80 protein-coding genes and 1 pseudogene (1 of these 81 running past the window's edge) are annotated in these 107,644 nt (G+C 44.0%); 21 read left to right on the forward strand and 60 right to left on the reverse strand.

Annotated elements, in window-relative coordinates; genetic code table 11:
* Window positions 1-2,143, forward strand: the 3' portion of a protein-coding gene (locus tag ALKIM_RS19105; protein ID WP_026473463.1) for a pectate lyase family protein. Its footprint begins 266 nt before the window's first position; 2,143 of the gene's 2,409 nt are visible here — the last part of the coding sequence; its start codon lies off the left edge, out of view; the stop codon is at window positions 2,141-2,143.
* A gap of 532 nt (window positions 2,144-2,675) precedes the next feature.
* Here ALKIM_RS19105 and ALKIM_RS0103670 read toward each other — a convergent pair.
* The 17 genes from ALKIM_RS0103670 to ALKIM_RS0103750 all read right to left on the reverse strand — a co-directional run bounded on the left by ALKIM_RS0103670 (window position 2,676) and on the right by ALKIM_RS0103750 (window position 29,354).
* Window positions 2,676-3,473, reverse strand: coding sequence for a carboxylesterase family protein (locus ALKIM_RS0103670; RefSeq protein WP_218916659.1), 798 nt, complete (start codon window positions 3,471-3,473; stop codon window positions 2,676-2,678).
* 1 nt (window position 3,474) lies between these two features.
* On the reverse strand, window positions 3,475-5,166 hold the full coding sequence (locus ALKIM_RS0103675) for a family 43 glycosylhydrolase (RefSeq protein ID WP_044118125.1): 1,692 nt from the start codon (window positions 5,164-5,166) through the stop codon (window positions 3,475-3,477).
* Window positions 5,167-5,310: 144 nt separating this feature from the next.
* Window positions 5,311-6,153, reverse strand: coding sequence for an endonuclease/exonuclease/phosphatase family protein (locus ALKIM_RS0103680; RefSeq protein WP_026473466.1), 843 nt, complete (start codon window positions 6,151-6,153; stop codon window positions 5,311-5,313).
* Window positions 6,154-6,529: 376 nt separating this feature from the next.
* The gene (locus tag ALKIM_RS0103685) at window positions 6,530-7,906 is read right to left on the reverse strand and encodes a glucoamylase family protein (protein WP_026473467.1); all 1,377 of its coding nucleotides are present in this window, start codon (window positions 7,904-7,906) and stop codon (window positions 6,530-6,532) included.
* A gap of 151 nt (window positions 7,907-8,057) precedes the next feature.
* Window positions 8,058-10,334 carry a beta-glucosidase BglX gene (gene bglX, locus ALKIM_RS0103690; RefSeq protein WP_044118126.1) on the reverse strand — a complete coding sequence of 759 codons (2,277 nt, stop codon included), beginning with the start codon at window positions 10,332-10,334 and terminating at the stop codon, window positions 8,058-8,060.
* Window positions 10,335-10,388: 54 nt separating this feature from the next.
* Window positions 10,389-12,794 (reverse strand): glucoamylase family protein, encoded by a 2,406-nt coding sequence (locus tag ALKIM_RS19110; protein WP_052345329.1) that lies wholly within the window; start codon window positions 12,792-12,794, stop codon window positions 10,389-10,391.
* A 127-nt stretch (window positions 12,795-12,921) separates the two neighbouring features.
* Window positions 12,922-14,655: a LamG-like jellyroll fold domain-containing protein gene (locus ALKIM_RS0103700; protein ID WP_026473469.1), complete on the reverse strand. Its 1,734-nt coding sequence runs from the start codon at window positions 14,653-14,655 to the stop codon at window positions 12,922-12,924.
* 85 nt (window positions 14,656-14,740) lie between these two features.
* Window positions 14,741-16,270: a RagB/SusD family nutrient uptake outer membrane protein gene (locus ALKIM_RS0103705; protein WP_026473470.1), complete on the reverse strand. Its 1,530-nt coding sequence runs from the start codon at window positions 16,268-16,270 to the stop codon at window positions 14,741-14,743.
* A gap of 20 nt (window positions 16,271-16,290) precedes the next feature.
* A complete protein-coding gene (locus tag ALKIM_RS0103710; protein ID WP_026473471.1) occupies window positions 16,291-19,320 on the reverse strand; it encodes a SusC/RagA family TonB-linked outer membrane protein in 3,030 nt (1,009 codons plus the stop codon).
* A 154-nt stretch (window positions 19,321-19,474) separates the two neighbouring features.
* Window positions 19,475-22,291, reverse strand: coding sequence for a two-component regulator propeller domain-containing protein (locus ALKIM_RS0103715; protein ID WP_162148791.1), 2,817 nt, complete (start codon window positions 22,289-22,291; stop codon window positions 19,475-19,477).
* A 296-nt stretch (window positions 22,292-22,587) separates the two neighbouring features.
* Window positions 22,588-23,487 (reverse strand): nucleotidyltransferase family protein, encoded by a 900-nt coding sequence (locus ALKIM_RS0103720; RefSeq protein ID WP_026473473.1) that lies wholly within the window; start codon window positions 23,485-23,487, stop codon window positions 22,588-22,590.
* 87 nt (window positions 23,488-23,574) lie between these two features.
* The gene (locus tag ALKIM_RS17525; RefSeq protein WP_052345332.1) at window positions 23,575-24,558 is read right to left on the reverse strand and encodes an N-acetylmuramoyl-L-alanine amidase family protein; all 984 of its coding nucleotides are present in this window, start codon (window positions 24,556-24,558) and stop codon (window positions 23,575-23,577) included.
* A gap of 63 nt (window positions 24,559-24,621) precedes the next feature.
* A complete protein-coding gene (locus ALKIM_RS17530) occupies window positions 24,622-25,401 on the reverse strand; it encodes a lipopolysaccharide kinase InaA family protein (RefSeq protein ID WP_044117727.1) in 780 nt (259 codons plus the stop codon).
* Between the two features lie 233 nt (window positions 25,402-25,634).
* Entirely contained in the window at window positions 25,635-26,048 is a 414-nt protein-coding gene (locus ALKIM_RS0103735; protein ID WP_026473474.1) for a threonyl-tRNA synthetase editing domain-containing protein, read from the reverse strand.
* A gap of 123 nt (window positions 26,049-26,171) precedes the next feature.
* Window positions 26,172-26,666, reverse strand: coding sequence for a VOC family protein (locus ALKIM_RS0103740; RefSeq protein WP_026473475.1), 495 nt, complete (start codon window positions 26,664-26,666; stop codon window positions 26,172-26,174).
* Between the two features lie 33 nt (window positions 26,667-26,699).
* Complete coding sequence (locus tag ALKIM_RS0103745; RefSeq protein WP_026473476.1) at window positions 26,700-27,179, reverse strand: DUF302 domain-containing protein; 480 nt, start codon at window positions 27,177-27,179, stop codon at window positions 26,700-26,702.
* A gap of 90 nt (window positions 27,180-27,269) precedes the next feature.
* Window positions 27,270-29,354: a S9 family peptidase gene (locus tag ALKIM_RS0103750; RefSeq protein WP_026473477.1), complete on the reverse strand. Its 2,085-nt coding sequence runs from the start codon at window positions 29,352-29,354 to the stop codon at window positions 27,270-27,272.
* A 716-nt stretch (window positions 29,355-30,070) separates the two neighbouring features.
* Here ALKIM_RS0103750 and ALKIM_RS0103755 point away from each other — a divergent pair.
* Window positions 30,071-30,664, forward strand: coding sequence for a YqgE/AlgH family protein (locus tag ALKIM_RS0103755; protein ID WP_026473478.1), 594 nt, complete (start codon window positions 30,071-30,073; stop codon window positions 30,662-30,664).
* On the opposite strand, the gene ALKIM_RS0103760 is transcribed toward ALKIM_RS0103755, so the two are convergent.
* The 4 genes from ALKIM_RS0103760 to ALKIM_RS0103775 are packed head-to-tail and all read right to left on the reverse strand — an operon-like array spanning window position 30,651 to window position 33,940.
* Window positions 30,651-31,514 (reverse strand): aminotransferase class IV, encoded by an 864-nt coding sequence (locus ALKIM_RS0103760; protein WP_026473479.1) that lies wholly within the window; start codon window positions 31,512-31,514, stop codon window positions 30,651-30,653. The genes ALKIM_RS0103755 and ALKIM_RS0103760 overlap by 14 nt on opposite strands.
* A gap of 13 nt (window positions 31,515-31,527) precedes the next feature.
* Entirely contained in the window at window positions 31,528-32,139 is a 612-nt protein-coding gene (locus ALKIM_RS0103765; protein WP_026473480.1) for a rhomboid family intramembrane serine protease, read from the reverse strand.
* A gap of 2 nt (window positions 32,140-32,141) precedes the next feature.
* Entirely contained in the window at window positions 32,142-33,149 is a 1,008-nt protein-coding gene (gene holA / locus ALKIM_RS0103770; RefSeq protein ID WP_026473481.1) for a DNA polymerase III subunit delta, read from the reverse strand.
* A gap of 14 nt (window positions 33,150-33,163) precedes the next feature.
* The gene (locus tag ALKIM_RS0103775; protein WP_026473482.1) at window positions 33,164-33,940 is read right to left on the reverse strand and encodes an AMP nucleosidase; all 777 of its coding nucleotides are present in this window, start codon (window positions 33,938-33,940) and stop codon (window positions 33,164-33,166) included.
* Between the two features lie 141 nt (window positions 33,941-34,081).
* On the opposite strand from ALKIM_RS0103775, the gene ALKIM_RS0103780 reads away from it, so the two are divergent.
* Window positions 34,082-34,543, forward strand: a complete 462-nt coding sequence (locus ALKIM_RS0103780) for a type I restriction enzyme HsdR N-terminal domain-containing protein (RefSeq protein WP_026473483.1) — start codon at window positions 34,082-34,084, stop codon at window positions 34,541-34,543.
* On the opposite strand, the gene ALKIM_RS0103785 is transcribed toward ALKIM_RS0103780, so the two are convergent.
* Window positions 34,524-35,057, reverse strand: coding sequence for a GNAT family N-acetyltransferase (locus ALKIM_RS0103785; protein WP_026473484.1), 534 nt, complete (start codon window positions 35,055-35,057; stop codon window positions 34,524-34,526). The two genes, ALKIM_RS0103780 and ALKIM_RS0103785, sit on opposite strands and share 20 nt — an antisense overlap.
* A 9-nt stretch (window positions 35,058-35,066) precedes the next feature.
* On the reverse strand, window positions 35,067-36,644 hold the full coding sequence (locus ALKIM_RS0103790) for a tetratricopeptide repeat protein (protein WP_026473485.1): 1,578 nt from the start codon (window positions 36,642-36,644) through the stop codon (window positions 35,067-35,069).
* A 576-nt stretch (window positions 36,645-37,220) separates the two neighbouring features.
* On the opposite strand from ALKIM_RS0103790, the gene ALKIM_RS0103795 reads away from it, so the two are divergent.
* Window positions 37,221-39,260, forward strand: a complete 2,040-nt coding sequence (locus tag ALKIM_RS0103795; RefSeq protein WP_026473486.1) for a sialate O-acetylesterase — start codon at window positions 37,221-37,223, stop codon at window positions 39,258-39,260.
* 87 nt (window positions 39,261-39,347) lie between these two features.
* Here the strand turns inward: ALKIM_RS0103795 and ALKIM_RS0103800 are convergent, their stop codons facing one another.
* A complete protein-coding gene (locus ALKIM_RS0103800) occupies window positions 39,348-39,896 on the reverse strand; it encodes a GNAT family N-acetyltransferase (protein ID WP_026473487.1) in 549 nt (182 codons plus the stop codon).
* 384 nt (window positions 39,897-40,280) lie between these two features.
* Between ALKIM_RS0103800 and ALKIM_RS0103805 the strand changes: the two genes are divergently transcribed.
* Window positions 40,281-40,859, forward strand: coding sequence for a hypothetical protein (locus ALKIM_RS0103805; RefSeq protein WP_026473488.1), 579 nt, complete (start codon window positions 40,281-40,283; stop codon window positions 40,857-40,859).
* A 172-nt stretch (window positions 40,860-41,031) separates the two neighbouring features.
* Here ALKIM_RS0103805 and ALKIM_RS0103810 read toward each other — a convergent pair whose 3' ends face one another.
* From ALKIM_RS0103810 to ALKIM_RS0103820, 3 genes are all read right to left on the reverse strand, one after another.
* Complete coding sequence (locus tag ALKIM_RS0103810; protein ID WP_026473489.1) at window positions 41,032-42,579, reverse strand: hypothetical protein; 1,548 nt, start codon at window positions 42,577-42,579, stop codon at window positions 41,032-41,034.
* Between the two features lie 578 nt (window positions 42,580-43,157).
* The gene (locus tag ALKIM_RS19515) at window positions 43,158-44,435 is read right to left on the reverse strand and encodes a flavin reductase (RefSeq protein ID WP_084555793.1); all 1,278 of its coding nucleotides are present in this window, start codon (window positions 44,433-44,435) and stop codon (window positions 43,158-43,160) included.
* A 30-nt stretch (window positions 44,436-44,465) separates the two neighbouring features.
* The gene (locus ALKIM_RS0103820; protein WP_026473491.1) at window positions 44,466-45,614 is read right to left on the reverse strand and encodes an FMN-binding protein; all 1,149 of its coding nucleotides are present in this window, start codon (window positions 45,612-45,614) and stop codon (window positions 44,466-44,468) included.
* 386 nt (window positions 45,615-46,000) lie between these two features.
* On the opposite strand from ALKIM_RS0103820, the gene ALKIM_RS0103825 reads away from it, so the two are divergent.
* Complete coding sequence (locus ALKIM_RS0103825; protein WP_026473492.1) at window positions 46,001-46,432, forward strand: Hsp20/alpha crystallin family protein; 432 nt, start codon at window positions 46,001-46,003, stop codon at window positions 46,430-46,432.
* Window positions 46,433-46,494: 62 nt separating this feature from the next.
* Here the strand turns inward: ALKIM_RS0103825 and ALKIM_RS0103830 are convergent, their stop codons facing one another.
* Entirely contained in the window at window positions 46,495-46,749 is a 255-nt protein-coding gene (locus ALKIM_RS0103830) for a putative signal transducing protein (protein ID WP_026473493.1), read from the reverse strand.
* A 351-nt stretch (window positions 46,750-47,100) separates the two neighbouring features.
* Here ALKIM_RS0103830 and ALKIM_RS0103835 point away from each other — a divergent pair, with 351 nt between their 5' ends.
* The 8 genes from ALKIM_RS0103835 to ALKIM_RS0103880 all read left to right on the forward strand — a co-directional run bounded on the left by ALKIM_RS0103835 (window position 47,101) and on the right by ALKIM_RS0103880 (window position 54,497).
* A complete protein-coding gene (locus ALKIM_RS0103835; protein WP_026473494.1) occupies window positions 47,101-47,484 on the forward strand; it encodes a hypothetical protein in 384 nt (127 codons plus the stop codon).
* 30 nt (window positions 47,485-47,514) lie between these two features.
* Window positions 47,515-48,366 carry a hypothetical protein gene (locus tag ALKIM_RS0103840; RefSeq protein ID WP_026473495.1) on the forward strand — a complete coding sequence of 284 codons (852 nt, stop codon included), beginning with the start codon at window positions 47,515-47,517 and terminating at the stop codon, window positions 48,364-48,366.
* Window positions 48,367-48,387: 21 nt separating this feature from the next.
* A complete protein-coding gene (locus tag ALKIM_RS0103845; protein WP_026473496.1) occupies window positions 48,388-49,062 on the forward strand; it encodes a response regulator transcription factor in 675 nt (224 codons plus the stop codon).
* Window positions 49,063-49,076: 14 nt separating this feature from the next.
* Window positions 49,077-50,396: a sensor histidine kinase gene (locus ALKIM_RS0103850; RefSeq protein ID WP_026473497.1), complete on the forward strand. Its 1,320-nt coding sequence runs from the start codon at window positions 49,077-49,079 to the stop codon at window positions 50,394-50,396.
* A 217-nt stretch (window positions 50,397-50,613) separates the two neighbouring features.
* Window positions 50,614-51,333 carry an energy transducer TonB gene (locus ALKIM_RS19115; RefSeq protein WP_052345334.1) on the forward strand — a complete coding sequence of 240 codons (720 nt, stop codon included), beginning with the start codon at window positions 50,614-50,616 and terminating at the stop codon, window positions 51,331-51,333.
* 264 nt (window positions 51,334-51,597) lie between these two features.
* On the forward strand, window positions 51,598-52,020 hold the full coding sequence (locus ALKIM_RS0103865; protein ID WP_026473498.1) for a hypothetical protein: 423 nt from the start codon (window positions 51,598-51,600) through the stop codon (window positions 52,018-52,020).
* Between the two features lie 28 nt (window positions 52,021-52,048).
* Window positions 52,049-52,945 carry a DUF4382 domain-containing protein gene (locus ALKIM_RS0103870; protein WP_026473499.1) on the forward strand — a complete coding sequence of 299 codons (897 nt, stop codon included), beginning with the start codon at window positions 52,049-52,051 and terminating at the stop codon, window positions 52,943-52,945.
* A gap of 229 nt (window positions 52,946-53,174) precedes the next feature.
* On the forward strand, window positions 53,175-54,497 hold the full coding sequence (locus ALKIM_RS0103880; RefSeq protein ID WP_235714368.1) for a cysteate synthase: 1,323 nt from the start codon (window positions 53,175-53,177) through the stop codon (window positions 54,495-54,497).
* A gap of 115 nt (window positions 54,498-54,612) precedes the next feature.
* Here ALKIM_RS0103880 and ALKIM_RS0103885 read toward each other — a convergent pair whose 3' ends face one another.
* From ALKIM_RS0103885 to ALKIM_RS0103920, 8 genes are all read right to left on the reverse strand, one after another.
* On the reverse strand, window positions 54,613-57,069 hold the full coding sequence (locus ALKIM_RS0103885; RefSeq protein ID WP_026473501.1) for an alpha-ketoacid dehydrogenase subunit alpha/beta: 2,457 nt from the start codon (window positions 57,067-57,069) through the stop codon (window positions 54,613-54,615).
* Between the two features lie 363 nt (window positions 57,070-57,432).
* Entirely contained in the window at window positions 57,433-59,277 is a 1,845-nt protein-coding gene (cobA, locus tag ALKIM_RS19120) for a uroporphyrinogen-III C-methyltransferase (RefSeq protein WP_052345337.1), read from the reverse strand.
* Between the two features lie 33 nt (window positions 59,278-59,310).
* Window positions 59,311-59,763, reverse strand: coding sequence for a precorrin-2 dehydrogenase/sirohydrochlorin ferrochelatase family protein (locus tag ALKIM_RS0103895; RefSeq protein ID WP_026473502.1), 453 nt, complete (start codon window positions 59,761-59,763; stop codon window positions 59,311-59,313).
* A 194-nt stretch (window positions 59,764-59,957) separates the two neighbouring features.
* Window positions 59,958-60,239 (reverse strand): DUF2061 domain-containing protein, encoded by a 282-nt coding sequence (locus ALKIM_RS0103900; protein ID WP_218916660.1) that lies wholly within the window; start codon window positions 60,237-60,239, stop codon window positions 59,958-59,960.
* A gap of 15 nt (window positions 60,240-60,254) precedes the next feature.
* On the reverse strand, window positions 60,255-61,958 hold the full coding sequence (gene cysI, locus ALKIM_RS17545; RefSeq protein WP_044117728.1) for an assimilatory sulfite reductase (NADPH) hemoprotein subunit: 1,704 nt from the start codon (window positions 61,956-61,958) through the stop codon (window positions 60,255-60,257).
* A gap of 56 nt (window positions 61,959-62,014) precedes the next feature.
* Window positions 62,015-63,832 (reverse strand): assimilatory sulfite reductase (NADPH) flavoprotein subunit, encoded by a 1,818-nt coding sequence (locus tag ALKIM_RS0103910; protein WP_044117729.1) that lies wholly within the window; start codon window positions 63,830-63,832, stop codon window positions 62,015-62,017.
* 81 nt (window positions 63,833-63,913) lie between these two features.
* Window positions 63,914-64,837, reverse strand: a complete 924-nt coding sequence (gene cysK, locus ALKIM_RS0103915) for a cysteine synthase A (protein ID WP_026473505.1) — start codon at window positions 64,835-64,837, stop codon at window positions 63,914-63,916.
* 11 nt (window positions 64,838-64,848) lie between these two features.
* Window positions 64,849-65,271 carry an RrF2 family transcriptional regulator gene (locus ALKIM_RS0103920; protein WP_052345341.1) on the reverse strand — a complete coding sequence of 141 codons (423 nt, stop codon included), beginning with the start codon at window positions 65,269-65,271 and terminating at the stop codon, window positions 64,849-64,851.
* A gap of 365 nt (window positions 65,272-65,636) precedes the next feature.
* Here ALKIM_RS0103920 and ALKIM_RS0103930 point away from each other — a divergent pair, with 365 nt between their 5' ends.
* Window positions 65,637-66,773 (forward strand): alkaline phosphatase, encoded by a 1,137-nt coding sequence (locus tag ALKIM_RS0103930; RefSeq protein ID WP_026473507.1) that lies wholly within the window; start codon window positions 65,637-65,639, stop codon window positions 66,771-66,773.
* 76 nt (window positions 66,774-66,849) lie between these two features.
* On the opposite strand, the gene ALKIM_RS0103935 is transcribed toward ALKIM_RS0103930, so the two are convergent.
* From ALKIM_RS0103935 to ALKIM_RS0104025, 19 genes are all read right to left on the reverse strand, one after another.
* On the reverse strand, window positions 66,850-68,838 hold the full coding sequence (locus tag ALKIM_RS0103935; RefSeq protein ID WP_026473508.1) for a methyl-accepting chemotaxis protein: 1,989 nt from the start codon (window positions 68,836-68,838) through the stop codon (window positions 66,850-66,852).
* Between the two features lie 21 nt (window positions 68,839-68,859).
* Window positions 68,860-69,561 (reverse strand): hypothetical protein, encoded by a 702-nt coding sequence (locus ALKIM_RS0103940; protein WP_026473509.1) that lies wholly within the window; start codon window positions 69,559-69,561, stop codon window positions 68,860-68,862.
* Between the two features lie 211 nt (window positions 69,562-69,772).
* Window positions 69,773-73,033 carry a TonB-dependent receptor gene (locus tag ALKIM_RS0103945; protein ID WP_026473510.1) on the reverse strand — a complete coding sequence of 1,087 codons (3,261 nt, stop codon included), beginning with the start codon at window positions 73,031-73,033 and terminating at the stop codon, window positions 69,773-69,775.
* A gap of 353 nt (window positions 73,034-73,386) precedes the next feature.
* Window positions 73,387-74,286 carry a DMT family transporter gene (locus tag ALKIM_RS0103950; protein ID WP_026473511.1) on the reverse strand — a complete coding sequence of 300 codons (900 nt, stop codon included), beginning with the start codon at window positions 74,284-74,286 and terminating at the stop codon, window positions 73,387-73,389.
* A 271-nt stretch (window positions 74,287-74,557) separates the two neighbouring features.
* Window positions 74,558-75,013, reverse strand: a complete 456-nt coding sequence (locus tag ALKIM_RS0103955; RefSeq protein WP_026473512.1) for an ATP synthase subunit K — start codon at window positions 75,011-75,013, stop codon at window positions 74,558-74,560.
* A gap of 30 nt (window positions 75,014-75,043) precedes the next feature.
* The gene (locus tag ALKIM_RS0103960) at window positions 75,044-76,864 is read right to left on the reverse strand and encodes a V-type ATP synthase subunit I (protein ID WP_235714369.1); all 1,821 of its coding nucleotides are present in this window, start codon (window positions 76,862-76,864) and stop codon (window positions 75,044-75,046) included.
* Window positions 76,865-76,875: 11 nt separating this feature from the next.
* On the reverse strand, window positions 76,876-77,475 hold the full coding sequence (locus ALKIM_RS0103965) for a V-type ATP synthase subunit D (protein WP_026473514.1): 600 nt from the start codon (window positions 77,473-77,475) through the stop codon (window positions 76,876-76,878).
* A gap of 99 nt (window positions 77,476-77,574) precedes the next feature.
* Window positions 77,575-78,894 carry a V-type ATP synthase subunit B gene (locus ALKIM_RS0103970; RefSeq protein WP_026473515.1) on the reverse strand — a complete coding sequence of 440 codons (1,320 nt, stop codon included), beginning with the start codon at window positions 78,892-78,894 and terminating at the stop codon, window positions 77,575-77,577.
* Window positions 78,895-78,920: 26 nt separating this feature from the next.
* Window positions 78,921-80,687, reverse strand: a complete 1,767-nt coding sequence (locus ALKIM_RS0103975; RefSeq protein ID WP_026473516.1) for a V-type ATP synthase subunit A — start codon at window positions 80,685-80,687, stop codon at window positions 78,921-78,923.
* The gene (locus ALKIM_RS0103980) at window positions 80,671-81,537 is read right to left on the reverse strand and encodes a DUF2764 family protein (RefSeq protein ID WP_235714370.1); all 867 of its coding nucleotides are present in this window, start codon (window positions 81,535-81,537) and stop codon (window positions 80,671-80,673) included. Before ALKIM_RS0103980 ends, ALKIM_RS0103975 begins: the two co-directional genes overlap by 17 nt.
* On the reverse strand, window positions 81,534-82,148 hold the full coding sequence (locus ALKIM_RS0103985) for an ATP synthase subunit E (RefSeq protein WP_026473518.1): 615 nt from the start codon (window positions 82,146-82,148) through the stop codon (window positions 81,534-81,536). The genes ALKIM_RS0103980 and ALKIM_RS0103985 overlap by 4 nt, the downstream gene beginning before the upstream one ends.
* 260 nt (window positions 82,149-82,408) lie before the next feature.
* Window positions 82,409-82,975 (reverse strand): DUF3267 domain-containing protein, encoded by a 567-nt coding sequence (locus ALKIM_RS0103990; RefSeq protein WP_162148792.1) that lies wholly within the window; start codon window positions 82,973-82,975, stop codon window positions 82,409-82,411.
* A 132-nt stretch (window positions 82,976-83,107) separates the two neighbouring features.
* Window positions 83,108-84,670, reverse strand: a complete 1,563-nt coding sequence (locus ALKIM_RS0103995; RefSeq protein ID WP_026473520.1) for an AbgT family transporter — start codon at window positions 84,668-84,670, stop codon at window positions 83,108-83,110.
* 36 nt (window positions 84,671-84,706) lie between these two features.
* A complete protein-coding gene (locus ALKIM_RS0104000; RefSeq protein ID WP_044117730.1) occupies window positions 84,707-86,236 on the reverse strand; it encodes a peptide MFS transporter in 1,530 nt (509 codons plus the stop codon).
* A gap of 466 nt (window positions 86,237-86,702) precedes the next feature.
* Entirely contained in the window at window positions 86,703-87,521 is an 819-nt protein-coding gene (locus ALKIM_RS0104005; protein ID WP_026473522.1) for a universal stress protein, read from the reverse strand.
* Window positions 87,522-87,658: 137 nt separating this feature from the next.
* Window positions 87,659-88,006 (reverse strand): hypothetical protein, encoded by a 348-nt coding sequence (locus tag ALKIM_RS0104010; RefSeq protein ID WP_044117731.1) that lies wholly within the window; start codon window positions 88,004-88,006, stop codon window positions 87,659-87,661.
* A gap of 38 nt (window positions 88,007-88,044) precedes the next feature.
* Window positions 88,045-88,572: an NUDIX hydrolase gene (locus ALKIM_RS0104015; protein ID WP_026473524.1), complete on the reverse strand. Its 528-nt coding sequence runs from the start codon at window positions 88,570-88,572 to the stop codon at window positions 88,045-88,047.
* Between the two features lie 21 nt (window positions 88,573-88,593).
* Window positions 88,594-91,719 carry a glycoside hydrolase family 2 TIM barrel-domain containing protein gene (locus ALKIM_RS17550; RefSeq protein WP_044117732.1) on the reverse strand — a complete coding sequence of 1,042 codons (3,126 nt, stop codon included), beginning with the start codon at window positions 91,717-91,719 and terminating at the stop codon, window positions 88,594-88,596.
* An 11-nt stretch (window positions 91,720-91,730) separates the two neighbouring features.
* Entirely contained in the window at window positions 91,731-93,314 is a 1,584-nt protein-coding gene (locus ALKIM_RS0104025) for a YfcC family protein (RefSeq protein WP_026473525.1), read from the reverse strand.
* A 418-nt stretch (window positions 93,315-93,732) separates the two neighbouring features.
* Between ALKIM_RS0104025 and ALKIM_RS0104035 the strand changes: the two genes are divergently transcribed.
* Together ALKIM_RS0104035 and ALKIM_RS0104040 are read left to right on the forward strand one after the other, a co-directional pair.
* Complete coding sequence (locus ALKIM_RS0104035; RefSeq protein WP_026473526.1) at window positions 93,733-95,127, forward strand: hypothetical protein; 1,395 nt, start codon at window positions 93,733-93,735, stop codon at window positions 95,125-95,127.
* Between the two features lie 838 nt (window positions 95,128-95,965).
* Window positions 95,966-96,667, forward strand: coding sequence for a cytidylate kinase-like family protein (locus tag ALKIM_RS0104040; RefSeq protein WP_026473527.1), 702 nt, complete (start codon window positions 95,966-95,968; stop codon window positions 96,665-96,667).
* Between the two features lie 98 nt (window positions 96,668-96,765).
* On the opposite strand, the gene ALKIM_RS0104045 is transcribed toward ALKIM_RS0104040, so the two are convergent.
* Window positions 96,766-97,617, reverse strand: a complete 852-nt coding sequence (locus tag ALKIM_RS0104045; RefSeq protein WP_026473528.1) for a fructosamine kinase family protein — start codon at window positions 97,615-97,617, stop codon at window positions 96,766-96,768.
* Window positions 97,618-97,880: 263 nt separating this feature from the next.
* Between ALKIM_RS0104045 and ALKIM_RS0104050 the strand changes: the two genes are divergently transcribed.
* Entirely contained in the window at window positions 97,881-98,867 is a 987-nt protein-coding gene (locus ALKIM_RS0104050; protein ID WP_026473529.1) for an alpha/beta hydrolase, read from the forward strand.
* Window positions 98,868-98,992: 125 nt separating this feature from the next.
* Here ALKIM_RS0104050 and ALKIM_RS17555 read toward each other — a convergent pair whose 3' ends face one another.
* From ALKIM_RS17555 to ALKIM_RS17560, 3 genes are all read right to left on the reverse strand, one after another.
* Window positions 98,993-100,045 (reverse strand): L-threonylcarbamoyladenylate synthase, encoded by a 1,053-nt coding sequence (locus ALKIM_RS17555; RefSeq protein WP_235714371.1) that lies wholly within the window; start codon window positions 100,043-100,045, stop codon window positions 98,993-98,995.
* Between the two features lie 28 nt (window positions 100,046-100,073).
* Window positions 100,074-101,990, reverse strand: coding sequence for a DUF4914 family protein (locus tag ALKIM_RS0104060; RefSeq protein WP_044117733.1), 1,917 nt, complete (start codon window positions 101,988-101,990; stop codon window positions 100,074-100,076).
* A 142-nt stretch (window positions 101,991-102,132) separates the two neighbouring features.
* Window positions 102,133-102,684, reverse strand: coding sequence for a helix-turn-helix domain-containing protein (locus ALKIM_RS17560; protein ID WP_044117734.1), 552 nt, complete (start codon window positions 102,682-102,684; stop codon window positions 102,133-102,135).
* 700 nt (window positions 102,685-103,384) lie between these two features.
* Between ALKIM_RS17560 and ALKIM_RS0104075 the strand changes: the two genes are divergently transcribed.
* From ALKIM_RS0104075 to ALKIM_RS0104085, 3 genes are all read left to right on the forward strand, one after another.
* Entirely contained in the window at window positions 103,385-104,989 is a 1,605-nt protein-coding gene (locus ALKIM_RS0104075; protein ID WP_026473531.1) for a fumarate hydratase, read from the forward strand.
* 131 nt (window positions 104,990-105,120) lie between these two features.
* Window positions 105,121-106,248: a site-specific tyrosine recombinase/integron integrase gene (xerA, locus tag ALKIM_RS0104080; protein ID WP_235714372.1), complete on the forward strand. Its 1,128-nt coding sequence runs from the start codon at window positions 105,121-105,123 to the stop codon at window positions 106,246-106,248.
* A 110-nt stretch (window positions 106,249-106,358) separates the two neighbouring features.
* Window positions 106,359-107,153, forward strand: a complete 795-nt coding sequence (locus ALKIM_RS0104085; RefSeq protein ID WP_026473533.1) for a hypothetical protein — start codon at window positions 106,359-106,361, stop codon at window positions 107,151-107,153.
* Window positions 107,154-107,451: 298 nt separating this feature from the next.
* Here ALKIM_RS0104085 and ALKIM_RS19795 read toward each other — a convergent pair.
* Window positions 107,452-107,644 (reverse strand): annotated as a pseudogene (locus ALKIM_RS19795) (IS91 family transposase); the annotation flags it as partial.

The following is a 107,644-nucleotide window of genomic DNA, read 5'->3' on the forward strand; positions in this document are numbered from 1 at the left end:
AGAAGATGCCTGGGTAGAATTTTTTCAATATACTGTGACTCAAAACTCGGAAACCGTAAATGTGCCCATAACCGAACTGGCCACCATCGAAGGCCCATTCAGGCTTAGAATTGTGAACACCGGCAGCAATCCATACCGCATCAATCGGTTTATTGTGGGCGACCCCGCCACGCCCTCCTCCGAAGCCGACATCATTTCGTTTAATCTGCCCGGACAAATGGGCGATGCTGAAATAGATGCAGACGCCGCAACCATTAGGGTTACTGTCCCCACTGGAACCAACGTGGGTGCTGTGACACCAGAGTTTAGCCTGTCGGCCGGTGCATCGGCATCACCGGGATTTGGCGATGTGATAAACCTGACCACACCTGTGCAATATGAAGTAACCGCTCAGGATGGCACCGGTAAAACATGGAATGTGGAGGTAACTTTTAAAGATTCTGATGAAAAAGAGATTACCTCATTCACCCTTTCAACCTCACAAATTGGCAACTCCATCATCCACCGTGGCAATGGGCTCATAAAAGTGAATATGCCGCATGGCAGTGACCTGAGCGCCATCACGCCATCACAAATAACCATATCACCATCTGCCGCCATTTCGCCAGAAGTGAACACGGCTCGTGATTTTTCGGCCGATGTAACATACGAAGTGACTGCTCAGGATGGCACTAAGAAAATCTGGACCATACAGGTGACACTTGTGGACCCGGCACTGGCGGCCGTGGACTTCTCTACGCCTATAGGCTTTGCAGCCATTAATGGCGATGGATTCACCGGTCCCACCACAGGTGGCGGCAACATCAAAACCTCCACCAACATCCTCATCATTAACGGAAATGATGACTTTGAAGAGCTGGTTAGACACCTTTACGACCGCATCCGGGCCTATCGTAACAAAGCCGATTTTGGACGCGCCAAATATGCACCACTTGTAGTGATTATGGAAGAGGGCGTTTACACCGGCACCGGCTCACTCTCGGGTACCGGAAGCGTGTGGAGCCCATCAACAGGAATGTTTAGCATTGAGGAGCAGGCCGACCTTACCATCATCGGACGTGGCGATGCCGTGTTAAAATTCGGATTCAACGTGAAGCGCTCATGGAATATCATCTTCCGCAATCTCACGTTTTTTGATTATTACGATGATGGCATCAACATTGGAGGCACCGAAACCCATCACGTGTGGGTGGACCATTGCACCTTTGGCCATCCAACCACCATGCCGGCAAATAAGGACCATCCCGATGGCGGTGTGGATATTAAAGATGGCGCCAGCTATGTGACCGTATCGTGGTGTTTGTTCCGCAACAGTTGGAAAACAGGATTGGTAGGCCACTCCGACAGCAATGAAAGTACAGATACCGGGCGTTTGAAGACCACCTTCTACATGAACCACTACGTGAACACCAATTCACGTCATCCACGCGTACGTTTTGGCGAGGTACATGTGTTGAATAACTTTTACGAAGGCGTGCTGAATTATGGCATCGCAGCTGCCTTCAAAGCCAACGTGGTAGCGGAGGGGAACTTCTTCCTCAACACGGTTTGGCCCATGTATGCCGACCGCACTTCAGCTGATTTTAAAGCAGTGTATGGCAACTGGGTGTCGCAAACAGGCTATAAGGCAGCCACGGCTTTGCTGCAGTTCAACAACCTTTACGACGACAGTGGTCTCACACGGGTGTACACCTCATCAAACATCAATACCAATATGCTGAACCCCGGTCATAAATCCATTAAGTTTGATGAACTAAACCCGCATTTGGCCTTTGAGCCGCTGGTTTACTACACCTATACTCCTGTGGATGCAGCATTGGTGCCTGATCTGGTAAGAACCTATGCCGGAGCCACCAAAGTGGATTTCTTTGCGGATGATATCCCATCGTCGGTAAAACCAGTGACCAATGGCCCGGAACTTTCGCTGCTGCCCAATCCGGTGCGTGAGCGGTTAACCATACGTTCATCGGCCAGTGGCATATTGACCATAAGCGATTTGTCGGGCAGACACGTGTTCAGCAGAACCATTTCGAGTGGAGCCACAACGTTTTCAACCACCGAAATGAATCTGAAATCAGGAGTTTACCTTGTAACAGTGGGCACAACCACCGGGCAAACCACCACCAAACTGATTGTTCAGTAAACTACTTTTCCACTCATAATGAAGAAATCCCGCTACTGTCCTATTGGCATAGCGGGATTTTTGATTGCAGTTAACAGCTATATATATTGAGGAACTGCTTAAACTTATTTTACAAAGCATGTTATAGATGTAAAGACTGGTAGATTATAGACAGATAGAATAGTTAAGAAAGATGATTAGATTAATCCTGTTTACTGTTTAATTTACGTGTTCCGTGGGTTTCTTAACGGATCCGGATTCCAAAAGCACTTACGGCTTCACTTGAAGTGAAACCCTTTATGCAATGTCTAACATCTAAAAATCTTTGTAGCAGATTAATTCTCAATTGAAACAGTCATTGAATTTAAAAGTCGCAAAAACATGCTGCATGTTTCACCTAAAACATGCGCATGTTTTGGTCAAAACCACACGTGGTTTTAGTCAAAACATGCTGTGGTTTTAAGCAAAAGCACAGCATGTTTTGATTGAGATCAGCGCAGGTTTTTTTTAAAGCCAGTGCAGAACCACACAAAAACATACAACGAATTGATTATTATCGCCTTTTAGAAAACAACCAGGGAAAGAGATCCGGCATGGCAAAGGTCGGATCCCAGGCATTGTGGTTGGCATCCGGAAACTCGGTATAACGCACATCGGCACCTGCCGATTTAAGCGCTTCATACATTCTTCGCGAAAACTCCACCTTAACCACATCGTCGAGCGTGCCATGTGTGATCCACAAAGCTGTGCGCCGGGCATATCTGGAAGTGCTCTCCACATTGCCGCCACCGCAAATTGGCACCGCTGCCGCAAAACGTTTCGGATGACGCGCGAGCATCTCAAATGTACCCATCGCCCCCATTGATAGTCCCATAATATAGAGGCGTCGCTTATCCACCGACTCTGTTTTAATCAGATGGCGGTGCAACGCATCGAGCAGCTCCTGCTCTCGCACCGGAGGGGCAAACACACCATTAAAAGCAATATCCTCGCCGGTTCTGAGCTGCTTCCGGATGCTGATATCAATCCAGTAGCGGTCGGCAGCACATTGTGGAAACACCACAATGGCAGGAAATTGCTTCCGCATCTCATCCTCTAAAAACATGGATGCACCATGAGTCAGTTGTTTCAGGTTGTCGTTGCCACGCTCACCCGCACCATGAAGAAAAAGCACCAATGGATACTTTTTGCTTCTATCATAATTTTCAGGATACAGTATGCGATACAGAAGTGTATCGCCTTGTTTGCTGACAAAAGAACGTGCCAGATAGGCATCCTGAACTGCCACATCCTGAGCCTGAATAGCAACAGACATCAGGCATGACATCAATAAAATAAATAACAGACGCATTTTATTCAATTTTAATGGTTTTAGACCTCACAGAAACGCCATTCTCGTTAAAAGCCTCCACACTTACATAGTATTCCTGGTCGATGGTGAGGCTCTTCAGCTCCAGTTCATTCACATCGTAAACCAACCAGGAGCTGTATAACTTATCCGGTGCAATGCCCCATCTCACGTTGTAACCCTGTACATTATCTCTCGCTTCCCAGCGGATAAGCGCATCGCGGCGGTCGGCCATACGCCTGGCCTCCAGACGACGCACGGCAGCAGGAACTTTTCCGCTCCCTACCCCGAAGATACGTAACCCGGAAATGGCCAGATTATTCATTGGCGCATGAATGCTCTTAAATCGGATAAACCGCACCTCCGCGGGCATGGCAAGTTCCACATAATCGTTGGGCACATCGGTGTAGTTCTCCGATTTGTCAGCCAGCATCAACCAATTTATGCCATCTACAGAACCCTCAATGGTGTAACGATGAAACAGGCCAGGCACCTTGCCATAAATATCTGACTGATAGTCGTGGTAATTTAGCTGAATGGCATGTACCCTGCCCATTGTCTCCAAATCAATTTCCAGCCATTGATTGTCATCATTAACTTGAGCTACCCAAAATGTTTTGGCATTCTCATCCACAATGCGTGAAGCATCAAATCCATCTTTTACTGAAGATGCCTTTACAGGTTTTTTATATGAAAGCAACATCCACCCGGTAAACTCTCCCTTTCGGGGATGGTTGGGTGCGTAGTGCGGATAGTCGCCAAAGGCAGTATTAGAATACATCAATCCATCCTTATCAAAATAAGTTGGAAACATGGCAATGCGACGTTCCCAATTCATGTTTGACGATATGGCCATTGTGGCAAAATGCCAGTAGCTACCATCCACGGCACGAACGATGCTGCCATGCCCTGCGCCATTCATAAAGCCACCAGGCTTATACGAGACCGGATTGTTGGGAGCGTAAACATAAGGCCCAAGCGGATGTTCGGCCACATACACCCCATCGGCATATACGTTAAATTCAGTACCAGGTGCCCCATAAGTTAAATAATAGCGGCTGTTGTGTTTTGTCATCCAGGGACCTTCGATGTAGCCTGAAAGCACAGTGTCGGCATGATTCTCACCAAACCGCTCCCATCCATGCCTATCCATATCAATGCCAAACAGCTCCACTACATCGCCGGCGGGTAGAAATCTTCTGTTGCGATCCAATTTACGCCCTCTGATGGGATAAACGTTTGAAGAACCCCAGAACATATAAGCCTCACCGTCATCATCAATAAACAAACCAGGATCCTGAAGGTTGTGTAATATGGCAGGAGTGGCCTTCCAGTCGCCCTTTATGGGATTGTCGGTATATAACACACTCATTGCGCCCGATGGGTCGCCAGTCACATACAGAACTGAATCCTTGTAGTTGTGAGCAGCCGGTGCGTTAGAACCCTGAAAATACCATTTTTCAGGATGGATGAAACGCCAGTTTCGCAAATCAGCAGAATACCAGTATCCCATTGAACGCGTCACAAACATGTAGTAACCACCCCGAAACTCAACTACAGCCGGGTCGGCTCCCGAGCGGTAGGAGATGTTCTTATCAGAATCGAAAATGGCGTAGGTGTAATCCAGATTCACGGGATTACACCAGGTATGTGCATTGTATTGCGCCTTTGTTCCGATGTTTGCCAATAACGTCATAAAAAAAACGATTAGCACATAACGGAGATGGTTCATCTTATTAGGCCAAGCAACAACACACTTTAAAAAGTCAAAACAAGTTTGTTTCATATCTAAAAAAATAAAACCGGCCATCACATTTTGGCCGGTTGTAAATTATACTTGTTATTTAAAAACCACCCGTGCCACTATCGGCAGGTGATCAGAAGGGAAGCGACCATCCAGAAAATCGGTGAGTGCGCCATACTTCTCAACACGGAAATGGTCTGAAAGAAAGATGTAATCGATGCGGTCTTTCAAAGGGGCATCGATGCGAAAAGCATTGAATGTGCCAATTGGGCCATACGGTGGCAGTTCGGTAATGTCAAAGGCATCGTTCAAAATGGTTCCTATTTCGCGAACCTGCTCCGTTTCGGGCACCGAGTTGAGGTCGCCAAGAAACATAACGGGATGTGAACCTGCAATATCTTTGATTTTCTGTTTCATCAACCGCCCCGACTCACGGCGCGCCACTACCCCTTCATGATCAAAATGTGCATTGAAAACAAAGAAAACCTCACGGGTTAATCTGTCGCGAAGTTTAGCCCATGAGCAGATGCGGTGACAACACGTGGCATCCCACCCCAATGATGGCACCTCAGGAGTTTCGCTCAACCAGAAATCACCTGACTGAAGCAACTCAAAACGCTCCTTTTTATAGAAGATTGCGGCGTGCTCACCGCCGGTTAAACCATCGTCGCGACCAGCACCCACATACGCAAATTCGTCCATCTTTAGCAAATCCTGTATCTGACTGTATAGAACCTCCTGCGTGCCGATGATGTCAAACTCATGGTACCTAATCAGGTGCTTCACAAAATCGCTGCGGTTGGGCCAGGCATTCAAGCCATCGTGAGGCGTATCAAACCGCAGGTTAAACGATGAAACCACAATTGGATGACTGGGTTGCTCACACGCATGAAACAGCGCACCCACACATACAATCAGAAACAATAAACGTCGAAACATAATTATTCGTTTTAAAAGGTTTACTTAATCATAAAAACAACATTTGAATGCGCTTCACAAACACTCTATACTTTGACAGACTATTCGTAATAAGGCAAAGAGAATAAAGATAACGAATCGCAATAATGTGTGCCAATGCTTAAAATCATCCTTTTCTGTATAGGATTCTACTATTGTTAGGTAAAGCGAATTTAATACCATTTGGTTTAATGAAAGCCGACCCCGCTAGGGGTTGAATACCGGTAAAAAAGATTTACTACTTATACATCTCGCCCCAATAGGAGCGAAAGATATGGCGATCATTTTTTACCTGACTTTTCCACCTACGTCACTCCTCTTTCCTGCAAACTCTCTGCATTAAAAATTAAGCATCCCGCTAAAAATGTGGCGACGTGAATCCCAGCCTCATTAAACCATTTTGCACATCGGGATGGCGCATAAACAGATCCCAAAGTAATCCTGTGCGGTGGTTTTCAATCATTGGTGCAATGGTGTTCTGGTCAATGGCCAGATAGCGCTCAATATACCAATCGTGTTCCACGCTAAAGGCATCATAAAAGCCATATTCTCCCCAAATTTTATCACCCAGGGTGAAATAGAAAAACTTCAAGGCTTTCATGCTTTCGTGTGGTGAATAGGGGAAGCTAGACAATGCCGCCGTGGGTGTAATCACGCCCAAATCGTTGTTGGGCGCATGGGCCGAATAGCCATTCACGCTGTAGCTGGCCGTAAGTCCCCAACAGCTGTCGCCATACGCAGCAAACGACTTTGGATTCACCACGCAGTAGCGGTGGTTTATTTTTGCATGGCTGATGTTAAGCTGCCAGTAATCGGCATAATCATCGCGTAAGCCGCGCGGGTCGAGCCCCAGATAGGAATAGTGCGACCAAAATAGTGGCCCGCCCATGGCTTCGGCACCATTATGCTTCACCTCCAACGGAAAACCAAACGCTTCCATATTGCTGCGTATATTGCCACCTCGAGCCCATCCCTGATGATATACCTCTTCGCGAATGGGAAAGGTTGGCGACGATGCTGCCAACACGTAGGCAATCAGACACTCGTCATATCCACGGATGGGATGCGCCATCTCCCAACCATACTCGGGCGACCAGTGCCAGAAAAGCACGTTCTCGCCATTGGTGTAAAAATCCCAGTTCATTTCGCGCCACATCTTGTCAATACGCGCCCTAAGCTGGCTTTCGACAGTGCTGTTTGGATTTAAATATTCATGCGCCGTGAGCAGTCCCTGAATGAGAAACGCACTCTCCACGATGTCGCCTCCATTGTCCTTTCTACTAAAAGGACGCACCCTGCCTGTTGGACCGCTGAGCCAGTGCGGCCAGATGCCCCGAAAACGGTCTGCCGTCTCCAGAAATGCCACAATGCGATGAAGCCGGTCAACACCTTCATCGCGCGTAATGAAACCACGTTCCATTCCCAGAATCAAATTCATGATGCCAAAACCTGAGCCGCCAGTGGTAACCACATCTTCATCATCCTGAGGATAATGGCCATCCATGTGAATGCGTTCAGGCGCCATGCCCGAGTTGGGCTCTGCACCATCCCACATATACCTGAAATGCTGACGCTGTATATAGGTTAGGAATTCATCATCCGATGCAAATGACATCGGACGGTTGCCGGCTGATGTATCATCAGCACTCTTTTTTCCTGTAGATGAACAGGAAACAGACACAATGCTAATCAGAAAGATGAGCATCATTGCCATTATTACGCTCCTATTTTCCATAATATGATTTTCTGAACACGAAACACGATTGCCAAACAAGTAATTACGCCAGTGGAAACGGCAACTGTTTCGTGTGGTTTAAAATGCGTAAAGTAAAACAGAGTAAAGGCTGGTCTGCACATTCACAGACCAGCCTACTATGCCATATATGCTACTCCACTAAAGTAAACGAAGCCGAAACCACTTCGTCGGAGCTGGTGCCCACATACACAATAAATTCGCCAGGCTCCGCACTAAAACTTAAGTCGGGATGATAAAAAGCCAAATCATCAACAGAGAGCGAAAACGAAACGCGCTTTGTTTCACCGGCCTTAACAAACACCTTCTCAAAAGCTTTGAGTTTCTTAACCGGCTGCGTAATGGTGCGAACCACATCGTAGATATACAACTGCACCACCTCTTCTCCATCTACCGAGCCAGTGTTTGTGACATCCACCGATACGTTGATATTATCGTTCCAACCCATTGTGGTTCTGTCGAGCATCACATCGCTGTAATCGAAACTGGTATAACTCAAACCATAGCCAAAGGCATACAATGGTGAATTGGGCACATCCAGATAGTTGGAGCGGAACTTCTGAAATTCATCGCCCGGATTTGGACGGCCGGTGGTACGATGGTTGTAATAGATTGGCACCTGACCCACATTGCGCGGAAAGGTCATAGTAAGTTTTCCGGATGGGTTGTAACCCCCAAACAGTACATCGGCGATGGCGTTACCGGCCTCAATGCCCGGGTGCCAGGTGTAGAGGATGGCATCGGCCAATTGATGCTCTTCCTCCATAGTCAGCGGACGACCGCTCATCATCACCAGTACCAGTGGTTTGCCGGTCTGTTTGAGTGCCCGCACCAGTTTTTTCTGACTCTCGGGTAAACTGATATCCGAACGACTCGAAGACTCACCACTCATCTCCGATGCTTCACCGATAACGGCTACCACCACATCGGAACGGGAAGCCAGCGCCTCCGCTTCGCGAAGCATCACTTCCGGAGAGCGCTCATCAATATCGATGCGCGGGCCAAACACATTTATTTTGGCGGCATAAGCGGGATCGTCGGAAATATTTGCCCCCTTGGCGTAGCGTATGGTCACACTGTTTCCGGCCACATTGTTCATGCCCTCCAGCACTGGAATCGACAACTGGGGGTCGCCTGATACGGCCCATGTGCCAAGCATGTTGTTTTTATTGTTGGCCAAAGGCCCCACCAGCGCAATTGAGCCCCCTTTCTTTAATGGCAGCGTGTTCTTCTCATTCTTCAGCAACACAAAAGATCTGGCAGCGGCATCGCGCGCAGCGGCACGGTTTTCGGCAGAAAGAATCTCAATCTCAGCTCTTTTCTCATCAATATAACGATACGGATCATCGAACAAGCCAAGCTTGTATTTTGCTTCCAGAATACGACGACACGCTTTGTCGATATCGGCCATCGAGACCTTACCCTCCTGAAGTGATTTTCCAAGAGTAGAGAGAAAGCCCTCTCCCACCATGTCCATGTCGAGCCCGGCTTTGAGCGCCAAAGCTGAAACAGCCTGCAAATCGCCCAAACCGTGATCCACCATCTCGTTGACAGAAGTATAGTCTGACACTACAAATCCATCGAAACCCCATGTGTCGCGCAATATCTCGGTCAGCAGCCAGTGGTTGCCCGAAGCCGGAACGCCTTCCACGTCGTTAAAGGCAGACATGACACAGCCGGCACCTTCATCGATGGCGGCCAGAAATGGCGGCATATAGACATTAAACATACGGATACGACTCATGTCAACCGTATTGTAATCGCGACCACCTTCGGGTGCGCCATAAAGAGCGAGGTGCTTCACGGTTGCCATCATGGTATTGGCGGCCGTAAGGTCACTACCCTGATATCCCCTCACCATTGCCCGTGCAATTTCGGAGCCCAGATAAGGGTCTTCACCGCCACCCTCGGCCACACGCCCCCAGCGTGGATCACGCGAAATGTCGACCATGGGCGAAAAGTTCCAGTTGAGACCATCAGCAGTGGCCTCCTGCGCTGCTATGCGCGCTGTTTTCTCCATCAGCGCCATATCCCAGCTACACGAGAGACCAATGGGAATGGGAAACACGGTTTTATAGCCGTGTATCACGTCGGAACCAAAAAGCAAAGGAATGCCCAGTCGGCTCTGCTCCACAGCAATCTGCTGCGTCATCCGCACTTTGTCGGGACCGGTCACACCAAAAATGCCACCTACCTGTCCGTCGCGGATTTTACCCTCCACATCGCTGCTCACAGCCGAACCTGTTGGGATACCGCCACCCGGAGTTACCAGGTTTAGCTGCCCTATCTTCTCCTCTGTGGTCATTCTGCCCATCAACTCATCGATGAACCGGTCCATTTCGGAACCCTTAGGTTTGCTACACCCAACCAATACGACCACACTTAATATTAACGCAAATAACTTTCTCATCATCATTATATTTTAATTCAGTTTCTTTCGTCACAAAATATCAACTTCTCATATCTACTTTCTGATAATCAGTTTGGCCCGATAAACCCTGCTGCCCGAAACCATTTTCAACAGATAAAATCCGTTTTGAACGGCACTGCAATTGATGGTATAAATCGTTTCAGACGATTCAAACACGGATGAATAGACCTGACTGCCATCAGTGGCATATATGGCTACGGCTATTTGCCGGCCCACCAAATGGTGCGGTAATTCTATTGAAACATTATCGACAGCAGGATTTGGGAACAGATTAATCAGCTCTGAGTGTTCCAAACCCGGTGCGGCAGAGGTCGCCTGGTAAGAAAACCCCAGTTTGTCGAGGCCGGCCTGCACTTCGGCATCGGCCATAAAGTGTTTCCAAAGTAAACCTGTACGATGATTCTCAATCATCACCACAATTGGTCCCTGGTCAATACCTATGTAGGATTTTTGCACCCAACCCATATTGTCGTTAAAAGCATCATAAGGGCCATAAAGACCAAACAGATCAGCGCCACGCTCGCGATAGAAATACTTGAGTGCCTTCATTGACTCCATTGGTGTAAATGGCATGCTGGCTAACGCTGCCGTGGGACTGATGGTGCCATTGTCGTTGTTCATAGGTTCATGAGCCGTGTACCCAAAAGGGTCGTCACTGGCGGTAAGTCCCCAGTTATTTTCGCTGTAGTTTTGATGCCCCAGCGGATTGTTAACCGCGTAGGCATGGTGAATTTTGGCGGTATTGACATGCTCCTGCCAATAATCCGCATATTGGTCTGACAACCCCTTGGGATTAAGTCCCAGATGGCTGTAATGGATCCAAAACAGCGGCCCTCCCCAGTTGGGCGACAATGAAATCGGGTGCTCGTAATAGGTTCTGGGATTCACCATCGAGCCATTGCGAGCCCATCCCTGCGTGTAGGTCTCTTTGTTGATGCCAAAAGTGGGCGATGCAGCTGCCATCACATAGGTAATCAAAGATTCGTTCCATCCCTGTATTTTCATGTTCATGGCAAACCCATGATTGGGCGACCAGTGCCAGTAAAGCACATTCTGATTGCCATTGCGATACCAGTTCCAGTCGATGGCTTCCCATAAAAGAGTAGCTTTCTGACGAATTTGTACCGACTGGGCATCCTCATCGCGGAAATAGTTCCTCAGCGTAATAAGTGCCTGGGCCACAAACGAGGTCTCCACCAGGTCGCCACCATCATCCAGTGATGAAAACGGTTGCGTTTGATAGGTATCTCCATTGTACCAATGCGCCCATGCCCCTTTGTGGCGCTCACAATTTTCGAGAAACTCTAATATTTTAAGGATGCGTGTCTTGATTTCAGCCCGCTCCTCGTAAGCGCGCTCATAAGCCACCACCATAGCCATCAATCCCATGCCTGTGGCACCCGACGCTACGGTGCGGCCATCGCCATTGGTGCGCTCCAGCGCCATCCCCGATGGCTGATGTGCGCCTTCCCAGAAATAGCGAAAAGTGTATCGCTGAAACATATCCAAAAGCTCTTCGTCGGTAAAATCCCTAACTGTAGCCTGTATTGTAACCGCATCGGATTCTTTATCCTGCGAAAAAGCTTCCACCTTATAGCTTATCTCTGTGTTTCGTGCACTTTGTGGCACAAAATGGAGGTAATAATCCTTATCCGTTTCGGCAATTTGAACATAGTCCTCACTTCCGGCGTAGCGGGCATAAATCCGGTAACTGAGAAAATCCAGTGGTTGCTGCCAACGAAGCTCCACATGGCTGTCGAAACCCTCGGCCTTAAGTTGAGACACCGGCGGCACCACATCCATGCTTACAAACGCCTTAATGTCATCGATAAAAAGCAGCCGAGGGACACCATTGACTTCAGATTGACTGAATACCACGCCCTTAACGCGCGTAAAGTCAAGCAACGCATTGCCGCCATCTTCAATAAAAACTGAGAGCGGGATCTTAACCTCTACCCATTGGTCTGCCGGCACGTCATCGTTGTGTGCCGATAAATCGTAGAGCAATGAAGTAGCATCACCGCCACCACCCAAACGATTGGCTACCAAGCCAATTTTTGGGAGCGCAGATGCAGGCAAACCACTTCCGGCATAGAGATAGAAACCCAAAAACTCCATCCCTGTGATGTCGGCCACCGACCAGTCGCTTCTGTAAATGGTAGCTTTCCAGTTTCCACTGGCCGCCGAAGTATAGTTGAACTTTAGTGATGTGCTGCCTGACCATGCCGTGGCCGAACAAGGCACCTTATCATTAAACTGTGGCAAACCGGGCGGATGCGTGTATTCAAAGCTGCTGCCCCCAAGGTTGGCCACATCCACAATGCCCTGGTCGTAAAAGGTGGCGCCGGTGCCTTCGCTGAAAAACCAGACCTGCTGACCCAACATACCATCTACAGCCAGAACCAGCAAAAAAGCCAATAACGACAAACGAAGTTTCATATTTGGATGGATTATGAAATTGTATGAGCGCCATGTCCCATGCCAAAAGAGCAATCGAGAAGGAAGACTGCCTGGCATGTACCCAGGCAGTCCTCTATCACTCAAACAAAATCAGATAATGAAAAAACTATTGCTCGTCGCTGATAATCGACTGAATCTCAGCCTGCGTCAATGCTTTGTTAAACAGGCGCAGTTCATCAATGTAGCTTGCGTCGGAAAGGTGACCCCATTCGGTAAATCTGGGCGCGCCTGAGCCAATGGATAGGATGTCACACTCAGCCCAATCCACTCCGGCAAAGTCACCTTCACTCACGACCTCTCCGTTTATATAAACCACACATTTGGTTTGTGAGATGGTGAAAGCAAGATGTATCCATTCGTTGTTGGTTGGGTCGATGGTAGCTGCAGCGCCACCGTCGAACCAGCTGTCGGAGTCGCCGGTGCCTACATTAAGTTTAATAATTTGGTTGGTGGCACCACCCTCCCTAAAGAAACGGAAACCGCTTGTGCGCTTGTTACCGCTTGCATCGGGCGGACCAACAGTGAGAATTCCGGCACGGTCGGGGTCAGCATTGGGTTTGTACCAGAAAGCGGCACTAAAGGCATTGCCCAGGAGTCCCGTTGTAGGATATGTGAGGTAAGAATCTGCTGCCCCGGCAAAAGATTTGCTTCCACCAACGGCAGCGTCGGCAAAGCCGGGGTTACCAACCACGGTAGCGGCATTTTGGCTTATTTGCTCCACATAATCGCTGTTGAAAGGCATAAAGAATGTTTCGCCATCATATTTGGGTTGATATACAGCCGGGCCGGTTCCGCTATCGGCCATCACTGCCTGAAGTTCCTCTTTTGTGAGCGCTTTGTTAAAAACCCGCATCTCATCAAATAAACTGCGGTCCGACAGGTGGTTCCAATATGCAAAGTTAGGTGCCCCTGAGCCGATGGACATCAATTCACAGCCTGTCCAATCGATACCGGTATTGGCCGTTGTGATGGTAGGTTCTCCGTTGATGTAAACAATTGTTTGAGTTGCCGAAACAGTAAAAGCCAGATGTACCCAATCGCCCGCTGTAACGTCCACCACGCCACCATCGTTCCAGGTCTCGCCTTCGCCGGTGCCCACATTTAATTTAAAGCGCTGTGAAGCTGCACTGCCTTCCCGGAAGAAACGCAATCCCTTAGTACGGTCTTCACCTGCGGGACTGATGGAGATAAGACCTGCCCTATCGGGTGTAGCATTCACTTTATACCAGAATGCAGCTGTAAAACCATCACCTTTTAGTCCTTCGATGGGATAAGTGAGATACGTATCGGCAGCACCAGCAAAAGCCTGTCCCCATTTGCCATTGGCAAATCCCGGTGTGCCCACCACGCCGGCATTGTTTTGGGTAATAAGTTCCATGTAATCGCCATCAAAAGGCATGTAAAACACTTCGCCGGCAAACTTTGGCTGATATGGTGGCACTTTCTCAAAGTTTATTAAAGTGGTCGTTGTTTTGCCATCCAAATCAACCGCCACAATGGTCAACACGTGGTCGCCGTTGGTCAGATTCTCATAGAGATAATCAATTACAGCACGGCGGTAATCTTTGAAATCAGTAAAACTGGCTATTTCAGCACCATCGAGCATCACTTTGATTGAGGCAATCTCAATGTCATCGGTGACCACAAAACGTATGTTGATGGATGTCACAGGGTCTGTCACCCTGATTTGAGTTCCTTCCAACGGATACTGAACCGTGATTTGAGGAGCTGTTTCGTCCGCCCCCGGCGCAAGCGGGGTGATGGAGTCAATGCCATCGTTACAGGCTGTAGCAGCAAATAACAGCATTGAAAAAACCATGAGTTTATATAATATCTTCATCTGCTTATGTTTTTATGTTTTCGAACTATTTGAAAAACCAACATCATTAAAGATGTATGCGATAGACTTTTAACATCCAAAACCATTAATTGCTGAGACCTGGTAACTGGTCAAGCTGATTTTGTGGATAAGGCAAATAGATTTTATCGGCACTAAAGGTTCTTCCTTCGTAACTCAGGTCGCTGTAACGCTGCAACCTCACCATGTCATAATAACGGATGCCCCACTCCATGGCCAATTCTGCAAACTTTTCGTCCATAACCTGTTGCGTGGTCACATTGGATAAAGGAGCTAAACCGGCACGCGCCCGCACGGCGTTCACAGCCTGGTCGGCCGTCATTCCTGTACCTGAGGCACCACGTGTAAGGGCTTCGGCATGCATGAGCAGAATTTCGGCATATCGTATCACAGTAAAATTCATGTTATTGCCATAACCGGTGCGTCCGGGCGTAATCTGGTCAGATGGCAGATAGTGTTTTCCACTTGAGAACAGGGCACGTGCGTAGTCATTGATGATGTCACCCGATGGGGTCACATTGCTTACCCATGCCGGAAGTGTGGCATAAGCAGGGTCTTTTTTAATTTCATCGATGCCACGATTGGTAAAAAGCACGCTGGTTTCGAGACGCGTTCTTTCGCCACGGTCGAGCATAAACTTAATCCACTTCATGCTGGGCTCATAAAATCCCCATCCTCCGCCAATGCCGGCTACTTTGGGTGTCCAACCCACAGGCCCGTAAAAGTCGAACAAGTGACTGATTTGTGTGCCCGCTCCCTGACCAAAATCACTGAATTGCAGCTCAAGAATGTTTTCATCGTTTAGTTTTCCGGGAATTTTAAACAATTGATAAAAATCGGCTTCCAACCGGAATTTGCCTGAACTGATAATTTGTGATGTGGCACCGGCCACAGCGGGATAATCCTGCAACTCCAGGTTCGCCAGTGCTTTCAAAGCCAAAGCGGTATAGCGTGTTACGCCGCCCTTGATATCGGTGCGCTGATTGGGATGCAAATCGGGCAGGTTGTTGATGGCCAAATCCATCTCATCGGAAATATGCCGCATCACATCATTTTTTGAGGCGGGGCGCATGGGTAATAAATCGGCAGGGTCAGAACTTGTGGTGATAAACACATCTCCCCAAACCCTTGAGAGTTGAAACAACAACCATCCGCGAAGCACCCTTGCCTCGGCAATGTATTGGTTACCCAGTGTGGCACTGGCTCCATTCTGCACATAAATCTCTACCTGTTCCATGGCCGAATGGGCGGCAAAAATATCCTTGTACATATTTTGCCACAACGAGTTGTACATCCAGTAACCTCTGTTATAGTTATACTTTGATGTTTCTGCAAAGTCCTGCTGGTCGCCTAATCCTCCGGGATTCACATCGTCGCCACGCACTGCAATGAGCGGGTGGTCTTCCCAACCGCGCGATTGAAACTCTGCATAAGCGCCTAAAAGAGGCAATATCATGTTACCGGAAATGGTGTAGTCAGTCTCTTCAGTAAACACCCTGTTTTCGGCAGGTTCATCGAGCAAGTCGTGACAAGCAGGAACCGCCACCAGAAAAGCTGCGACTACAATGAAATGAATTATATATCTGATTGGTTTCATATCAATTATTTTATTTGGGATTAAAACTTAACGTTCAGACCAATGGTGTAAACAGCCGGAATGGGATAAGTCTGACGGTCGATACCATCTGATACCTCAGGACTAAACCCATTGTAGCTGAACCAGGTCAAAGGCCGCTCTGCTGTGAATGTCACACGCGTTTGCGGCATACCTTCGCCAAGTATTGTACGGGTATTGATGTTATAACCCAATTGGATGTTCTGAATGCGGAAGAATGAGCCATCCTCAACAAAATAGGTACTCATTTTCTGGTTCCAGCCTTTTCTCAAACCGGCTGATGATGGATACTTGTTGGAAGTGCCCTCACCATGCCAGCGGTTCTTGGCCAAATCGGCATCCAGGTTGCCATCGTTGGTCCAAATCATCTCACCACGTTTACGGTTGAGTATTTTGTTGCCCGACTGCCCCATCATGGTGACAGATAAATCCAGATTACGATACTTCAACCCCAGATTGGCGCCATACATAAAATTGGGAAAGTATGAACCCAAAATTTTGCGGTCGTTGTCATCAATCACGCCATCGCCATTCTGATCCTTATAGATAAAATCGCCTGGAACGAGGTTGTTGGCAACAGCGATAGGATCGCTTTGCACCTGAGCTTCGTTCTGATACACACCTACCACTTCCCAACCGTAAAAGGCCAGCAATGGCTCACCTACGATTGAGCGCTGACGAAATTCGGCCGAACCACCATCAATATATGGCTGTCCGAAAAGGTCGCGTACCTCATTTTTGAGAGTTGAAAAATTGGCTCCAATGGTGTAACTCCAGTCGTTGGTTAAATCATCTCTCCAGTTTAAGGCAAACTCAAAACCTGAATTGCGTATCTCACCCACATTTCGAAGTACAGTAGCTCCAACCGACGGGATGGTCACGTTCACTGCCGCATTTTTGGTATCCCGAATAAAATATTCGGTATTAACAGAGAGGCGTGTATTAAACAACTGCGCATCTAAACCGATATTGGTCTCCTCGGTAAGCTCCCATTTCAACTCGGAGTAGGTGCTTGTGGCAATTGTGCCTGCGGTATACTGGTCGTTAATTGATGTGTACACTACCGAAGTGGTTCTGGCACCGTCACTGGCCTGAATTTTATCATTCCCCAAACGGCCCCAACTGGCGCGTAACTTAAGAAAATCAACGGCATCCACACCTTCCATAAACGCCTCTTCAGATGGAATCCATCCCACACCAACAGAGGGGAAATAACCCCATTTCTCTTGGTACTTTGAGCTTCCGTCGGCACGCATGGTTCCGTATATCAGATATTTGTTGTTATAGTTATATGAAACCCTGCTGATGTATGACAATCCATATTGACGCAAACCATCGTCGCCAACACCGGTTTCCGGCTTCTCCTCTGCCTGGCTTATGTACCATGCTGTTTTTTGTCCATAAGGAAAATTGATACCCTGTCCGCGCAGGTGATCGTAAGCTTCGTCGCGGAAAGAAGTACCGGCCATCACCACAAGGTTGTGACCACCAAAGCTATTGGTAAAGGTGAGAAAGTTGTCCCATATCTGGTTTGACCAGTTGGAAGCATAACGACTGATGACTGAGTTTTCGCGCTGGGCATTGTTACTCAAAAAATAGGGTAATGCAATGTTTCGCTGGTTTAGCGCAGTAAATGCGTGGTTATAATTGGTTCTGAAAGCTAATTTTTGGGGAATTAATGTCAATTCAGCATAGAAATTGGCATTAAGCTTTCTGATTTTTTGGCTGTTCTCAGAAAAATCCATTTCCGGAAATGGGTTCTTGCCATCGCGATAACCAAGCAGTTGTGCACTTGAATAATGTTTGGGCCATGCTGCCTGATTCAGCTCATCAAAAACGGGCATGATGGGCACTGCATAATAGGCAGTATGCCAGGCACCGGCAGCTTCCAGATTTCGGAAAGCGTTACTAAACATCATGTTGGCGCCAATATCCAACCAGTCGTTGGCTTTGTAGTCAATTTTGGAGCGCAGGTTAAACCGCTCATAATCATTCTTCATATCCAGAATACCTTCCTGGAAAAAGTAGTTGGCACCTATTGAATAGGTGGCACTTTCACTACCGCCATTTACTGTGAGACTGTGGTTTTGTATGGCAGCGGGGCGCAAAATCTCGTTGTACCAGTCGGTATTTACATCCGGCACATTGGGATTGATACGGCTGCGGCCATAACGCTGCATGGCATTTTGGATGTAGCTGATGTCGGCTGGCGAACCTGATTCCATGGCCATGGTAGTAAATTGCTCGGCATTGGCCATCTTAAGCACGTTTTGTGCCACCTGCATACCGTAATAGCCATCGTACACAATCTCACCTTTTTGATTCAACCTTCCCGATTTGGTTTCGATAAGGATTACACCGTTGGCAGCACGAACGCCATAAATAGCTGCTGCCGAAGCATCCTTAAGCACCGAGATGGAGGCAATGTCAGATGGGTTCAGGAAATCGATGTTATCGAAAAACATACCATCCACCACATACAATGGGTCTTCGTTGCCACGTCCGGGATAAGAACCAATACCACGAACCCTGATGGTGGGTGATGCGCCAGGAGCGCCACTGCTCACAACCTGTAACCCGGCCACGCGTCCCTGTAATCCCTGCATAGCTTGTCCGGCAGGTGTTTTGGACAGCTCATCGGCACTTATGGTTGTAATGGCTGATGTCAAATCGCGCACACGGCTGGTACCGTAACCTACTACTACCACCTCGTCGAGACTTGAAACCATGGGCATCAGTACCATATTGAAAATGGTTTGATTGCCCACCTGAATTATTTGTGTTTCAAAACCGATAAAGCTGAAAGCCAGTCGGTCGTCAGGAGCAGCTGAAAGCGAAAAATTCCCATCCACATCAGAAATAGTTCCTTGTGTGGTGCCTTCTATTATTACGGAAACCCCGGGTAGAGGCAGCCCGTCGTCAGACGAAGTAACCCTCCCCGAAATCTGTCTGGGTTGCGCCTGCGCCCATGCCACCATTCCCCAGATAAAGAATAGCAACATGAAGCATTTAATAGACTGTGTTCTGTTCATAGTTGTAAGGATTTGAGATTATACAATTTTTAACGATGGTTCAAAACTATTAACTCAAATCACATCTGTCCAGAAAATCACCTTATCATGGCTTTCTCCATGATTTATGTCATTACATCATCTATTGCTCATTTTTAAAATAACAGATTGTGAATCAAGATAATCCCATCAAAAAATCTATCAAATTATCTTCGTGCTTCATGTTGAGTTTTTTCCTCAACCGATAGCGTTTGAGCTCCACACTGCGTACCGACATATTCAGCAGCGAGGCCAGCTCCTTTGTGGTAAGATTCATTTTCAGATAGGCACAAAAGCGCAAATCTTTTGCATTTAAATCCGGATATTCGGCACTCAGCTTCTCATAAAATGTACTGTTGATGTGGTTGAAATTGGTTTCAAACAGTTGCCAGTCGTCTCGCTGCTTGATATTGTTGTCAATCAGCTTTACCAAACGGTTGAGCGGAACGTTTTGACCCTTCACATTGCTTTTAATGTTCAAAATTTCACTCTTCAACTCGTCCAGAATGCGGTTTTTACTCACCAACTCAAGTGCCGAAGTGCTAATCTCCTTACTTTTATGCATCACTTCTGCTTCCAGTTTTTCTTTCTCGAGTGAAATAATTCGCTGCTCAGCAACCATCCTCTGACGCTCAAGCTCTTCACTCTGAGACTTCTCCATCTCCTTTTGGTGCTTGCGCAAACGGGTACGATGCACCAAAGAAGATACACGAACCAGCAAAAGCACGAGTATTACATATCCTCCAAAAGCCCAGCGAGTAAGAAACCAGGGTGGCCTCACCTCAAACACAAACAGGGTGGCCGGTTCATCAGGCGATGATGAGAGCCTCACCTGAAATTCGTAACGCCCGGGAGGCAGGCTGGTATATGTCTTAAGCCCGGAAGCATGTGGAGGCGACCACTCACTTTCTAGGCCGTGCAGACGAACCTGGTACTGATGGGGTAATGAATTGTATGCTGGGTTGGTAAACCAGAAGAATATGTTATTCTGTGAAGCACTCACTTTGTGTCGGACCAACGTATCCACCGAAAGCATGATGCCATCATCGCGGTTGCGCCCCGATACAAGAACCCGGTTTAGTTTCAACCTCACAGGTTCAAGCATGTTTAAGCCCACTGTCTGGTTCGAAAACAACATCAATCCATTGTCAAGCGTGAAGCAGGAGTAGTCTCCCAGTGAGATGATATTTTCATAATTGTCAATTTTTAATGCCCTGGGAGTTGCAAAATGGTTTTGGTAGGTAAGGTTGAAATCGGAATCTACACGGTAAAGCAACGCATTATCTCTGGTAATTAGCCAATATAAATCATCTCCTTCAGGAACAATGCGGATGACTTTGCGATGCTCATTAAGCTGGCGATTTAATTTTTGAAATGGGATGATGCTGTCATTCAGTTCATCATAAGTATATAGGCCATCAGAAGTAGTAAATACAATGCGGTCGCGGATTTTAAACACGTGTATATTGTAATCTTCCGGAAAGCCATTGTCGCGCCCGTAGTAATCAATACGGGTGGCATTGCGGTAGCCGGCACCCATCACTATCCGGTAAACACCTTTTTGATTGTGCGACGCCCAAATGACATCGGCAGAGCGCACGGCAACAAACCTGACCGGCTCATTAAATCCATCCATGGTGTGCGAAAACTCCCATTTACCTTTTACACTCCGCCGGTAAAATGCCAGTCCGATATATGTGCCCTGCACCATCCAATCGGCATCGATACTTTCCATGCTCCAACCACCTGATACACTGGACAGTTTACGGACTGCCGCGGCAGGCTGATCAATGACAAACGTGCCATCGTTGTGCCCGCAAAACAGATGATTGTCTTTCACAATCAAATCCCAAACCTGCCCTTGTGTGCCATCCACAAACAAAAAAGTGCTTTCATTACCCTTTAAAGCATCCAGATGACGATAAAAAAGTCCGTGATTGGTACCAATGTAGAGATAGTCACCAAGCCGGGCCACATCGTAGGTGGCACCCAACAGACCCGACAAATCGGTTAGATAACGAAAAGGCGAATTGGTTTGCACATACGAAATGCCATTGTCGAGACCTATCCACAAGTTCTTGTCCATATCCACAAACAGACTAAGAACGGTGTTATTCTGTAAGCCCTTATCCATATTCAGGTGTGCCAGAATTTTCCCGCTGCTATTTATGATAACAGCGCCATTGCGAATGGTACCAAGTACTGCTGTGGAATCGTTAAGCATGATGCTGCGGTTCAGCTGATTTTTCAATACAAACCGGGAAGCTTCTGTATCCCAGTCGCTCCAGCGTCCATTGGTTTTCACGTACAGACCATTGAGTGTGGTGCCCGCAATTTCCAAATCCTTGAACTTCATCATGGATATCACCGGCATTTGTCGAAAAAATGCGCCATCATCCACCAACGAAAAACTACCATCTAAAAAGGTTGTCAGGCCAAAATCTTCGGCATAAATCTGCAACTGACCATTGTCAGGCATCGCGTAAAGCAAAAATGATGGTGACCGATTAACGGATAACGCACCGTCCTGATACTCATAAATTGCCGTAAAGGATTGGAAACGTATTCGCCCTTCATCTTCGGATATATGCCAAATCTCTTCGTTTTCGGATAACTTGAATGGTAGCAATGCAGAGACTGAATGGTACTCCATAATCCCGTTTGGAGTGGTAACAAAATAACCAAACTCCTCATATCCACCCACATAAATCTTACCCCTTTGATCAGAAAATACTGCCCTCACAATCATGCGGTTGGGTAATGAATGTACTTCCCAGCGGGTGCCGTCAAAACTCAATAATCCTTCGTTGTTACCAAAATAGAGTATGCCCGACACACTGTCCTGATGGATACTCCAATTTTGACTCTGAGCGCGATACTCTCCTTTGGAGTGATTACGCACGTAATATCCGCCCAAAAGATTGCTCGCCTGGGTATGTGCAGATTCCGGCATAAAAATCTGCATCAGTAAAATGCAGCACAAAATCGATCTGACAGTCATTAACATCATAAAAACGTATAACTAACACCCACATTAAAGTGCATAATATTTAAATATCACACTTTTTCGCAGAATATAAAAACAGAATGCCTTGAACGCACCAAACAAAATCCCGCATTTACCACCTTACCAATATATGCATGCTCTACTTTAACCCAAAGGAGTGATGCGTTACATTAACAGGCTGTAAACACGGGATGTTACAACTATTTAAAGCCGTTGATATGGTCAACAGCACAAGAACATAATCAAATCCAGAGACTGGATGGATACTCGCCTTTATCGATAAGCTCATTCAGGCTTGCCAGCACCATGGGCTTATCTTCCTGATAGGTTACTCCAAACCATTTGGCAGGCGTATTGATTATTTTCACTTCGGCTTCACCGCTCTTTACCATGTTGTCGGCCTGTATATTGAAATAAAACTCCGATTTCATCTCCTCACCTCTGGCGCTCAGGAATTTCTTGAATCCATCTTCCAAATGCGCAAAAAATGTGGGTTTAAATATCCAGAAATTCATCGACACAGGCTCCTCTCCGGTGAGTTCCTCTTTAAAATCAGACTCATAAAAGAATATCTTGCGACCCTCCAATCCAATTTTGGTACGCTCGGTCACACGGGTTAAATTTCCACTGGCATCGGCTTCGCATACGCCCCGTGATACAGTTCCGTGTTCCGACAGGGTATTCTTCAGAGCATAGCCAATCATGGCATACTCATTTTCATTTTTACTTTTTTGAATGAAATCCACAGCCTGCACATAAGCCGTGCGTCCGTAAAAATCATCGGCATTGATAATGGCAAAAGGGGTTTTGATGGCATCTTTAGCCATCAGCATGGCATGACCTGTTCCCCAAGGCTTTTCGCGACCTTCTGGCACCGAGAATCCTGATGGTACTTTATCCAGGCTCTGAAAAACATACTCAGTTTCGATGCGCCCTCTTAGCCGTGGCTCAAAACGTGCCTTAAATGCATCGGCAAAATCTTCCCGTATCACAAAAACCACCTTACCAAAACCGGCGCGGATGGCATCAAACACAGAGTAATCGATGATTGATTCTCCCGATGGCCCAATCTCGTCCATCTGTTTCAGACCGCCATACCGGCTTCCCATTCCGGCGGCAAGGATTAACAATGTAGGTTTCATTTATAATTCTTTTAGTTATAGTTTGGTGACAAATTTAAGTCTAAACCACTGGTAATAAAACAGACAAAACAGCATCGTTTCATACGGCTACTTATTATTCTGATGATTTTTATAATCTTCAACGATGCCTGCCGTGAGCCAGTTGGCAAGTGCCTGGCGGTTTGATTCCACTACAAAACGCTGTTGATCGCGAAAGTTCATGATATTTCCCAGCTCCACAAACACTGCCACCGGTCGCGTGTTGCGCAGCATATACAAGTTGCGGTGCGTAACTGTACCCGAAAAACCCCTGTTGGGTTGATGCCGGCGGTAGTTCTCTTCAAAAGTTTTACGAAGGGTTTCAGCCATCTGTTTTCCTGAGCGACTGTGCTGATGATAATAGAAAAACACATCAAGTTGATGTGTACGACTTCTGCTATCCAGATGTATTTCGATGCAACGCTGGTAATCACTGTTCTCCTGTCTGAAAAGATTGTTGATGGCATCGGAGCGCTGCTTTAATCGTTGAATCTGGTCCAGCGGTATCACTTGTCCCATAACCCGCTCATTTTCATCGGGCGTTAAGATGGCTCCTGAGCGTATGCCATTGTGCGGATCCTGCACTATAACATGCACTTTGGCTCCTTTTTGCATCAGGTTTTTTGCCAGCCTGAGAGTAATATCATAGGCATACTCATCCTCATACAAAAGATGATCTCCATATTTGCCTATGGCTCCCGGATCAGGCCCTCCATGACCGCTCACAAGGTAAAAAACGGCTCCTTTCAACTCTTCATCCAAAAGCCGTAAATCCTGATGATCCTTACCAAACAACGGTTCAACCCATCGCGTGGATACAATTGGAATAATATAATGGTGATGAACGTAAAGCCCGCCATCGGGGGCAAACTTACCTTCGTTCAGCAATCTGAACCGTTCCAGATGTTCTTGAGGTGCTAAGTCGTGCCTGCGCAAGAAAGACCAGATGCCTTCGCCCGGATTGGGCTTTACTGATATGGTTTCTTCAAGTGGCTGACCTACTACGGATAGAGAAAATATAATAAAGCAAATAACAACTGTGACTCCTCGCATACAAAAACCGGTTTGATGCGCAAAAATAACAGAAATATTTGCTTTATAACAGCATAAATGCACTTATGCGGGTTGGCGCGTCATTATGAGTCGCTTGAACGGGCCAAATACACTTTTACGAAAATCACGAACCTGCTGATGCCTTACTTTGTATAGCCCAAGGCGAATGATGCTGTAGAGAGGATTGTGATTGCGGGCAATGGCATAGTGATTGGCAAGTAAAGACATTTCGATGGGACTGCCCTGCAAACGCTTAAGATTTGAAATTCCTTTTGACATGCCAATCTGCTTTTTAAACCTCATCCGATTCAAGTCTATCAGATAAAATTCGTATCGGCCATCAACTTTATTCACCAGAACATTGTTACCGCCAAAATCAAGGTGTAAAATGCCATTTAAATGCAATGTGTTGGAAACATATCGTGCAAACTGACGAATAATATCCTCTTTACCCGGCACATCCTGATGCAGCACTTCATCCATCCGGTAATCATGCTCCAGATAGAGTGAAATGTAAAAACTATTGCTCATAAATCCTTTGCTATCGTAATACTCTACATACGCTACCGGAGCCGGAGTATGTATCCCCATGCGCTCAAGACGGAGTGCATTCTCGTAGCTGCGCATAGCCTTGCTGCTGCGGAAAAAAGAGTAAGCAAAGAGGTTGAAAATATTTGGTGGACCAAATGATTTAACGCAAAACTTCATCCCGTTGTACTCAATGACTTTAACTTCATTGCGTATCTTGTATATGGTAGTGCCAATTTCCTGAAATGTAACTCTCAGGTTGTTTATAATTCCCTCGAAAGATGAGTAGGCTGGATTAATCTGATAGTTGAGCATGTTACATGTGTTAATTCTAATGAACAACAAACAATTATGCTACAAAAATACAGCAACCATTACTCTGTTATCAGAACTATTCAACCGAAATGTCCAAAACAACAACTGAAGCGCAGTGAAACAAAAAACTGACAGATTATTTCATTGATGCGATTGCAAAAACTTTCAAGTATCGGCAGTATTAAGAAATTTCAGAGCTCATCTATCATCTAAAATTCTAATATCTGATTTACCTATAGCTCAGCCCAAATTCGAGCCATCGAAAAACCGGGTGCCTCCATCTTAAGATTTAAAAAATAGCCGAAAGGCGTTACTGACACTTGATAGCCGCCATTCTGCAACCGCTCCAGGGCAGCATCGAATAGACTTCGGGTGAACTGCATCGAAGCTTTGGAACTCGAGAGATGCGCAAAGGAGTGGAGCACTATTTTCTCAGTACCATTTTTGCGGGCAACCCATTTCAGATGGTTACTGAGCTTCTTTTCACGGCTCTTTACGTCCTGAAGCTCATCGGCCTCCTCCACTTGAATGTAAGCCACAATGCACTCGGCAAACGATGCCGGACATGGGGCGTCAATGGCCTCTTCATGGTTCTTCTCGCCAATGGTATAACTGAATGAAGTGGTGTAAAAACAAAGTACTTTCAAAGAGGATGTGGTTTAATAGCGATACCGAAATTATTCAAAATTTAAATTCAGAGACATGTTTATATGAATCAGTATGAGACAAATAAGGCAACGAGCACTTTTAAGTAAAAATCGTCAACAAACTCACTGAACCTCTGCCAACAAGCCATCGAAATTAAGCGGACGTGTGTACATTTTAATGGAACCATCGTCGTTCACAGGCCACTGTGCTCTTGGCTTATCCCAATACAATTCAAGACCGTTGCCATCCGGATCTTCTAAGTATAACGCCTCTGACACCCCGTGATCAGAGGCCCCTGATACAGGATATCCAACCGTAACAAGGCGCAAATAAATCTCGGCAAGATCTTTTCGCGAAGGATATAAAATGGCGACATGAAACAACCCGGTACTGTTGACAGGGGCTGGTTTTCCATCTTTGCTGTACCATGTGTTGAGCCCAATGTGGTGATGGTACCCACCGGCAGAGACAAATGCCGCATCAGAACCATAACGGGTAACCAACTCAAAACCAAGCACACCACAGTAAAAACCAAGCGAACGCTCCACATCTGACACTTTCAGGTGCACATGACCAATACGTGTATTGGATGGAACTTTGTATTCAGTATTTTCCATAAAACAACATTTAGCCCTTAATATACGATCAAATTAAGGTCTTACCACTTTGCCAACTATCTCCTCCATTTCGGAAGATACAACCCTGAATACATTTAAACTAATTCCATGCTCATTGGCCGAAAAGCGGCTATAATCCATCCAGCTGACATAGGTTTTACCATCCGCCTTTTGAAAAACAGCTACACGGCATGGCAAAATGGCCAAATTGTATCTGTCTACATCTGATGATAAAATTTCACCGGCAAAACCTGAGTGACACAACTCAACAATGGTAGCAGGCAAAACCGCCACCCCGGCACGGTGCATATTGGCCTGCATATCGTGCACAATGGGAACCGTCCAACCTGCTTCCAAAGCTGCATTTTTAAGTGTTTCAACGGTGTGAGCAAAATCGTAGCGACTTTCGCGCTCAACCAATACCTGGGTGGCATTCTCAGGTCGGCAAGATGAAATCAACATGGCTCCAGTCAGGCTGAAAACCAGCATAAGGATTGATAATTTATTTTTCATGGCAGTAAATTTTTAATATATCTGGCATAATAAACTAACAATCATCCACCTATAATGTTGAATGAACGATAAATCTCCCTGAAAACAACTCTACTCCTGTGGTTTCAACCATCTGTTGAGCCACCCTGCAAACTCCCTTTGCCACAAAATACCGTTCTGTGCCGAAAGCACCCAATGGTTCTCTTCAGGAAAGTATAAAAACCTGCTGGGGATGTTTCGCATTTGCGCGGCATTAAATGCTGCCATTCCCTGCGACTCTGGCACTCTGAAATCCTTGGCTCCGTGAATAACCAGAATGGGCGTGTCCCAATTTTTCACAAACGAATGGGGCGAAAACTCATATCTGTTATCGGGTCGCTCCCAATACGGGCCTCCCAAATCCCAATTCACGAAAAACATCTCCTCAGTGGTGTCATACATCATATCCATATTAAACACCCCGCAGTGGGAAATAAAAGCGTTAAATCTGCCATTGTGATTACCAGCCAACCAATATACCGAGTAACCGCCATAGCTGGCACCTACTGCTCCCATGCGGGTTTCATCCACAAAAGACTCTTTGGCAACCGCATCAATGGCGCTTAGGTAATCTTTCAGATTCTGACCACCCCAATCGCCACTAATTTGCTCGTTCCACTCCGTTCCAAAACCGGGAAGTCCTCTGCGGTTTGGTGCCACCACAATGTAATCGTTGGCAGCCATCATCTGAAAATTCCATCGATAGCTCCAAAACTGGCTAACTCCACTCTGCGGACCACCCTGACAATATAATATGGCTGGGTATTTTTTCGCCGGATCAAAATGGGGTGGATAAATTACCCACACCAGCATCTGTTTGTTATCGGTTGTGGTAACCCATCGCTCCTCCACATGCCCCATTTCCAACTGCTCGAGCAGACCCGAGTTGATGTTTGTGAGATTTACCATTGAACCTGAACGCATATCGATGCGTATCAAATCTGCCGGCGCACTCATACTCACCCGTGTTGCAACCAAAGATTCGCCGGTCTGCATTACGCCACTTAAATTGTGAACACCCTCAGTAATTCTGTTGACAGAACCGCTGTTTAAATCGAGCAAATAAATCTGTTCAGTGGCATGCACATTTGATGTAAACCAGATGAAAGCGCCGCTGTCGTCCCACACCGGGCCGGATACATCGTGATCAAATCCGGCGGAAAAATCACGCACCACACCGGTATTTAAATCCATCACCATCAAACGGTTTTTATCGGCCTCATAACCATCGCGCGCCATGCTCTCCCAAAGCATTAGGCTGCCATCAGGTGAAAACTTTGGGTTTTTATCGTAACCCATCATGCCTTCGGTAAGATTTACCGTTTCACCACTTTCAAGTTCGTACAGATAGATGTCAGAATTGGTGGAGACTGCATAATCTCTACCGGTGAGTTTCTTGCAGGTATAAGCCAGTCCTTTCCCGCACGGCGTCCAGGTCACTTGTTCCATACCGCCAAATGGTTTCATGGGGGCATTATAACGCTCTCCCTCCATTATGTCTGTTCCCGAAGAAATCATCCGATCATTACCAATCGGCACCACAAACAAATGGCTGTAGGTGTAATCGTGCCAGCTATCCCAGTGGCGGTACATTAAATCCTCTTCAATACGTGCGTTGGTAAGCGGCAAGTCAGGATACATATCCACCACAGACTTATCAAGCTTCACTTTTTTGGAATAAACCAGATGCTGCATATCGGGCGAAAACTGATAGCCGGTAATACCTCCCGGGATCTCAGAAATCCTGCGACGGGCTGTTCCATCCGCATTCATTTCCCATAACTGCACCGTGCCCGACTCCGAACTCAGGAAAGTAATTTTTTGTCCATCGGGACGCCAAGCCACCTGTGATTCATTTGTATAGGTATGTGTGAGCTGAACAGGCTCTCCGCCCTTCACCGACATCACATACACATCGGTATAAGTGCGGTTTTCCTCAATGTGAGAATATGAGACAGTATACAATAGCGTACTACCGTCGGGCGATAATGAGGCATTGCCCAATCGTCCGAATGACCAAAGCACCTCAGGTGTAATGCGATCGCCTGATAACTTCATCCCACGAGTATCAAAAGTGCCACGCTTGTCCGTTTCGGAACTGCATGCCGCTAAAATCAAAACAAAAAACAAACCGGCGTAAAATAATTTCCCCTTCATACAGATATTATAATTAGATAATAATCAAACGCTTTACTCTCAATTACAGAGTTAAAACCGAAAGTAATCGAGACTCTTACGGTGATAAAAATAACCCTAAACTTTATAAATCTGAAACAAAAAAACTGTGAACTGATAAAAATCAGATGCCAATCGGAGGTTTAAAAGATGGGAGGTTTTTACCTTCAACAACCTTGATTAATCTTTAAGTTTTGCTTGATGTGCGCGAAGCATAAACTATTCCTCTGCTATGTAAAACAAACCAAATCTGCTTGAATGGTATAATTATGCGTATAAGTTTTTGATGTAATCACAAAAAAAAGTTACTAAAACCAGCAAATTGGGGTTGCCAAATAATTTTAAGCCTCGTAAATTCATAAAAGAAAGATGACTGTAAAGATAAACGGTATTGAGGTTTTTTTTTCAGGTAGCTCAAACAGATCAGGAGATAAAAACTAAAGATATCAGATGACAGAAAATGTTAAAACTTTTGTTTTCCTGATTTTGTTCTTATATTAAAGTTTTAAAGAAGTTTTAAAACAGGAGGAGACAACCACATCAACCTGTTAATTTTCAAATAGAAAGCAACAATAAAAGAGTGTAACACCTTTAATTTACCCTTTCCCGTTAAACTGATAACATATTAAAACCAGAATCGAGGGAACCAGAACAGATGCGACAAGTTCCGCTCGGGCAAACAGAAAAATTACTTACGGATGAAAAATATTGAATTAAACATTTTTCAGGCAACCTACCCAAAGATTTATCCGGAACGGGGTAAAATACTTATAGCCGATCCCTTTCTTCAGGGTCCCTATTTTGCCCGTTCCGTAATTCTACTCACCGAACATGGTGATGAGGGAAGCGTTGGTTTTGTCATTAACAAAGCAACAGATGTCTATCCCGACGAGGTAATCGACGATCTGTTCAATTTTAATGGCGAACTGTTTATTGGAGGCCCTGTTTCTTCCAATACACTGCATTTCATTCATACCTTAGGGGAAATGGTTCCCGGAGCCATAAAAATTACCGACTCCATATATTGGGGCGGTGACTTTGAACAGGTAAAGAAGATAATAAACAGTGGCAAGGCCGATGCGAGCGCGGTAAGATTTTTTGCAGGCTATTCAGGCTGGTCGCCAGGGCAACTGGCCAGTGAAATTGAAGAGGGCTCATGGATTGTATCCTCACTCGACGATAAGCAGATTATGTGCTCCAATGCCTCTACAGTCTGGAAAGAGAGCATGCAACATTTGGGCGATATATACAAAACATGGTCAAACTTTCCGACCAACCCTACCTATAATTAGTGCGAATCTGATCCATCAGCTTGCGGTATAAGTCGCCCGCATATTTTGAAAAGTATCGCCTTCCCCTAAATCCCGAAACCCAACGTATTCCACCAATGGCATTGGTAAGGAATATTTCATCGGCCTCCATCAACTCACGCTGGGAGGCACCCTGATTTTCAACCAGCTTTAGCCCTACCGATGGCGCAAGTTCCATTATCTGCTTTCGCATAACACCATCGATGCATCCTGTTGACACCAGCGGGGTGTATAAGGTTTGAGCTTTTATCCAGAACAAACTGGAACTTAATGACTCAATGATTTTGTCGTTACCATTTACAATCAGGCAGTCGTCCAAATCATTCTCACGGCAAAAAATGCCAGCCAACACATAAGGCACAGAACCTGCCGATTTAAATGGCGACAGTGGTGAATGAAGTTTCGGGAAGCCCTTATACACATCAATTAAAAGACCCTTCTCAGGGAGTGAGTAACCCGTTTCGGTAATCGGTGCGGTTTCGATAAGCCACGATGCCTGAAGTGACTCCGGGGTGTAAAGTCCTTCTCCTTTGCGAAATACGGTAAGACGGATGCGCACGTCATAAAACAGTCGGTTTTTAACTACCAAATCCGAAATCGAGTGCAACAACTCTTCGGCCGTAGGAAATCCTTTGATCAAAAACCGCATCACAGCCATTCCCTGAATGAGTCTGCGGTAATGCGTATCCCAAAACAATGGCCTTCCCTTATGGTAGCGCATGGTTTCAAAAATGGCGTCGCCATAACGAAAGCCCCGGTTAGTGCTTCTAAACAGCGGCACATCTACCGGTCTTAATACCCCATCATACACCAGATATTGTTTTGCATTCATCCCTCAGCCAAAATTAAAAAGGAAACAGCTGCCCCAAAAACACGTGAATCAATTTTGGCTCATATAACAAAGGAAAAATGAAACCATACACAGCACCAAAAAAATGGGCATCGTGACCTATATTGTCTGCTTGCTTCCGCGCCATGTGAGCTGAATACCATAAATAAAGGACACCGAAAATAATTCCGGGTATGGGGATGATGGCAAAAAGCAGCACCGGATTGTAAGGATCAAAAAAGATGGAAGCAAAAACCACCGCGGACACCGCTCCAGATGCGCCTATAGCATTGTAATAATGATTGTTTCGATGCTTAATAAGTGAATAAAGACTGGATACCGGCAACGCGGTAATAAAAAGAAGTAAAAAACGCAAATCATCAAATCCGGGCAAATAGTAGTTGAAATAAAACAGAACGGCGCCCCCAAAAGAGTAAAGCACGAACATATTGATTAGCAAGTGCATCCAATCGCCGTGAAGAAATCCGTGCGATAACAATCTCACATACTCCTTGCGGTGAATGATATGCCATGCGTTGAACTGGAACTTGGCCATTAATTCCGGACGGCTAAATGCCGCAATGCTAAATAAGCTAACAACAATGATGATAATAATGTGAATAGACATAATCAGTGTAAAATTTTATATACCAACTCAGTAAGCAATTCACCACTGGAAGCGCTTACGTTACCAAACCCCTTAGACTTCATATCATACTCGCGCAAAAGTGAAATTACCTCAGCCACCTTCACACCCGAATAGTTGCGGGCTCCCGTCTGATAATCGCCCACAAAGAACGGATTTATTTTTAAAGCCGAAGCCACTGCTGCTTTACTTTTGTCGGTAAGATAATAGTATGCCAGCAACTTACTGAAGTAGTTAAACAAAACACCTGTAATCGCAGGCACAGGGTAATCCTTTGGGTTGGCAGCAAATGCCCTCACAATTCTGTTTGCTTTGGCAACATCTTTCTGTATGAGTGCACTCTGCAACTCAAACGGGTTATACTCTTTGCTTATTCCAATGTTGCGCGACACATTATCGACGGTAATCATGGAATTACCGGGGCCAAGAGAAATCATGAGTTTCTCCACCGCCTGCACCAACTTCTCCAGGTCAGAACCCAAAAACTCGATGAGCATTACCGATGCTTTGGCTTCGATGGATAACCCTTTCTCCTTTAGATAGGAGCCTATCCAGGCACCCACCTGATTGTCGTAAAGCTTCTTAGACTCAAAAACCAGTGCTTGTTTTTGCGCTTTGAGAGCAGCAGAAACCTTGGAACGGCCATCTAGTGTTTTATACTTATAATTGATAACCAGAATTGTAGAGACCAGCGGATTCTTTATATAGCTCTCCAACATCTCTATTTTGTCGAGAAGTTGGGCTTCACGAACAACAATCAACTGGCGGGGAGCACCCATTGGGAAACGGCGTGCAGCGTGAATAAGATTGATTACATCGGTATCCTTGCCATACAGTATGGTTTCGTTAAACCCCCTTTCATCATCCTTTAACGCATGTTTTTGTATGGTTTCGGAGATTTTATCGATAAAAAAAGGCTCCTCACCATGTAAAAAATAAACAGGCGCATAATTCCCCTGCTTTACCTGCTGTATAATCTCTTCAAACTTCATTCGGGGATTTGATATTAATTCTCAAACTTCAGGTGTCGAACTGATTTTCCGTTGTTGATGATCTCTTTAAGCGCATTTACGCCTATGCGTATGTGACTTTCCACAAAATCGCGGGTTACACGTTTGTCACTCTCAGCTGTTTTAATACCTGTTGAAATCATTGGCTGATCAGACACCAACAGCAATGCACCGGTTGGAATTGAATTGGCAAAACCCACAGTAAAAATTGTAGCCGTTTCCATATCGATGGCCATGGCTCTGGTTTTTCCAAGATACTTTTTGAAACGTTCATCATATTCCCACACACGCTTGTTGGTGGTAAACACTGTTCCCGTGTAGTAGTCGCGACCGGAATCACGTATGGCGGTAGAGACAGCTCGTTGCAAGCTAAATGCCGGAAGTGCAGGCACTTCTGGTGGCAGATAATCATCGGAGGTACCATCGCTGCGAATGGCCGCAATCGGCAGTATCAAGTCACCTAGTTTGTTAATGTTCTTCAACCCGCCACACTTTCCCAGGAAAAGTACTGCTTTGGGATCTATCGCACTCAGCAGATCCATTATGGTTGCTGCATTAGGGCTTCCCATTCCAAAGTTAATGATGGTGATACCATTGGCGCTGCAACTGGGCATGTTTGAGCCTTCACCCAAAATGGGGGCATCATACCATTTGGAAAACATCTCCACATAATTGGTAAAATTGGTCAGAAGAATATAATCCGTAAACTGCTCCAAAGGACGCCCGGTGTATCGTGGCAACCAGTTTTCAACAATCTCTTGTTTTGTCTTCATATATAAATCTTTGATATACCTGTCTAAAAACACAATGCCAACAGTTGAATGCGCTTGAATCAGTAATTCACCCAATGAAGCCGGCACACTAAGATAACGGATTTTAATGATTTTGTCGTAATTTGCACCAAAATGTAGAAGATGCAACCACTAAGCCTTCCTCCCTTTGATGCTAGAATTACTGAAGAGAACGGAAAAAAGAGAATTTTCGATGTCATACGAAAAAAATACGTATCCCTCTCGCCCGAAGAGTGGGTGAGACAGCACTTTATCCATTTTTTACTGAGCATAAAATATCCTGCTGCCCTAATGGCCATAGAGAAAAATGTGACTGTAAACGGGTTGAAGCAGAGAGCGGATATTGTGGTTTATAACCGATTGGCTAAGCCAATGGTAATTGTTGAGTGCAAAGCACCTGGCGTAATTGTTGATAATACCACAATTGCACAGGCAGCTCGCTATAACATCAGTCTGGAAGTACCCTATCTGGTAGTTACAAATGGAATTAACAATTACTGTATCAGAGTTGACAAAACAACGGGCACATGGCAAATGGAAACGACTTTACCCGAATTCACTGCTCTTAACGCCCTCGGGGATTAATCAGCTGAAACATACACTCATCCTCTCTCCCATCCTTGGTTTTAAGCCACTCTTTTTTTACGCCTATCAGATGAAACCCTGCTGAACGAAAAAGCTTTAAACTGGCCTCATTGTGCGAAGATATGTTGCAATAAAGCTGGTGTAGTGCCAAATTTTCGAATACATACTGAACAAACAAAGAGAGAGCCGATGCAGCTATTCCCCGTCCCCGCCAGGCTTGATTAATCATAATTCCAATGCCTGCCCGCTGATGAAACGGATCAAAATCGAATAAGTCAATTAATCCTACTGGCTTCGGAGCTCCCGAAGTGATCTCTTCAACAATCAAGCGAAGTTGTTTGGTCTGATAAATATCAAGTGCAGCAGCTTTCACGTACTTTTCAAGCTGATGTTTGCTAAATGGGGTGAGTGTGTTACTCACATACCAAAGCGACATGTCATTTTCCCAGTGATATAAAATATCTACATCACCGGGTTCTAAAGCTCTAAGAGCCACACTATCATTTTTTATCATACTGCCCGATTACTCTTTCACAAGCACAATGGTTGGCAGGTAAAAAGCACGCTGCCTTGTGCCATACACATCGCGCAAAGGTATGGTAAATTCGTACTCATACGACCGGTAACCTTCCGCTTCTACCTCAATCCTGTAGTTTCGGGCAGAAGGGAGGACTGCTACCACTTTCCCGTTTAAAGGATTTGGTCGAAATACACCCATCGACTCATTGTTCTCCACATTATAAACCCGCACAACAGCATCTGCCAAAGGTTTTTCATCTATGCCATAAATATGAGAGGCCATCACAGCAAGAGAACGTTCATCTTCAACCGGAAAACTTATCAGGTACAAATCGGTAAAACCCATTCCACCCGGACGGCTCGAAGCATAGTAAACCCGCTGACCATCAGGAGTTGGCATGTAAAACAGGTCATCATCGGGCGTGTTAATCGGATAACCAATATTTTGAGCTGTACTCCAAACGCCATCATCGCTCATCTCACTGCGAAAAATGTCATATCCTCCCATTGAGTTGTGCCCTTCGGATGAGAAATATAAGGTGGTGCCATTGGGATGCAAGAATGGACTCTCTTCATCCAATGATGTATTGATTGCTGGCCCTGCATTGATGGGTTCACCCCAGTTTCCATCGGGTAAAAGATGCGACACATAAATGTCTTTCCCTCCATACCCACCGGGACGATCGCTCGTAAACCAGATGGAGTTACCGTCAATGGAAAACGAAGCGTGAGTCTCATTGAATGGAGATGTGATGGGTGGTGGTAAAATTTCAGGCTCAGTCCAGACACCGAAACGCAAGCGTGTCATATAAAGATTGCCTACGGCACCATCGCTTTGATAAAAGAGTAACGTCTGGCCATCGGAACTCACGCTCACTGTGGCGCGGTTGCCGAGGTAGCCGCCAGGAAGCTCCAGCAACTGTGCTGCAGTCCAGGCACCTTCGCGCCAGTATGAAACATAAATATTCTCAAAGTACCGGTTGGCATCATTGCTCATACCTGCAATTGGGCGGTTGGATGTAAAAAAGATAGACGACTCATCCAGCGAAACTACCGGGCTGTGCTCGTCATAGAGCGAGTTGATGCCCTGACCCAAGGTCTGAATCTCATAATTTACAGGATGTTTTATAAGTTCGATGGCGTTGACACTATACAAACGCTCGCGTTCAATAGCCGCAATCAATTGTCGTCTGGAGGAGGGAATCAATGGCTTAAGCTCATCAAAAAGTTTAATTGCATCCTCAAACCTATAGTTAAGATGTAATGCCTGACCCAGATAGAAGCGGGCCTCGAGTGCGCTTTGGGAAGGTCGTCGCTCAATTGGATAGAGCTCAACAGCCTTTTCGAGATACATGAGTGCGCTCTCACTGCCCCCCGGAACTGAAAGATAAGACGTGCCGAGCAGCAGATATACCTCGTCGGCAACCGGGGTGCGTCTGAGTAGAGGTTGTAACGTTTCAATGGCCTGAATGTATCGCTCGTTGGCAATTTGGGTCTGAGCCTGACGAATAACCCGTCTCTCGGCCATCAGGCCATCGGCAAAAAATACAATTAGAATGGCTAACAAGGTAAAAAAACGCATACGATATGTTTTTGCTGATTATGGTGGTTCTTGTGAAATATAAAAAGTTCTGAGCTATTGAAAATTCAAGCCTTCATAAACCATTAAAGGTAAAGATAAACCACGACATGCATAAACGGACAACATTTTTTACAAAACAACCCATTTCTTTTATTAATGTCAAGTACTAATTAGGCGGCGATTCCATTGTGTGACTCCAAAACAGACAAAAAACTGAATATTTGGCAGCATCCGGCAACCCACAAAATGACAAATCCATTCTTTAACTTACACCAAGTTATAATGCCGAGATTGTTATTGATTCGTAATTTGATAGTATTCAAACATCAATCTGAACTAAAAATGAAAGGTTGCAGTCGGTTTCGACCATGAACAGCAACTATCCGCTAGAACCATAAGGCAGACATAGAGATTAAAATCGCTTTACGATGTTGATTCTCTATTTGATTCTAACGGTTTCAAACTTTCGTTTAAACTACTGCATTGTTCAATCAAAAATTCATACTTTTACAAGTCAGGTTGCATCTGACAAAGCCAATATAAATCCTTTCACTTTCCATTTTAACCAAAAAAACAATGAAACAATTAATTTACGGTCTGTTTACTGTATATCTATTCCTGACCATGAGTGCCTGTTCCAAACCAACAGAGATTAAACTTCCGGCAATTTTTTCAGATAATCTGGTATTGCAGCAAAACAGCAATGCAGCCATTTGGGGCAAAGCCACCCCAGGCGCCAAAATTTCAGTTTCGGCCGACTGGGGAGCCAATGAGACTGCTGTTGCCAATTCCGACAGCACCTGGCAACTTACGCTGCCAACAACGGTGGCTGGCGGCCCATACACACTCACCATATCGGCCTCAAACACCGCTATAGAGATTAAAAACGTTCTTTTAGGTGAAGTATGGCTGGCATCAGGCCAATCGAATATGGAAATGCCGCTTTCCGGATGGTTACCCTACGACCCCATTCAGGATTCAGAAGAGACCATTGCCGCTGCCAATTATCCTGAAATACGCATGTTCACTGTGGTAAGAAGAGCCAGCGCCTTGCCGTTAGACGATGTAAAAGGCCGATGGGACGTGGCTTCTCCTGAAACAGCTGCACAATTCAGTGCCACTGCTTACTTTTTCGCCCGTAAGCTGCATGCAGAACTCGGTGTGCCGGTTGGAATTATTCACAGCAGCTGGGGCGGAACACCTGCCGAAGCTTGGGTAAGCGGAAAAATGCTGGCAATTGACCAGGATTTTCAGGAGGTAATCAAACAGCTCGACGCTTATGCGCCCGAAGAAAAAGCTTACCTCAACTGGCTTAAAGCACATAAAACCATAGATGTAACACTTCATCAAAATGGTACCGACCCGCTAACCGGCATTGACCTGTTTAACAGTTGGGCATTAAACAGTGCTCTGAACGCCTCAGACTGGCCGGTGATGCAACTGCCCGTTTTTATCGAAAGAACCGAGTTGGGTGATTTTGACGGCGCCATCTGGTTTCGCAAAGAGGTTGAAATCCCTACTGAGTGGGAAAATCAAGAATTGACACTTAGCCTTGGCCCAATTGACGACCGTGATGCGACCTGGTTTAACGGCGTGCATGTGGGTTCTACCGATGAGGAAGGCCTTTATCAACAAAACCGGGTGTACACCGTGCCTGCGAACCTTGTAACAGCAGGCAAAGCAGTGATTTCCGTGCGTGTGGTGGACAATCGTGGTGGTGGCGGCATATATGGTGATGCAGCTTTACTTAAGATACATCCGGCAAATACACCCTCAAACAGCATTTCGCTTGCCGGTGAGTGGCAATACAAAGTAGTGGCCGAGATACATGGCGAAAGCCTCTACGTTTTCGACCCTGAAACCAATCAGTTTGACCAAAGACCAGAACGTACGCTCATTGTAGGGTCACAAACGCCATCGGCTCTTTTCAATGGAATGATAGCGCCACTTGTGCCATTTACGCTTCGCGGTGCTATATGGTATCAGGGTGAGTCAAACGTTGGCCGCGCCAATCAGTACATGCGACTAAAATCGATGCTGGTAACAGATTGGAGAAAACAATTTGACAATGAAACAATGCCATTTTACTATGTGCAAATTGCACCATGGCGTTATGGTGATGCAGAAGGCACCGCGTCGGCCAACCTGCGCGAAGCCCAACGCAGAATGCTGGTGATACCAAACACTGGCATGGCTGTAACACTCGACATTGGCAACGTGGATAATATTCACCCCGCCAACAAGACAGATGTAGGTGAGCGATTGGCTTTATGGGCTTTGGTTGGACAATACAATCGAGCAGTAGCATTCAGCGGACCTGAACCTGAAGCAGTAACCATCTCCGGCAATGAACTTACCATCAGCTTTAGTCATGTGGCAGGTGGATTGGAACTGCGAGCTGATGTTCCCAATCAGTTTGAGTTAGCTGGGAACGATGGCGTGTTTCATCCGGCAACAGCTGTTATAAAGGAGGATAAAATTGTATTAAAATCATCAAAAGTAGCTCAGCCAGTGAGCGCTCGGTATGCCTATCGCAACGGCTCAGTTGCATCTTTGTTTAACAAAGTCGGCCTGCCTGCACCATCTTTTAGCACCGAGAATGAAATACCAAACTAAAACACTTTAAGAATACAAAGGGGCTGCCGAATGATACATCGACAGCCCCTTTTTGTTTATATAAATCTGCCAATTAGCTTCAAGGCATTAAACAACGCAAGTAGAGACTCTTATCGACCTCAAAGTTTGCATTCTCCTACTCGCCCACTGTATCGAATCAAAACGATAGACCACTTCGGGGACGCCTTTTAACTTTCGACGCCCCACATATACAAACCCAACTTTTTCAGCCAGAGAAATGGATGCTTTGTTTTCGGGATGTGACACCAACCGCATTGTTTGGCGTCGGGTCTCATCCATATTCTCGAGCAAACCCATTACAGAGCGCACCGCATAGCCCTTACCCTGAAAATCGGGATGAAAATGGTATCCCAAATAACAATATTTCCGCTTACTATCAAGCGTTATAACGCCCATCATCTTATTATCATAACGTGAGGCTACTGCAAGCTCAAGAAAAGCACTATTGTCATGATATCCCTCAATACGCTTCATTTCCCCAGCCAAATCCTCACGGCTAATAGGCGTATAATCGTCAAAACGTGCAACCTCGGGATGGCTGTATAACGCCAAATAAGATTCCGCATCAAAACCATTGATGCTTCGCAAACAAAAGTCACTGAATTCTATGTACATATTTCTTTATACGAGGATGCGAAATTAATGCTAATCCGCAATAAAACAGTGTGTGACTGCAAAAAAATACCATCAATTTTACTTGCCAAACCGAGAGCCACCGTGATTGGGTTGCTCACACTAATTCGCTTCTGAACCAAGAACAGATATGCCTGAATACCAAGTTACCGGATAATCATGCAATCCAAAGCAAGGAGTTAACTGAATGATAATTTTTGACACCGATTTGAACCATTGAAAACAATTGATTGTTTAACCATAATAAAAATTAGAATGTATATCACACTTTTTTTGTATGAAATTTTGAGTAAAAAATAATCTATATAAATAATGAGTAATGACTATCAAATCGTTTAATTAATTCTAACCATAAAATTTTAAAACATGAACAGACTATTATCATTCACATTAGTTGCATTGATGCTATTCACTGCATGTGGACAGAAGAAGATTGAGAACGATGAAGAAGGAGTGCCTTCTGCCGATAAAAAGATAAACTTTACGCTTTTAGGGCATCAGTTTACCTATAATAAGGATAGTGAGGAGAACCCGGAGGTAGATATAATAAGCACTTCCGAGAACTCTTGGATTTTCCAATTTAATGCGCATAATCCGGCCACTCAAACCATGGCACTTCTAAACTATATGGTAAATGACTTTGTACTGACCAACCCATCCGGAAGTCAGGCAAACGTGGATCATGCCACATTGCACCTTGGATCAGACATGGAGAACCCGCCATTTCCAATGGAGTCTAATTGGGATAGGGGGACTGCGCAAATCAGCATCACCAAATCGGAATATGTGAAAAGTGATGGCGGATTAGGTATATACTATGACTATTATCTGGTGAGCGGAACATTTTCAGGAACCTTTACCGACATTCTGGGTGAAAACGAAATCACAATACAAAACGCAACATTCTCCGACCTGGTCTTGATGCATTTGAAGGTTTCGCAATAAATAATTGAATTACCAGATGCACTGGTGCTCAGAAAATACAACACCCATCGGCTAAATTAATTGACGCCGATGGGTGTTGAAGTAGTAAGGCATTAAATATACCAGATGTAATGCTTTTGAATTGTATAAGAGAACTTAATTTCAACGCAATAAACTTTTTTCACGGTTCTGATTATTCATCTGAAAAACTAGAAACAGGCAAACTCAATTGTGATAGATAATACTTTCCTGCTAACGATACTGTTGAATCAACAACATTAATAGAAAATGATTCAAAAAAAGATGAAGTTGCTCCATAAACCATAGAGCGACGAGACAGAGTTGCAGGTTGATTAACACAATCGGTAAAAACTTTACGGTTCTCACTTAAAGCTTGCATTATGCTCATCATAACTGCAACAGAATCACTACCTGCTATATAAGTGCCAGAAACAATATTTTCATATTTATTCCCGGTTGTATATTGAACCTTTCCACTAACTGTCCATTTATCTATCAGCACATAAAGTGGTTGTAACTCGCAATTCATCTGACTTATAATGTGAGAACTAACCATATCTTCACTCTCCTTTGGATATTTATTCAATGGTAATATTCCAACTGATAAATTCCAGATAAACATACCAACAGCAAAATAAAAAACATCTACACGGGTTTGAATATTGAGTGAACTTAAAATCATGGCCAGCAATACAGGTAGGATAACCATAAACTCGGCATTACCATGGGATATGAATGCAAAAATAAAATGAAAAGCAAAAACCAGAATATGGGTAAAAACAATGGGTGAGAGAAGACTCTTTTGAGCAAATCGAAATCGAATAAGAAATAGAATAAACCCAACAGTCATCAATATAAATCCAAAAAAGGCAAATCCCATGAATAATTTGTTAAATACAAACAGATTTGGAATATACCCATGAACTTGAATAAACGTACGAATAAAACTTATTGGCGTCAAAATGAAGTTGATCACCCCAAATTCAACATTCACTTGCTCGTATTGATAATAGTCGTGCAAAACAAACTCAATGAAACCATTAACGGTAAGCGGTATATTGTAATAAAAAACCATTACCAATACATATATCAAGGGAACTGTTAAGGCCGGAAGAAAATAATACAATGAAATGCGGATGGATTTTCTATGCAGATATACTCCAAATAATAGTCCAAACCACCAGAAAAAATGTATTTGATGAATTAATGCAGCAAATGCAGATAAAAAACCGGCAAGCCAAATAAAAGCAATCTTCCCGGTGTCAAAAAACCACTTCAGAACAACACTGGCCGCCATTGATGCTACAATGGGCATCATGTAAGTTTCATTCTCTGTTGCATAACGCATTATACCCCAAGACACCCCTGCAAACAAAAGCCAAAAAACACGGTTAGCAACATTTACCTTTAGCTGCCAAAGAAAAACATTCAACAGTACTAATACCAGGAATGCACAAAATGCATTCATTACTTTTAAAGCAGACAATACATCAAACTCTCCAAATAAATTTGCCAGTTTGACCCAGTACCATCCAAAAAGGTTATAAAATAAATGGTGATGCAAAAAAAGATTTGTTCCATCTTTTATACTTACTGCATAATAAAAAGCATCCAAAGAACTGTTTGCCACTGGGAAATAAAGATAGATAACAAACAAAAACAGACAGATAAAAAAAGGAAGACGATTAGCTGAAAATGGGTTAAAGCTAAAACTATTCATAATTAATAAAGATTTACTTCACTTAAAATCCACATTTAATTTCAACCTTAATAGCAAGCAGAAAGCCACAATAGAAATCATATTAATAAAATCCACCCTAGCATTACACCTAATTAAAATTAATTGTATGTAAAGATAAAATTTCAGTTGAGAAATGACCTCCTAATCGGAGTAAGTAAAACAAAAAAAATCGTCCCCGTTAAAATAATGCATGAAAAGTTCCGGAGGAACGATAAATTTTATAAAGGCGGATTTCAATCCGGCTTATTCACAACCTAATGCGTTTCGTAATTCCATAGGAACGAAACACATAACTGCGTTTTATAAACGAGTTTGATGAACACAAATGGATTAAAATCCATCCTTACAATATAAATACGAGCCTATGGCTCTTAAACAACCTTATAGAATAAGCTCCTAAACAAAAGTTCCGGAGGAACGATAAAATTGTGAATAAGCCGGATTTCAATCCGGTTTATTCACAACATAATGCGTTGCGGAGTTTCGTAGGAACGATACATATAACTTTAATACCGAACACAGTTCTTTTTATTCTCGTTTGTGCAAACATTACAAAATCACCAACTATTCCAACGCAGCAATTCCGGATTCCACTTATCTTTTGGTTTATCAATTCCGGTGGGATGGCCAATGGCGATGACATTCAATGGAATAATATGTTGTGGCAGACCCAGCTTCTGTTTAACAAGCTCCTCACGGTCAGTGATTGGATGAACGCCGGTCCACACTGCGCCAAGTCCCATGCTCTCGGCTGCTAAAAGGATATTTTGAGTTGCAGCCGAACAATCTTGAACCCAATACGCCTGTGCATCGTCGGGAAGCGCTTTATGAAGGTCGCCACATACCACAATTGCAGCGGTTGTCTGCCTAAGCATTTGGGCGTAGGGTAACACATCGGCCAGATTATCGAGCGTAGCCCGGTCGTCGATGGCAATAAATGCCCACGGACGCTTATCCACCGCCGTTGGTGCCGCCATGCCACTGCGAACAAGCTCAGTCAGATGCTGCCTGGACACGCTTTCTCCGGTAAAATTCCTAACACTCTTTCGATTATAAATAGTTTCGAGCGTTTGGTTGGCCTTGCTTAATTCAGGTAAAAATGATGGTTCCATATCATCCATAAATACTTTATAAATATCGCTTTGCTTGCCCAGCATCGGCCCAAAACCGTAGTATGAATTTCCCTCATAACTAATGGGCTGCAATTTTTCAACATCCACACTGCCATCGCTTTTAAGAAACTGAGGGTCTATCTTAGTATCGATTACAGTGCCTATGAATTGAACGTGCGAACCCAGATTAATAGTTTCGGTTACTTCTAATTCAATAGATATTGGAAACTCCTTGATATAAGGCGCATTTACGTACTCACCTCTTATCGGCGTAAGACCCAAAGCTGCAAATTTATCGCCATCTCTACCCGATATATTGCCGGCATAATCCATGTGAGCCATATATTTTACAGATGGCACATTTATGGTAAAACTTTTGGTGGCCATAATATTGCCAAACGACAGTGTAGCAGGGCGCAACGAAACACCTATTTTCAACGGATGCGAATTAACAATTCCGGCCCAGGCCGCCGTCATGATGTTTGGCTGACCATCCTCACCATAAGTGCCAATTACAAGCGCAGGCTTTGGCATAATCCATCCGCGTACACCAACAGAAATCTTGTCGCCAGCCTGATTGTCATCTATATTTCCCTGCTTTACAACAGCACTATATAATGGGGTTTCGACATGTACAGACTCCTTTCTCGTCTGAATCTGATAAACCAATACAACAATAACTACTGCAAGTATCAGGTTTAGCAACACTGGGATATTTTTCATAATGGTTAGTTTAAATATTTTTTTGGAGGATTATTTTATTCTGGGCTTGACCGGTTCAATGGTATCGAGTGCACAGCCGGTAGGACAAAACTGACACCATGGGCGGTTAAAGAAAACGGACAAAAGGATTATCAACACACCAAAGAGCAGAATTAGCTTTGAGGCCACATTGAAGGAAAACGCCACAAACGGTTCCATGCTCCCCAGTGGCAGAGAAAAGCCGAGAATCAAGGCTACCCATATAAAAGTAAGATAAATCAATCTCAATTGAACTTGCGAAATCCTCATGTTTAGTGACCGCTTCTTTAGAGGCGACAGCTTCGAAACAAGCATTTGCAGAGCACCCATTGGACACAGATAGTTGCAGTAATACTTGCGGTATCCCATCAAACCCATGACAATTGCCAGGATGAGGATGAGGACCAGTTCATAATTGGTTTGCATTGGTAAACCATTAACCAACCAATTGTGCATCACTCCCACCGAGAGCATTTGCTTAAACCAGATGCCCAACAATAAAAGCACAGCTGTGAGATAATAGAAGTAGTATTTTTTGAGTCTGCTTCCAAAAACAAACAAAAAGGAAACAAGCACCAACAAACCAGTGAGAACCGATTGCAATACCCGTATGAAAGACGCAGTTTGAATATTTGCAGCCACATCAAGGTAATTACCCACAGTCAAATTAAATGTGTTTATAATTGCGGTACTGCTGCGTGTGGCGCCCGATGCCGCATCCACTTCTAAGGTTAACAGCTCTTCACCAACAACAAATTGGTTCCAGCTTTGCAAAAGGTTTTGCTTGTGAATGTACTCAAGGTACTCGTTGGTTTCGTTATTCGCCAAAAGATAAACACCGGTAATTACACGTTTATCCGTCATTGCAATCACAATTGGCACATGTCCTGAGTATCCCGAGTAGCGCGCATCAAAACGCTCGGACACCAAACCGTATCCCAAAAAAACGCCCTCCTCATTAAAAAAGGAGAAACTTCTGTCGTTATTCTCTTTAAACGATGTTGCCTGTGGAAAAGCCTCTTCAAAGTCAGCTATTGTAAACGCTTTCACATCCTCACTTTTAAACCACTTAAACTCAGCACCGCCACGTATGGCCACTGCCGCTAGCAAAAGCAATAAAGTGAAATAGTTTATAACATTTTGAAAGGATAACTTCTTCATTATTATATCGATAGTGTTTAGAGATGGTTGGTATTGACTTAAAAGTAAATCAAAAACCGGCTGCAAATATATGCAAAAGACAATCGCAGGCTTTATGGAGGTGTGGCTATAACATTTTGTTAACAGTATGAGGATATTAAACACTACGTACATTTTCATCAACAACAAGTTGCAAAAAACGATGATTCATCATACACCCCCGTTCATACGGAACAATTACAGCATCTGACATTTCATCAGAAAATTTGCCTGATTGGGAAAATTCTGCGGAAAAAACGACAGAAAAAAGCACTAACCCGGTCAATTTGACACAATTATGGCAATGGAATGGATTTTGAAACCATCCTTACAAAGAATGTTTAACCTTAAAAATGGAGGAACAAGCTATGACACTCGCAAGATTTTCAAACAGGCTTCCATCGTTGTTCGACCATTTTTTTGACAACGAAGTATTTGATTGGTCGAACCGGAATTTCTCTACTACTAATACCACGCTCCCTTCGGTGAACGTAAAGGATACAGCAGATGCGTATGTGGTAGAAATGGCAGCACCCGGTTTCACAAAAGATGACTTTAAAGTGGAGCTTAACCAGAGCATTCTGACCATTTCATCGGAGAAAAAGGAAGAAAAAAAGGTTGAAGGTGAATTCACCCGCAGGGAGTTCAGTTATCAATCTTTCAGCCGCTCGTTCACACTTCCCCGCGAGGTAGATGCGGATAAAATTGCAGCCCGCTACGAAAATGGCATTCTACACCTCAACATTCCAAAAAAAGAAGAGGCAAAGCCAAAACCCATAAGGGTAATTGACATTAAATAACAAAAAAACATCGGATGGCAGAAAAACAGTGCCATCCGATGCTTTCTTTATAACGAGTTGTATCAATGTACCTTCTTCTGATTCTTCTTATATTCATCGATGACGAGCGCGGCAAGACCTAAGTCGCTGCTCGACACAATTACTTTTACTACTCCAAAGCCTCCCGAATCAATTATCATCGGGATATTGGCAGCACGGTTTTCATCGTTCAAATAAACTTCGATTCCGGCATCTTCCAGTAAACTTTTTACCATTCCGGCCTCCCATTGCGATCCGGAAAAGACCATTACCGGAGTTAACTCTCTCGTGTCTTTCATGTTTATTAAATTTTATTGCCATTTGTTAATCATCAAAATAAGTGATTAACAATGCGGATAACTGTTTAATTTTGAATATTAGACCATCATTTTGATGTTTAAATATTGCCAAATTTCATCACTTTTCCAACTTTAATAACTGTTAATTTTTAAACTGAAAAATCCATTTAGATGTTTGATATTGTCTTTTGCCCATCCTGACTCACTTGGCAGTTTTAACATCGATGATAAAATGTAACTTAATCAGATTTTAGAAACACCAAAAAGTAATGGCCCTAAACACTTCATCATATCTTCATTTTTATGAAGTAAATTTGTAGATGGCAGATGCTTTATTCCAATTGTAATTGAATGAATCAAAAAAATATGAAAGCTACCATTCTTATATCGGCGTTGATGCTTATTGCTGTATGCGGGCAGCCGGCTTTGGCTCAGGAACCGGAAAGAAAAACACCAAAGGAAGATATTGTTAATCAGGACGAACCGGAACCAGCGAACCGCAATACCCGCCCCGAATCCATCGACAAAAAAGAGGATAAACAGACCGAAACAAAACCTTCGCAACAGAAAGAGATAAAAGAGATAAAAGGTGCCCGCCCAAATGTTGAACGCGAGAGAAGCGGCGCGCGTCCGGAAATTACCCGGCCGGCAGGTGCTGGCCGTCCGGCAGGCGCAGGAAGACCTGCGGGAGCAGGCAGACCGGATGGTGCAGACCGTCCCGGCAGAAGACGCTGATATCGAGTCTAAATCAACACATTTACGCGAATGCCCCTTAAAAAAATCATCTATATCGTTTCTCTGTTGCTTGTGGTATCGTCCGGCAATGCATCAACAACCGATAGTGCCAATGTAGAAGTTGAAACCAGGAAAAAACAGAGTTTCTATGTTGGCTCCGGCTTTGGCAGCGACATGTTGTACTCGGGCTATTCATTGTCGAAGAATCAACCCTACTACTCGGCCGACATGCTATACAGCTACAACAGCAAATGGACACTCTCAGCAGCTGTAATAAATCTCAATGGAAAAACTCCGGCTATTGCATTTTACGACTTCTCGGCAGGGTACAGACACATATTCAACAATACTTTTGATGCTGGCGCATCCTTGTCAGCTTACTTCACCTCTGAAAAACTTCATGAACACTATTTTGGCAATTTTGCTTACCTTTCAGTTTCAGGAGGTGTGGACTGGTATTGGGTTTACACGCGTGCCATATACAGTACCATTCTGGATTCAAAAGGCGGGCACTATTTGCAGTTGAAAAACTCACACTACTTTGCCACAAGGGATTTTATGAATAAAAAGGCTTACGTATCATTTAATCCAACCGTGAATTTTGTGTTTGGCGATCGCTACAAACTCCACACTTACACAACAGGTGGTAATTCCGGCACACTACCGGGGAATATGCCGGTTACGCAGCCGCAAACGGAAACAACCTACAAGTCATCCTTTGGTTTGATGGATCTGGAGTTTTCGATACCTGTAGCATTAAACTATGGTGCTGCCACTTTAGAGGTTGAACCGCTCTATTTCAGGCCAATTCACAAAGACCCCGACTTTCCATCGAAAAGCAGCTTTTTGCTTTACGCCAATTTGTATTTCAGAATTTTCTGATACAACTTAATGTCTCGTGTTATGAATACGCTTATTGTTGAAGATGAAAAAAGTCTGGCCAATGAAATTGCCGAGTATCTGCAAAAAGAGAACATCATTTGTGACAAGGCATACACAGGCATATCTGCTTCGGAACAGATAGCCGTGAACCAGTATGACTTTATTCTGCTCGATTTGGGACTGCCGGATTATGACGGACTTGATTTGATAAACGAAATTCGCAAAGAGCAGGACGATGCGGCCATAATCGTTATTACAGCCCGTGGCGATGTGGATGATAAGGTTAAAGGTTTGGATATGGGAGCCGATGATTATCTCGCCAAACCCTTTGCACTCATCGAGCTCTACTCACGGATGCAGGCAGTGGCACGGCGTAAATTCAAAATCAGCACAAACGAGATTAGAATCGATGATTTTGTGATTGACCTGAGAAGTCGCAAAGTGCTTTTTAAAAATGAGGAGGCCGACATTACCCGCAAACAGTTTGACCTGCTGCAATATTTGGTTCTAAATCGCAACAAAGCACTATCACGCATCCAACTCTATGAGCATGTATGGGGAAACCTGCTCGATGACCAGTATGACAGCAATTTTATAGATGTACACATCAAAAACCTGCGCAAAAAACTATCCGGCTATGGACAGGTTGAGTGGCTTAAAACCGTGCGTGGTGTGGGATATATGGCAGAATACTAAAGGTAAGGTACCAAATGAAACTACGGCATAAACTCACACTGGCCAATCTTCTGTTTAAACTCGGTTTTGTAATCCTGTTTATGATTGCAACACCATGGCTTTCTGAGCGCATAAACCTTTACCAGACGGACAACGAACTGATTGACAAGCGCGAAACAGTAATCAGCATTATATCAGAACTTGGTGTAGAACCCTTTCTGTTGAATGAGGAGAATGATGTCTTTGGCAGTTATAACATTCTGAAAGAGGAGTTTATCAGCATTGAGCCCGTCCATTTAGATGATTTCTGGAATTTTATTGAAGTCGCAAAACGCAGCATCGACAATGAAATAATTGACTACAGAGTGCTTAACTACTCGTTTCTGGTTGATGGAGAGATGTTTCTGCTTGAAATTGGAAAAAGTCTCTCAAGCATAAAAACCACTGAAAGTAATATCCGCAGAATCACCATTGGTTTCCTCATTCTCTTTCTTCTGATTTCAGTAATTTTTGAAATGGCCTACACAGGCATGTTATTGAGACCTTTAAACACCATCATCGAAAAAATAAAAACAACAGCCAATCCGTCAAATTATAATAAAACCCCCATTACCTCATCCACTTTCGATTTTAAAGTGCTCGATGAAACACTCTCTGCTCTGATGACAAAAACTGAGGAGCTGATTGCCAGAGAGCGGGAGATTACACAAGATATTTCACATGAACTGATGACTCCGGTTTCGATACTGCGCAGCAAACTCGAAAATTTGCTCACTCACAACAACATCAGTGAAGAAACAGCCGAAAAAACACAAGAAGCACTTGATACGCTGCACCGACTCAAAACCCTCATCAGCTCACTCCTGCTCATTGCCCGAATTGAGAGCAGGCAGTATCTGAAACAGGACACCGTGGAAATTACAGAAGTGCTTGACGAGATGATTGACGAACTTTTACCCCTCGCCGAAGAAAAAAATATCCATTTCCAGAGAACTCTAGGGGCGGATCATAAAATCACAAATGCCAACCGCACCTTGTTGTTTTCCATGTTTTTCAACGTTGCAAACAATGCCATCCGCCACACCCCTCAAAATGGTTCAGTATCCGTTTTAACCACTTTTGAGAACAGAGCCTTCTGCGTTGTCATCCGCGACAATGGCGAAGGAATAAGCCCGGAACTGTTACCTCAGCTATTCATGCGTTTTAAACGAAAAAATAATGCCGATGACGATGGCAGTGGCATTGGGCTGGCCATTGCAAAATCCATTGCAGATTATCACCACATCCGGATAAAGGTGGAGTCGATGCCGGGTGAAGGCACATCATTCACTTTCATTTTTTTGCAAAACCCATGATTTTAACTATTTTTAAGGACTCGTCCTTAAACCAACCAAGTCATGAAAAGTGTTTTGCCGACCATCTTGATTTTGATTATCAGCGACTTGCATCTCAACGCCCAACAACAGGTCAACTTTAACAGACAAGGCCGGATTACTACCAATCCCAAAGAAATTCATTATCACAGAATAGTATCCCCGGTAGCAGAAAACATTTGGCTCGTAACCGAACACTATGCCGCCGGACCCCCTTAAAAGAACCGTATATACCAGCACCCACGACCAAGCTATTGAGCGCAACTCTTTCCGTGCCGAAGGAGAGGAAATCTGTTACTTGCCCAATGGCCACATCAAATCAATAAAACACTTCAAATCAGGCAAACCGCATGGCGAGAGCAACATCTACTCCTCCAATGGAAAAATATCAGAGCGCTCCGAATATATAGAAGGGTATCTGGTTTTGAAAACAGTTTTTTTTGATGATGGCGCTATTGCAGACTCCACAAACTACTACTACACAGAAAGAGGTACTGAAGAACATTTTATATCCTATTATGAAAATGGCGTAATGGCGAGGGAAGAGTATTATGTAAACGATGATTTGATAGCTGGGAACTACTTTGACACTGAAGGCACAACCTGCGAATACTTCCCATACAACGAAAAGGCCGAATACAAAGGAGGCATTGACGCAATGCATGCCTTTATTGCACGTAATCTGATTTATCCGCGTGAAGCCATCAAAAAAAAGGCTCAGAGACGCGTATATGTGAAATTTGATATAGACACCAATGGTTCTCTTGTGAATCCGGTACTTGTAAGGACGGTTGACTACGATCTGGATCAGGCAGCTCTGAACATCATTTTTCGTATGCCCAACTGGACACCCGCCAAACGTAACGGACTGCCATATAAATCGAGTATGACAATCCCGATTAACTTCAATCTACGTTAATATTCTAAAAACTTACCTTTCCAACAATTCTTTCATTCAATCTTCATCTTTCAGGTTCTACATTTGGTTACGTAAATACTGGAAAACAGTCAATATTAAATTCTCTGCCAGTATTTAAAGAAAGTAAAACCACGCTTCCTTTTTCATTAATTCTTCATTATTGATGATGCATATTTGATTCAGAAAAAGGAAACAATCGAATAGTAGAAATAGTCTCAAATGAGTGTGTCGGGACATTTCATTAAACCTTAAATAAAAAGAAAGATGAAAGCAAAAGTTATTTTGGCAGCCATGTTACTGGTAAGTGCAGGTGCCATAGCTCAGGAAGCAGAACAAAACCGCACACAAGTGCGCGAACGCGTTAAAACCAGAACTCAGGAACAAAACGAGCAGGCCGTTCAGGCCCAGGAGCAAATCCAGAACCAGCAAGCACAGGAAGCTCTGCAGCAAACACGCGAACGCAGAAGCGAAGGTGTTGAACGCGGACAATCAAAACGGGAAGAAGCCCAGCAAAACCGCACCCGGGCTGAACGTCGAGAGAATGCACGCACACGTTCCGAAGCCGTACGTCAGGATGCACAACGCGTTGAAAAACGTCAAGGCGCCAGACCTGAATCAGCAGGCCAAAACGCCAATGCCAATCGGGTAAACCAACAAGAACGGCAGAACACCAAAAGAGGAAAATAAAAAGATTATTCACTAAAGCACTATTACAATGAAAAGAACACTATATTTTCTGGCAATAGCCTTAACGCTTATTGTTTACGGAGCTTGTGAAAAGAGCGATTCAATTAGTGGTAAAGGCACGCTCAACCTATCAATTACGGATGCACCAATTGATACTGACGGCATCACGGGCGTATACATCTCCATCATCGGAATTCAGTATCACAACAACAATGACTGGGTGACAGTTGAAGATTTTGAAGGTCCAAAAACCTACAACCTTCTGGATTTAACCAGAGGCACTTCAGATTTGCTCGGAAGTTTTGAGCTGTCTGCCGGAACCTATACTCAAATTCGCTTTCTGCTTGATATGCCCACTTACGGACAAGGAAACCACTCAAACCCGGGATGTTATCTTGAGTTTGAAGATGGCAGCACGGAACCACTTTTTGTGCCATCGGGCGGACAAACCGGGTATAAAGCCGTTGGCTCATTCCATGTGCCCGTGAATGGCGAAGTGGACGTAACAGCAGATTTTGACGTGAGAAAGTCAGTTGTGAAAGCTGGCATTTCAGGAAAATACATACTAAAACCAACCATCCGCCTGGTAGTTAACAATGAGGCCGGAAAAATTAAAGGTGACATTACGGGCATCGAAGAAAACAGAACCGTGGTAGTTTACGCCTATGAAACAGGCACCTACACCGAAAGTGAAGCCGACGAGCCGGCTGAGGAAGCAACCCGTTTCCCCAATGCCGTAAGCAGCGACGTGGCAGATGAAGCAGGTCACTATCACATAGCCTACCTTGCCGAAGGCACTTATGACCTCGTGGTGGTAATTGTCGATGAAAATGAAGCTGTAACGGTGGCCGGCATCATCCAAGATGTTGAAGTTGAAAGTCGGAAAGCCACCATTCAAAACATTGATTTAAATAGCTTTGAATAGATGAAAGAGAGGCAGTTGCAGTATGGAAAATGATTTTTAAAAACACGCCATACTGCGCTGTCGTCCGAACCATCATATATCGAAAAGAAAAATTTGGGTTAGGGTAAGTGAAGAGGGGTTGCGGACAAAGGTTTGCAGCCCCTCTGTTTTTTTGAATAAAAACCATTTGTCGGCAAATTTCCTACGAAAATCATCAGAATAAACTATTTTTGCCGATGAAAAGAATAACATGATGAGTTCAAATAATAAGCCCACGCACTATTTGTTACAGTCGGTTAATACCGGCCAGCAATTTAGCGATACCGGCTGGACACTTGATGCCCCGGGAGAAAAGGTAGACACCTTGATTAGAGCCGTATACGAAGAGGTGCAACTAGATGTGAAAGATGCCTCACTGGGGGTGTTTCGCTTTGCCGACTGGCTGCCTGTTACACGCTTCCTGAAAGGCTCATCGGCACCAGCAACTTATAAGAGCAAAGGCCTTGCAGAATATCTTGGGCTTGAAAATCTATACATCACCTTCAGCGGTTATTGGCCCGAGAAAGGCGTAACCATGCGCACCTGCTCTTTTAAAGAGACTGAAGCCTATACCGTAGGCGGGCGCATCACCGAAGATACGCAAGGAACGCTTGTGGTGGCTTCGGCCGGCAATACGGCGCGTGCCTTTGCCAGAGTTTGCTCCGACAACAACATTCCGCTGTTGCTCTGTGTGCCCGAAGATAACTTGGATGCGCTCTGGTTCGATGAACCCATCAACGACAATGTGAAACTCATCTGCACACGTTCGGGCAGTGACTATTTTGATGCCATACATCTGTCCAATAAAATATCGTGTATGCCGGGTTTCTTTCCCGAAGGTGGTGCCAGAAACATCGCCCGCAGGGATGGCATGGGTACCACAGTGCTGTCGGCCGTTCATTTCATCGGTAAAATACCCGATTATTACTTTCAGGCGGTAGGAAGCGGCACCGGCGCAGTTGCTGCCTGGGAAGCCATTGACCGTTTGATTGTGGATGGACGCTTTGGCCGAAACCAAATGAAACTGATGGTTTCACAAAACGCACCCTTTCTGGCCATTTACGATGCATGGAAAGCAAATTCGAGACAGATGTTACCGCTGGATGATGATGTGGCGCGTCATCAGGTTGAAGAAATCACTGCCAAAGTACTCTCCAACCGGAAACCGGCCTATCCCATTATTGGCGGATTATTCGACTGCCTTAAAAATACGGATGGCGACGTACTTAAAGCCACCAACGCCGAAGCCGATGAAGCAGCGCGCCTTTTTGAAGAATTGGAAGGCAATGACATTCATCCGGCAGCAGCCGTGGCCACTGCCACTCTCATTAAAGAAGCCAAAGAGGGCAGAATTCCAAAGGATGCCATCGTGATGCTGAACATTACCGGAGGAGGCGAGAAACTCTTTAAGAAAGAGAATAAATACCACTATCTGCAACCCAACCATGTGTTTGATATTAGCACGAGCATGGATGAAATAAAAAAAGTAATGAAAGCACTCTTCCCGGCCATAAATCCGGTAGGGTGCAAATAACATAAACCTCATAAAAAAAAAAGAGCGAGGCCTGACACAAATTAATGTATCAGGCCTCGCTCTATTATTGTAACTACGATTCAAAAACATATCACGCTTCCTGCCTCATTAGTCTCTAAGAATAAATTGGCGGAAACCGCTTGGGGTCGGATTCACTCATAAGGGCATATACCGCTTCGTACACATCTTCGGCATTTGGTTTACTAAAATAGTCGCCATCTGTACCATAAGCCGGACGATGATCTTTTGCCGATACGGTTACCGGCGGTGCATCGAGATAATAAAACGCCTTCTGCTCTTCTAGCACTTTTTGCATCATGTAGGCAGAGGCACCTCCCGGCACATCCTCGTCAAAAAATATGACCCTGCTGGTTTTCTTCACCGACTCCACTATGGTATGCCCCACATCAAAGGGCAGCAAAGTTTGTACATCAACCAGCTCCACAGAAATACCTATTGCAGCTAACTGCTCGGCAGCTTCCATGCCAATTCTAACGCAAGAGCCGTAAGTGACCAGCGTCACATCGGTGCCTGTGCGTAGCACTTCGGGTACGCCCAGTGGAATTTTGTATTCACCGGGATTTTCAGGCTTTTGTTCGCGTATCCGGTACCCGTTGAGTGGTTCAATGACCAATGCCGGGTCGTCGCCCTGAAGCAGCGTGTTATAAAAACCGGCAGCGCGCGTCATGTCACGGGGCACACAAACATAAACACCACGAATGGAGTTGATGACCATGCTCAATGGCGAGCCTGCATGCCACGGCCCTTCGAGCCGGTGACCACGGGTGCTGATTATCAAAGGTACTTTCTGCCCCGCTTTTGTGCGGTAATGCAGCGTGGCCACATCGTCGCTCAATGTTTGAAGCGCATAAAGCAGATAATCAAAATATTGTATCTCGGCGATGGGTCTTAATCCGCGCAATGCCAATCCAATGCCCTTCCCTACGATGGTTGTTTCACGAATTCCGGTATCAAAAACCCTTAACTCGCCATACTTGGCCTGCATGCCTTCAAGAGTTTGGTTTACACCGCCAAGTTTGCCGGTATCCTCACCAAAAATCACCAAACGTGGCTCTTTGGCCAATAGGGCATCAAAGTTCTGAAGTAAAATCTCACGTCCCGGAATGGTCTCTATTTCATCCGCGTACTGCGGCTCAACGGGTTTTATTTTCATCGATGATCGCTCCGACTCATCATAAAGGTGACGGTTGTATTTCTCCTCACCCATGTGGCGATAGGCATTCACCCATGCTTTAAGTTCCAACTTTAATCCGCCTGGCATTTCGCAGTTGGCACACACATTCCGTAGAACTTTACGGGCAGCGCTAAGAATCTCTTTCCGATTAAGTACAAGCGCGTTCTTAAGTTTGACAATGGCATCATCAATCATATGCTGCCGTGCCATGTGGCAGACACAATGCTTGGAAGTTACCAGGTGTATTAATTCATCCCGCTCTTTTTTGAGCGGTTCCATGTAGTCCTCATAAGCCTCGTTACGGGCCGTTTTAACCTCATCAAGTGCGCTATTCTCAAGCACGTCGAGTTCTGCGGAAGTGGCCATGCCGGTTTCGAGAATCCATTTTCGCATCTGTACCAGGCAGTCGTACTCTTTCTCAAACTGGATGCGGTCTGCAGACTTGTAGCGCTCATGCGAGCCGGAAGTGGAGTGCCCCATTGGCTGGGTAAGCTCCTCTACGTGGAAAAGCACCGGCACATGTTCTTTGCGGCATTGGGCAATTCCCTCTTCATACATCTGACACAGCGCAGCATAATCCCAACCTTTTGCACGGTAAACCAATATGCCGGTTTCATCTTTGGCCATCTTCTCAAAACCTTTCAATGCTTTGGAGATGCTGGCCTTAATGGTTTGCACCTTAGTAGGCACCGATATGGCATACCCATCGTCCCAGACTGAAACAGCCATTGGAATCTGAAGCACACCGGCAGCGTTAAGCGTCTCAAAAAAATGCCCTTCGGAAGTGCTTCCATCACCAATGGTGCCAAAAACCACCTCGTTGCCGCCATTGCTGAACTCCTTTTTATGGTGAAGAGCCGGATTGTTACGGTATATCTTTGAGGCCAATGCCAATCCTACCATTCGCGGCATCTGGCCTGCTGTGGGGCTGATGTCGGATGCGGTATTTCCACGCGTAGTCTGACTGTTCCAATTGCCATTCTCATCAATGATGCGCGTGGCAAAATGGTTATTAAACGAACGCCCCCCATTGTCCGGATTCAACTCAGTGCGTGTTTCTCCGTATAGCAAGGCGAAAAAGTTTCTGGGAGTTGTCATGCCCGTGGCGAGCATGAACGTTTGGTCACGATAATAACCCGAGCGCCAGTCGCCCTTTTGAAATTGCTTTGCTTTGGCAATCTGAGCCACCTCTTTACCATCACCAAAAATACCAAATTTGGCTTTCCCTGTAAGTACTTCCTTACGGGCAACAAGGCTCATCTGCCTGCTGACATGAGCGAGTTTATAATCGTTGAGTACTTCTTTCTTAAAATCTTCGAAACTTAGACCGGTATCTGACATAAGCGCCATTTCCATTTGAATTTCTCTCTTTAGCATACAAATTAATAAAAATTTAATGGATATGCCCGAAGCCTTAACGAAATATCCCGCAGATAAAAGAGGACAAAGCCGCCAACTATGCCCTTTCTTAATACAGGATAATTCAAAACTCCGTAACAAAGAGCCACATCCAACTTTTCTGCCAGTCTGTCTCCGGAAAAGAATTTGCAGCCATCAGTCAAACAGATAAACCCGATTAATGTTTGAATATTATCGGGTATTATTAAGCTCTGCTTGGAATATGGATGCTACTTACAAAATGTGAAACTTTAAAACTTTATTGAAACCAACATATTAAAACGGAAAGTATACTTTTAAAGTGGTTGACAAAAATAATCCAGATTATAAAATCTCATTAATTTAAAGCACCATTCTATAGAAAGCCGACTCTATTTCTGACAAAGCAACACTCTCCTTCTCTGATGGGCTGCTTTTGATTGATGGCGTGATGACACCGCCCAGGCCGATAAACCGTTTGCGGGCAAAAGCACCACGAAAAGCATACTCCAAATAGGCCGGAAAACCGTTATACACTTCAGAAAACCGTGTTACAGCTTCAGGTGAGGTAAACACCACCCCATGGAAATCGGGTAAGTTATGTACCAATAGATTTTTCAATGGCTCAATGCGATAAACAGGCAGGTTAACAACGGCGTAACCTGCATCCTTCAGCAATATACCAAACAGCGAAGTAAACTCATCGGAGCCCGGCAGCAACAACTGCTTGTCGCTCTTCACTGAATTTCTATAAAAATCCAGCACCTGAGTCTCATTGCCGTCAGCGGCAATAGGTTTCACTAGCAATCCTGCCCTTTTTAGAGCACGGGCAGTTTTATCATCTACAGCATCAATTTCGAGATGATAGATGCTTCGCACATCCAATCCGGCATTCAATAATGCTGCGAAGAAATATTCGACCGACTGAGGATTGGTAAAGAGAATACGATCAGCCTTCCGGGTTTTGTTAAGCACAGGCAAAAGCTCCGGATTTGCTGACTTAAAACGAAAAAATGGCGCATGAACAGAAAGCCCACTCTCTTGAAAATCTGAAATATTGTTGTCGGTGTAGAGCCACTTTTTGGGTTTGTCATCGGGATTGGCAGAGGCAGTCCATCCAACTAAAATAATTACCGGTGACAGCAGACAGTCGTCCGCCGCAGAAAGCGACCGGAGTGTGTACCGGCGAATGTCACGATGGCTGTAAGAAGCATTTTGCACCACGGCCACAGGGGTTTGGGGGCTCCATCCAAGTTCAATAAGTTTTTGAGCCAACTGAGGCTGCTGCGCAGCACCCATAAAAAACACCAGGGTATCTGCCTTTGGTATCACTATTTTCTCCAGGTCGTGCCCCGAAAGAAAAGCCACGGAAGATGAGACGCCCCTTGCTGTAAGTGGCACCAGAGAATCGGCCGCAGCCGCCATTGCGCTTGAAATGCCGGGAACAATTTCTGCTTCTACCAGGCGAGCTTTTAAATAGTGATACTCTTCTATGCCACGACCAAATATCAGAGGGTCGCCACCTTTGATGCGAGCCACTTTTTTGCCCGAAACAGCTGCACGCCACAACTGCTCGTTGATAAGCTCCTGCCTGAAAGCATGACGTGAGCTGCGCTTACCTACATAAATCTTCTCAGCGGTAAACTCATCCAAAAGAGTAGCATCCAAAAGGTCATCGTAAAATATCACATCGGCATTTTGTAGCGCTTTTAAGGCTTTAACAGTAATAAGTTCGGCATTGCCCGGGCCAAAACCCGCTACCGATACACTGCCCCAGTTTTGTCTCACATCTTCCAATGCAAATACCTCAAAAGGAAGTTTACTATCAATGCGTGCCACCATAGCCACAAAGCCATTTAAAGGATGCTCCGGCTCACGATGTGACAAAAAGAAGCCTCTCTCCGACGCCGTAATCTCTTCGCGTTCGGGCTGCAACAAGGCAATCACCTGCAAACCTTCGGGTAGTGGATATGGCAACCTATACGCTGCATAAACAGCTACGTCGGCTTCGCCAATAACCACTGACCGGTTTAGTTGGGCTACTTCATACACTTCTGACTCCAGTCGTAAGCTTGGCGTGCCATTATTAAACGCATCCACATCCTGAAAATCTATGTCTGAGAAACGACTCAATACTAAGTTCCGTGATGCATTCACACTTTCAGATGAAGCAGTTGCAATGCGTATAGTGTTTATATTTTGTGACATAAGGTGCATTTTAAACAATTATAGACTCAACCTTTATTTAATGATACCATCGCTTACGAGAGATTGAATTTGATTGCGCCACCGCACAGCAGCGTGCACATCTTTCCCGTTTGAACTTACGGCTACAGTCATATTCTCTACTTTAAGTATTGCGGGCGAAAGAAAATCACAATCGCGTGATTTATCCACCACATTGACAAGGCATCGGAGTTTTCGCCCTTCGGAGCGTATGCGGTTATTAAGTTCCCTGTCGCCAGTGGCAGCATATACCAGCAAGTGCCCCTCAAGATCGGTTGATTCAAACCCCCTCTCCTCTATTTCAACCCATTGTCTGCTTTTGATGCCCTCATGAATTTGCGGTGCCACAACTTTTATGTTATGGGTGAACCGCTCCAACCCCTCAATTTTGTGCAAGGCCACATTTCCCCCGCCCACGATGAGGATTTGTTCATTCTCGATATTGATGCCGACAGGTAGAAAATTCATGACAATTGGTTTTAACAGATGTAAGATGATGAGAGGATAGATATTTAGATGTGAGATGGTTAGATGTGATATATTAAGATGTAAGATGAGCAGAAAAGAGAGGTAACAAAATGACGATAAAACGCACCAAATAGCAGCTCTTTCTTTCCCTCAAAATCTATAACTAAACAAAAACCGTATTCCCATTTACAACCTTAAATCTCATACTCGGGGCCAGCAGTTTTTTTGCCATACTTTATTTTGTCCCACAGGCGCTCGTGCCAATAGTAAATAAACACTTTTGAAACGGCCTCGATGCCTCCTATTGAAAGCGCAATCATAAATCTGCCGGTAAGCGCATAAGCCACAAGAAAGGTGAAGCAGGTGCCAGTGACGCGATAAGATATGGCTTTGGCGATGCTTCTGTATCTGTTTTCGTTTATCATGGTCAAGGTAATCAGTTTGCGGATGTGGCTTAAAACCAATATTGAAGCCACATCCCGATTATCATTTTAAATCACACTCACTTGTTGTCCGGCATTCACAATGCCTTTGCGAACCACAAAATCGCCAAAGCGTTCGCCTGGTTTACGCTCCTCGGCGTATTGAGGTATTAATAGAGACAACTCCTTCAGGATGCCGTCCTCATCGAGCATCTCCCGATAAAGCGTATTGAGTCTGTCGCCCGAAAACCCAGCTCCCAGATATAGGTTGTATTTTCCCAATGAACGCCCTATAAGACCTATCTCGCCCAAGAATGGACGTCCGCAACCGTTGGGGCAACCCGTCATACGAATCAGTATCTCCTCCTGCTCCAAATCACTCTCTTTCAGGATGGCTTCAATTTTTGTGTTGAGCGATGGCAAATACCTTTCGGCTTCGGCAAAAGCGAGTGTACAGGTATTAAGTGCCACACAGGCAATGGCGTTGCGTCGTAAGCCGGAGATGGCATCGATGGGAAAAACGTTGTACTTCTCCAGAATTTTCTCTACCCTCTCCTTATCCACCTCATCCACTCGTCCCAACACCAAACCCTGGTTACCGGTTAACCTGAAATCACAAACCTTGATACGGGCCAAATCGCGTAGAGCAGATTTAAGTTTGTAATTACCCGCATCTCTAACTCGTCCGTGTTCCACAAACAATCCGAGATACCACTTTTTGGATGCAGCTTGAGTCCAGCCAAACACATCACCATTTTGTTTAAATTCGTAAGGTCTGGCAGGTTCAAACTTGATACCACCTCTCTCCTCCACCAACTCTTTGAACACATCTGTACCCAGGCGATCCAAAGTATATTTGAGGCGTGATAATTTACGGTTCTCGCGGTTACCATAGTCACGTTGCACCTTCACTATCTCCTCTACAATGGCAAGCGCGTTGGCTTTGTCCACGTATCCAATCACGTCGGCAAGACGCGGGTAGGTATCGTCCATACCGAAGGTCATACCCATTCCTCCCCCAATTGCCACATTGTATCCAAGAAGTTTGTTACCATCGCCAATGGCAATCAGACCAATATCGTTGGCAAACACATCCGTATCGTTATATGGAGGCACAGCAAGCGCAATTTTAAATTTCCGGGGCAGGTAAGTTTTACCATAAATGGGCTCTTCATCCTGAGCACCACCTGTTAGCAGTTGCTGGTTCAGCCATATTTCATGATAAGCAGAGGTTTTCGGCAAAAGGTGGTCACTGATGGTTTTGGCAAAAGCCGCCACCTCTGGAACCAAGGGTGACAACCCCTCATTAGAGGTAGCCATCACATTGCGGTTCACATCACCACAAGCAGCAATTGAATCCAGCAATGTGGAGTTTATACCCTGCATGGTTTTCTTCAAGTTTCGCTTCAACACGCCGTGCCATTGAAAAGCCTGACGTGTAGTAAGTTTCAGTGTGCCGTTGGCATATTGATCGGCCAGACGGTCAAAAACCAGCCACTGGTCGGCCGTGGCAATACCGGCAGGTACTCTGGCTCTGATCATAAAACTATAGAGCGGCTCAAGCTTTTGTTTTTTACGTTCCGCATCTAAATCCCTGTCGGTTTGCTGATAGCTGCCATGGAACTTAATAAGTTGTGTGTCATCATTTGAGATGGCACCGGTTGTCTCATCGGCCAAACCATCCAAAATGGTGCCCCTTAAATAGTTGCTGTTGGTTTTTATATGTTCCACCGGTGATGGTTTCCATTCGGTGGGTTTTGGTAGATTGCTCATGGTGTCGTCAATTGTTGTTTCTGATAATAGATGGTTAATTCACTCTTGGCAACGATTTAGTAAACATCCTCCTGGTATCGACCTTCCTTTCTGAGTTTCAGAAGAAATGCCTCACTCTGTTCACGGCTCATATTTCCTTCTATCTGAAGGATGTCGAGAAATGCATTCTTAACGTCAAGTGCCATTCTTTTCATGTCACCACACACATAGAAATGAGCACCTTCGGCAATCCAGCGATAAAGCTCTTTTCCGTTGCGCTTCATACGGTGCTGTACATAACGCTTCTCTTCCTGATCGCGCGAAAACGCCACATCCAATCTGGTTAGCAAGCCGTTTTTCTTATACTTTAGCCACTCTGACTGATAGAGGAAATCCGTTGTAAAATGTCTGTCGCCAAAAATGAGCCAATTTTTACCATTTGAGCCTAACGCTGCACGGTGCTGCATAAAACTCCGGAAGGGCGCCACGCCTGTGCCAGCACCAACCATTATTACGGGAGTATCGCCATTGGCCGGTAACCGGAACTGATTGTTAGGACGTATTCGAACTTTTAAGGAGTCACTGTCCTTAAGCCTATCGGCAATAAAAGTGGAGCAGACACCTCCTCTGTTGCGGTTATCCTTTTCGTATCTCACGGCACCCACTGTAATGTGTACTTCGCTGCCTACTTCCGATGGACTTGAGGCAATGGAGTAAGCTCTTGGAGGCAACGAACGCAAAACAGAAAGCAACTGCTCAGCAGTAAGTGCAACCGGATATTTGGTGAATAAATCAAGGGCATCCGTACCTTCCAGAAACGTTTCGAGTTTATCGGCATCGTCAAGCAGTTTGTTCAATGATGTATCGGGCAAAAGGGCTGCATACTTTTTCACCACCTGCGAGGTAACAATGGTTAACTCGTAATAGTTTGTCAATGCCTCTTCGAGCGTAATGCTTTGACCATCCACGTTAACCTTCTCACTGCCATCCAGAGATAACTGCTTTAAAACAGACTGAACCAATTCGGGATTATTGTTGGCAAATACTTCGAGGGCATCACCAGGCTGATAAACCAAGCCTGTTTTATCAGTAGATATTTCAAGATGCCAGGTCTCCTTGTCAGAGCCACGTCCATTTAATTGCAGTTTGGTAAGTAAGGGTGCTTCAACGGGCAAATCCGATGCAACCACCTCCTGGCTCTGCCGTGGTTTTGATGGTGCCGCCTGTCCGTTTAAGCCTTCACTTTTCGCAAACAACTCAACAACTGACGGAATTAAGGCGCCGAGTTCGCTATTGAAATCGGTATCCAGCATGGCCACTTCGCGCAGCGGCTTTCCACCTTGTCGGGATATGAAGTTGTGAAAATCGATCCCAGTTTGGCAGAACTTCTTATAAGAGCTGTCGCCCAGCGCAATTACGGCAAAAGGCAGATCGTTAAGTTGGGGAGCCTTTTTGCCTGCCATCAAATCATATAACTCCTGGGCGGCCAGAGGCGGTTCTCCTTCGCCGTGGGTTGAAACCACCACAAGCAACTGCTCCTCATCCTTTAAGAACCGGGCATTGTAATCCTCCATACTAACAACACGGCTTTCAACACCCTGTCTTTGAGCCTCCTGATTGGCCAGCACGGCTACTTTTTGCGAATTACCCGAATGTGAACCGTATAGTATGGCGAGAGATCGCTTCTTGCTTGAAACAACCGCTGACTCAGCCTCCTGAGCCACAGCTTTGGGCTCAATGATAGGATCAGCCACCACGCTGCCAGCAGATGGCGCAAAGTCGATGGCTGCCGAGATGTATCCGCCAAGCCACAACAACTGCTCCCTGTTAAGGTTTGATAACACCTGCTGCAATTGGCTTCTCAACTCGGGCTTAAACAATTGATTATCGGACATGATAAATTTTGGGTTTATAATTGTAATGGGACAGCCGCCTCCGGAAGCCTGTTTCCGGTTTGCAGCTGTTTGGGATGCTCACTATTCTATTTCAAAGGAACTGAGGTATCGCTCACCGGTATCGGGCAAAACCACTACTACACGTTTTCCTTTGTTTTCTGGTCGGTTAGCCACATCCACTGCCGCCTTAAGTGCAGCGCCCGATGAGTATCCGCAAAGAATACCTTCCTGTGTGGCTGCCAGATGCGAAGTATGTATGGCATCGTCGTTACTCACTTTCACCACCTCATCGTAGATTGAAGTGTTGAGCACATCGGGGATAAAGCCGGCTCCAATACCTTGTATTTTATGAGGGCCGGGTTGACCACCTGATAGCACCGGACTGGCTTCTGGCTCAACAGCAATAACTTTAACTTTTGGGTTGCGCGCTTTAAGCACCTCGCCAACACCGGTAATGGTTCCGCCGGTACCTATTCCGGAAACAAATATGTCGACCAGACCATCGGTATCGGCCCAAATCTCTTCAGCTGTGGTTTTACGATGTACAGCAGGGTTTGCAGCATTTTTAAACTGATGAGGAATAAACGAGTTGGGATTCTCAGTGGCAATCTCCGTGGCCTTTGCAATGGCACCCTTCATACCGTTTGCTGCAGGCGTAAGCACAAGCTCAGCACCAAACTTTTTGAGCAACTTGCGACGCTCAATGCTCATGCTTTCAGGCATGGTCAGAATAAGTTTATAGCCTTTTACTGCGGCCACAAAAGCCAGTCCAACACCAGTATTTCCACTTGTTGGTTCAACAATAACAGAGTCTTTATTGATAAGACCTTTTTGTTCAGCATCTTCGATCATTGCCAGTGCAATACGATCCTTTACCGAACCGGCAGGGTTAAAAAACTCCAGTTTGGCATACAACTCAGCGGCACCTTCGTTAACCAATTTGTTGATACGTACCAAAGGGGTACGGCCAATCAGCTCAATGATATTGTTTGCAATTTTTCCCATTTTATCCTGTTTTAGATGTAATACATTATTTTATCGGCACTCTCATAATATCTCTTTTGAATATCAAACAAAGTCATACCATTCATTATTTGCCAGAAACCGTCAAGCGCATCCGTAAGAACCTCATCAACCACCTGGCGGGTTAATTCCCTACTTTCTTCGTAGATTTTAGACTCCTTTTTCTCAAGTATTGCTACCACCTCTCCCAACGAAATCTCACGTGGATTACGTGTAAGTCGGTATCCTCCACCAGCACCGCGTTTCACATCCAGCACGCCGCCCTTCTTTAAATCCACTGCAATACCTTCCAGGAATTTATGCGGTATATCACACGACAGGGCCGCTCTTTGTATGTCGGTATAATCTTCATTGTCCACATCAAGAAACAATAGAAACTGAAGACCGTATTTAACTCTGTTTGAAAAGCGCATCATTTTTATATGATTTTATATTGCAAATATAATGGCTGATATAATACAAAATCAAGAAAAAGGACTAATATTTCATATCTTTTATATATGATTTAGATTCATAAAGCACCCAAAAGAAGGCAATTAACTGACTGTCATGACCTTAAAATCACAGGATTTGCCTGTATATTTTTCATATTAATAATATATGATTTAGCGTTTTGGGCATCACCTGCAAAAAAAATCTCAAACAGCAGAAGCCACCAGGCAACTTTTAACGATATCATAACGGTGATTCGTTCAAAAAGACTTACTTTTAATTCTCGAACCTGCCATCATTGAATACCCAAAGCGAATATTAAGTTTCACACCTATAAAATCATCATTCCATGTACAAAATCACATTTAGTATTTTACTTTTTGTAGCATTTTTAGTTCAAGGGTACTCTCAAACAGCGGACTCTCTGGCCACTTTTACGAATACCGCAAGACATGAAATCGTGGAGTTGGGAACGCCCAAGTTCAAAAAAGCACCTAAGAACATCATACTTTTTATTGCGGATGGTATGGGCACAGCTCATCTCTTCGGAGCCATCACAGCCAACGGAGGCTCACTGAACATCAACCACATGAAGCACATAGGCTTCACCACCACCCAAAGTGCGAACAATTTTGTGACCGATTCAGGAGCCGGAGGTACAGCCATTGCCACCGGACAAAAGGTAAACAATGGAGCCATCTCGGTTAACCCAGCCAATGAACCGATTCAAACAATCCTGCAGATTAGCAGCAAAAATGGGAAAGCGACAGGATTAGTTGCCACTTCAGGCATAACGCACGCCACACCTGCATCTTTCATAGCGCATCAGCCATCCAGAAATATGTATGAAGAAATTGCGGCAGATTTCCTTAAAACCGATATCGACATTTTTATTGGTGGAGGTTTGGAGCATTTTAAAAATCGCAAGGATGGACGCGACCTAACAGCTGAACTTAAAAAGAAAGGCTATAAAATATACACTGATTGGCAGTCGGCATCAGGTGACAACAAAGCCCCAATGGCTATTTTCACTGCCGATGGACACAATCCGCAATTCGACACCCGTGGCGAGATGCTCACAGAGGCCACCCAAAAAGCCATTGAGGTATTAAGTGCCAACAAAAACGGCTTTTTTGTAATGATTGAGGGCTCTCAGATAGACTGGGGCGGTCATGCCAACAGCACGCCCTACATTGTTGGAGAAATGCTTGATACAGACCGTGCCGTGGGAGCAGCGCTGAAATTTGCAGCTCAAAATCGCGAAACCTTGGTAATTGTAGCATCGGATCACGAAACTGGAGGTATGACCATTAACGATGGATGCTTTGATTCACTAACAGTAACAGCCCGCTATACTACCACCGACCATTCGGCCGTGATGGTGCCTGTGTTTGCTTATGGCCCCGGAGCTGAAGAGTTTATGGGTATTTTTGACAACACTGACCTGTTCAATAAAATGATGAAGCTGTTCGGATTTACCAAGTAAACAGTCATCGCCATAACCAAAAGGCCGATTCTCAAAAATGCAGAGAATCGGCCTTTTTATTATAAATCAATCCGGACTAAAATGTTTTTTTAAGCGAATCCATGTTTTTGCCCACCGGACAACTTAAAGCACCATTATTCATTGAACTGCCACTTACCTTAAAATATCCTATCAAACTCTTAAGACTTTCAGCCTGAGACGACAACTCTTCGGCACTCGAAGCCATCTCCTCACTGGCTGCAGCATTTTGCTGAATTACATGACTCAACTCCTGAATGGCATTGTTAACCTGATTGGCACCTACTGATTGCTCGTCGGAGGCAACTGATATCTCCTGCACCAGATGGCTGGTCTTTTCAATCTGAGGGATAATCTCCATCATCTGTATGCCTGCACTCTCTGTAAGTTCAAGATTGTCACGTGTTAATTTCACAATCTCATCAGCAGCTATTTTACTGCGCTCAGCCAATTTGCGCACTTCGGCTGCCACAACTGAAAATCCACGACCATGCTCACCTGCCCGCGCAGCTTCCACAGCTGCATTCAATGCCAGTATGTTGGTCTGAAACGCAATGTCGTTGATAACCAAAATCTTCTCAGATATAATACGACTGGCCTCCATCGCATCTTGTGCTTTATGAGCCACATTATTGATTCCCTCACTCGCAAGATTTGAGATGCGCCCTGTCTCTTTTGAGTTAAGTGAATTCTGGTCTATATTTGAGGATATCTCCTCTATCGTGGATGAAATCTCCTCAGTGGATGAAGCCTGCTCAGAAGCGCCCTGCGACAATTGAATGCTTGTACTTGTCAACTGATTACTTGCATCTGAAATATAATTGGCTCCATCAACTATCTGATGAATAATCTCAGTGAGTTTTGTGCGCATCGCTAAAAAAGACTTATACAACACACCTATTTCGTCGTTGGTTGAATTAACTTCAAAGTCAGACTCCAAATCCCCTGCTGCCATGGCGTTGGCCATTGCTACCATCCCGTCGAGAGGACGAATGATTAACCGGGTGTATCGTACCACAAGCCAAACGCCAAGTACAATTAACAAGAGTCCTACCAGAAGCTGACCAAACATCAAACGATTGGCATCTTGCATAATTACGCTTACAGGGAGTGAAAAACGTGCCTGCCAATACTTCCCACTATCACCAATCCGGATAGGTATCCTTAACTCAACTCTATCATTTTGCATTAGGACCTCGGTTGTACCCTTTGAAATGGATTCTAAATCTGAATCGTACGTATTTGGATTAAGTTCGGATATCGACTTGTTTATCAATTCAGGATACAAACGATTGGCAGCAATCATTCCTGATGATGAAAAGACCTCAACCTGCAATTTCCCATCATAATAATCACCAGCTGATATAACTTCCTGCATATAGCCAATTGGAAGATCTACACCAACAACACCCAAAAATTGTCCATTTTGTATGATGGGCGCATTACATGATATCATTAGCACATCTTCGCCTTGCACAGGATAAACTACTGGCTCAGTCATATATACTCTCATGGTTTCTTTGGCACCCCAATACCATCTGCCTGTGGACGATGACTCGTAATCAAACAATGCGGAAACATCATAGCCTCCATCATCCATTGGTGTAATAAATGGCAAAAAACGTCCGGTGTGATCATGTCCCGGCGCATTCACATACTCTTTATCCCGGCCATCAAAAGCATTGGGCTCATAAGCAATAGTAAAACCTAAAAAAACATCATTTGACCTTAACATTCTTGCCCCCATCTCCTGAGCTGCAGAACGACTTAATGTTCCGAACTCCGAATTGGGTCCATACACTGAGAAGGCCTCAGCACTCAACTGTGCAATAAAAACAGCATCATCAAGCAACTGGCTAATCTGCCCAGTGATATCTCTGGCGATGGCCGCCGCTTCACTCTGCGTGGCAGCCATTGCCCTGTAACGTCCTTGTACAGTGCCTACAACAATCAGAATGACTGCCACAGTGGTCATCCCAATACCTATAATTAAACCCAACTTCCGTTTTAAAGAGACAAAAGTCTCTTTCTTATGCTTCCTCATCATCACTATAGAATTTTTTTTAACTTAAAATGATAACCCAAGAACAAAAAAGATATTCTTTAATGCCGGATTATAAATCAGACTGTAATGCACCGGAATTCCAAAACCATCTGTAATCTTAGTCGTTTTACGAAAATCGACTCCTACATTTACGATGGACGGGCTATCGGCGTAGTAACCTTTATTGGCTGTTCCTCCTGTGAATATGCCAACTTGTGAACTTTCGAGTGTGAGATCATATCTGGCTTCAAAGTATGTGGAATAGTTTTGCTTATCCGACTGATTTAAATCGGCTCCATAAACCATCACACTGGCAGTAAGCGTTAAAGGCAAATTGCTTAAACCAAATTCATAAACAGAAGCTATTTCAACCAAATGATCGGTAGTGGAACGTTGCCAATTGCCATAGTCGGTAAAGGACAAATCCTCCTCATTCACGGCAAAATAATCATTTACCGAGAGCGTAAAACCTGACTTTGAATAAGACAAGAAAAGGTCAACTTCGGCATAGTTACCCGTGAGCGCGTATGAGCCCCAGGCAGTAAACGAAAAGTTCCCGACACCTGCTGTAAGAGCAGGCTGAATATTCGGCAAATTGCTGAACATTGCCCCACGCCACACATAGCGGCTGTAAATATCAAACCCAGCGTCGAGACTTAACGCATCACGGTTTTGAGCAAATAAGGTTAGGGGAAAAAGTAAAAGGGAAAGTAAAATGTGCTTCATCTATAAAAAAAATGTGATAAAAATCATACTTGGTTAAACGAATAATCTTTGTCAATGTTCCAGCATTATGACTAAACAATGTTAAAACAATTCAATAGTACACATCCTCATTTTAACAATTACAAAAAAAGGGCTGTTGCGTTCGCAACAGCCCTTAATCAGTAACAGTGAAAATTTTTGGGTATAAACTACTTCTATACTATCAACACGCTTAGAAGATGTATCTCAAACCAATCTGGGCACTCCATGTACTGGCAGTAGATAATACATCTACAAAAGATTGAGTAGGCAACTCGCCACCTACCTGATTCATACGAAATGTAGGAATTCCTTCAGCATCGTTTCCGGCATACTGCAAAAGCGGTATGTTCTCAAAGCTTCCGGTAACCTGACGTTTTAGCACACCCCAATCGGAGTTCAGGAAGTTTCCGGCATTGAGCAAATCAAAACTAACTTGCAGTGTATGTTTGCGATTTCCGGCATTCACAATTACATCCTGTAGTACTTTAAAATCAAATCTGTGATTCCATGGCATGAGTACACCAAAACGCTCAGCATATTTGCCTTTATTGGCACTCAGATATTTGTCCTGATCTACATAGTTCCAGAAAGCCTGACGCTGAGCGGCAGCAGTATGCACCACATTACCTCCACTTACAATATCCACAAAGCGAATTTCGGTATCGTCTTTAGGAATATACATCAAATCAAAGGAGTAACCATCGTTGTTGATGTCGTTTGAATAGATATAGTTCAGACGTCCCTGATTTGATCCCTGATAATAAAGAGAGAAAGTAGTTGCTAAATTACGCGAATATTCAGCTTTATAGCTTATTGCTCCAACCACACGATGTGGTATGTTAAAACTTGAATAGCTTAAATCGGGATAGTTGGCACCATCAACAGTTGGGTTTACACTCCATACTGAAACAGCCGTAGAGCCGGGGTTGGCAGTGAAATCCTTAGCCATAGCATACGTATAGGCCAGTGAACCAAAGAAACCATTGCTAAAGCCACGTGAAATCTGGGTAGTTAATGAGTAACTGTGACCTTTGCTTACATTGTCGAGAACAATGGCCGATGCAACTCCCGAATTAATTCTGCGGTCGCCAGCAGCGTACAATGGTCTGTTATCGGGTCCGGCAAGTGTTCCGCCAGAAGCCGGAGTAGAGTTGGCATTACGTTGAATAATGGCGTTGATATCTTTTGTATAGATACCTTCGATGGTGAGCACGGTGTTTTGTGGCAACTTAAAGTCGGCAGCCAGGTTGTTTCGCCACACCTGAGGCATTCTAAAATCTTTAGAAACAAGCGCGATGGAGCCTGGAGCAACGTTGGCAGGCTGTTGTGCGAACTTATTCACGTGAGCAAAAGGATCCGCAGAAAAGCCAAGATTCATATCGGAAATAGTGGCAGCAGAGCTAATCTCAACAGTATTTTGCAACACCCCACTATTGGTTGGCTGATTGGTAAACCATACAAAAGGCAAGCGACCAGTAAAAATACCTGAACCACCTCGCACTTTGATGTTCTGCTCACTGTCCACATCCCAGTTAAAGCCAAAACGGGGTGAGAAAAGCACTTTGGCATCCGGCCATGAACCCACATCCAGCTTTTCGGGATTACCGTTTAAATCCTGAAATGTTAATGCTTCGATAGCTGGGTTGGGCAACAAGTCATCAAAGAAGAAAGGCCTATCGAAACGAATTCCTCCCGTAAGACGCAAACGATCATTCACCTGAAACTCGTCCTGAAGGTATACAGAACCAAGACCGAAGTTCAGCTCAGCATATCCATCGCCAGCACCTTCATAAGGGTAGGTTAAACCAAACACTGTAGGCAATGCACCATTTATAAATGCATCCATCGATGCAAAACGGTAATAAGATGTACCGTATCTCTTATAGCTGTTTCCAAAATAGAGACGATCAAACGAGATACCGGCCGTAAGGGTGTGTTTACCAAGATAATAGCTCAAATTATTGGTGAATGTGAAAACGTTGTTTTTCACATCATTGTCAAAACTAAAAAGCTCATAACCAAACGACATGTATGGATCGCCATCCTGATAAATGTCCACAAACGGAAAGATATCGCTTCCACTTGAACGGGTATCGCGAATTTTGGTATAAGTTACCAGCATCTTGTTTGAAAGGTTGCTGCCGAGCACACTGTTCAATTCACCTGTAAATGAGTGTACCGTGTTCAGCAAACCATAAAATGCGTTGCTGTAAGCCATTGATTTCTCACTCACACGACCGAATGATGAACGTGGGTTTGGCGCACTTGTAGCATTGATACCCTGGTCGTTCTCAGAACGTACAGTATTGTATCGCAAAGTCAAACGGTGGTTATAGTCAATATTCCAATCCAAACGAGCCAGAAACTTGTGGTTATCGCTGTTAAAATTGCCAAATCCCTGGTAATCTCCGGGATTGTAACCATGCTGGTTTATCAGATGGTTCTTCATTCTTTCCAAATCGGCCACTGTAGCTCTGGAAATATAAGCATCAGGGTTGGCGTTGATGCCATTTGCCGGGTCGGAAGGACGCCAGTTAATGCCTGGGAAAGACGATGATTCTATTTCGCCATTCACAAAAAAGAAGAGCTTATTCTCGATGATTGGGCCACCTACACGTCCGCCATAAGTTTTAGTAGTGGTCTTTTCAAGATCCAGCTCAGCGTCACCAACTTTATCGCCATTAAATGATTTATCACGATAATAGGTATATACTGAACCTTTATACTGGTTGTCGCCACTGCGGGTGATGGCATTGACGTTGGCACCCGTAAAATTGGACTGGCGCACATCAAAAGGAGCAATGTTTACACTAATTTCCTGAATGGCATCAAGACTTATTGGCTGAGCATCTCCACCGGGCAGGTTTCTGGAACTCAATCCAAAGTTGTTATTGAAGTTAGCACCATCGATGGTAATGTTATTGTATCTGCCATCGCGGCCTGCAAAACTGCTTCCTGCTCCTGCCTGGGGTGTTAAACGGGTAAAATCATTCAAACTACGATTGATGGTAGGTAGAGAATTAATCTCTTCACTACTTACGTTGGTTGATGCGCCGGTTTTTTGGGTGCTGAAGGCAGAATTTTTATACCCAACTACCACAACTTCTCCTAAGTCAACTGCGTCGTCGCGAAGGGTAACATTCAACACAAAAACCTGACCCAACAAAAGCGTAATGTCGCTGTAAGATTCCGCACGGTAACCAATAAAAGAGATGTTTACCTCATAGGGGCCGCCGGGACGCATGCCCTGAATTGAATAGTAACCCTCGGCATTTGATATGGCTGCATACTGTGTGCCTGATGGCTTATGCACCGCAACAACAGTAGCTCCGGGAAGGGTCTCCTGTGCACCACCGGTAATTCGTCCGCTTATACCCGATGTGGTAACCTGGGTAAAAGCCACCGATAATGATGCAGCAAATAACAAGATAAAACTCAGTAATCTTTTCATGAATTAGTCAGAATTTGAAATAAAATATTTAAAAATATGAATCAAAACTAAGGATTGGTGTTTGCCTTGATGTTGCCTAAATATTATACTACCGTTAATTCTGAACACGCAGAAAAAACTGTAGCAGATGACCATTTAGAAAGACATCCACAAACAACAGAATACTAAAAAAAAGATTACCTGGCTTTCTATGTTATTATCAGAGGAATACAACTTCACCTTCAACTAATCTGAACAGCAGAAAAGACTCTACAAATGACCAAAATCAGAGAATAACCGACAGTTAAGATAATAACAGAAAATTAATGTTCAAGTATAGGATGATTTCAGATGAAAAACAAAAATATTTATCATCATTTTCGTTTCGTAAAGTTTAGAAAAAGTAACGATGCAGCTATGATCAACATACCAGTTATCGAGTAAATATCTGGCTGTTCATCTACCAAAATTATCCAGCTTAAAATAGCGCCACTAACCGGAATTAAAAACTTCCATACATTTAATTCCGAAACTTTTACTCCGGGGCGTTGTATTAGCGAAAACCAGATGGAGAATGCAGCAGCTGAGAGGAACGCCAGCCAGCCCAATGAGAAATAATACACCGCTGGAAATGGTTCACGATGCAACCCTTCCAAAGGAATCGATATCAGAAATAACATAACACCACCCAGCACCAGCGAGAACGAACTCAATACCATGGCTGATACACCTTTTGATTTTCGCGACACCAACACGTTGGCAAAACCCGATGAGATGTTGTTCAAAATCAAGAGCCCAATACCAACCAGTTCCATCTCGCCACGCATTTGTATTGTAGTGCGCCCCAAAGTAATAATGGCAATGCCTGCCACACCTACCAAAATACTGAGTGTTTTTACCGGGGTCATACGGTCATTACCCATTGTAAAATGAGCCACCAGGGCAATAAACAGCGGTGAGGCTCCCACTATCATAGCCCCAAGCGCACCCGGAACCATGCCAATGGCTAAGTAAAAAAGCGCGTACTGAATAAAAATCTGTATAAATGAAATCAGAACAACGTAACCGGGGTTTAACAGTATCTCGCGAAGGTACCGTCGTGGGTTGCCAAACCATATAAAAAGCATGAAACCCGCTAGCATAAAACGATAGCCTGCAAATTGAAAGGGTGTATGATACTCAAGACCTATTTTAACCCCCACAAAAGCTGTTGACCAGAGCCAACATGCCACAATAGCTAAAAACGGGGTGCTTTTCAAAAATTTTCTCATCATCAAAACAAAATCACACTTAATAGACCTGAACTATCAGCCATGCTTATCTTCATGGCAATAGATTGCGAAATTCACTCACTAAACCAAGAATCACTCTTCTGCGAATCTTTTACAATAAATCAATCTGCAAAAATGGCAAATTATATCATAGTAACCATTTAATTAAGCCGTATCCGTCAATATAAGGCTGGACTGATAAACAGACAGACAAAAAAACCGCCTGAATCAGTTGATACAGACGGTTTTGAGAAAGTTTTCGGTCTTAATATGACTATGCCACTGAAGCGCCAATCATATAGGCAGCAGCCAGAGCAATAATGGCGTATAGTTCGGGGAATACAGCGAGGATAAGTGTTTTACCTGCTACGTCGTGACCTGAACCGATGGCAGCAATACCATTGGCACAAACCTGTCCCTGACGATAAGATGACAGCAAACCTACAAGACCTACAGCCAAACCTGAACCAAATACAGCTGAAGCCTGAGCCCAGGTGGGATCATTAAGCAATCCAAAGAATGCACTCATAAGAAAGTAGCCTGCAAAACCGTAAAGACCCTGGCTACCAGGCAGAGCGGTTAACAGAAGAAATGATCCAAAACCGTCGGGGTTCTTTTTCATGGCACCAACAGAAGCGCTTCCAGCAATTGAACATCCGAATGCACTGCCGACTCCGGCCAATCCTACCATTAAACCAATTCCAATGTAAGCTAATACAATAGGTTCCATTTTTTTACTTTTAAATGTTATAACTGTTTATTATTCTACACTCTTTTCGGCAAAAGGCGTGTAACGCTTTCCGCCACCGGAAAAACCGGCATTCTTATAAAACTCTACAAAAGTCAAACGAATGGGGTGAACAAAAGCACCCAAGCCAGCCATGAATAGGGTCATTCCGTGACCTATTACCAGAATTATTATCATCACCAAGGGCCCAAACACAATATTGTCGGGACTGAGACTCATGGCCAATTCATTGAACACAAATCCAAGTATTGCGCTCGATACACCCAGTGCAAACAACCTGATATACGACAGTAAGTCACCTATTAATCCGGTTGCCATGCCATATACATCCCACAAACCGGCAAGAAAATTCATAACCACATTTCGTCTGGGATTATTCAAAAGCAATATCAATGCAGCTGAAACAAGCAGCACCACATTCATCGCAATTTTACCCGCCGAAGCACTCAACACCTCAGCCTGACCAAGTGCGTATGTGGTTCCTCCGCCGATGATTAAAAGCAACCATCCTATTGTGGAATAGGTGTAGGCAAACCCCTTTGTTATTGTGATATTGATTACTTTCAGCACCATACCAAACAGTATCTGAATAACGCCAAGTATCAATGCCAACGTAAACATCTTATCGGTATCAATCATAAATCGTTTGGCGCTTTCGAGCCAGGCGATTTCTGAATTGAGCAAATCGATTCCAAAGAAAGTTCCGGTGAGCGCACCAAACAATACCGTAGCTCCACCTAACCATTGAGCCAGAGTGAGGATACTGCGCATTTTGGTATCTTTAATCTTGAATTTTAACCAGATGGTGGCAAATAAAATAAGCAAACCATAACCGGCATCGCCCAGCGAGAAACCAAAAAACAGCATGTAAAATGGGGCAAAGAAAGGAACAAGGTCCAGCTCTTTGTGATTTGGCAACTCATACAAATCGCCAATAACCTCAAACACGCGGGCAAACTTATTGTTCTTTAGCTGTACCGGCACCTTTTCATCCTCTGTTGGCTTCTGAACCACATAGAGCACATTCTTTTCGTCGAGACTCCGATTAAGCTCCTCAATTTTTGGTTTGGGCACGTACCCTTCAATAATCATGACGCGCTCCTCCACGTGACCTGTGGTTTGATGATAGGCGTTTGTCTCGTCCAACTCGGCCTTTAACTCATCCGCATAACCATTCAGGAGTCCTAAACAATGAGCCGAAATCAAATCCAACTCATGATTCAACTTCACTGTCTCATCCTTTATCTCAGACTGCTCCTGACGAATTTCAGACAACGATTTTTCAGGCAGATGCAACTCATCCACTCCAGGCAGTTCAATAACATCAACAGGTTTGGATTCAGACTTTTCTATCTTCACAAAATAACGATACCCTGCATGATCATTGATCACCTCAATGTAATGCTCTGCTTCCCATTGTGGATCATATCGCTTATCCTTGCAAACAAGGAACCGAAACCACAAGCCTTTCTCAGATAACTTCTCTATGACAGACGGAGAAAAATCACCCCACGGGAGCAGCTGCTGAGCCTCTTTATCCAGACTTCCGGCCTGCTGATTTTTCTGTTCCAACAAGCCCTCTATTTCCCTGATGCGCGCAAGCACATCGCGTCCATGGTCAAATACTGGCGAAGCACCTGCTATTTCGGCACCTTTAACCCGCTCGCCGAGGTAACGAACCGTTCGCAGCAAATCGTTGTATGCCCTGAACATGTCCTGGATATCGGTAGAAGGCTCATGCTTTTTGGTCTCAATGTGCAGCACACCAAGCCGTTTAAGCTCCTTCAGGAATGCCTTGTAATCAGCATGAAATACCAGGAAGGAATATCTCATCATTGGTACTATCATAGCTCCACCTCCTCCTGTTGACGGGTTTTTACAATCTTCTGCGCTGACTTGGAGAGGTTTTCCTCATCTTCGAGGAAACGTTTGATTTTACGCATGGCATCTTCAAATCCCGGAATCTGCACTTTCTCATAAAGGTTCACCTTTTGAGTGGTCTTTTTCCTGGCATTGTCGAGCAGCTCCATCTTGCGAAGCCAAACCTCCCGGTTTATACTAATTTCGGCCAGTTTCCTAAGGATGTCAATTCCATCGGCAAACCAAACAGGACGTGTAAACGGGTTGTAAGCGGCGATTTCAAACTTAACTTCATCCAGAAGAGGGGTTTGAACACCGGCAATCTTCTTAACCGATAGTACCACATCCTCCACCCTTAGCAACGAGGCATCGAACTCACCCCAAAGCCGAACCATGTCGTCATATCGGGATAGTTCCCTTTTCAGCTCATCCTCGAGCGTTGCAGCCTGGTCTTTGGCACGCTTCACTTCACTGCGCAACGCCGATTCTTTATTCTTCAGCGTTGGCAATGCCCTGAGGCGCACCTTCAGTTGCTTGTCGAGCGTTTGAAGGGATGTTTTATTATATTGAAATTTTATCGACATCTTAATATACGATATTTATTGATTCAGATGTCGGGAACGCAAATCTCCTGAACAAGGATATTGGCTGCGCGCCCATAAATCACGCATCAGAATCAGATTTTACTGAACCCAGTACTTTTCGGTAAACTCCTGCTTCACACCCACTTCGGCCTTATTAAAGTGTTTGCTAAACAATTCCCAGGAGATGTTGAGCATGGTATCGGTGTCTACGTTTACATCGATGGCAAGTAACCGCTCTGAATAAGCCTTGGCAAACTCCAGGGTACGCTCATCGTAATCGGTCAGATCGAAACCATTTTCCAGTTTGGTACGGGCGTTGGCTGCATCGGCATATAGACGCACAGCGGCGTTCATCACCTGCGGGTGATCTTCACGTGTTTGCTTACCTATCACTAACTGCTTCAGCCGTGAAAGTGAGCGGAACGGGTCAACAATAACCTTTCCGATTTCAGTATCCCGGCGCAGAAACAGCTGTCCCTCGGTGATGTAACCTGTGTTATCGGGGATAGCGTGTGTAATATCACCACCCGAAAGCGTAGTTACCGCGATGATGGTTATGGAACCACCCGATGGAAACTGAACCGCCTTCTCGTAGATACGTGCCAGGTCAGAGTATAGCGAACCGGGCATACTATCTTTTGAAGGAATCTGATCCATACGGTTTGATACGATACTGAGAGCATCGGCAAAAAGCGTCATATCAGTAAGCAGTACCAGCACACTTTCATTTTTATCCACCGCAAAATACTCTGCAGCAGTAAGGGCCATATCAGGAACCAGCAGTCGCTCTACCGGCGGGTTGTCGGTGGTATTTACGAAACTCACAATACGATCCAGCGCACCTGCATTCTCAAATACGTGTTTAAAAAAGAGGTAATCATCGTTTGTTAAGCCCATACCGCCAAGAATAATCTTATCGGCCTTTGCCCGCAACGCCACGCTGGCCATAACCTGGTTGTAGGGCTGATCAGGGTCGGCAAAGAATGGGATTTTCTGACCTGACACAAGACTGTTGTTCAGGTCGATACCGGCAATACCGGTGGCAATAAGTTGCGATGGCTGCTTACGGCGAACAGGGTTAACCGATGGGCTGCCGATGTCACGAACCTCACCTTCGACCTGTGGTCCACCATCGATGGGATCGCCATAGGCGTTGAAGAAACGGCCGCTCAATTGATCGCTCACACGCAACTGCGGCGGACGACCCATAAAAATCACTTCAGCATCGGTAGGGATACCTTCGGTGCCGGAGAAAACCTGAAGCACCACCTGGTCGCCCATAATTTTTACCACCTGCCCCAAACGGCCATGAACGGTAGCCATCTCATCATAACCAACACCGGTGGCTTTTAGCGATACCGTTGCTTTGGTTATGTTGGTTAACTTGGTATATATTTTTTGAAATGCCTGACTTTCCATAGTTTAAATTTTACGCTTTTAAAATATTAATTCATCCGCTTTTTCAGAAGCTCCTGCAGACTGGCTTCATGTTTCGTAAACTGCTCCGATTCAAATTCGGAATAGTTCATCTGCTTGTAGAGGTTTATTACCTCTTTGAAAAATCCGGACACCTCTTCGAAGTTATGGAATTTAAACTCGGAATCAGCCACATCCAATACGCTTGACAGCATATATTGCTGGCGTTTCATGGAAGTTGATGCGTCAATTTTATCGAATGCATCTTGCTGTAGAATAACAAAGTCAATCAACTCTGATTTCCAATATCTGTCGTGAAACGAGATAGGTACGCTATCATCACCAAGAATATTGATCTGCTCCATGGCTTCTTTCCCACGGAACAAGATGTCTTTTGCTTTCAGCACGTTACCTAACCACTCTTCACCAACGTTCTTGGTCAGATTTTCCTGCACCTCGGGGTATTCCAGATATTTGGAATAACTATCGATGGGGTCAATTGCAGGGTAACGCTTACTGTCGGCACGAGCCTGTGATAGCCCATAGAAACAGCGGGCAGCTTTACGTGTACTTTCAGTCACCGGCTCTTTGAGGTTACCTCCGGCAGGCGAAACAGTTCCGATAAATGTAATTGAGCCGGTTGCACCATTGGGCAGATAAACGAATCCGGCACGCGAATAGAAGTTGGATATAACGGCCGATAAGTCCATTGGGAATGCATCAGGTCCGGGAAGCTCTTCCAAACGGTTTGACATCTCACGCAAGGCCTGCGCCCAGCGAGAAGTTGAATCGGCCATCAGCAAAACCTTTAAGCCCATGGAACGGTAATACTCGGCCAATGACATGGCTGTGTAAACCGATGCTTCACGGGCGGCCACCGGCATGTTGGATGTATTGGCAATGATGGTTGTACGCTCAATAAGTTTGCGCCCTGTGCGTGGGTCATCCAGCTCGGGAAACTCTGTAAATACTTCCACCACTTCGTTGGCACGCTCACCACAGGCGGCAATAATTACGATGTCGGCTTCGGCTTGTTTGGAGATGGCATGTTGCAACACTGTTTTTCCTGTACCAAACGGTCCGGGGATAAATCCTGTACCGCCTTCGGTAATTGGGTTTAGCGTATCAATACAACGAACGCCTGTTTCCAACAATTTAAACGGACGCGGCTTCTCTTTATAGCTTCTTACGGCCATTTTAACCGGCCACTTCTGAACCATGGTAAGTGGATACTCTGTTCCATCCTCATCGGTTACTACAGCAATGGTATCATCCACAATGTAATCGCCTTCGGCCACCACAGATTTAACCTTATAACGGCCATCCATTTTAAAAGGCACCATGATTTTATGCGGAATGCTGTTTTCCATCACTTCGCCCAACCACGAACCGGCAGTAACGCTATCACCTGCTTTGGCAAGTGGCTTGAATGTCCACTTCACATCGCGGTTCAGAGGATCGGTATATTCTCCCCGTTTAAGGAAGACCCCTTCCATTTTATCTAGATCGTTCTGAAGACCATCATAGTTCCGGGAAAGGATGCCGGGACCAAGGGTAACCTCGAGCATGTGACCCTGAAACTCAACTGCCGAGCCAACACGAAGTCCGCGCGTGCTCTCAAAAACCTGCACGTAGGCATTTACGCCCACCACTTTGATAACCTCAGCCATGAGCCGTTCATCGTTATGAACGATGAAACAGATTTCATTTTGCGCCACCGGTCCGTTTACTTCAACGATTACCAGGTTGGCGACTATTCCGGCTACCTTTCCGGTGGTTTTATTTTTTCTTTCCATATGTTAATGTAAATTCTTCCGGAAACTGAAAGCCTGACTCCAGCCCTTTCAGCAATTGGTTAAACATTTCTTTTCCTATGGCAGGATCGAGCTCCATCCACCGCTCTACAATAAAGAGTTTTAGTATGAATGCCAATACTTTTTCGATGGAGAAATAGTTGAAAAAGGTTATTTCGTCTAAATAGGTCCATTTATGAGTATCCAGTTTAAACTCACGATCCATCAGGTTTTCCGTCTCAAAAATCTGTATGAGATGCTCTATATCTGAAATTTCGGTGGAGAGGCCAAAGTCACGTGTTCTGCTTTTCTTTAAAGCAGCAGCAACCTCATCGTCACCAATAAGCGCATTGTCGTATGACGTGTTAAACTTACGTCCATTGAGCGCAGTCATCACATTGGCGATATTTCTTCGATAACCGGCAACCTCCTTCACGAATCCGTTTTTCGAGCTATCCAAAAAAGCATAATAACCCTCAGTCAGAATCTGTTCGGCTTTGTAAAAGTTATCAATTTGTTCCTCTCCGTGGAAACGTTCCAGGAAATCGAAAAAGTATTCAGGAACTTCATCCAGGTCGGCTATCTCAAAAGTTTTCCTATCCTGAAGTTGTTCCATCATTTCACGGGAATAATTACCTCTGTCGTCCCATTCTGCCTCTTTTTTAAAAAGCAGATTGAGCAGATTTATATGGTCGAAGGGCAGAAAGAGTAACTCTACCAGCTTATAATCGCTGGGGTGAACCTCCTCTTTTAGCATCTCCCTTAATTCTACCGAAGTACTGACAACTTTCTTATCTTCGGGTAAAATATCAGGCAGACCTGCCACTAAAGCATAGTAATTTCTTTGCATCATTTCTGCTCCTCAAAAAGAAGTTCACTGGTTTTGGGGCGTAAATAAGCTTTGAAAAAATTAATGAAATCCTGATCAGTGAAACTGATGAGATAACTGCCATCGGCAGGTCCTACTTTGAAACCGGACTTTAGTCCATCTGCAAAAACCAATTCAATGCCTTTGTTGAGTTCATCGGCTAACTGATTTTTGAAGTGAGCTTCAAGCTCTTTCTGATCCTTTGCTGCCAACACCACACGCAGGTCGAGGCTCTCTTTTTCGCCCCAGCCGGTCACCACTTTTTCAACCACCGACTTTAAAAAGTCAACATTGGAAAAAAGCTCTTTCACGGCAGGTTGAACAGCTTTCATAGTCACCAAAGAAGCCAATTCCTGCTTTAATGCCGCAACCGCCTGGCTAATTGACATTTTCAGCTCTGAATCCACATGTTTCTTCAGTGTTTCGGCTTTTTTCTCTGCTTCTTCAACGATGGCGGCGGCCCGTTTCTCTGCTTCCTTCTCTATAGAAGCAGCTTTCTCGTTTGCCTCCCTTAGGATGGATTCCGCCTCCTGGCGGGCTTTCTCCAAGCCTTCGTTATAAATTTTATCAGTTAATTCCTGAATTTTTGTTTGCATAACACTCTTATTTAAAGCAATTGCAAGTATTTATTATTTTCTTAATTATCTTCTTTAGACCCGATAAAAATAATTTTTTCGGGCGACTTCTACAAAAAAATCGTTCGCCAGACTCATTGAACGATAAGGGAAAGCGTATTTAAAGGCGAAATTGACGCTTATTAATTGATGGTTAGCAAAATTATTAAACTCCTGAAAAAAGAATTAATTATTGTTGCCTAAGCAGCAAAATCAAGACCCGAAATTAAATCATACCCATACTAAAAAGCATCTCTTTTAACAATATAAAATCCGAGTTTGGCAGGATGATCCTTGACTATATCTCTACTGTTTAACCCTTTGGTTAGTGTAACTGCAACCCAATCGCCTCCCGAAAACACACTGAAAAGAGACCCGAAAATTAAAAATCCCACTGAAGCGGTGAACCATGAAATAATGAGCGGCACAACTCCCAGCACAAAAAAAGGCATTAAAGCCCCTGTGCGATAAGCCCATACACGCAGATTCGAGTTACAATAACAATATGGTGACAGTGTGGCCTTATCAATTCCAAAAGAGATTGACCTAAACCCATCGCGACATAAAAGGCCAAAAATTAAAGCATGTATAAGCTCATGTATAATAACGCCTGAAATGAAAATTAATAGAAACCACCCGGATGCTGTCAGCGTGATACCTCCATAACCTTTGAAACCGTGCAGCAATAAATAAGGAAGGTTGAAAATTACCAACGAAGGCAAAACATATCGGCTTACTCTTTTTCCTGCAGTTTCAATCGAAATTGAAACCTCCTCAAATCCTTCAGGCATATCAACTGAATTAAGCATAAACCCGATAATTGTATTAATAGATGTCAATATAAAATTAAGCATAACATACTAAAAAACAAAGCACAGTATTGTGAAAACAGATTCACAATACTGTGCTATATGTATGGAGTAAACTTGCGTTTTACACTATCAAGGCTGATAGAAAATAGGGCCTTCAATGCCAAGCGGCAACTTAAGCCAAATCCAGGCCACAAACATCGGAATACGCACAAGCATGAATGCAATGGAATAAGGAAGCATCATTGAGATGAGTGTACCAATACCCACATTCTTCACATATTTCTGCGCAAACACAATTACCAGTGGAAAATAAGGCAGCAACGGTGTTAAAATGTTTGAGTAGGAATCGCCGATACGATAGGCGGCCTGGGTGGTTTCAGGCGAGTATCCCATAAGCATTAACATTGGTACAAAAATGGGTGCAAGCAATGCCCATTTGGCCGATGCACTTCCCATCACCAGGTTAACCAACGAGGCAATGATGATGAAAGCGACCAGAAGTGGTGTACCGGTAAACCCAATGGCATTGAGTCCATCAGAACCTTTTACAGCCAATACGCTTCCCAGGTTTGACCAGTTGAAATAAGCCACAAATTGCGCCGCTACAAAGGCAATTACGATGTAAAGTCCCATTGTAGACATAGATTTCGCAGTCATGTTAGATACATCCTTGTCGCTTCGGATGGTTTTGGCCTTTATACCATAAACCAAGCCTGCCACAAAGAATATAATGAACATGATGGGTACCAAAGAGTCGTAAAAGGGCTTGAAACTGGCGTTACCGGTAACAGGGTCAATGGCTCCACGCAACAAGCCATCGTTGGGAATTATGGCAATCATAACCAAAGCCAACACACCTACTACGGATAAAAGCGACCAAAGGAGAGCCTTTTTTTCCTGCCGCGACACCTCATTACTATGTGATTCCATCTGCAAACCCTCTTCTGGTTGATATAAACCCAAACGGGGAACCAGTATCTTCTCCGTAACCCAGGTTCCGGCAATACCAACCAAAGGCACCGAAGCGGCCATCAGATAGTAGTTCGACAATGGATTAACTGTGTAATTTGGGTCAATAAGCTGCGCTGCAGGCTCGGTAAAAGCAGCAATCATCGGGTCAAGACCCGTAGGAAGGAAATTGGCTCCAAATCCACCGGAAACACCTGCAAAAGCAGCAGCGATTCCGGCCAGCGGATGTCGCCCCATCCCCATAAAAATTGCTGCACCCATGGGTATGAGCACCACATAACCCGCATCAGCAGCCACAGAGCTAATCATACCGGCTACCACAATCGAAAATGTGATAAGATACTTTGGCACCTTAGATACAAAAACCTTAAGCGCCACAGCAATCATTCCCGTATGTTCGGCTACCCCGATGCCAAGCATCACCACCAGTACCAAACCCAAAGGGGGGAAGGTGGCAAACACATTTACCATGCTGGTAAAGATTCGTTGTAATCCCTCCTTGGTAAGAAGATTCTGTACAGTGATATAATCCGCAGCTATGCCGGTTTCGCCACCCGTTCCGGGCTTTAAAACTGTAACGCCGCCAAAAATCCATGACAACAACAACACGATACCCATCAACATGGCAAACAGCGTTACCGGTTGGGGCAGCTTATTCCCTACAATTTCTACCTTGTCAAGCACCCGCTTGAAAAAGCCATCTTTCTTCTTAGTTTCAGTCATAATAATATTTGCATTTCAAAACACGGATGAGCCAAATCAATGTTCACCGTGCATTAATTTTCGAATGAGTGGGGCTGTTACAAATGCCAGTATTGCCACCGCAAAAGCCACAATGGCAATGGACGAGAACACATTGGTGTAAGATAACAAACTATTGAACGCACCTCCACCTTTGGCCAAAACCACCTCTGCGTTAAGCCCGGTAACCTTTTCAGCAATGCGGTCGAGCATGCCACCATTTGAAGTGAACTCCCGTGTAGTAAACATGGCTATAATACCTGCAAGATACTGAGCAAACGATACAGAAAGGAACCAAACACCCATCATAAATGACACCACTTTGGCGGGCGACAGACGCGTAACCATAGAGAGTCCGATTGGGCTGATAAACAACTCACCGGTGGTGATAAAGAAATATCCGATGATTAAAAAGTTCAATGGTACAAGTCCTGATTCAGATGCAAACCTGGCTCCAAAGGCAAAAATCAGGAATCCTAAACCCAACTGAGCTATACCAAAAGCAAATTTATAGGGTGTGAATGGATTGATTTTCATACTCGACATCCACGTCCACAGCATGGAAAACGGGATGGCAAAAGCGATGATAAACAACGGGTTGATGCTATTGGTCTGCTCAGCATTCATAAACATCAGGTTCACATTGTTATCGGCAAACAAGGTGATGGTGCTGCCAGCTTGCTCAAAGAATGCCCAAAACACGGTACTGAAAAATGCCAGGATGAAGATGGCGATAATCTTTTCGCGTTCGGCACGGCTTATTTCCATGAAAGACTTGCCCACAATAAACACTACGAAAGCAAGAATGGCATAGAGTAAATAACCGGCAAAATGGCTTTTATAAATGAGAAATGTAAGCAGCGGCACTGAGGCAAAAGAAAGGAGAATCGACCAATTGGTATTGGATAGCCCGTAGTGCTTCCTGTCGCCCAGTCCGGTAACCGGCTTGGCACCGTTCAAACCAAAAGTGCCATTTTTTATGCCAATCTGGAAAATAAACAACCCGATGAGCATGCCAACGCCAGCCAAACCAAAGCCATATACCCGACCATACACCTCGGCAATGTAACCGAGCGCCAGCGGGGATAAGAAGGCACCCAAATTTATGCCCATGTAGAAAATGGTGAAACCGGCATCGCGGCGGGAATCGCCCTGAGGGTATAAACCGCCAACCATCGATGAGATATTGGGCTTAAACAATCCGTTTCCAGTGACCAGAAAACCAAGCCCTGCATAAAAAAACAGGTGCGTACCTACGGCCATCATAAACAAACCAATTGCCATCATTATACCGCCTGTAATAATCGCCTTTCGATAACCAAGAAACTTATCGGCTATCATACCGCCAATAACGGGTGTAGCATAAACCAGTGCCCCAAACGCCGCGTAGATTTCAAAACTGCGGGCACTTGCGTCAGCACCAAGGTCGGCATAAAGTTCCCTGACGATGTACAAAACCAATAAAGCACGCATGCCATAATAGCTGAACCTCTCCCACAGTTCGGTAAAGAACAGGTAGTAAAGAGCTTTGGGGTGTCCTTTTTCCATTGAATTTATCGTTTTAAATTTATTTGGTCTGGCATAAAAAACAACTACACCGTTTTTGGAAAGAAAAACAGGGAGCCTTATATGCTTCGGGCACATTAAATACAATACTTTATAACTCGAAACACAGGTTAATCCCTCTCCCACAACCAAAGATGTAACGGGGCACAAATTCGCAAAAATAACATATTTAAAAAAGCGCACATCTAACAATTATCATATAAAAATAAAAACAGGCCTGAAACAAGCCTGTTTTCTAATGCATTTCAACATGTAGCTTTATAAATGTGTATCGAATTATATGACCATCGTGGTATGAACTCAGATTCCTGGTATAAGCGAGCTCCCGATGGTATTATTGGCACTAACCAACGGGTAACTAATCAGAGATATTCTGATAAGACTCTTTTTGCTGGTGATCCGATGAGCTCTTCTATCTGATATCAAACCAGCGATTCGATAACCAAAGTCACTTCTCCTCTTCATGTAAAATTAGCAACGGAAATTGAGGATGAAGCACCATTTTTTTGGTGATGCTGGGATGAAAAAGTCTTTCGAGAAAACTATAGTTGTGACGTACCAGCACTACCATGTCGGCCTCGTTGTCGCCGGCAAAGTTGCAGACACTTTCACAAACATCAACGCCATCCAAAAAATGAAAACTAAGTTTAATACCCGGAAAATAACTGGCAATTTTCTCTTCTGCCTCCAGTCTGTTGATATACTCATCTTCCAATACATTGGCAAACAGAAGCTCAGAATCAAAATGTGTCAACAACTCATACAATGGACGTGCTATTTCCTTGTCGATACTCTTCAGGTCAGTGGCAAAGACCATCCTACGGGGTTTTTTATAGAGTGTGGATTTGGGAACGGCGAGCATGGGTTTGTGCACATTCTTAATCACATCATACGCATTGCTGCCCAGCAGAAAATTTTCCAACGCACTTTCACCGCGGCAACCAAGCACAATTAAATCGGGGCAGATGCCGTCTTCATGATACTCTTTTATGAGCACATCTACCAATGGGCCATATCTGGATGCCAGTTCAATACGTGCATTTGGAAACTGCGCATGTAGTGCAGCCAACTCGCGCTTCAACCCTTTGGTGCTTTCCTCGGACATCTCTTCTTTAACCTGCATGAGGTATGGACTGCCGCTAAATTCGACATCATAAGCATTGAGCAGGAAGAAATGTACCTTTGAATCCTGAAACATCTCCAGAGCATAAAACGCTGCATGACGAGCTGTTTCAGAAAAATCCGTCATAAGAAGAATTCGTTTCATAGGGTAGGTTTTATGGTTTAATAATGGAATTTACCTCACCCTAAAAGTTACAATAAAAAAGATTAAATATCAAGCATTAGACTTCTTGCGGCAGCTCTATTCGGTAAGTGCTTTTCACGAACGCTTCAATATCTGAATTAGATCGGTTGCATAACAAATACACCGGCTACATCGTCGGCATCGTTAACAGAACCTACTATCTGGCCATTGGCATTTAGGGTGCCTTCCCGCTCTTCGGGCAGATAGTCGTCATCACTCCCACCCAACAACACACTGTGAGACACATCCTTAAGCAAAAGCTTGATGCCATCAAATGATCCTTCCAACTGACAACGAACAAAAATAGCGGTGCCATTCTCGTCATACTCTTTAAACACAAGAATGCCGCGTATCATTCCATTGTTCTGGAAGAGCCGCGCTTCGCCAAGCTTTTTGCCAAACTCGAACTCCTCACTGAAACTCCAAAAACCGGTTAAATCTTGCATAATTTGATGTTTTACCCGTTACAACGACTAACTTAAAGTCACATGGAAGCATCCTCAATATAAAATTTCAATATTTGCTTTATAGAGTTACTGCAAATTCTATCATACTCGACTTTATCGGGGGCTACAAACAGATATCCTGAAATGTCATCCATGCAACGCATCTGTGAAAAATCGCTCACCTTGCAAACAAATCCCATATCACATGTATAAACTGTGTAACCCGAATAAACATACTCATTGGGAAAAGAGGCAAGAAAACGAATCTCATCTACCTTTAAGTTCAACTCCTCCATTATCTCGCGACATACAGCCGATTCGGCCCGTTCACCGGGATCAACAAAACCGCCGGGCAAATCGAGCATCCCAATATTTGGCTCTATACCGCGTACCGAAAGCAGTATCTCTCCTTTATCGTTTTGAATGATGGCTGCCACTGCTGCAGCCGAGTTCACAAAAAAGTGAAACTTGCAATCTTTACATTTAAATGATTTCCCATCCTGCGGCACAAAATTGGCAGAACCGCATCGTGGACAATACTTTATCACTTTAGGAGGAGCAGTCATATCTGGTTAATTTGAATCATACTAAAAGCCGAATTGCTTAGTTGGTCTCTGCCCGCTGCGAAACGCTCTGATGCGAAACCTGTATGAATAATCATCCGGAATGATGCTGTACCGGGCATGTGGTCTGGCTCCCCAGGAGTTATCACCTCCCACGCCCATCATACGATGATCCACGTTCAGAATCACCTCTTTGCGTGGTTGCAAGTCCACTGTATGCCATAAACCACGGTCTGCTTTGGTTAAATCTTCTGGTGTGAAATGCAAGGCAGAGAAACCTATTGGCTCCTGGCCTTCAACATACCAACCGTTACCAGCAGCATCGGTAAGAAGCAACCATCGAGTATCGGTTTTATAGCCAGTTTCCTGAGGCATAGGGTACATTTCAAACTGTTGGCTTACGGTGCTTGTATAAACATCTACAAATGCAGCGGTTTTACGATCCGGATAGTTCTCCCACGGTCCACGGCCGTACCATGTCAGATTGCTAAACCTGCCCGGAAGGGACATCATCATTCCAATGCGCGGAATTACTGGCAACTCCTTACCCGATTTTTTGAATTGATAATCTACAACTACATCGCCTGAGCCATACACTTCGTAAGCTACCACAACATGACCGGCATCTCCATTCAAAGCAAATTCGAACTCCACGCGGCCTCTGCCATCCGATGGTTTATCGGTACGCACTTTTTTCACTTCAGCACCCGAACCGGCCATACGCCAAACCCCAAGAAGTTCAGGCATCTTATAACCATAATCATTGTCGTTGGGTGCCCGCCAGAAGTTGGGCTTTGGACCTCTGTCCAGAAACTCCTTATCATCTATCTTCCAACTCGATATGGTTCCATTTTCCTTATCAAATGTGATTGTAAAACCATCTCCTCCAAAAATTACATGGCGACGATTTTCGCGCATTCGCGGATTAGCCCCGGAGTAACTCTCTCTCTCTTTGGTAATTGCGGGCAACTGTAATTGAGCAGCAGCCAGCTCTTCACCTTCGGTTAATATGCCCCATGACTCTGCTGTAACCATTCTCACTACCAGAAAATACTCCCTGCCTGACTTCTGTTCAATTTCATCGGCAAACAGTTCAAATACTGCCGACGTTCCGGGCTTAACATCAGGTCGGTTAATGGTTCCACTGCGGAGCGTTTTACCTTCAGAACGAATTTCCCAATTGAAATCGAAACGATTCAATGAAATGAAATCGTAATGGTTGCTGATGCGTATGGCGCCGCATTGCATGGAGGCAGGTTCAATCTTTACATACTGATACACTTGTTTCACTTCGTGTAGCGAAGGATTTGGGGTTCGGTCTGGCCGCACAAGGCCATTCATACAAAAATTGGCATCGCTGGGAGTTCCTTTGGGGCCAAAATCGCCTCCATAGGCCCAAAAGAGCGTTCCTTTTTCATCATATTTTGCCAACCCCTGGTCTACCCAATCCCAAATAAAGCCACCCTGTAAGTTATCATGCGCTTCAATTACCTCCCAATAATCAATCAGATTGCCTACGCTGTTACCCATTGCGTGTGCATATTCACAAAGAATGAGCGGTTGATTGTGTTGGGTTGTGGCATACCAAACCAAATGATCTATTCCGGCATACATGGGGCAAACAATATCTGTATTGGAATCGCGATCCGCCTGTTCATATTGAACCGGTCGTGTTTTATCCCGTTTCTTAATCCAATTGTATGTGGCATGAAAATTTGGGCCATTGCCAGCTTCATTGCCCAACGACCAAATTATTACTGATGGGTGGTTTTTGTCACGCTCAACCATTCGCACGGTGCGATCCATGTGGGCATCCATCCATACCGTGTCTTTAGCCAGACTTGACTCGCCATATCCCATTCCGTGCGACTCAATGTTGGCTTCGTTTACGACATAAAGCCCATAAAAATCACACAACTCATAAAACCGTGGGTGGTTGGGATAATGGCTGGTACGTACCGCATTAATGTTATTTTGCTTCATCAGTAAAATATCCTTTACCATTGAGGCTTCGGAAATCACATGCCCCGTAAATGGATCGTGTTCATGACGATTAACTCCTTTTAAAAGGATGGCTTTACCATTTACTAAAAGCTGTCCACCTTTAATTTCTACCTTCCTGAACCCGACTCGCACTGCAGTTGATTCAATCGTTACGCCCCGTACATCTTTTAACGTCAGAGCCAAAGTATATAATTCAGGTGTTTCTGCGCTCCAAAGGCGTGCATTGTTTACCACGCCTCTAAAAACATAGCGTTCCTCACCCCTGGCGTCAACTCTTACGTTTGACACCAGGTTGGCAATTTGCATGTTTCCATCAATAAGAGCCACTTCGAGCCGGCCTCTCTCCCTTGAAAGGTGATGATTCTTTAAATCGACCTCCACTTGAAAACTGCCGTTGCGATAGCTTGCATCCAAATCGGTAGTAAAGAAAAAATCGTGAATGCGCAGCTTGGGAAGCGCATAGAGGTAAACATCGCGCGTAATTCCGCTGAGACGCCAAAAATCCTGACCTTCGAGATAAGAACCATCACACCAGCGGTACACTTCCAAGGCAAGGGTGTTTTTTCCGGTGCGAATAAAAGGTGTGATATCAAACTCGGCCGGTAGTTTTGACTCCTGCGAGTAACCAACCTTTTGCCCATTAACCCAAACATACATGGCTGAACTTACGGCACCCAGATGAATAAAAACCTGTCGCCCGTCCCAATCAGCAGGTATTTCAAACTCACGTTTATACGAACCTACCGGATTATTGTCGTGCGGAATATGAGGTGGATTGGGGTTGTAACTCCAGGGATAAACAATATTCACATAAATCGGAACGCCATATCCATGGAGCTCCCAGTTAGATGGTACCGGAATCTCATTCCATGCAGACACATCAAAATCTTCGCGATAAAAATCAATTGGCCTGTCAGAGGGTTTAGGCACCCAATTGAATTTCCACATGCCGTTAAGCGATATATATCTGGAGGAATTGATGCCATTAAACTGCAAAGCCTTCTCCAACGAAGGGTAAGAGAAAAATGAGGCGCGTGGTGCTTCCTTGTTCACACCAAAAACTTTTGGGTTTTCCCAGTCTTTAACCTCTCCGGCTAGTGTTGCCGAAAGCATCAATACCACAAAAAACAAAACCAATCTTATCATATACCCTAAAATTAAAACCCGTTAAGTTGCATTGTTACCGTTGGAATCAGCAAAAGAAAACCTAAAATTACAAGAATAAGAATCAAAGGGGCAATCCATTTTGCCCACTTCATATAAGGAATTTTTGCTACCCCAAGCACACCTATCAAAACACCTGAAGTAGGTGTAATCATATTTGTGAATCCATCACCAAACTGAAACGCCATTACCGTTGCCTGACGTGATATACCAATCAAATCGCTGAAAGGCGCCATAATAGGCATAGTGAGCGCCGCTTTTGCAGAGCCACTTGGAATTACCACGTTAATAAAGGTCTGAATTACATACATGATAGCAACGGAAGAGACATCGCCCATGTCGCTCATGCCACTTGCCATTGCATGTAATATGGTGTGAATGATACGGCCATCTTCGAGAATGACAATAATACCTCCTGCCAGTCCCACAATGAGTGCGGCTGACATAATATCCTTTGCCCCTTCGAGAAAAAGTTTGGTAATGTTATCGGCCGAGCGGTTCATGGCCACTCCGGACAAAATACCCATGGCAAAAAAGAGTGCCGCAATCTCTTGAATATACCAATGATAGCCCATCACGCCTACAATAAGAAAAACTATGGTGTAGGCCAAAAGGTTAAGCACAAACACAGGTGACGATTTTCGCAGACTCACAAATCCTGTGATGGCAAAAGCCAGTGTAATTACAGGGATGAAATACCAGGTAATGCCCTCACCACCACCTATAACCAAAGTTGTTTCTGGATAAAATAGTGAAAAAATAACCAAGGCAGTGAGCGTCAATCCCCAGGTTATCCAGGCAGATTTAAATGTGGCTTGCTCCTCTTCGTCATCCTTGAGATGCAGGTGTTCACGCCAATATGCATCATCTTCATATACAGGAGACATTTTCGGATTCCTCCTTACTTTTATTGCATACCATAAAATATAGGATATACCGGCAATGTTGATCACAAACCACGAAAAGAGTCGGTACTCAAATCCGGAAAAGAGAGGCAATCCGGCAAGTCCCTGTGCAATGCCAATGGTAAACGGATTAAGCACCGCTCCGGCAAAACCGAGCCCCGCAGCCACAAATACCATGCTCACACCTGTGATGGAATCATACCCCATTGAAATGGCAAGAGGTACAAGTATAATAATAAAAGCAATGGTCTCTTCACTCATTCCGAAAACAGCTCCGAACACAGAGAACATGAGCATTATAAGTACAATAACCATATTGCCAGTGCCAATTTTTCGCATAAAGGCAAACCTATCCAGTCGGGTGGTGAACTTTAAAAAGGAGCGAATACCGACATCAATGGCACGTGAATCGTTCATAATCCAGAATGCCCCGCCTATCATTAATATAAAAATGATAATACCGGCTTGCTTTTCAAAGCCTTTGAACATGGCTGCAAAAACCTGCCATGTTTGCGGATTACTCTCTGCTTCAACAAACACGGGGGTAGCCGAAACTGCATCGGCACCGGCTGCACTAACATACTCGCCTCCGGGAACAAACCATGTGGCAACTGCAGAAATAAGAATCAGAAAAAATACTATCACATACGTGTGGGGAACTCGTCTCAACATCAGCTATAAAGTTTTTTTTCAAAAATAGGATTTTCCGGCCAGAATACCATACTGCACATTCCTGCTTAAGCGGTTCATACGGCTTACGTCACCCTCAATTATTCTGCAAAAACAAGTGCGTAAACTCCAACCAGAATTTCAGTTTTTCAAATTAACAATAGATTATACCTCGGACTATGCGTGATACAAATTTTCCCCTTTTGCACCTGATACAAGGTCGGATTAAATCGGCATGGCTCATCAAAAAAATTGTGTTACACAAAATCATTAAAACCCAAATCAACCCATTGACTTACCACTTTGCAAAAAAAAAGATAAACTTTCTGGCGAAAAACACGTAAAGTTTCAATATTTGCAGCCCAAAGGCAAAAACAGAGGTTTAAACCGACATATAAACTCAAGCATAACTCAACGCCGTATGAAACGAAACACCCTGATTATCATCAGTCTTCTCACAATTTCCCTGTTAGCCACATCTTGCACATCAAAAAAGCATCTTAAAACAGCTCTGAGATTTGATGAAGCAGGTATGTATGAAGAAGCTGCCAATCATTACATGCGTTCGCTTTCGTCGAATCGAAATAACATAGATGCCGTTCAAGGATTAAAGCGTACGGGGCAAATGGTGCTAAATGATAAGTACAGCGACTTTTCAACTTTCTACCGTAGCAATCAGACCCGTGAAGCAGTTTACAGCTATCTTGAAGCCGAAGGATATCGCACAAGAGCGGCTGCACTGGGTGTTTCACTTAGGGCTGATAACCGTTTTCATCCACAATATATTGAAGTGCGTGACAAATATCTATATGAACTATACCGAAGCGGTGTAATCGCCATCGAGAGAGAGTCATTCTTAACTGCCGACCAAATATTCTCTGAAATTTTATCCATAGAGGCCAATTACAAAGATGCCCGCGAATATTTATTAATTGCCCGTTATGAGCCTGTTTATCGAGATGGGCTTACATTTATCGAAAACAGTCATTTCAGGAAGGCATACTATGCTTTTGACATCATTCTGAGAGAAGCCGGCAATTACAAGGACGCACTAACACTTAGAACCAAAGCGCAATCAGCAGCCATGATGACTGTTTCGCTCATGCCGGTATTTGTGAGTAACAGCAGTCAGCGTTCAGCCGCCAACAATCTTTACAGCAATGCTGTGAGCGAAATTAATCGCATGAACTCCCCTTTCTACAAGCTCATTAACGACCCTTTACTTAATTCCATTCCTCAAATTCAGGCAATAAATGACCCAATGGCTGCCATCCTGATTATTCGTGGTCTTGGACTTAACCTAAAGGCCGACAACATTCTGATGGCAAAAATAATCAGACATACAGAAACCACCGGAGCTTTGCGAAAAACAGACAAAAAAGGCTATGTAAAACAAGTTGTAGAAACCACCACAGAAACAGGACGAAAAGAATCGGTAACAAGATACAGCAAAGTAACTTATGCAGAGTATACCCGGGAAAGCATTGCAGAAATACGCATAGAATTCACTTTGGTGAATATACATAGCGGAGAGATTTTAATGACAGATTATGTGGCATTGGATGATCGTGACAGAATACACTATGCAGATTTTAATGGCAATTACCGCGATCTGATTCCGGGAGATTGGAAATACACCAATCGTGAGGACGACAGCGATGTAATGTACAATAACACCAGAGCAATCAGCGAATTACAAAAACTCTTTAATGCACCTAAAGAATTACGAACCGGAATATCGCTTATGGACAATCTCCTGAACATTACTGCCCAGGAAATGGCTATCAGGCTGGCACGTTTCAATCCCGAAGAGTAGTAATCATCACAAATACACTACATTCAATTTCGATGTTAACAATCATTAACAGTGCCTTTCTTGCATCAAAACAAAAACACTCCCATATTTGCATGGGGATTTTTAAATAAAACCTGGATTTAGTTAATCGGTTTTAAAAGGGTAAGGCCATTGGCCTCCCTTTTTTTATTTGTACCAAGAACCTAAAGATTAACATGAATTAACTTGATTTTGAACATTTTCACGATATCTCATCATATATTTGTATCAGATTTTTTTTCATAGATTTGGATTTGGTTAACAAAGGCTGATTTAAGGGGAAAGGACAGATTTTTTAATCTGTCCTTTTTTATTTTTGGGCGATAGTGATTCAAAATCCCGAAGTAACACAGCCATCTTAACAAGGTTTAACACCATTTGCGTTCTCTTCACCGGAATAATAAGCAACTTTGCGCTACAGATTTTTTCATAGACTTGATTTGGTTCATAAGGCTGATTTAAGGGGAAAGGACAGATTTTTTTAATCTGTCCTTTTTTTGTGCTTTGATATTTCCGCGTTTCTTCTTACTTTCATCCTAAATTATTTGTTCTGGATGATTCACGCATTGTTCCAATATTTGTACTGATAGGACAAACTGCTCCCCGACGATTGAGAGTTCCAATTGTTGAAAAGCAGGTTGCCATAACATAGCAAACGATTCAGACAGAACAATTAACGGCAAAATAACGATACCAAACACCGGGAAAACAACCCTGACAACCTTGGCCAGATTGCTCTGGTCGGATTTTTGATGGGTTGATTATATGACGGTAGGTATTGAACAATGCCTGGTCACCTTTTCAACCTAATATCAGCAACATGGACAATTTGTTCCTAAAATACATGCGTGAACGAACCGGTCGTCGCAAAAGCAGCGGCCCCAGTTTCTATGCCCCCGGGCCGGTAATCACCATCTCAAGGGATTATGGCTGCCCCGGACGACGCATTGCTCGTCTGTTATCCGAAACTCTAACCGAGAAAAACAAACGGATGGGACGCGAGGTAGAATGGAAATGGCTTAGCAAAGAGATAATAGAAGAGTCGGCCCGCGAACTAAAACTGTCACCTACCTTGATTCAAGACCTTTCAGACTACCGCACACGCGGTTTTTTTGAGAATCTTGCACTCTTCTTTTCTGAGGAGTTCTATCCCGGCGATGTGAAAATTAAAAATACCATTGCCCGTTTTATCTACAATGCTGCCTCCGAAGGGAATGTGGTTATTGTAGGTCGTGCAGGAGAATCCATCACCAAAAATTTCGAGAAATCGTTTCATGTGAAGCTTCAAGCTCCCCTCGACTGGCGTGCCGAACAGGTTGCCAACACTTATGGTATGAGTCTGTCCGAAGCAAAAAAAGAAGCCATTGAAATGGATAAACGCAGGTCTCAATTTCGAAACTATTTTGAGAAAAACCGGCCAGACATTGATTTCTTTGATATTTTCTTTAATTGTGCAACCATGACCGACGAGGAAATTATTGAGATGATCATCATTGTAGCTGAAACTAGAGGGTTTGTTTAACATAGGCTTGCGCTATAAAACACTGATGCCGAAAATATCCAAAGATGTTTTCGGCATTTTTTTATTGAACTCGCAAACCGACAATTAAGCAACTACGCTCAGGCATATTTCTGCATAAGACCAATGGCTTGACTTCGATACCCCTCTCCAAACAAATTAAGATGGTTCAAGACATGATAAAGCAGGTAAACAGGCTGCCGGTACGCGTATCCATCCTTTAGCGGATAGGTAGCTTGGTATGATTTGTAAAATTCGGGTGAAAATCCGCCAAAGAGACGAGTCATAGCAAGTTCTGCTTCACGATGACCATAATAGACTGCCGGATCAATTAATACCGGGTCTCCATCTCTGCTAATAATAAAATTACCTCCCCACAAGTCGCCATGCAGAAGGGCCGGAGGCTCTTCACTCCCTTTGAGAATATCAGGTAAGCGGTGCTCCAAATTTACAAAGAGCCGTTTAAACTGCTCATCAACAAAGCCGTTACGATCGGCCAATTTGTACTGATAAAGCAGTCGCTTGTTATAATAAAACGATGTCCAATTGGTGAGTTCATCTCCTTGTGACAAGTTCATTTGCGGCGTGGCTCCAATATAGTTATCTTCATAAAACCCAAACTGAGGAGCAGTATGTTGATGTAACAAGGCCATGCATCTGCCAAACTGTTCAAAGAATCCTATACCGGCGCTACCCTGTGGCACAAACTCAATAAGTAAGTGGTCGCATCGTGCGCTAATTACATCTGGCACTTGAATTACATGAGCCTTTTGTAACTCCTTAAGGCCATTGGCCTCCTTAAGAAACATATCAGCCTTACCACCTTCTTTGAGAACCATCATTTTTCCGCCAGCCGATATGATTTTTGAAGTATTGGCAATGCATCCACCTCCCAGTGAAACCATTGATACAACCTTATCGCCAATAATTTGTTCCAACTCTCGCCTATCCATAACCTATTGCCTGGTAATAAACAATAATATTTTAAGAAACTGTTTAAAATTAATTTATAATACATGATATAGACGCGTAGACTATTAGATTTATCCTATTTTCTGTATTATCTTGTCTATAAGTCTAAATATTTAACATCGAAAAATCATTCGAAGATATTTCCAATCTAATTTCACCAAAATGCGGGAAATAATAAAATACAACTTCACATTGGCCGATAAAATATCGATATTTGATAGCAATCAATAAGAACCAAAAGAAAATGAATCTAAAACCCATTTTACTTATAGCAATATTCGCAATACACCTTTATAACAGTGAAGGTCAGAACACTGAACACCATATTTTTTCAAGAGACACATCATTTAATATTGTTAGTGAGTTCAATAAGCAAGTAAAACACCATCCACACATTGTTATTGCAGAAAAAGGCGATTCGTCAGAATTGATTATTCACAGGGATATTGCGTACTACACACCCAAAACCCGCTCACTAAAACTGGACATTATACATCCCGTGACAACATGCGAGAGTCAAAAACATCCGGTCATTATTCTGATACATGGAGGCGGCTGGAGAAGTGGTGATAAAAAGATGGAACACCCTTTGGCTTATGCATTGGCACGTAAAGGATATGCCACAGTATGTGTAGAGTACCGTTTATCGATGGAAGCGACATATCCTGCAGCAATTCAGGACCTCATCGCTGCCATCAGATGGGTAAAAAATCAGAGCGACAAATACCCTTTTGATACACGCAAAATAGTTTTACAAGGAACCTCTGCCGGTGGTCAATTGGCGGCACTACTCGGCAGCATCAATGCTACCAAAAACATCTTTGAGGTTGATTATTTAAATCATATTAAAGAAAATGTGCAAGCGGTGGTGAATATTGATGGGGTCTTAGCATTCATTCATCCTGAGTCGGGCGAAGGCCACGACCGTCCGGATCGCCCATCGGCGGCAACGCTCTGGTTTGGCTCCACAGTAAATGAAAATCCTGAAGCACGCCATCAGGCATCTGCCCTCACCCATGTGAATGAAAACACGGCACCTATGCTGTTTATAAACAGTTCAATTCCACGTTTCAGAGCCGGTAGAGATGATATGATTGATGCAATGAAACGTTATGGAATTTACACCAGACATCACGTGCACGAAGGCAGCATGCATACCTTCTGGCTGTTTAATCCGTGGTTTGAGCCAACAGTGGATTTGATAGATGCGTTTTTAAGAGATGTGCTATGATGGCAAAAACGGAATACCGGTCACCGGTTGCTATCTGACAACTTCTCGAAAATCTAATAAAAACAATAGCCTCAAAATTAAAATTTAAAGGCTATTGTTAAATCTTCTACTAAATAATGGATTTCTCACAACGCAATCTCATCGCCATTGGTGATGGTAGTGAAACGATAAGCGGCTTTCTTCAAACGATCCATAATGGCCAATCCGATGCCTTCTTCTTTTACTTTAACAGCATATATCTGCTCTATGGTGGCATCGTTTTCAAACTTGTGAAGTGCGGCAAACATATTCGAAGCACCCTCGAGTAAATCGCCAGACTCAGAAAGAACTATAACTTTTGACTGCGCATCCTCGGGCAATGAATGCGGCTCAAAAAGTATCAACCCCACATAGGCTGGTAAGTTATTAGGCAATTCATCATAAAGATAAAAAGGCTTACGCGGAGAGTAGTGACTTTTTAGCTGACCTGGTGCCTGAATATGCTTTTCTGTACTAGAACTAAGCACCTCCACGTCGGGAAAATCAAGCTTAATCTGATCAGGGGTGATGGCTCCGGGACGCAGTATTTCGATGCCATTCCTGGTCACTGCCACAATGGTGGATTCAATACCCACGTCGGTTTTGCCACCTTCGAGCAAGTAATCAACTCCTGTAAGTTGTTGTTTCACGTGCTCAGCTTCAGTGGGACTTAAGCGCCCGAAAAGGTTGGCACTTGGAGCAGCCACTGGCACGCCTGCCTGACGAATAAGTTTTTGTGCAACAGGATGCGATGGCATACGAACGCCAACTGTATTGAGACCTGCGGTGACAATGTCAGGAACTTTCTTGGTTTTAGGTGCCACTATGGTGAGTGGCCCTGGCCAGTACTTTTTAGCCAAACGCAGAATCAAAGGTGATACAGGCTTTTGAAATACTGTTTCCAACTCTTCGATTGAGGCGATATGTAAAATAAGTGGATCAAAGGAAGGACGGCGCTTTGCTTCAAAAATTCTGGCCACAGCCTTTGCATCCAACCCATTGGCACCTAATCCATAAACAGTTTCTGTTGGAAAGGCAACCAATCTCCCCTCTTTAATTAGTTTTGAAGCAAAAATAATGTCTTTACCGGACTTAATCATTAACTGAACGTATCTTCTGTTGCTTAAATAATCAAGGCCGGCCATAAAAAGGCCGGCCATTGATTGACTGATAATTGAATAATGCCTGTTATTTGTTCTTTTTGAAGAACGCATATTTATACTCCATCGGCAACATCTCATTGTACTGCTCTACGCTGGCTCCGTTGAGGCAAGCCTCAATGATTTTACGGCCAAGTGGAAGCAATTCAGGAGTAAGATATTGAGGCAATTCTTTCTTGAAGAAATCGTACAACATCTCTGCGCCTTTATCATAACCCTCTTCGCCTACTTCAATTTGTTTATAAACTTTGAGGAAGCGCGATGGTATTTTATTACCCTCAATGGTAAGGTAGTTTAGCTCATAACCCAACAGCGGACAACGAGCTGGCTGATACTGGTCCGAAATAAGTTTGGCATTTCCACGACGAGTAAGATACTCACGCATCAACATCTGAGGTTTAAATCCAACTTTCCAGGTTCCAATATGCTGGTTTGGCGCCAACGTGTAACGCACACGAGGTGTGCTGATAATCTGCTCAAGCAATAGGTTGGCGTGTTGAACCCTTTTGCCGGTGGCAAATGGCCAGTAAGAACCAACACCTTCGCTCTCCATGTTACCTGTACCAACGATACTTGGGTTGGCATGTCCGCGTGGACTCACGAGTCTCCACAACCAAGCCAATGCAGGTGGAAGAATGTGGAACAAGCCTACGATACCATACGATGGGTTCTCTTGCGTACAGGGTGGTGTGCGCACGCCAAAACTACGTACGTCAATAGTAACCGGCTTGTTCACCACATTATGTACAATGTGACGAGGCAAAATCACCCTCGGATTTGGACAGCGTTTGCCGGGCGAATCTTCGATATGGTTCCACACCAGAGCAGTACCATTTGGCTTTGTATCAATATTAAGGAACAACACTGGTTCCGGAGGATTAATGGTAATTTTTTCGAGGAATGGATCCTCTCCATATTGAGTGATACCATCCACACGAATAAACCATGCATTTTCGGCATCAGCCACGGTTAGTTTACCATTACCTTTCTGGTATGACGGGTGGCAAAGTGCCATGTCGTCAGTTACCGGACTGAATGAGCACAATAACGGTATATTGATGTGACGTTCTTCGCCAGAAATCATGTTTTTCCCAATCACTATCTGACCGTTTGGCTCACGTGGAATCATTTGCAACATCTCACTCTTACCACCACCACTGGCTCCTTCGTGCATAAAGGTTGTATCATTGTCGTATGGGCTGGTTACCTGAACAGTAGAACAGTGTGTGGTTACCCAGCCTTCTTCTTCACCTCTGGAGAGCAATACGCCATAAAGACCTTTTTTAGCACTTGGCCCAGGATAAAGGTTGTATGAGAACAGCTCATGCAAGCCATCGAGACGGTTGTGAATAACTTTCTGTTTGCCGTTGAAATGCGTGTGACGGAAAGGAGGAGCAACATAGATGGCTGAATCCAGACGGAAGCCCTTTGGAAGCTCATCGATGCGCATTATTTTTTGCAAGAAAGCCAGACCTAATGCAAAGAAACCAGCATTGGCAGGCGCAATTGCGATACCGCCAATCCCAACAGGATAGTTCCCGGCATAATATATAAACACTGCAAGCTCTTGTTTTTTAAGCCAATCAAATGTTTCATTTCTGAGCTTGTCAAACTTGTAACCAAACACATCTTCAAACCTATCTTTATCGGTAGGTTTGTCATCGGCAATTGCCATGGTGTCCGGGTCGCGCCGACGCATATAAGGCTCGGTATAGTTGGCCGAAACACCGTTGGTAACACGGTGAACTATTGCTTCAACGTACTCCCCTTTACCGGGAACGTCATATTTAACTTCAAAACTATCGCTGCCGGGTCCACCCACGGAAGCCTCAACCAACTCATCAGTTGTGTTGAAGAAGTTAACTTTTGGAGCACCCTCCAGGAGATCCCGGATTTGAGCAGGAATTTTAACTCCCTGTTGCTCCAGTTGTGCGATAATGCTCATGTTGTTATGAATTAATTGTTTATAATTACTCGATTGTCGTTCCAACATACAAAGATAAAAACCCAATTCTAAATATAACACCCTTTATCAAATAGTACATGCCAGAAATTAAGTGTCACTTAACACAGTAAAATCCATTTGATTAAAAATTTGCCGGCGTAACCACCCAAAGCATTTCAGCTGTTACTGATTTAGTATTTACTGCTTTATGAGACTTGGCCGAATTATAATAAAGGCTGTCGCCACTCTTCACTTTATACAATGTGTCATCAATTTCAAACTCAAGTTCGCCACTAAGCAGATGACAAAACTCCTGACCTGAGTGTTCCTTCAAGAAACCTTCGGTAGTAGAGCCCTTTTTAAGCACGATTAAATAAGTGCCCATTTGCTTTCCTTGTTCTCTGTGTGTTAAAAGGTAAAGCTCGGCACCTGTATCGTTACGCTCCACGAAAATTTTCTCGGCAAACCGAACCAAAGGAATTCTGGTTATTACTTCATTTTCACCTACCAATTCACCAACTGTGGTATGAAGCACATTTGCAACTGCTTTAAGAGTTACAATTGATGGGAACGATTTGGCATTCTCGATTTGAGAAAGCGCACTGGAACTGATGCCAGCCAATCTGGCCACTTCACCCAAGGACATTCCCAACAACTCCCTTTTCCTTTTAATTCTTCCTCCTAAACGCTTCATAATTAAAGTGCATATTGCCAGACTGCCTGTATTTTTTTTAGATAGTATTGCCCATTTAAAACAACAATTCTTTACCTGATACAAACATATAAATTTAATATCACTTAAAAAATTAACCTGCACTTAATAAAGTTTAAATAAATGGCATTTTTTTGTTAAAATATAGAAATAATATCTTAACAATTTACACGCAATTAGCACTCTTGTTTATGTTTATCAGCACATTAACACCATTTTCAAATATTCAATAAAACGAATCGAATAACATTTCATTTAAATATGCTGAAAAAAATCATCCTTAGCACAAATTTTTAACTTTTTTTAAACCAAACAACCTGAACATCAAAAACTGACAGACTTGCGCTTTAAAATCTCCCCTGAAAGGATGAATAGATTCTAATTCAATACAAACACCTTCAACATTTCATCATATCAAAACATGGTGCTAAAAGCATCAATTTGAATCAGATTTCAGATTCTGATAAAATTTACGCATAATTGGTAAAGGAAGCCAATTATTAAACCCTTAATTTTGGATATTATAATCTCCGGACAAAAACATGGCTTGCCTTTTCATCAAATAATAAATTGAGATGTCAGATAAGAAAATTAAATGAGACCATTCGGTATAGCGATAAATTTCTCTAATTTTGACCACTCAAATTGCATTATAACATAAACACTATAAAATTCACTCATCATGGCTGATTTCAAATATCAAAAGCCCTTCCCTATCCTGAAGGATACCACTCCTTACCGGTTATTAACCAAGGAGTATGTATCAGTTGTTGAAGCAGATGGTCGTAAAATATTAAAAGTAGACCCTGAGGGGCTTGAACTTCTTGCAAAGGAGGCGATAAAGGATGTATCGTTTTATCTTCGACCTACACATCTTGAAAAACTTGCCAACATTTTAAAGGATCCGGAGGCATCAGACAATGACCGTTTTGTGGCTCACACTATGATAATGAATCAGGTTGTGGCTGCCGAAGGTGAATTGCCTACTTGTCAGGACACTGGAACAGCCATCGTTTTAGGAAAAAAAGGTGAAAATGTGTGGACTGGAGGGAACGATGCAGAGGCCTTGTCGAAAGGGATTTTTGAGACCTATAAAGACACCAACCTTCGTTATTCACAAGTGGTTCCATACACTATGTTTGATGAAAAAAACACGGGAACCAACCTGCCGGCACAAATAGATATTTATGCAGAAGAGGGTAATAAATATGAGTTCCTGTTTATCACCAAAGGTGGTGGTTCAGGTAACAAAACCTTCCTCTACCAGCAAACAAAGGCTCTTTTGAACGAGGAATCACTCACAAAATTTGTAAAAGAGAAGATAAAAGACCTTGGCACCTCGGCTTGCCCTCCATATCACCTTGCATTGGTAATTGGAGGCACCTCGGCTGAAGCCACCCTGGCAGCCGTAAAAAAAGCATCAGCAGGCTATTTCGACCATCTACCCACCGAAGGGAACGAGGGAGGACAAGCATTCCGAGATTTGGAATGGGAGGCTAAAGTGCAAAAGATTTGCGAAGAGAGCACCATTGGCGCACAATTTGGCGGCAAATATTTTGTGCATGATGTGCGGGTGATACGCCTACCCCGACATGCAGCATCTTGTCCGGTAGGGCTTGGCGTTAGCTGCAGTGCCGACCGAAACATCAAGGCAAAAATCACCGAAGAAGGTATCTTTGTAGAGCAACTGGAGACAAACCCGGCACGATTTGCACCTGAGCGGGCGCCAGAACTAGCTCCTCCTGTTGAAATTGATCTGGACAGACCAATGGATGAAGTGCTTAAGGAACTCTCAAAATATCCAATTAAAACAAGACTAAACTTAAAAGGGACTCTCATCGTGGCCCGAGACATTGCACATGCCCAGATTAAAAAAATGATTGACGAAGGCAAACCTATGCCAGAGTACTTTAAAAACCACCCTGTTTATTATGCAGGTCCGGCTAAAACACCTCAAGGAATGGCATCAGGAAGTTTTGGTCCCACAACAGCAGGCCGGATGGATTCATACGTTGATCAGTTTCAAAGCATGGGTGGTTCACTTATCATGCTTGCAAAAGGCAACCGTACACAGGCTGTTACAGATGCTTGTAAAAAGCACGGTGGCTTTTATCTTGGATCAATTGGTGGTCCGGCAGCCATCCTGGCAAAGGATAGCATAAAGTCCGTAGAAGTGATTGATTTTGAGGAGTTAGGCATGGAGGCTGTGCGTAAAATCAGAGTTGAGAATTTCCCTGCATTTATTATTGTAGACGACAAAGGGAATGACTTTTTCTCAAAACTGTAAGCTGATATAAATTCATTATTACCAACATTGACTAGTAACACACCTGATTTTTTCAGGTGTGTTTTTTTATCCTCCCAATTTGATTATTTATTCAAATAGACTATTTTTGAAATAACTAAAACAATATAGCCTTGAACCAGAAACCCAATATACTCTTAACACCAGAACTACACAATGGAATGCCAGTCATTCTGTTCAAATGCGATTACCATCCGGAGATAATTTCTCTTCTCAAATCAATTCCGGGTATCAAATGGAGCAATACAAAAAAAGCATGGTATCAAAGAACGGAAGATTTCAATCTCCAAAAAGCATTTTCTATTCTGTCTCCCGAAGCATTTCTTAATTACACAAATATTAAATCCAAAACAGAAACACTGGTTGAAAAAAATGAGAAAAGCAAACGTCTAAAAGTTTCTGAATTGCCTGACGGATATCTTGAGAAGCTGCAACAAAAAAGATACAGCGAAAATACAATCCGTAACTACATGGCCTACATGCGGAAATTTATCGACGACTTTCATGGGCGTAATTTAGAAAGCCTAACACAATCAGAGATTAACATGTATATTCTGGATTTAATTAACAATAAACATATCTCCCCTGCTGCACAAAACCTTCTAATAAATGCCATCAAGTTTTATTACGAACAAGTTTTGGGAAGGCGCAAACAGCACTTTGAATTGGATAGGCCACGCCGTGAACGTAAACTTCCAAAAGTATTAAGCAAACAGGAAGTTTCTGCCATGATAAAAGCAACTAACAATTTGAAGCACAAGAGCATTATTTCGCTTTTGTATTCTTGCGGTCTGCGACGTAGTGAAGCTATAAACTTAAAACCGTCCGACATTGAATCAAAGCGGATGGTTGTTAAAGTTAGATGCGCCAAAGGGAAAAAAGACAGGTATGTCCCTTTATCGACGGGAGTTCTTGATTTATTAAGAGAATATTATAAAATTGAAATTCCCAAGAATTGGTTGTTTGAAGGCCTCAATGGGAGTCAGTATAGCGAGACAAGCATTTTAAACATCGTGAAAAATGCAGCACGTAAAGCAGGAATAAAAAGAAACGTCCACCCCCATATTTTGCGTCATTGCTATGCCACGCATCATTTGGAGCAAGGAACAGACTTACGTTATATACAAGCATGGCTTGGTCACGAAAGTTCAAAAACCACAGAAATATACACCCATGTGTCACAAAACAACTTCAACAAATTTAAGAATCCGATTGACGATATGGATTTGGGTCTTGCATAACACGTGCGTATACCCATCCAATTTGGGTAGATATACGCACATTTTCCATGTGACACATTCGATATATAGGTAATTGATTATATTTAGGAGTTAGCACCAATTATAAGAAAATGAGAACTATAGCATTAATATTAGTCTTAACCACTACCTTTGGACTATGTAGAGCCAAAGAAATTCGTGAGGACTGGATTAAAATTGACTCAATCTTTATTAACCTTTTAAAGAAAGAATATTTGTCCAATCCGACTTCAATAGAGAAGTATCTTGAACCTTGGGAGAAAAAAAGAGAAAACCTTGGCTATGGATACTCAATTATTGACCATAGTATGGGTAAAGGTTATGTAAGTATATTCTACACTTTAATATATAAGGATAAAAAGTTAGTTTCATTTAAATTGACCCCTCAAATGCCTAATGACTCAAGACTATATAGTCGTTATTTATCTTTTTATGAGGGATTTTTTGAAAATGATAATTATCAACCCCAAAGTCTATTTTATGGTTATAAAGTTGCTTCTACGCCCATAAAAAATTTCGATAGAATATTGGAAATTTCACCCAAAATGGAATTTTTTATGACACCATATTCAGGGATAATTTATGGTGATTATGGGGGCATTGCAAACGAACTCTTAGAAAACAGAGAATTATTCAATAGCATTAAAAGTTCTATAAATGATGACTTAATTATTTATTTACTCAACTCAATTAATCCTGCCACTAGATTATATGCCACTGAATTATTTATGACACAAAAAGAATTGTTTATAGAGAAAAAACTAATCGAGGAGTTAATAGAAATGAATTTTAAAGAACTCTCTGAGATAAATACGATGAGTGGTTGCATTCAATATTCAGAGGACGCAAGAAAGGTAATAAAAGAAATGATGGAAAAAAATAAATAACTGGTGCTAATATATAGGAATATGAGCGGTCGGCACGACCCAGCGATTATTCCAGGTTGAACGACATCCCGTCTGAACTACAACTGGTAACTATGGACTTTTTGTCGGTTTTTGATGTTTTTGGCAAGAACGCCTATGCTGCGTTCGTGCTGTTTTTAACCTTATCGGTTTAAGAGATGAGTGGTCTTTGTGTTTCAAATGTTGAAAACCAGCTTCTTTTGGGCTTAAAACCCACCGTCAAGGCAATACGATGCCGAACCTCATGTGAATGAAGTTTTTAAAGGGAATGTAATGTTGGTTACTGCAACTTATCAAAAAGCATAGAAGGCAGATGCCCTGCGGGTGACCGAATCCTGGGCAGGGTTCTGATGACAATCAGACGACCCGTTTTGCAATGCGGACATTTGGTTATGTCAAATCCTGTCAATCTTAAAATGCGCTCTGGAGCCGTTTCGGGCTTTTGTTTAGCTGTCATCTGGTCAATGTCAGGC

Source organism: Alkaliflexus imshenetskii DSM 15055 (assembly GCF_000517065.1).
Taxonomy (GTDB): domain Bacteria; phylum Bacteroidota; class Bacteroidia; order Bacteroidales; family Marinilabiliaceae; genus Alkaliflexus; species Alkaliflexus imshenetskii.

Bases quoted from the DNA above. Each gene is read 5' to 3' on its own strand.
- ALKIM_RS0103975 (WP_026473516.1), bottom strand. From the start codon at position 80,687: ATGGAAAGAAAAAATAAAACCACCGGAAAGGTAGCCGGAATAGTCGCC.
- ALKIM_RS0104045 (WP_026473528.1), bottom strand. From the start codon at position 97,617: ATGGATAGGCGAGAGTTGGAACAAATTATTGGCGATAAGGTTGTATCA.
- ALKIM_RS0103765 (WP_026473480.1), bottom strand. From the start codon at position 32,139: ATGTCTATTCACATTATTATCATCATTGTTGTTAGCTTATTTAGCATT.
- ALKIM_RS0103995 (WP_026473520.1), bottom strand. From the start codon at position 84,670: ATGACTGAAACTAAGAAGAAAGATGGCTTTTTCAAGCGGGTGCTTGAC.
- ALKIM_RS0103800 (WP_026473487.1), bottom strand. From the start codon at position 39,896: ATGTACATAGAATTCAGTGACTTTTGTTTGCGAAGCATCAATGGTTTT.
- ALKIM_RS0103710 (WP_026473471.1), bottom strand. From the start codon at position 19,320: ATGAACAGAACACAGTCTATTAAATGCTTCATGTTGCTATTCTTTATC.
- ALKIM_RS0104010 (WP_044117731.1), bottom strand. From the start codon at position 88,006: ATGCAAGATTTAACCGGTTTTTGGAGTTTCAGTGAGGAGTTCGAGTTT.
- ALKIM_RS0103820 (WP_026473491.1), bottom strand. From the start codon at position 45,614: ATGAAGAAGTTATCCTTTCAAAATGTTATAAACTATTTCACTTTATTG.
- ALKIM_RS0103910 (WP_044117729.1), bottom strand. From the start codon at position 63,832: ATGTCCGATAATCAATTGTTTAAGCCCGAGTTGAGAAGCCAATTGCAG.
- ALKIM_RS0103930 (WP_026473507.1), top strand. From the start codon at position 65,637: ATGTACAAAATCACATTTAGTATTTTACTTTTTGTAGCATTTTTAGTT.
- ALKIM_RS0103745 (WP_026473476.1), bottom strand. From the start codon at position 27,179: ATGAAAAATAAATTATCAATCCTTATGCTGGTTTTCAGCCTGACTGGA.
- ALKIM_RS0103830 (WP_026473493.1), bottom strand. From the start codon at position 46,749: ATGAAAGACACGAGAGAGTTAACTCCGGTAATGGTCTTTTCCGGATCG.
- cysK (WP_026473505.1), bottom strand. From the start codon at position 64,837: ATGGGAAAAATTGCAAACAATATCATTGAGCTGATTGGCCGTACCCCT.
- cysI (WP_044117728.1), bottom strand. From the start codon at position 61,958: ATGAGCAATCTACCAAAACCCACCGAATGGAAACCATCACCGGTGGAA.
- ALKIM_RS0104025 (WP_026473525.1), bottom strand. From the start codon at position 93,314: ATGTTGAGACGAGTTCCCCACACGTATGTGATAGTATTTTTTCTGATT.
- ALKIM_RS0103990 (WP_162148792.1), bottom strand. From the start codon at position 82,975: ATGCTTAATTCAGTTGATATGCCTGAAGGATTTGAGGAGGTTTCAATT.
- ALKIM_RS0103865 (WP_026473498.1), top strand. From the start codon at position 51,598: ATGAAAGCAAAAGTTATTTTGGCAGCCATGTTACTGGTAAGTGCAGGT.
- ALKIM_RS0103980 (WP_235714370.1), bottom strand. From the start codon at position 81,537: ATGATGCAAAGAAATTACTATGCTTTAGTGGCAGGTCTGCCTGATATT.
- ALKIM_RS17525 (WP_052345332.1), bottom strand. From the start codon at position 24,558: ATGCGAGGAGTCACAGTTGTTATTTGCTTTATTATATTTTCTCTATCC.
- ALKIM_RS0103845 (WP_026473496.1), top strand. From the start codon at position 48,388: ATGAATACGCTTATTGTTGAAGATGAAAAAAGTCTGGCCAATGAAATT.
- ALKIM_RS17555 (WP_235714371.1), bottom strand. From the start codon at position 100,045: ATGGCCGGCCTTTTTATGGCCGGCCTTGATTATTTAAGCAACAGAAGA.
- bglX (WP_044118126.1), bottom strand. From the start codon at position 10,334: ATGAGAAAGTTATTTGCGTTAATATTAAGTGTGGTCGTATTGGTTGGG.
- ALKIM_RS0103835 (WP_026473494.1), top strand. From the start codon at position 47,101: ATGAATCAAAAAAATATGAAAGCTACCATTCTTATATCGGCGTTGATG.
- ALKIM_RS0103775 (WP_026473482.1), bottom strand. From the start codon at position 33,940: ATGAAGACAAAACAAGAGATTGTTGAAAACTGGTTGCCACGATACACC.
- ALKIM_RS0103880 (WP_235714368.1), top strand. From the start codon at position 53,175: ATGATGAGTTCAAATAATAAGCCCACGCACTATTTGTTACAGTCGGTT.
- ALKIM_RS0103720 (WP_026473473.1), bottom strand. From the start codon at position 23,487: ATGAAACCTACATTGTTAATCCTTGCCGCCGGAATGGGAAGCCGGTAT.
- ALKIM_RS0103945 (WP_026473510.1), bottom strand. From the start codon at position 73,033: ATGAAAAGATTACTGAGTTTTATCTTGTTATTTGCTGCATCATTATCG.
- ALKIM_RS0103825 (WP_026473492.1), top strand. From the start codon at position 46,001: ATGACACTCGCAAGATTTTCAAACAGGCTTCCATCGTTGTTCGACCAT.
- holA (WP_026473481.1), bottom strand. From the start codon at position 33,149: ATGAAGTTTGAAGAGATTATACAGCAGGTAAAGCAGGGGAATTATGCG.
- ALKIM_RS0103960 (WP_235714369.1), bottom strand. From the start codon at position 76,864: ATGAGATATTCCTTCCTGGTATTTCATGCTGATTACAAGGCATTCCTG.
- ALKIM_RS0103870 (WP_026473499.1), top strand. From the start codon at position 52,049: ATGAAAAGAACACTATATTTTCTGGCAATAGCCTTAACGCTTATTGTT.
- ALKIM_RS0103685 (WP_026473467.1), bottom strand. From the start codon at position 7,906: ATGGAAAATAGGAGCGTAATAATGGCAATGATGCTCATCTTTCTGATT.
- ALKIM_RS0103895 (WP_026473502.1), bottom strand. From the start codon at position 59,763: ATGAATTTTCTACCTGTCGGCATCAATATCGAGAATGAACAAATCCTC.
- ALKIM_RS0103700 (WP_026473469.1), bottom strand. From the start codon at position 14,655: ATGAAGATATTATATAAACTCATGGTTTTTTCAATGCTGTTATTTGCT.
- ALKIM_RS0103785 (WP_026473484.1), bottom strand. From the start codon at position 35,057: ATGATAAAAAATGATAGTGTGGCTCTTAGAGCTTTAGAACCCGGTGAT.
- ALKIM_RS19515 (WP_084555793.1), bottom strand. From the start codon at position 44,435: ATGAAAAATATCCCAGTGTTGCTAAACCTGATACTTGCAGTAGTTATT.
- ALKIM_RS0103935 (WP_026473508.1), bottom strand. From the start codon at position 68,838: ATGATGAGGAAGCATAAGAAAGAGACTTTTGTCTCTTTAAAACGGAAG.
- ALKIM_RS0103790 (WP_026473485.1), bottom strand. From the start codon at position 36,644: ATGCGTTTTTTTACCTTGTTAGCCATTCTAATTGTATTTTTTGCCGAT.
- ALKIM_RS0103670 (WP_218916659.1), bottom strand. From the start codon at position 3,473: ATGCGTCTGTTATTTATTTTATTGATGTCATGCCTGATGTCTGTTGCT.
- ALKIM_RS0103780 (WP_026473483.1), top strand. From the start codon at position 34,082: ATGCAACCACTAAGCCTTCCTCCCTTTGATGCTAGAATTACTGAAGAG.
- ALKIM_RS0104000 (WP_044117730.1), bottom strand. From the start codon at position 86,236: ATGGAAAAAGGACACCCCAAAGCTCTTTACTACCTGTTCTTTACCGAA.
- ALKIM_RS0103680 (WP_026473466.1), bottom strand. From the start codon at position 6,153: ATGTTTCGACGTTTATTGTTTCTGATTGTATGTGTGGGTGCGCTGTTT.
- ALKIM_RS0103955 (WP_026473512.1), bottom strand. From the start codon at position 75,013: ATGGAACCTATTGTATTAGCTTACATTGGAATTGGTTTAATGGTAGGA.
- ALKIM_RS17530 (WP_044117727.1), bottom strand. From the start codon at position 25,401: ATGCTCAACTATCAGATTAATCCAGCCTACTCATCTTTCGAGGGAATT.
- ALKIM_RS0103850 (WP_026473497.1), top strand. From the start codon at position 49,077: ATGAAACTACGGCATAAACTCACACTGGCCAATCTTCTGTTTAAACTC.
- ALKIM_RS17550 (WP_044117732.1), bottom strand. From the start codon at position 91,719: ATGATAAGATTGGTTTTGTTTTTTGTGGTATTGATGCTTTCGGCAACA.
- ALKIM_RS0103840 (WP_026473495.1), top strand. From the start codon at position 47,515: ATGCCCCTTAAAAAAATCATCTATATCGTTTCTCTGTTGCTTGTGGTA.
- ALKIM_RS0104060 (WP_044117733.1), bottom strand. From the start codon at position 101,990: ATGAGCATTATCGCACAACTGGAGCAACAGGGAGTTAAAATTCCTGCT.
- ALKIM_RS0103805 (WP_026473488.1), top strand. From the start codon at position 40,281: ATGAACAGACTATTATCATTCACATTAGTTGCATTGATGCTATTCACT.
- ALKIM_RS0104015 (WP_026473524.1), bottom strand. From the start codon at position 88,572: ATGACTGCTCCTCCTAAAGTGATAAAGTATTGTCCACGATGCGGTTCT.
- ALKIM_RS0103950 (WP_026473511.1), bottom strand. From the start codon at position 74,286: ATGATGAGAAAATTTTTGAAAAGCACCCCGTTTTTAGCTATTGTGGCA.
- ALKIM_RS0103965 (WP_026473514.1), bottom strand. From the start codon at position 77,475: ATGTCGATAAAATTTCAATATAATAAAACATCCCTTCAAACGCTCGAC.
- ALKIM_RS19115 (WP_052345334.1), top strand. From the start codon at position 50,614: ATGCCGCCGGACCCCCTTAAAAGAACCGTATATACCAGCACCCACGAC.
- ALKIM_RS0103795 (WP_026473486.1), top strand. From the start codon at position 37,221: ATGAAACAATTAATTTACGGTCTGTTTACTGTATATCTATTCCTGACC.
- ALKIM_RS0103705 (WP_026473470.1), bottom strand. From the start codon at position 16,270: ATGAAACCAATCAGATATATAATTCATTTCATTGTAGTCGCAGCTTTT.
- ALKIM_RS0104005 (WP_026473522.1), bottom strand. From the start codon at position 87,521: ATGAAACGAATTCTTCTTATGACGGATTTTTCTGAAACAGCTCGTCAT.
- ALKIM_RS0104085 (WP_026473533.1), top strand. From the start codon at position 106,359: ATGAGAACTATAGCATTAATATTAGTCTTAACCACTACCTTTGGACTA.
- ALKIM_RS0103750 (WP_026473477.1), bottom strand. From the start codon at position 29,354: ATGAAGGGGAAATTATTTTACGCCGGTTTGTTTTTTGTTTTGATTTTA.
- ALKIM_RS0103740 (WP_026473475.1), bottom strand. From the start codon at position 26,666: ATGGAAAATACTGAATACAAAGTTCCATCCAATACACGTATTGGTCAT.
- ALKIM_RS0103970 (WP_026473515.1), bottom strand. From the start codon at position 78,894: ATGGAAAGTCAGGCATTTCAAAAAATATATACCAAGTTAACCAACATA.
- ALKIM_RS0104035 (WP_026473526.1), top strand. From the start codon at position 93,733: ATGAAACGAAACACCCTGATTATCATCAGTCTTCTCACAATTTCCCTG.
- ALKIM_RS0103760 (WP_026473479.1), bottom strand. From the start codon at position 31,514: ATGAATGCAAAACAATATCTGGTGTATGATGGGGTATTAAGACCGGTA.
- ALKIM_RS19110 (WP_052345329.1), bottom strand. From the start codon at position 12,794: ATGAAACTTCGTTTGTCGTTATTGGCTTTTTTGCTGGTTCTGGCTGTA.
- ALKIM_RS0103755 (WP_026473478.1), top strand. From the start codon at position 30,071: ATGAAAAATATTGAATTAAACATTTTTCAGGCAACCTACCCAAAGATT.
- ALKIM_RS0103675 (WP_044118125.1), bottom strand. From the start codon at position 5,166: ATGACGTTATTGGCAAACATCGGAACAAAGGCGCAATACAATGCACAT.
- ALKIM_RS0104075 (WP_026473531.1), top strand. From the start codon at position 103,385: ATGGCTGATTTCAAATATCAAAAGCCCTTCCCTATCCTGAAGGATACC.
- ALKIM_RS0104050 (WP_026473529.1), top strand. From the start codon at position 97,881: ATGAATCTAAAACCCATTTTACTTATAGCAATATTCGCAATACACCTT.
- ALKIM_RS0103810 (WP_026473489.1), bottom strand. From the start codon at position 42,579: ATGAATAGTTTTAGCTTTAACCCATTTTCAGCTAATCGTCTTCCTTTT.
- ALKIM_RS0103715 (WP_162148791.1), bottom strand. From the start codon at position 22,291: ATGCCGGAATCTGCACATACCCAGGCGAGCAATCTTTTGGGCGGATAT.
- ALKIM_RS0103920 (WP_052345341.1), bottom strand. From the start codon at position 65,271: ATGATGCGCTTTTCAAACAGAGTTAAATACGGTCTTCAGTTTCTATTG.
- ALKIM_RS0104040 (WP_026473527.1), top strand. From the start codon at position 95,966: ATGGACAATTTGTTCCTAAAATACATGCGTGAACGAACCGGTCGTCGC.
- ALKIM_RS0103940 (WP_026473509.1), bottom strand. From the start codon at position 69,561: ATGAAGCACATTTTACTTTCCCTTTTACTTTTTCCCCTAACCTTATTT.
- ALKIM_RS17560 (WP_044117734.1), bottom strand. From the start codon at position 102,684: ATGAAGCGTTTAGGAGGAAGAATTAAAAGGAAAAGGGAGTTGTTGGGA.
- ALKIM_RS0103985 (WP_026473518.1), bottom strand. From the start codon at position 82,148: ATGCAAACAAAAATTCAGGAATTAACTGATAAAATTTATAACGAAGGC.
- ALKIM_RS0103885 (WP_026473501.1), bottom strand. From the start codon at position 57,069: ATGCTAAAGAGAGAAATTCAAATGGAAATGGCGCTTATGTCAGATACC.
- cobA (WP_052345337.1), bottom strand. From the start codon at position 59,277: ATGTCACAAAATATAAACACTATACGCATTGCAACTGCTTCATCTGAA.